The following is a 115,343-nucleotide window of genomic DNA, read 5'->3' on the forward strand; positions in this document are numbered from 1 at the left end:
AGCAGGTAGAAAGCAATAGTTATTGGTTCGACTTAACTTCAACAGCGCAAACTTACCCGGATATAATTGAAGCCGATGGGATCACTGCGCAAGAATTAGCTGCAGCAACAAAAGAAGATATTTTGGCGGCAGCTAAGCTCATTGATATCGACAATGTACTTCAAGTAAGAGTGCTTCCAGAAAAATATATTGACCAGTAAAACAAGCTCTGGCAGGGCAAAAGCAACGCTGTTGGGGTGCGTTTAATCCAATTTGATGAGTGTTACTTTTGTATATTAAGTTAATTGCTCAAGGATGAGCTTCAATGACGACAACAAAGGCCCGACTATTCAGGCCTTTGTTGTTTTCTGTTCTGACTCATGCATGTTTAAAAGCACAGGTGATCCTATGTGTCCTACCCGTTTTCTCATGCTGGTATCCCGCCCATTGCAATAGTGCTTATCCTAAAGCAACTCACTAAACCTAAATTCATGTGGCTGCTCACCGCCACATGCAAGCCTTTAGACGCGACTAGGGGCTTTTTCATTTCATATGATTGGTATATTTTTGAACTAACTTTTAGTCTCACTATGCATCTGTCGTGAATATGCAAACTTTGTCATGCTGTGAGATAAGGACAAATAAGTCAAATAATGCTTTGGATTAATGTGTCGAATCAGTTGAAACAAAGAAAGGGGCAAAGACATGTTTGCCGAAATGGTCGTCAGCACGTCCTTGGGGATTTAGAGCCCAAAGAGCCGCCTGACATTATTCCATCCTCAATCTTAAAGAGTCATTCCGATTGGGGGCACTCAACAATTACTGGTTTGGGGTCTTTGATTTTATGCCTTGGCAGCCAAGAAAGAAGTCTATCGCAGATTCTAAGTTGGACTGACGCTCAGCTGAGTCGTTAGCTGCCATACCCAGGAACTCGGGGAAAAAAGTTCTACCTTTTACCAATGCCCAAAGATTGGTAGCCAGTTCTGCTGTGTTTTGCTGCGGTAAAGCGCCGTGACGAATTGCCTCTTCAAGCCAAGCCTCCATTGGGCAGGCTTTAATGCTTTCTACTTCATTTAAGTGACATTTGCCCTGACACATAGCTTCAATGGTAATAGCGACAAGTAGACGGCGCTTTTCACACTGCATGATGTGTTCAAGCTGCAGGGTAAAAATGTCGATCAGTTGTTGGCGAATATCGATAGCCGGATTGAAATCAGGTAAAGCATGATTGAGCTTTTCTTCTTCCATTATGTAACCGACAACCGCTTTGTATAGGTTCTCTTTAGATCCAAAATGAGAATAGACAGTGGGCTTGGTCGAATTTGCCTTCTTTGCAATGAGTTCTAACGAGGCGCCTTGTACGCCCATTTCCTTGTAGCACTCAATGGCAGCTAAGATGATACCGAACTTGGTTCTCTCGCTGCGCTGGTTTCGTTTATCCATACCTTTATCCGTACAGGATGGGGAAAGAAGCAAAGCTACCATAAATAATCATGCCTTCTATCACTAAAATAGCTTATTGAGAGTTTTTTCATCTTTTATCGACTTGTTTGCTGCTTTTACCATCAAGATTGGCGATTGAGTATCTCATTGAGCTGATTAACAAGGTTAACCATTGGGTCGATTTTCTTGCCGACCAACTCTGGTGCTTCAGGTGTTGTCAGCACGAAGTCGTTGGGTTCCAATCCTGATTTTATGGGTACATAACCAGTGTAGCTCTCTTTGATTTTTGCGATTGTCACCTGCTTTGGCCTCACCACGCGTTTATCATCCAATACAAACAGCGTCGGTGTGCCGTCGTTAGTGTGGATGGCAGTGACCGGGACAAATAACTGAGGCTCTTGTTGTGGGCTATTTAAATAGAAAGCGGTTTTTGAGCCAATTAAATGTTCTCCGTTTCGGTTGTCGAAGATCGCATAAGCACTAAGCTCTTGGTTGGCAAGCTTAGAATCAATATATCGCAATTTGCCATCAATATAGCTGCCTTCAGGACTGACAATTGAAGCCTGCAAACTGTCAGGGTCGTGGCTTAACACCTGACGAAATACGTTCAGCACTTGAGGTGAAGCGGTAAAGTGCAATTCGACCGTGTTCGTTGCCACCAGTTCGGTGATCAATTCACCTTCATTGACATAGTTGCCTGCATTCAAATGGAACTGGCCTAGTGTGCCTGAGAATGGGGCGTACATGGTGGTCGCCTCATGATCTTGTTGTGCGATCAGTAAGTTACTTCTGGTCGCTTCTACTGCATTGACAGCGCTTTCAAACCTTGGGTCATCCTCTCCGGTGGTACGAGTAAGCTCGATGATGTTTCTGGTTGCCATTTGATACTCATTTTGGGCGGTCTTGACTGCGAGAGCTGCCAAGGTGGCATCGAAATCTAGCAATGGCTGACCTTTTTCAACGTATTCACCATCTTGGACGTAGATATTGGCAATTTTTCCGCTGTTTTCCGCTTGAATCTTGGTGTACTTAGATGGTTTGAATTCGCCTTCGAGCGCAATCAACTTAGTCGCTTTTCGTTCAATAGGTAATTGAACCATGTAAGCGGTCGAGTTAGCTGATGGCTTTGCTTGAGAAAGTTGGCAGCCGAAAAATAGTGTTGGAGCAAGTGTTAAGGTTAGGCCAAGTGAAAGGGCGAGTTTGTTCATATCTGTCCCTGATTCGTTGTTTTATTGGTATGAGTTATTGAATTTGGTCATTCGCTTCTCATTTTTTATGGATGCTAGGGTATTTTAACTTTACCGTTAAGTAAAGTTTTGTGACTGTCTAGTGGGGTGCTATTTCTAGAATGATGGCTAGAGAACATTGTATTTAGCTAACGAAAACCACCAATTGCTGGGGTCTTCGTCTATATAAGCTAACTAGTGGTTTCTTAAGCTAGTCGACTTCTGAGTTTGGCATATCCTCGATAAACTGTCTCAAATAACCCTATTACCCAACATACAGGGCAACCACGGAATAGATATAATGAGGTGATGCCTAATCCTAAAGATACAAACGGATTGGAAACGGATAACTCAACGGCAAGCCACAAAAGTAGCACTCCCGAACCTCCACGCAGGAAGTGCTCGGTTAAAGACCGACTAGCAAATATTGTTGTTGGTTTCATTTCTAACCTCGATATTAAATCAAATGTTCTCTTACCAACATTCTTGCTCTATAAAGCTGCCCTTTTACGCTATCTCGCGATTTACCTAGCCTATGGGCAATTTCTTCTATAGCCATACCTTCGACATCCCTAAGCAACACGATGTGCTTGTAGTGGTCGGGTAGTGAATGAATTGCTCTTGTTAAATCATACCTAAGTTCATGTTCAGGTTTGCTAGAAAGCAATATATCGTCCTGGTATTCATGAATGTCTTCTGCATGGTGAACAATTGAGTTTGCTTTTGAACGCTGTGCCATCCTATAACACTCTCTCTTTGCAATGGTAAATAACCAAGCAGGGAGTGATGCAAGCATTTTTACTGTCCCTATCCTTTTAGATAATACCCACAGTGTTTCTTGAACAGCATCATCAATATCCGCAGAGAAACAGTTGCGCTTGGCATAACGTCTAATATCTGGTTGTGCTTCAATTAAAAGGTCTCTTAATGCATTTTCATCACCTAAACGAGCCAATTCAAAGGCTGAAGCGCTATACTTTTCAAACCTCATTTCGTTCCTCATTTGCTCTTCTTAACTGCTATCGAGCACATTGGACAAAAACCAACTACACCAGTCAAGCCAGTAATTATCCCAACGCCTGCCATTAGGAACCCTATTGGTAGTCCAGAGAAACCGATTAAGCCACATCCTAGCATCACGAAACCAGCTACAGCACGAGTTGCTCTTTGCCATAAAGGCAGGTTTTTCATATAAAACATACATTCCCCATGATCATTTATTTGGTTTTCACAATTGAAGAGGGGGGAATTTGCCAAAGAGGCTCAAAAAAAGTGTATTGATGATTTGATGGTAGTGGAATGCTTTGTTTTACGAAAGGAGTGGATTAGGTGTATTCGCTATTCAGCTTTCAGGCTATAAAAACGCAAAAGCTGGCGGTTAAGCCAGCTTAGTTGGGTGTTAGCACATTAAGACGATTTGTTCGCGTCTTTGTTCGACTCTTTCCAGTATTGAATGCGAACGCGATGCAATTGTGCTCTTCTCATTTTCTTCATGATAATCCCTCACTTAGAAACAATGCAGCTCTTCATTGAGCGTATGTGAACGTAGTTCCTCATGAACAGGGTTCAATTTAGTCGTCAAAATCGAAAAGATCTAGGTTTTAGATCACATTTTTTTGCATGTACGCCATACCTTATTAGCTAAAAGTGAACTATGGCGCAGTTTAATAAGTTTGAAATGTAACTTGTCGCTAAGTGTCGTTTTTTATTAATTAATACTAAACAATAACTTAACTGAAGTGTCATCTTTCCCGTCTACGATTTCCTCGCATTTATATAACTATTACTTAAGCAAGGAGTCAGCAATGCGTCCGGTTTCAAACAAGAAGTGTGACAATCAGGATTCTGAATTTAGCCAAATGATCGACGCGCGTTTATCTCGTCGTCGGTTTTTGGCTGGAACAGCAGCAGTAAGTGCCAGTGCTTTTCTTTCACTCAACCCAATTACCAAAGCATTAGCGGCAAGCACTGACAGCCGATTGCTTAATTTCGAAGCGGTACCAGCATCAACTGCTGATGCGTTTATCGTGCCTAGAGGTTATAAAGCCACACCACTGCTTTCTTGGGGTGACCCAATATTCGCCGATGCACCAGAGTTTGACCCAAGTGGTAAGCAAGACTCCAAAGCTCAGTTGCGTCAGTTTGGTGACAACACCGATGGCATGAGCTTCTACCCAATCAGCGAAAATCGTGCTGTTATTGCGGTCAACAACGAATACACCAACTATGATTTGTTGTTTGACCACGGCGGTAAGGCGATGACTGCTGACGACGTGCTTAAAGCCCAAGCGGCACACGGTGTCACAGTGTTTGAAATCGTTAAGTCTGGTGAACAGTGGAAGCTGGATAGAAACGGTAAGCTTAACCGTCGTATCACTGCTAACACTGAAATGAAGCTGACTGGCCCGGCAGCAGGTCATGAGTTGATGAAGACCAAGCTAGATCCATCGGGCATGAAGCCGCTTGGCACATTTAACAACTGTGCGAACGGTCAAACCCCTTGGGGGACTTACCTGACGTGTGAAGAAAACTTTAATGGTTACTTTGGTACAAGTGGTAGCGCAGATGTCTCAAGTGATCATAAGCGTTATGGTGTCAAAGCAGCTAAGAGCAAATATCAATGGCACGATACTGATGAGCGATTTGATGTTGCTAAGCATCCAAATGAACCGCACCGTTTTGGCTGGGTAGTTGAAATCGATCCTAATGATCCAGACTCAACACCACTTAAGCGTACAGCGCTAGGTCGCTTTAAGCACGAAAACGCAGCGTTACTGGTCAACGACAATGGTCATGTTGTGGTTTACCTCGGAGATGATGAGCGTGGTGAACACCTGTACAAGTTTGTGTCTAAGAACAAGTACCAACCAGGTAACGATAAAGCGAATCGCGATCTGTTAGAAGAAGGCACGCTGTACGTAGCTAAGTTCGAGATGGACGACAAAGAGCTTAAAGGAAACGGCCAATGGCTAGAGCTGACCCATGGTAAAAATGGTTTGACCAAAGAGAACGGCTTCAATGACCAAGCTGAGGTGATGATTTTTGCTCGCCGCGCAGCAACACAAGTTGGTGCTACGACAATGGATCGCCCTGAGTGGGTGGCTGTTCACCCAGACAACAAGCACGTATTTTGTACGCTTACCAACAACAAGCACCGTGGTGTGAAAGAAGGCCAGCCAGTCGGTGGTCCGAATCCACGCAAAGAAAACCACTATGGTCAGATTGTTCGCTGGGTGCCGAAAAAGGGTGATCACACCAGCGATGGCTTTGAGTGGGATCTGTACTTAATCGCAGGTAACCCAGAAGTGCATAAAGGTGACTTGTACGCGGGTAGTGAAAATATCAATGCTGACAATATGTTCAACAGTCCTGATGGTATTGGGTTCGATAAGGCGGGTCGTTTGTGGATTCAAACCGATGGTAACTACTCAAACAAAGGTGACTTTGCTGGACAAGGCAATAACCAGATGTTGTGTGGTGATCCAATTACGGGCGAAGTGCGTCGCTTCTTAACTGGTCCTGTCGCGTGCGAAATCACAGGCCTTACCTTCTCGGCGGATAACAAAACCATGTTTGTCGGAGTTCAGCACCCGGGTGAAAAGGGTGCACCTTCTCACTTCCCTGCTGGTGGTAATAGTAAGCCACGTTCAACTATCATGGCGATTACACGTGAAGATGGTGGTGTGATCGGCGCTTAACTTAAAGTGAAACAACGTAAACCCCGAATGGCAGCATTCGGGGTTTTCGTTATTGTGTGGATATTTCCTGACATTGTTTACATTGCTCGCACATAACAGAATGCGGTTATTGATAACGTCTGCGACAAATGTAACTAAATGTAAAAAAATAAAGGGTGGCGTTTGGGCTGGCCTTTATCTCTGCCTATGAATTTTCATCATCAAAGCAAAGCGATAAGAAATCACGATCAAGAAGCAAAATTGTTTCGCAATCGAGCGGTTGTTGCCTTTGTCGCCATGATTGCTCTGCTTGGCGTGCTGGTCGCTAACCTTTACCGTTTAGAAGTAAAGCAAGTCGAGTACTATAAAACACGAGCCAATGACAACCGTATTCAAGTTTTGCCTATCGCGCCGACGCGTGGATTGATCTATGACCGCAACGGTAAAGTCCTAGCCAATAATTTTCCTGTTTATGTTTTGCAAATGATTCCGGAAAAAGTCGAGGATTTGAATGCCTCTTTGGACAAGCTAGGGCGGTTTGTTTCGCTTTCTGATGTTCAATTAGAAAAAATAAAAAGCCATCATGGTAAACGCTTTAAACCTGTTATGGTCAAAAATGGTCTCACGGAACAAGAGATCGCGAAATTTTCAGTTCATCAATATGAACTGCCGGGCTTTTCTATTGATGTCGATATGAAGCGAGATTATCCATACGGTGAAATATTAACGCATGTTTTAGGTTATGTTGCCCACATGAATGACCGTGATATTAGGCAGCTAGATGAAAGTGGGGCGCTGGCGAACTACCGAGCCACGAAAACGATCGGCAAGCTAGGAATCGAAAAGTACTACGAACACATATTGCATGGCCAGCAGGGCTACCAAGAGGTGGAGGTAAATAGCCGCGGTCGTGTTATCCGCACGATCAAATATGTTCCTCCAGTGGCTGGTCAGGATTTGGTTCTAAATATTGATATTGATTTACAGAAGTTTGTCTTTGATAAGCTAGATCACCGTGAGGGAAGCGCTGTGGTACTAGATCCTCGTGATAACAGCGTTCTTGCGATAGTCTCTAGTCCGAGTTATGACCCTAATCTGTTTGTTGAGGGAATTTCTAGCAAAGCCTACAGCAAATTGCTTAATGACCCATTCCATCCTTTGGTTAATCGTGCGACGTTGGGGGTTTATCCACCAGCTTCTACAGTTAAGCCATTTATGGCCGTCGCGGGGCTTAGCGAAGATATCATTGCACCAGATACGGTTCGCGATGATCATGGCGCTTGGCATATCCCGGGTTCGACTCGAAAGAGTAAAGTGTGGCGTGACTGGAATCGCTGGGGGCATGGGCCAGTAAACGTAACCTTAGCGATTGAAGAGTCGGTGGACTCTTTCTTCTATCATATCGCCTATGAGCTTGGCATTGACCGTATTTCTGACTGGATGAATATGTTTGGTTTTGGCAGATTAACCGGCATTGATATTCCTGAAGAGACGCGAGCCAACATGCCGACTCGAGAATGGAAAGAGTCTCGCTACCGTCAACCTTGGTACAAAGGTGACACTGTGCCCATTGGTATTGGACAAGGTTACTGGACAGCAACTCCCTTGCAAATTGCTAAAGCGACTTCCGTCTTGGTTAATCATGGCCAAGTCATTGCTCCTCATTTATTAAAAGCGACTCTTGCTCATAGTGCGCCTTTTAGCGAACAAAAAACTAACCCAATTCAAGCTGAAGGACAGATAAAAGGGGTGAGCAATCAGACTTGGGATATTGCAATGAACGCAATGCGTTTGGTTAATTCTGGTAGTCGAGGTTCAGGGCGTAGGGCATTTAAGGGCGCCAGCTATTGTAGTGGTGGTAAATCGGGGACTGCGCAGGTATTTGGCTTAAAGAAAGATCAGGTCTATAACTCCAAAGAGTTGAGTTACGATCTACTCGACCACGGTTTGTATACCGCTTTTGCTCCTTGTGATCATCCGAGGTATGTTGCAACCGTGGTGATCGAACATGGTAATGGTGGCTCAAAAGTTGGTGCTCCTTTCGTGCGTCAGGTATTTGATTACCTAGATATAGCAAGCAAGGACAAGCAGAATTGGCATCGTTCATAGCTGAAAAAGAGCTTTAATGGATAATTATGCGCATGGAAGCATAAAATTTGTGATCTTATGTCGATATGGCACTAAATGTAGTTGCGACATTTGTACGGTATCACTATATTGAAAGGGTATCCCAATAACTTAAAGGTGTAGAGAAACGAGTAAACTCCCAGCGTAAATACGAATAAACTGAACGCAAAAAGAGACACAGGGCTTAACGAACTTCTCGTTAAGGGTGCATCGAAAAACGTATAAGAACTCAGTATTTTCAAAGGCCTTTTGCTTTACCCCTCTCAAATAGTCGCATCTTCAAGTTATCGATACTGTTTTGATAATCAAGGAGGAGGTTTGGCTATGTTATCACTAGGTTTGGTTGCGTTAGGCGTATTGGTATTCTTCCTCTGCTGGGTCGTTCAGCACGGATTGCCAGTATTGGGCATGAAGCTTGATGAAGATGATCTACTGTTGATTTCTGAGATGTCTGGCGAAGACGTTCTCGAAGCATAATGAAAATATCACCAGAAAAAAGGAGCCGTCGGCTCCTTTTTACGTTTTAGTCTGAGCGACCTCTAGCTGCAATCGGCCAGCGTTCAATCACTTCACCTTGTTTAATGACATGCAAATAGTCGAAGTTATTTAAAGTGGTATCGCAGTGGCTTGGGGTCAACACAAGGGTGCTGCCTATCTTTAGATCTGGGTTGTCATCGAAATGAAGAATGCCATGCTCATCACCACCACATTGATAGCTAATATCAGGATGAGACTCAACGGCTGGCATACCGAGATCAATAGAGAGCGTTTTCATACCTGCATCAATAACTGCACGGTTTTCTGCGGGCATACTAATAACGGTGCTCAGCACCTTCAGCGCCGGAACAAATTGTTGGTTTTGTGTCGGATGCGTTTCATCGCCAATGGAACCGTATGAAGCATCCATAAATAAGTAAGAGCCTGCTTGTATTTCGGTAAATCCCAGCCCTTGATAGGCTTGATAGGTTCCAGTACCTCCACCACTGACAATATCAGGATCTAGTCCGCGAGGTTTCAAATCTGTTTCAATATAGTCAAACAATTCGGTAACGGCTGTGCGCGCCTGAAGTTGACGATGTTCAAAACCTTTAATGAGCTGGAGGTGGCCGCTATAAGCTTGAATACCCGAGTAGTGAACACCAGGTGTGTTCATGATCTGTTCTATCAACGCCAAAAGTTCTCTGCCTACAGGAACGCCGCAACGCTGCTGCCCGCTTTCAACTTCAATTAGAAGTTTGACCGTGATTCCTTTATCCATTGCCAGCTTAGCGATAGCGTTGACATGCTGTGGATGGTCGATTACTTGATAAAGTGTGGCGTCTGGGTACTGGGTGCAAAGGTCTATCAAGCGTTGATATTTTTTTGTACCAGCAATCGGCGTGGTGATAAGAATATCTTGAATCCCCCCTGCCATCATCACTTCTGCTTCACCAAGTTTGGAAGTACAGATTCCTTTTGCACCATATTCAATTTGCTTTTGTGCCAATTGAGGAATTTTGTGCGCCTTAGTATGCGGGCGAAGTGTTAAACCTAGCTGGTCTATCCTTTGTTGCATTGTTACAAGGTTCGACTCGACTGCGTCGATATCAATGAATAATGCCGGAGTGTCAATGTGTTCTAGCTTCATTTTTTTGTCTTTTTTTTATGGAGTGAGGAGACTAACACTTTAAGTTGGAAGCTACGCAAAATGATTGTAAATATTTCGTTGCCAAATTGAGGGTTTCGTCTTGTTTTGCTTCTCATTTTGGGAATGAACGGGAGCAATTTTTCCGTCCAAGATTATCTATTTGAAAACAAGAGATAATATTCATCCTGTTGAGTATTGTTTTCTGGCATGCAGATTGCGTTAGCTATAGATATAGGCTCGCACGGTCGCTGAGTTATCTTAAGGAGAACGTTATGGATTACTTGCATCAAATGACCAATGACGACCATACGGTGAACTCTTTTGTCGCACAGAGTGATTTCTTCCCACTACTTTTTGATTCGGGTAAGTTGCAGATTAGTGGAGAAAATCGTCGATGTGTACGTTTTAATCCTAAAAGCGTCGTGGCAAAAACGGGGACGTTAGGTTCTTTGGTGATTAGCGAATCAGGATATTGGGACTACTCGGTGTACAGCATTAAGACCCAGTATTTAGCTATAGGGGAAAGAAAACTCGAAACTTTTTCTTTGCGCTCGAAAGAAGGCAAACGCTTTACGGTGAATATAGTCCTGATTGGAGCGATAGGTGGCGCTTGGATTGAAGAGTTGGAAACCAACTTTCGTTTTGGTTAGCCTACTTGTTTCGCTACTAACGAAAATGTTTAGTCATCTCGGCTTTGATCGTCTCAAATCTTTTTGGCCGTTGGCGGTAACGTTTCGTTAAGAAATAGAGTGTTTCAACCACTTCATTACAAGGCTCAAATATTGAAATGCGGTCATTTTCTACAAATGTATCGAGAGCGCTTTTGGGCAACACGGTGAAGCCTAACCCATTGGCGACAGGTAGTAAGATTTGGTTCAGCTGATTGATGTAGCCCGTCACAGGAATATCATCAATATTTACTTTCTCTAGCTCGGGTTCACCACATTGCGCAAAGTAAATCGAAAGATAATGATTTGCATCTGGATGTTGAACTAAACCTATTTCCTTCAAGCTAGCTTGTGTTAGCGGCCGAGAGGTATATTTTTTAGGTGACATTAAGCATAGTGGTTCATTGCCTAATCTTTCGGTATCAAATCTCAAATCAGATGGAATATGAGTGACGATACCGATATCCGTCATACCAGACAAAACATCGGCAACAATTTTTTGGTGTGGTGCAGCTTCTAATCTTGGAATGAGTGCAGGATATTTACATTGTAAATTGAGCAGATTCGGATAGAGCAGAAGAGCCAAAGAGCCAGAACAAGAAATCGATACACTACCAGAGAATGGGTCCTCCATATTAAGTGACCTGAGTAGTTCTGACTCTTGACGCTCCATATGCGTCGCGTATTGATAGACTTTACGTCCCGAGTCGGTCACTTCAAAGCTTTTGTTGTGCCTTTCAATTAAGGGATAACCACAAGCCTGTTCGAGCTTTTTGATGTGTTGACTGACACCTGGCTGAGTCATAAACAACTTTTCTGCAGTTTTAGTGAAGTGACCAGTGTCGATCAAAGTCACAAAGGTTTTGAGCCAAGCAGGGTTTATCATCACATCCTCACATAACAAAAATTTATCTAGATTAGTTTATGCGATAACAATAATTTCTGATAGGAAAAAGGCGAGCAGAGGGCTCGCCTATAAAGTTACGCTGCATTGAGATAAGTAGCGAGGTCGCGACCATTCCCTCGGTATTTATCTATAGTCGGGGCAAAGTCAGCTGAAATATGCAAAAGGCGAGAGTCTGGATGTTCGGTTAGATAACGGGATTTTCCTTCATTGCTTTCGAGTTTATCCCAGTCGCGATGAATAGAACGAGCTAAGTGTAGCGTCGTTGCCATCTTAGGTGAGATCTCTGCATCGCGTGGCTCGTCAAAGTTGGCAATTGCGTCAACCATATCGTCAGGAAAATGCCATGATTTGGCTAACTTTGCACCTAGAGTTGGGGCGGTAATATCGAGAATCTCTTCCTGCACAGCAATCGCGCTTTCTCCTTGCTCTGCGCGTTGTGTGATCACTTTTGCCTGCTCAGGTACTAAAGTATGAATCATCAGTTCGCCAATGTTGTGTAGTACCCCTGTGGTAAAAACTTCATTGCTGTCCATCCCCGTCTCAAGCGCGATTTTACTAGCGATAATTGACACTTCGAAAGTTTCCTCCCAATACTTGTCCATGTCTAAGGTTTTGATTCTTGGAAAAGCGCTTGAAAGGACGGACGCAACAACTAAAGTTCTGACTGGGCCAGTCCCGACTCGAAGCAGTGCTTCATTGACTGAAGAAACACTCTTGTTGCCCCCAAAATGAGCCGAGTTGGCGAGGCGGAGTAGTCGAGCGCTAAGAACTTGATCGGTTGATATTTTTTTTGCTAATGCTCTAAAGTCAACCTCGCTGTTATTGACCATATCAAGCAATTCTTGAAGTACTCGTTGGATTCTAGGTAATTCGTTTAAACGAGATAGTAGTGCCTCCTGGCTCATCGCACTCTCCTTTATTCCATGTGAGATTAATTAATATAGTTCACAAAAACTGACTCTTACAAAGATGATCAATCGAATCCATATAGGGAGTTGTTCGATCTGTCTAATAGGGCTAAATAAGTGCTGCAATAATATGAAAATTATTGTTATCATTTACGAAATAGTCGGGGAGCCTACCCTATAGGGAAAGGGCTGAGATCGCGAAGCGAGACCCGTTGAACCTGATTCAGTTAGCACTGACGTAGGGAACTATCTGCATTAATCCAGTAACAATGTTTAGTGTAGTCGTATTCGATGGCTAAGCTCATTCTCTGAGCTTTCTTTCGTGGTCGAGAGTTCCTGTACGTCATGTCGTAGGAGCATCTATGCCACACTCACAAGATTTTACCCCGATCGTATTAACCATAGCTGGCTCTGACAGCGGTGGTGGAGCAGGCATACAGGCTGATATAAAAGCCATGTCGGCGACAGGCAGTTATGCGTGTTCAGTGATCACTGCCATTACCTCGCAAAACACCCAAGGCGTAACCGCTATTCACCCCATCCCGATTGAGCACATTGAAAGCCAATTGGATGCTGTATTTACCGATCTTAATGTTGCTGCAGTCAAAGTGGGCATGCTTGCCGATACCGAGATCATCAAAGTCGTCGCCGCTAAAATCCGACAATATCAACCAAAGCATTTAGTGGTTGACCCTGTTATGGTGGCAACAAGCGGTGATTTACTGTTAGAGCGTTCGGCCATTTCGACATTAAAGCAGGAACTACTGCCGCTTGCCGATTTAATCACACCTAACTTGCCTGAGGGCGCGGCCTTGATAGAGGGAGAAATGCCTCAAGATGAAGATCAAATGGGTGCGATGATCGAGTCTCTACGAACACTTGGCGCCAAGGCAGTACTGCTTAAAGGCGGGCATTTAGAAACAGACCAAAGTAGCGATGACCTCCTTATCCAACAGCAGAGCAGTGAGTTGTTGTGCGCAAAACGAGTGGCAACCAAGAATACCCACGGTACAGGTTGTACGCTTTCGTCGGCCATTGCTTCTTATCTTGCTCAAGGGAACCGCCTGCATAAAGCCGTTTACCTTGGTAAGCAATACATCTCTCAAGCTATCGCTCATGCCGATCAGCTAGAGGTGGGTAACGGGCATGGTCCGGTACACCACTTTTTCTGTGGACATACGAATGTGCGTTAAGGGCATCTGGCTCTACATCGTAACCCTTCATACCCTAGTGATGGTGACACTGAGACAAATCGTCAATTACGTGCGGAAACCTTACACATGAAATACCAAGACATTATCGAAGCCTGTCAGTCCGATTGGCACCAGTACACAGACCACTCCTTTGTTCAGCAACTTTCCAGCGGGTTGTTGCCGCAATCTTGTTTTTTACATTACTTGAAGCAAGACTTTTTGTTTCTAAAACAGTATGCCCGTGCCTACGCGCTAGCTATGTATAAAGCCCGTAGCTTAGAAGAGATGCGCCGAGTGCTCCCAAGTTTTCATGCGTTGTTAGATTCTGAGATAGCACATCATGTGGACTATTGCGACCAGTGGGGGTTAACCGAATCTGACTTAGAAAATGAACCGGAAGATGTCGCTACCGTCGCTTATACACGCTATGTACTAGATGCTGGCATGACAGGAGAGTTAATCGAACTGTATATCGGTTTGGCACCTTGTTCGATTGGTTACGCGGTGATTGGTAAAGCGCTAAGAGAAAGTAAAACCGCGAAGCTAGAAGGGAACCCTTATCAAAGTTGGATTGAGCTATACAGTGGAGAGGAGTTTCAATCTACCGTCGCACGATGGGCAGCTCATCTCAATCAGTTACTAGAAGAGATTGATATCCATAGCCAGCGTGGTCAGAACTTAATTCAAGTGTTTAAAACAGCCACACGTATGGAAGTAGCATTCTGGCAGCAAGGATTAGATGCAAAGCGTTAGGATTTGATTGCAAACGGTGGGGCTTTTAAGGTTATTGTTTTTTTACTTACGGATGGTTGCCCTAAGCAACAGAACTTGAAATATATTGGTCAACTTTCAGACATCTCTAGATTCGGCTGCTAGAATTTTTATTATGTTTCCACAAGTATCTATGATGGCATGCAGGTACCTAATAAACCCAAAAACGAAGCGCAGCGCATTGAGGAGCTTGAACAGCTCGACATTCTAGATACGGAATCTGAAGAACGTTTTGATCGCGTTACTCGCCTAGCAAAAAGGTTATTTGATGTGCCTATCGCTGTGGTGAGCCTTGTCGATAGTGATCGACAGTGGTTTAAGTCTTGTTATGGGATGGATGCGCAACAAACACCTCGTGATATTTCGTTTTGTGGTCATGCTATTCTTGGCACCGAGCCTTTCATCATTTCGGATGCGACCAAAGATGATCGCTTTGCTGACAATCCTCTTGTTGTCGGTGAGCCAGGTATCCGCTTTTACGCAGGCGTTCCTCTTGCCCATCATGATAATACTATGCTCGGTACTTTGTGTGTCATAGATACTAAGCCTCGTCACTTTAACCAAGAGCAAATAAACGACCTCATTGACTTAGCTAAAATCGTTGAGCAGGAGTTAGTGACGCGAGTGACAGCAACGACAGATCCATTAACTCAAATATCTAATCGGCGCGGTTTTTCTTCTTTAGGAGAAAAGTTACTCGACTATTGTCGCTTTGGTGGTTTTCCTGTTTCTCTTGCGTATTTTGATCTAGACAACTTCAAGCAGATTAATGACCAATTTGGTCACCAGCTCGGTGATGAGGCACTCAAGCAGTTTACTCGGCTGTTGGAGTCTTCTTTTAGAGAGTCTGACGTGTACGCGCGCATGGGGGGAGATGAGTTTGTAGTACTGATGTCAGGAACAACAGAGATGGTAGCTCATATTGCCATTGACCGCTTTACTCAATCGGTGGAGAAATTTAACCAAGATTCGACACATCGTTATCAAATAACGTTTAGTGTCGGTGTCGCCTCTTCTAAAGTTTTGAATGACACAACTTTAGAGTCATTAATTGATGTGGCCGACAAACGAATGCTAGAGGTGAAACGTAGCAAGTCTCGTTGAGTTGCGATGCTTAACCGCGTCAATCAACACGAAATTTCATTAAATTGACATTGTATTGATAAAATTTCCACCTTAACTCGACTAAACTTCAGCTCCGGTTTTAGTTGTAGTGAATCCCTATCGTGAAAAACTTCATTCAGAACAAGCGCGAAGGCTTAGCGTTGCTCATTGCTTTTTTGCTCGTTATTGCGCCAATGACACTGTTTGTTAGTCACCTTGACCTATTGGGCAAGGTGTCTGAACTGACGGGATTGAGTTACACCATTCTGACTGATTCCGCAGGTTCAAAGGGGTTTTTAATTACACTAACTCTACTGATACTTTTTACTTGGAAGATAGTGGGCACTAACTCACTAATTCTCAGCAAGATAGTTCAACTAGGCATCATCTTAGCGATTGGGTTTGCAGCGAAAACTGGGCTCAAGCATATGACAGAGAGCCCTCGTCCGTATACAGAGCTTCTTTCACATCAACTCTTGATTCCTCAACCTTCGCATTTTTACAATTTAGATAGCGCACAGAAAGCAGAGGTCATCAATAAGATCTCGAACCAGGTTACTACGTGGAGAACTCGTCACTGGCAAGGGGAAAAAGACTATTCGTTTCCATCTGGGCATACCATATTTGCGGCAATTTGCTTGGCGTTTTTTGGTGGTTTTTTTTGGCAAAGCAAGCATTATGGTTTAGTGGTGTTAGTTGGTGTGTGGGCCATGGGGGTTGCTTACAGTCGTTTGTGGCTAGGCATGCATCGACCGATAGATCTAATCGGCTCGATTCTTTTTGTCGGGCTGGTTTACCTTCTAATGCCTAATCTAGACAAACTTGCCGACAAGGTCTGGTCGATGCTTGAGACTTTGTGGCTAGATAAGGGCAAGCAAGCTAAACGTTAATCTCTAAAGTATATTTTGAATTATTAGTGTTAGATATCAAATTTATCACAGTGTGGGAGGCATAGTTTGCCTCTCTCCCATGACTTTAGATTGGGAAAGTTAGCAAATATCCCTATAGTGGCATTTATCTTTCATAGCTAACTAATAAATCACGCCTTTGTATCTATCAAGAAAAGTAATCACTCACATACATGCATATCTATTTGCACAAATTCACAAAATAAATAATAAAGTGTGTCGGAAATGCTTCTGTATCGAACTAATAAATGGATAATAGGTAAAGAACTTAAATTGGAAGATCACGATGTCTGAAGAATCAAAGAAAATATTTGAAACAACGGTCGGTATGAGTTTTATCGCAACTCGTATGATTCAAAACGCTATTCAAAATAAAATTTCGAAGCTTCGCGACGATGTGAATTTTGAGCAAATGCTGGTGTTGATGGAGCTAGACTATGAAGATGGTCTTCGCCCAAGCGTGATCGCGGAGCGTTTGCATCGTAGCAAGGGAACTATGACCAGCCTCATTCGCCATGCGGAAAAGAATGAATTGATTGCGAGTGCAAAAGATCCCCATCATAAGAATGCTAAACGTCTTTTTTTGACACTGAAAGGTAAAAAAGTTCATGACCAGTTAGCGCAGATGATCAAAGATGAGATGGCGTTTGCTACTCAAGACCTTACTGAAGAAGAGCGCGCACATGTATTTTCTGCAATGGAAAAGGTCATTCTTCGGTATAAACCAGACTTCTACGTAATGTAAAGTTACGAATGAGTTTAGGGTGTCTTACGACACCCTTTTTATTGCCTAATGTTCGCTCAAGAGAAACACCGCAATAGATAATGTGCAGAAGTTGCTAGAGCGATTACTACCAATGGCAACGGAACCTGTATAACAATTTGATTGTTGTACATCATTTCTCATCCCATTCTGCACTATTTGTCTAAACCGACCACCTTATTGATAAAAAAATGTATTATCCTTGCAAATGTATCAATAAAACAATGACAGCAATTCATAAGTTCTGGGTTGCATAAAAATAATTGCGAGGCTTGCATGCAGGTTAAAATTTTAAAGCGTCTAATTAAAGACAAAATGTTTGGTAAAACCAAAAATACTGCGTTGGATGTTCAAGTTGCCCAAATGGCGGATGCGCGTATGGGGGCAATGTACATGTTAGCGAGCACTGAAATCTCGAAGGTTTCGTCTTTTTCCAATGCGCATTTCTTTGACAACTTTGTGATTGGCTCTGAACCATTGAGTGATCTTAAGTCGGCCGCATCAGGTCTTCTCGATAAAACCAATGCGATCAACAAACTGCAACAAACTAAAGCGGGCAAGAAGATTGTTGGTGCTGCCAAGGTAGTGGGTGATACGGCTTCTGCTGTGGTGACTAAGGTCAAGCAGGTGATTTCTGATTTCTTTCGTATGCTGATGAACAAGGCTCGTAATATATACGGTGATTTGCTCTATGGCGTAGAATGGTTTGCTGACTTTGCTACTTGGATGACTGGAGAGTTTGCAGGAAACTTCTCTAGTTTTATTCCTGGCTGGGGCTATGTTCAGAGTGCATCAGATATTTACTCCGGCGTAAAACAGGCTGTGTGTAAGTCCAAAGACCTTATCACGCAGATATACGCCGGCCGTGGTGTAGAGCTACTGGGGGGGCACCCGAGTATTATAGCCAATGCGTTGGCGCGTCATTCTGCGACAGGTGCTTTAGGTGGCATTAAGAATGCCGCGGTGGGTATCACTAAGATTGGTTTAGAAGCAGCCGGCGATGCCTTTGCAGGGGTTGGAACGTTAGTCAGTGTACTAACAGGCTTGTTTGAGCGCATTGTCAAGCTTGTAGATTATATGATTCAACGTTGCTTGGTGGGCAAAGTACTAAAGCGTGCCAAGAAAGAGTGGTCTAACCGTAATGCTAACGGAAGCCTAGTTCAAAATCATAAAATGTTCTCTGAATGGTTTCAAAGTGCGGTGATTACGACTCCAATCATTGCGGCTTTGGTTATGGGCAGTGGTTTTGTTGCTCACCCATACAAGTTTGCCCAACTGTTGACACCAAAACTTGAAGTGGTCTCTCAAGGAGAGTTTGATAAAGCGGTTGTGTACATTGATAAACTTAAGTCGCTATCAAGCAAATATGTCCAAGAGTATGTTGATAGCTACAGTGTTGATTTTACAAGCAGTGATGGTGTCGTGACAGCTCGCCTTAACGAGATCAAAAGCGGGAAAGGGATTCTGGATGGACATGAGTTTGTTGTGACGAAAGCGACGCCTTAACCCATCAATACTTTGGGCTGTAAGCCATATCAAATCTTATGCTTGATATGGCTTTAAAGGGGGCCTAGTAAAGCGCGGCGTGAGTCAGAGATCACGCATCAAGGTTTCATATTCTTCACTGGCCGCGTCGATTAAGCGGTTAATTTCTTCTGCATCTTTATTCTCAAGCTCGACTTGCCAAGGCTTTTTATTCTGCTTTCCACATAGCCTTGTGTGGCCACCAACCTTTTTAAAAGATAGCTCACTAAATTCTGCTTGAAGATGTAGCTTATTCTCCATGATTTCAACATCAATCAACCCAGTAGGATTAATTTCAATGTGGGCATGAGAGTGATTCATCCCGACAAGTTCGTAATCTCTGTGTACTGCAATCATGGTGTTCTCCTTGATCTAGTCACTGGTATTTTAAACAAGTGTAGGACATCAAATTTGAATGATTAGTGAAATAAATAAGAATATTGATTCAAGTTAAGTTAAGGGTGTTTTTAACTGAGTTAAAACTTATTAATTGCTCTTCAATTGCGTCTCGCGCCATCGAAATAGCGAACGCTGGAGTTGATGAGTAAGGATTTAGACAGTACGAATATTCCCGACGATTTTGCTATCGAGCCGCCGTCGACAATGTGCATAAACAGGGTCATTTAATTATGTCTAGTTGTTCTATTGTTCTCTTTTTTCGAACAGTAATTTCTTATTTGTTTGTTTTTTCATTTTAATCATAACACTAAGATGAGGTCATCAACTTAGAGGAGAATAAGAATGAGTCAATCAGTATTAGAAGCCTGTCAGGCAGGTATTGCGGCGTGGAAACAAGCATTCAATAATCAAGATGCGCGGGGTTGTTCTGAACAGTATCAAGAAGGAACAACGATGCATGCCAAGCCATTTGGCGTTTTTGAAGGTCGTGAACAGATCCAAGCATTTTGGCAAAACATTATTGACCAAGGTTTTAGCGATGTTGCCTATACAGATACTGCATGGGAGAAGGTAGACGAAGGCAGCTATATCCTGACTTCCAAGTGGACAATGAATAAAGCATTTGGAGTGGTACATAAAGAGGTATGGACGTTGCAGGCGGATGGTAAAGCTCGTTTGACTTATGACGAGTTTGAAGTGCTGGGTGAAAGGTAAACTTTCAACCTAAATGCCAGCCTGAAAACGATATTCAGGTTGGCTAGTTAGTGTCTGCATATTGATCGGATATAATTTCTATCCAGCGAGATCTTAGATATAGATTCAAAGCAGTAGAGTAAAGTGGCATTAACATTTCTATAACTATTCAGAATGTGACATGATTAATTTTAAGAATAAAAAAATATTATCATTTTTATAATAAATGATAATTTCATTTAATCATTGTGTGTCCATACACTCTCTCCATCGAAGCAAAACATCGAATTGAATTTGGAGAAAGCTATGAAAATGAATCACGTAGGCATTATGGTCGGTGAGATGAACAAAGCGGTAGACTTTTACACTCAGGCACTAGGTCTCAAGGTGGTAATGAACAACACTAAAGTAGTTGAGGAGCGAGAAACCGCCATTGGTCGTATGTGTATCGCGGTTTTTGGTGAAGGGTTTAAAGGCTTTAACATCGCGCATCTAGTGACCACAGATGGCATCGGCGTTGAGCTTTTTGAAATGAAGGATCGTCAGGAGCAGCATGAAGTAGATTTCTCGCGTTTAGGCATCTTCCATTTTTGTCTGCAAACCAACGACTTTGAAGGCGTGATGGAGAAAGTAGAACAGTTTGGTGGCAAGATACGTATGGATGTGATGCGTTACCACCCAGAAGATGATAGTAAGCCAGCGAAAATGGTTTACCTAGAAGACCCGTTCGGTAACTTGTTTGAGCTTTATTCTCATACTTACGAAGAGACATATGCTTCAGATTATGAGTAATTGACTCTAAATCAAAAAAAGGATTGGCACCAATGCCAATCCTTTTTTTGGTTATTATCCAAAGATGAAAGTATATAGGAAGCCAGCACCAATCGCCATGCTCAGGATGACTACGAGGAAGGCAGCAATCATCTGATTTTTAAAGATAGATTTAAGCAAAATTACCTCAGTCAAACTTGCGCCTGCGCTACCTATGATCAGGGCCATCACAGAGCCTAGTGCCATGCCTTTTTGAACTAAGGCTGCACTAAGAGGAATCACCGCTTCTGCGCGAATGTACAAAGGTATACCGATAATGGCTGCGACAGGAATTGCGTACCATTTGCCCGCGCCAGCGTACTCAGCAATCAACTCAGTAGGAATAAATCCGTAGATAAATGAACCAATAGCAATACCTAGCATTAGATAAGGGAAGACTTGTCTAAAATCTTTCCAAGTTGAGGACCAAATTTTAACCCAACGGTTCGGCTCTTTGTTTTCGACGACAGTAGCGGTTATCGTGCCATCTGCAGAGCAGCAAGAGACTTCTACTTTCGTTTCGCTACTACAAGCTGCCTCTTTCGCTACAACAGGCGCAGTGTCACCGCATTTAGAGGTTCCACATGATGGCTCTGACTTGGCCACGGTGTTATTTTCCCCGCAGCTCGAACTGCAGTTTGATGAATCAGCTACTTGGTAGGCTTCTGGTTTTACGTAGCGCTCGAATCCTAGTTTTTCCAACGCGTAGCCCGCAACCACAGATACCATCATGGCAATAGCAAAGTAGAACAGTGCTACTTTCCAGCCAAAGGTCACCACGAATAAGCCGATGATGATAGGGTTCAGTAGTGGGCTACCAAATAGGAATACCATCATCGGACCGAACCCCGCTCTGGCTCTTAGTAGACCTTTTAAGAAAGGAATCGTTGAGCACGAACAGAATGGTGTGATTGCACCAAGCAGGGCTGCCACCACGTAACCTTTACCGTTGCGAGAACTCAGGATCGCTTGGATCTTTTCTGGTGTTAAAAACTCCTGCAGCACACCAACAAGGTAGCTTATCGCCAAAAACAGGATGATTAGTTCTGTCGCAAGAAACGTGAACATGTCGAGTGCTTCGCTCGCCATAGTTATAAATTCGTTATTCATAATGATTGACTCCAACTTCATTTCTATATTTCTCGAATTATAGTTTTAAAGAAGAATTGTTCAAGATAAATATTTCCAACAAAGTGGAAATATTTTAAATGTAGAATAAAATCAATCAGTTGTTGAGTTTTTCAATTATTGAAAGAAGTACTCGCAAGAGCGCTAAATTGAATGGTTTACTTGATGGGTTTGGTTAGTTCAAAGAGGACAGTTTGTATGATATTTATTGTAAGCACCCGCGCCAGTGGGGCGCGGGTTTAGGGTTTTGATTTCAGTCTGCGAACAATAAAGTAAAAACTAGCTTTGAACGGCGCTTTCACTATCGCCATCTTCATTGAACTCGAGAATATCTCCAGGTTGACATTCAAGTACTTCACAAAGTTTATCTAATGTGGATAAACGTACTGCTTTTGCTTTGCCATTCTTCAAGACTGACAGATTGGCTTCGGTAATCCCTACCAATTGTGCCAATGTTTTTAAGCGTATTTTCCGTTTGGCCATTATTACATCTAAATTAATGCGGATGGTCATGTTAAATCCTTAAATTGTATGACTATTTTCTTCGGCAAGAGTGTAGCCCTCCTTCATTACCCAGGAAATGATCAAAATAATCAAGCCTAGTACTAAGGACAAAAAGTCCATTCCCACGAAGCTAATAGTCAGAATTCTCTCACCTGGGGGGTTGTTGAACGACAAAATAACCGACATCAATGAGTCGTAGATGACTGAACCTGCAACCCAGTAAAATACGATATAGCCCAACTTCTGATAGTGTCTTGCGTTATCGAGGGTAAATATCTCATTGCGTTCATAGTTTCGGAACAGCTGAATAAGTACCTTCAAGGCATACATAATGATGCCACTTAGCATCAGACTTGCAACAGTTGCAAGCAGTCTTGTTGAGGTAGTTAGTGGTAGTAGAGTGTAGTCATCTAGTTCATAGGAGAGCTGGATTATTCCCAAAGACGAAACAATATCGTAGGTGGTTTCAACTGTAAGCCAGTAATAGCAAACCGCAATAGGTACCAGCATGAAAAGACATTGAAATAGCGCCCGCACTCGGCGGCTTTGTTTTTGAATATTAGACATAATTAATCCTGTTGAGTTTTCGTAGAAGGATAATAGTGTTTGGAAGTGTGTTGGTCAATAATTATTTATCGATAAACGATAATAAATTATTGCTTTAAGAATGTTGGAATTGATGTCTGTAGAGCGGCGCCAGTATTTATAGCGTCGATTCAAAGATAACAACGTCGTTGGGTGAGTGTGCTGAGAATAGGTTACGTTTGAGTGATTTTTGGTGTTATGTTATAACGTATCTTTTTTGTGTGGTTTCTATTCTATGAAGCTTGTCCGCCCCGCTTTGACTGCTGTTGCAGTCACTGCATTTTCACTCGCCACTGTGCTGACTTTTAAGCCCGAAACTAAGAGTGATCCTATTCCGATAAAAGTGATCGCATATCAAAGTCCTGAAAATACTATTTCTTCTCAGCTAAAGCCTTTGATTCGCGTCCACTACTTTGTCAAAGTCGGTGATACCTTAAGCACGATATTTTCGACATGGGATATACCATACGAGACGCTACAAAGTATTCTGGAGGCCGATCTCGAGTCGCTAAAGTTAGATACTATTAAGCCGGGTGATCACTTGGAACTTGTGTTTGATAGCGATTCTAAACAACTCGCGACCTTGATTTACCACCAAAGCTTGGTTGAAAGGGCGGTGTTTACTCGTGAGGCAGACAATAGCTTTAGCTACCGCTTTGTCGAAGAAGCGGGTGTATGGCAGGAAAAGCTCTATTCGGGCGATATTCAGGGGAGCTTTTCCTTATCTGCCTATCGTGCGGGCTTAACCCCTAAGCAGATTGCTGGCATTACCCATGTTCTACGTGACAAAGTAAACTTCGCCAAAGAACTGCGTGCAGGGGATCGGTTTAATGTATTGGTTAAAGAGCAATATTTGGGTAACCACCTTACAGGCAACACCGAAGTTCAAGGCATTGCCGTTTACCTGCGCAGCAGAGAAGTTGCAGCCTTTCTAGCTGAAGATGGCCGCTTTTACGATCGGCAAGGTAACAGCCTTGAGCAAGCATTCGATCGTTTTCCGGTAGCAAAACAGTTTCGTCGTATTACTTCACCCTTTAACCCGCGTCGTAAACACCCAGTAACAGGGCGTGTCACGCCACATAATGGTACGGACTTCGCAACTCCAGTTGGCGCGCCAGTCTATTCGACGGGGGATGGTAAAGTGATTGCGGTGCGCAACCATCAATATGCTGGTAAATATCTTGTGATTGAGCACAACAGCGTCTACAAGACTCGTTATCTTCACCTTGATCGTTTTTTGGTGAGGAAAGGGCAGCAGGTAAAGCGTGGTCAGAAGATCGCGATTGCTGGTGCTACTGGTCGAATTACGGGGCCACATTTGCATTTTGAAGTCTTGGTCCGTAACCGAGCAGTTGACCCAATGAAAGCTAACTTACCGCTGGCTAGCTCAATCTCCCAGAAAGATAAACCGGCGTTTTTAGCACGTATCTCCGAGTTTGATAGTCGTGTTGCAAGCCAGACAACAGTGTCTATTCGCTAGGCTAAGGTTTAATCTGAAACGCTTGAAGTCTTGGTGGCTAAGTGTCGAGCAAAGGAGTGGTAAAGGCCTCAGAGTCATGGATGACTAACTGTTCAATTTCATTGATCAACCACTTTAGTGCCAAGCTAGGCTGGTTACGGGTGTGCCAAGCAACAGATATCGTGGGTGAGGGAACAGAAATCGGGACAGCTTTTTGAACCAGTTGCCCTGAATGGATTGCTTTGCTGGCGACAGTATATGGCATAACGCAAATTAAGTTAGATTCTTGCAGCAAGTTGATTGCGCATGAAAAGCTATTAACTGTCATCGCGACTCTTCGTTTCTCTCCCTCCTGTTCAAGGCACTTATCAACCGAGCCACTAGGATCGCCTGATAACGAAACCAGCAGATGGTCGGCTTGGCAAAATGTTTTAAGTGACAGTTTCTGCTTAGCGAGAGGATGGTTAGGTCGCATAACACAGGTAAAGTGATTCTCGTACAAGTGTTTTACGGTTATCTGATGATGTTTGGTTGGGAAATAATCCAGCACCAAATCCACTTCTGCAGCGAGCAACTGTTGTTCGCCGTCACCGATGAATGGGACGGCAAAAAGATCAATAGCATTCGCTCTTTGCTCGATAATGGTACGTAATCGGGGCCAGAACAAACCACTAATACCATCTGTTAGGGCAACTCTCAACTGGGTAGAAGACGTCATAGGATCGAATTTTGGCGTTGAGATAGAATTGTTTATTTGACGTAAAGGGTCAGCAACTTCTAGCCACAGTTTTTTTGCGTAAGGGGTGGGGGTAATCCCTCGACCTTGTTTGATAAATAGTGGATCTCTCCAAGCGTAGCGCATTCTAGACACTGCTTTAGATACCGAGGGCTGAGTCATCGCCAGTTGTTCTGCTGCAATTGTGATCGACTGCTCGCGCATAATTGCATCAAAGATAACAATCAGATTTAGATCAACCTTAGCCATATGATTCATTCCTCTGTGGAATAGTGTTTATATCAACTATTGATTAGAAGAAATAGGTTAATCACTGAATACTGAAGCTGTTCTCATCACATCTAAGGAAGAAAATCATGAAAGCAGCGTTTATCACACAATACGGCGACGTGACCAATCTCAAAGTAGGACAACTGGAAAAACCACAACCAAGGTCAAACCAAGTTTTGATTCGAGTGGCCGCTTCGGGAGTGAACCCGGTCGATTTTCATCTGAGAAACGGCATGATGGCAGAAACAGATACTCATACTCTGCCGTTAATTCTCGGGTGGGATTGCTCAGGAGTTGTGGAAGCGTTGGGTTCTGAAGTCGAGTCACTGAAAGTGGGTGATAAAGTATTGTCGTTTGCCCCAATCGCTGAGCAAGGGACCAATGCAGAGTTTGTCACCGTAGATGCGAATTTAGTCGTAAAAAAACCTCAAGCGCTAAGTTTTATTGAGGCAGCCGCATTACCGCTAGCGTCGGTGACAGCATGGCAAGGGCTATATCGACATGGTCGATTAGAAGGTGGTAAATCGGTATTGATACACAACGCTTCTGGTGGGGTTGGGGCATTTGCTGTTCAGATTGCTAAAGCCGCCGGTGCCTACGTTGTTGCGACAGCCTCAAAGGAGAAGCAGGAATACTTGCAGAGCCTTGGGGCTGATGAAGTTTATGTAGAAAGTGATTCTGGCTGGCATTCTTCGATGCATTACGATCTCGCCTTTGTAGCAAAATCGGGATCATATCTACTACACAGAACGATACCCTGCGTTAAATCAGGTGGCGTGATTGTCTCTACCTTCGATGAACTCCCTGAAGCAGAGGTTGGGATATACGGTATCGCTTTTCATCGTATGTGGGTGGAAAACAACGCACATGATTTAGACCAAGTAGTTAAGCTGGTCGAACAACACAAGCTTAAGATTCCCATTGATACGGTTTATCCGCTTGAAGAGATCCAAAACGCTCACCGTCGCAGTGAGCAGTATCAAGCGGTAGGTAAAATAGTATTGACGGTTGATCCAACGCAGAAGTTCTGATTTCTATGTAATTCGCTTTGGGCGTAAATTGATGATCTGATTAAGTGCTCACAACCTCAGTCTTAGCAAGGCAGAGGTCAGAAAAACGTTTAAGGATTTGCTGGGCATGTGGAGTTGAGGTGACTTGTCGTTTTTTGGTAGTAACGACCTGTTCACCTAGCTCATCTTGAAAGTTTTCAAGTACATCTATCATGATCTCAGCGGTAAATTCTGGATGAAATTGCACGCCCCATGTGCAGTCGCCAACACGAAATGCATGATGCTTGTCCATGATGCTTTCAGCCAAGCGGACAGCACCGTCTGGCAGTGAGATCACCGATTGAAAATGTACCGCTTGCGCTTGGAAATTTTCCGCAAGTTGGTCGAGTAGTTGGTCATCTTGGCTACTTGGTAAACGGGAAACATTGATGGTGCCAACCTCTAACCCGTTTGGGTTGATGTTTACTTTACCACCGAAGGCATAACTAATAAGTTGATGGCCGAAACAGATCCCCAATGTTGGAATGTTAAACTCGGCAAGCTGAACTATCTCGGCTGCCAGTCGTTTCATCCAGTCCGCTTCTTCTGTCACCATTGACAATGAACCCATGATAATCACGCCTGCAAGGTTCTGCGGTTTCGGGAGAGGGTGATTGATACCATCGTGAAATGCAATATCAAGAGTCGTGTTGCCAATAGCTTGCTTAGCCCACAGCTCAAAATCACCAAATTTGTTTAGCTGACTTTCGGGGGCTGAGCCGACATTAACAATTAGCAGTGTTTTCACTCTATACCTCACTTAACATACCTGCAACCCAATCAAGTTATCGAAATGAAGGGCTGAGAGCAATGAGATTTGCTCAAGAAAACCGGAACAGTGACTTATCAGGGAAAGATATGTGTGCTCCGGTAATGGGTATTCACTCGACGAATTGGGGAGGCGCAAAGTGAGCCCTAAAATTGAGTTAATATTCGTTCAGGCTAACCTTGAAATACGATATCTTGGCCATCAGTTGTAAACAAAACAGCTTTATTCTGCTCGATTAGCCGTGCAGCAGAAGAAGGTGTGACTGCATGAATTTCTCCTTTTGCCTTAAGGGTTAAGGCTTCCCAAACTCGATCTTTGTATTTGCCTGTTTGAGTGTATTGGATTAGCACTTTCATTGGTTCCTCACTGACTGCTGTAGCACATGCAATTAACAGTAGCTCTGTCGTCCATGTTTTACATCTGTTAAATGTGCAACATTAGATTAACCAAATGTAAGTGGTGAAATCTGTGCCATATGCTTGGATAAAATGTAGAGCTTATTCCTATTGCAAATTAATTATATTTCGATTACTTTGGAAATATATTAAGTCATGTGGAGTCTGTCGTGGAACTTGAAGTCGTTGCTAAAGCACTTAAAGAGCTGGGTCATCCAACTCGTCTCTCTATTTATAAAAGTGTCGTCAAAGCGGGTTACCAAGGTATTGCTGTTGGTGGTTTGCAAGACAAACTGGGCATACCGGGCTCAACGCTCTCTCATCATATTTCAAGTCTTGCTTCAGCGGGGTTGATTAGTCAGCGCCGAGAAGGTCGAACGCTTTACTGCGTTACGGACTATCAGTGCCTAGAGGGGGTGATTGGGTTCTTGCAAGATGAGTGCTGCGCCGATGAAGAGTGTTAACCTTGCTTCCAACATTGAGCCAGTTTGGTTTTAATATTCGGCCCTGCTATTCAGCGGGGCTTTTTTATGCTTAATTAGTAATACTTAGATATGAGGAAAATATCAGGTGTTAGAAACCTGAATCACAAGGAGAATATTGATGGTTACAGCGCTTTACGCTGCAATTCTTGCTGCACTAATGATTTGGCTCTCTATTCAGGTGATTAAGCAGCGTCGCAAAGCTCAGGTGAAGTATGCGGATGGTGGGGTAGATGCCCTGACGATCGCCAGAAGTGCACAGGGCAATGCGGTAGATTACATCCCAATTACCCTGATTCTGATGGCTATGGTGGAGCACAACGGTGCAAGCCCTTGGATGATCCATGCGTGTGGTATTGTGTTTGTTCTGGGCCGTATATTACATGCGAAAGGTATCCTTGCAGACAGACTAAAAGGCCGCATTTCGGGGATGAAGATGACCTTCTTAGTGATGGCGGTGCTGATCGTGCTTAATATCGCCTATTTGCCATTTGATCGGATGTGGTAATGATGTTTCGCTCTCCTCCTGCATGGGCGCTAGTGCTGACGGGGCTAGTCCTCAATGTCTTGGCGCTTTTGATGTCGAGTATTGTGCTCGACAAGTTGAGTGGAGAGATTGGTCAGCTGTCTGAGCAAAAAGACGAAAACATCTATTCAATTCAGTTAGCGTGGAACAGTGTTGAAATGCTCGAACGTAAGCGTGAAATGTTGCTCCTGCATATCGCTCACGAGGGCGAAGTTCAACAGCAACTGCAGGCGACGCTAAAGGGTCAATTGAGTCAGTGGGTTAATCAGCCAATCCCAGAGATTAACTTGGACAATCTTCCGCAATTGATGATGCTGATAAACCAAGCCCAGCAATCGTATCGAAATCAGATTGATAATTTTTATCTAGAGAATCTCTCTATCTCTGAACTGATGACATCGCTTAATGAAAGGATCGCTTGGTACAAGAACATTGGCTTGTTTCTGCAGGTATTTGGCTTAGCACTGATTCTTGCCAGAGACTTGGCTCGTAAGCCCAATTAACGACAAAGCGATGGATTACCCATCGCTTTGTTTTTGTCTATTGTTCAACGATTACCTAAACAATGCTCTCTATAATACTCCAACATAGCTACCTAAATAGAAGTCGATAGAGGGGTGTTTTCTCTAACCCTTTAATCAATCCAAAGGTTATCACTATCGTGCCAAACAGTACGGTCATATCTTTGGCAAATCCAGTCAGGCCCAATACTCCAGATACGTTCATCATCATAATAATCATAGGTAGGTGAGCCACGTAGAGAGGTAACACATACTTAGATTGCTTGGTTAGCCAATAATGAGTTCCGAGTGCTGGTTTTGATAGTAACCACATAAAGCAGCCCGTTCCCCACAGCACAGTACCAAACAGGAAGTCGTTGCCATTAAACGGTTGCTGATAGTTATTGAGGATAAAGGCTTCAGCGAAATGTAACAGCATACCGACTAACGCCAGCAGCAAGGCTTGACGAGAAGTAGCATTTATCGTTTGCTGACGAATCGAAAAACCAATCGCAAACAGCAAGGTACTAAAGAACGGGCCGTTTCGGGTAAAGAATGGAGACCAGAACTCTGTTAGCCCCTGATAGCTGCCTGCAAGAACACCGTAAACATACAGTGCGATGCCAAGCGGGACAAAAAGCTCTATCTGCTTAAACTTTTGTAACCCAGCACCAATCGCAGCTGCAAAAATCAGCGCGGGAATAAACCATAAGTGGACGAGGCCGCCTTCTAGCAGCGAGTTTAGTGGTGCTTGACCAAGGTAACCCCAATAACCTTGACGTTCGGCGAGATACCCATGCTCAGCCACAGTCGCCCAGTTAAAAGGCATAACAAGGCATATCACACTCCAGACAACAAAAATGCGCAGCAAAGGAGTGGTGTAGCGCTTAAGCGTCGCGATTGGGTCAACGGTTAGCTTGGGTTGGATCAAATAACCTGAAATCAAAAAGAACAAAGGGACGGCAAAGCGTGTTGCTTGGTTAAACACGTATCCAACCCAGGGCGTCTCATTAATTTGCCAATAGCTGAGAAACATCTGACAGTGCATGGCGGCAATCGCTAATATCGCTATCACTCGGCCTAGCTCAATACTTTGAATTTTCTTACTTTCCATAACGACATCAAAACCATTAAAAGTGTTCAGGGTATATCAATAAATTCGCCTTAAGGAATGAATCTAAATCAATTTATGCTGAGGCTACTATCAGTTACCACAGTAATTTGAGAGTCAAATCTAACCCTAAGAATTGTTACATTTACGGGTTAGACTTTGTGATTTCATTCAGTCGCAAGAGAGATAAAATTTGCAAAAAAGAACGAGTGTGCTAAAAATAGCATTAACAGTAACGAGAGAGCAGTATGAGTAAAGGCAAAGTTACCCGAGAAAATATCTTAAGTAAGGCATTTGAGCTAGCGAGTGAAAATGGGCTTGAGAGCTTGACTATTGGGGAATTAGCCAAGCAATGCGGGATGTCAAAGAGTGGCTTATTTGCTCACTTTAACTCCAAGGATAACCTGCAAATAGCGGTTTTGGATTACGCCAACCAGATCTTTACTCAGCGCGTGATTGCGCCCGCGAGGGAGCGAACTTCGATCACCATCGAAGAAAAGCTCACACTACTGCTCGATAACTGGTTAGGGTGGAACCACTCTTTTCAAGGCAGCTGTATGTTCTTAGATGCTTGGAAAGAGACAAGCGTGGAAACGGCCCCTACTCAGCAAGTACTAAAGAAAACCATCGCAACTTGGATAGAGTACTTACGAATTCAGGTTGCGAAAGGGGTCGAGAATGGTGAGTTTCGCCAAGATCTTGAGCCTAGGCAGGCCACGTTCGAATTGTATGGCTTATATCTAAGTGCCCATCTGTTTTATTCGATACACGGAGAGCAGGCGAGCAACGAGCACTTCTGGCAGGGCGTTAAACGCCTGTTAGCTGACTGGAAGTAAGACGAATTTAAGCTAAGTGAAGTTCACTTAGCTAATTATTTAACTAGAAATAGCACGGTCGTTCGCTTTTGGGCGAGAAGTAGAGACTGGCACCAAAAGGATAAAACCATGAGTGAGAAGATTTACTTTAATACCTCGAAAAAGTTCAGTGTGAAGAAGAGTTTAGTCAACATGACAACGCGGCTTCATCACACTTTGGCACCTAACCATGCCAAAAATACCGCGCGTAAATTGCTGCTGACCCCTGCGCGCACCAAGCCTAAGAATGCTGAGCCAACCGGATTGATTAAAGGCGAAGTTGAATCGAAGGAAGGAGTACTTAAAACTTACCGATTAGGCACAGGCCCAGTGTGGGTGCTGACCCATGGTTGGTCGGGGAGTGCGAGTCAGTTTTACCCCTTGATGGAGCACATTGCGAGCCGAGGCTACACCGCATTGGCGTATGATCACCCGGGTCACGGTCAAAGTGGCGGTGTGTACGGGCATATTCCGGCATTTGTTCATGGCTTAGAAGCGATTTTGGATAGTGTTGATGATGTGGCTGGGCTTGTTGGTCACAGCATGGGAACGGCGTCTTCGATCGAGTGTCATCATCAGAAACTAGTCGATAAACCTTTCTTGTTGATTGCGCCTGTATTGGATTATCTCGATAACCTATTTGGTAGCGTTGCTCGCTCAGGCTACTCAATGCGTTTGTTCAATGCTGTCGTTTCTGAGGTTGAAGATCAGTACCACTACCCAATTCAATCCGTCGACCCGTACAATAAGCTTAAGTTACGCAGTGCGCAAACCATTATCGTCCACGATCAAGGTGACAAGTTTACTAAGTTTGAAGTGTCACAAAAGGCGGCTCAAGAAATGGAAAACGTAATGCTGGTGGCAACCCAAGGGCAAGGGCACGGCCGAGTGATGAAGTGTGCTGAAGTAATGGAAAGCTTTGAACAGTTAATCGTGTAAAAGGCAAAGTGAAGAGGGGGGACTTGATTCCCCTTTTTTACACTCTAAGAGAGACTAAAATTAATGTGAATGTTTGCGGACAGGTCGTACCTAGAGCTACATGCTTGATAGTACTCTAGTATCATCAATTTATATGAATGACGAGCGTGCATGTAATGCCCGTGATGATTAAATGTTCATTTTATTCATACTGTTAACATTCATAACCTCATTGTTGATACGGTTAACAAATTTGCAATGAAAAATATTTCCAAATGGTGTTTATGTGGGATCATTTGCAATGCCACAAGGCCCTAATAAGGAAAAATAATAATGAATAGAAATGATAGTGTCCCTTTGCCCAACAATACTAGAGAATGGTTTTTTAACCGCAATAGCCTGATTATCCTTGCTGACGTTGCTCTATTTCTCACCTTGTACTTTACCCTGCCATTTGACCCTCAAGTCGTGCTTGGTATCAGTATGCTGACCTTTATCGCGATTTTATGGCTGACAGAGGCGTTGCATGTCACGGTTACGGCCATTTTAGTGCCGATTATGGCTGTTTTGTTTGGTGTATTTGACACTCAAACCGCGCTGAACAATTTTGCTAACTCAATTATCTTCTTGTTCCTTGGTGGCTTCGCCTTAGCGGCGGCTATGCACCGACAGGGGTTGGATAAAGTTATCGCAGACAAAGTACTGATCCTCGCCAAAGGTAAAATGAGTGTGGCTGTGTTTATGCTGTTTGGCGTTACCGCTGCACTGTCTATGTGGATCAGCAATACCGCGACTACAGCGATGATGCTGCCCTTGGTTCTTGGCGTATTAAGTAAAGTGAACTCTGAAAGCGGTCATAAGACGTATGTCTTTGTGTTGCTGGGAATCGCCTATAGCGCAAGTATTGGTGGTATTGCAACGATTGTTGGCAGTCCACCAAACGCGATTGCAGCGGCGGAAGTTGGCTTAACCTTCACCGAGTGGATGAGTTTTGGTGTGCCAACAACACTGATTTTATTGCCTGTTGCTATCGCAGTGCTTTATGCCGCTCTTAAACCTAACCTATCTGGAGAGTTCGAGTTAAATCGCGAAGCGATCAACTGGGATAAAGGTAAAGTTGTCACTCTCGCTATTTTCGCCGCAACCGTCTGTTTATGGATCTTCAGCAAACCAATTAATGCGATGCTTGGTGGATACGCTAAGTTTGACACGCTTGTTGCTCTTGGAGCCATTATCGCGGTTAGCTTTGCCCGCGTTGTACACTGGAAAGATATCGAGAAAACCGCTGATTGGGGGGTTTTACTCTTGTTCGGTGGTGGTATTTGTTTGAGCAATGTCCTAAAAGCAACGGGGACAAGTGTCTTTCTCGCCAACACGTTAAGTGAAATGATCGCGCATTGGGGCATTTTTCTCATCATAGCGGTTATCGCTATTTTTGTCGTATTCCTAACTGAATTTGCCAGTAACACGGCGAGTGCGGCTTTGTTAATCCCTGTTTTTGCTAGCGTTGCAGAAGCGTTTGGCATGTCGCCTGTAATTCTTTCTGTGCTCATTGCAGTGGCTGCATCTTGTGCATTTATGCTGCCAGTTGCGACGCCTCCGAATGCGATCGTGTTTGGCTCTGGGTACATCAAGCAAAGAGAGATGATGCGTGTTGGGATTATCCTTAACATAGCGTGTATCGCTGCGCTAACTGTTATAGCCTTAAGTTTCTGGACTTAATCAGTAGCGAAATTTTCATGTATCTCAGCTAAGCCTACCTTTTTCACGGTAGGCTTTTCTGTCTCTACACGATGTCGAAAATCTTCAATCATAGAGTAAGGGGAAGCAATAATCTGAGCGTATCTATTAAAGGAGATAACACTATGACTCAGAGATTAGACTATTTTAATGCTGCCCCAGAAGGGATTCAGATTCTACTAGGTCAAGAAAACTATTTAAGAGCGCAGTTTGAGCAGCAATCAACGCTATCATTAGCCCTATGGGAGTTGGTTAAATTAAGAGTATCCCAAGTAAATCAGTGCGCTTTTTGTGTCGATATGCATAGTAAAGAGGCGTTGAGTAGCGGGGAGTCTGAGCATCGCTTAATTGGATTAACTGCATGGCGAGAGATGCCTATATATAGCGACGATGAGAAAGTTGCGCTACATTGGGCTGAAATGGTCAGTAATAATAACGCTACATCTGATGACGATTTTGAGTCGACATTGGCGGTCTTTGGTGAACAAGGCCTAGTGGTTTTAACACTTGCGATCAATGCTATCAATAGCTGGAATCGCGTGGCTAAAACATTCAAGCCAGAAATCGGCAGCCTGTCAAAGTAGTAATCTAGCTGAAGGAAACTTAACAGCGAAATGGATTTTCGAATTCTGAAACCGCGTGGCAAGTTATCTGACCATATCCAAGCTATATGGTCGGTAAAGACTATTGGCGGGCAACACGGCACCATAAAAAAACCATTGTACTGTGATGGCGGCTCGGGGGTTACTTTCTTATTGAGTGGTGAGGCTTGCCTATCAAGTTCGCTGATTAGTGATCCGATAATTGTTCAAAAGTATAATCATAAAACTCAAATTATTGAGCTTTCTCATGGCGCCCAGCTATGTGGAATTCGTTTTCAGCCAGGGATGATGTTACCGTCATTGATCAACAATGATTCGCAGATTATGTCTGTACTTACGTCACTTCATGAGCAATTGTCCGAGCAAAATCAAAGTAGACATCTGACGACACTTTACCGATGGTGTGGACAGCAAATACTTCCGAGGGAAGCTGCTTTTGCTAAACGGGCGAAGCTAATCAAGTTAGCGACACAAGGGAAAATTGGAGAGCAGTTTCCATACAATCAAAGGCAAGTCGAGCGTAGGTTTCACCAGTGGCTCGGAATGAGCCCGAAATATTTTCAAAGGTTGCGTAGAGTTCATTCCAGCTTGAATAAACTGAGAGAAAACCCGGATGTCTCGCTTGCAGATTTCGCACTTGAGCATGGTTTCTCGGATCAAGCACATATGACCAGAGAGTTTAAGACATTTGTTTTGACGACTCCCGGGGAGCTAAGTCGTCGCATGAAGAATCCGCTCTCAATGAGCTTAAAAAAGCAGCACTAATACAGTGCTGCATTTAATGTTAAAATATGCTCGGTTAGCTCTCGACGTTGAGTTGCTGAAGAGGTGCTTCTTGTTCTGGTACTTCTGAAACTGGCTTGCCATCTTCCACCGGGTTAGCAATCCATTTAAAGAAACCATATAGCATAATAAATATAACAACCATCAGAGGCAGAGAAGTCACGATAGCTAGAGTCTGTACTGTGCTTAATGGGGCATCGATGAACATCATCGCAAGTGGTACTGCGGCGAGAATCATACACCAGAACAATCTTAGACTGGTTGGTGGGTTAGCATCTTCATCAAGTTGGTTAGCCACTGTTGTCGCAAGAGTGAAAGAAGCTGAATCTAATGTTGTAGCTAAGAATAATGTCGACATTACAGCAAAAATCAGGATGAATACCGAACTAAATGGCAGCGTTTTAAGCACCGCGACAACGGTTTCCGATCCACCAACATTGGATAGCATATCCGTGACGTTAACAAGTTCATTCAAATGTGTGCTCATACTGTAGCTGCCAAGCACGCCAAAGAAAATGAAACAACCAGCGCTACCACCAAGAACCATACTGATGATGACTTCTTTGAGAGTTCGACCACGTGACACTTTAGTCACAAACAAAGCCATAAATGGCACGTAAGTCATCCAGTAAGCCCAGTAGAACACTGTCCAAGAGGTTGGGAATGAACTACCTTCAATTGGGTCAGTCCACAAGCTCATACGGACAAAGTTTTGTAGCATCAAGCCGTAGCCATTGGTCATCTGATCAATGATGAAAGAGGTTGGACCAACAAGCAGTACTAGAAGGACAAAAACAACAGCTAACTTGGTATTCATATCGCTAAGTTTCGCCATACCTTTCTCGATTCCAACATACGAGCTCACCGTAAATAGGGCAGTAATAGCCAGCATCAATGATACATTCATACCAAAGCTACTCTGAACGCCTAGTAATTCAGCAATACCTTCCGTCACCATGGGCACGCTTAAGCCTAGAGTGATTCCCATTGCACCAACACAGCTAAAAATAAAAATAGTATCAATGATTTTTCCGACAACTGGGTTGTAGTATTTCCCCATGATGCTCTCGCATACAGCGCTCAGTTTCAGCTGAGGGTTTTTACGTACATGGAAGGAGTAGGCGACAGGTAATGAAGCAATGCAGTAAAGAGACCAAGCCGAAATACCCCAGTGAAACATGTTGTAACTGGTTGCCCATTCTGCGGCAGTGGTTGAAAATGGTTCAATACCCATTGGTGGTCCCATGTAATAATAAGCCCATTCTACGAATGCCCAGTAAACTGTCGCTGAGCCCAAACCCGCGCATATCATCATTGCTAAGTAGGTAAAGAATGAGTACTGAGGTTTGGCTTCACCAAGCCTAATACTGCCGTGTTTACCAAAACCTAGCCAAGCAAGGATAATGACGCTAAAAAAACCAAACAGAAGGAACACTTCGCCAAATTGCTCAGTGAGAATGATAAATAGTTTTTTTGCGATAGCATTGCCTTGCTCTGGATAGAGTGAAAGCCCTGCGACGATTACAAATATCGTCGTCAAGCTTATCATCATCAAAGGCTTATCTATCTGTCTATCTTTATGTTTCATATTGGATAATCCCTGTAATATTAATTATTTAATAAGCATCGGTACGGAATTTCTCGATGATGTCGTCATTGAGCTTAATACCGAGTCCTGGACAGTCTGGTACGGGGACGAATCCGTCTTGAAACGGAAGTCGATTGGTGACCAGATCAGTAAATAAGGGGCTGGAACTTTGTGAATATTCCATCAAGGTTCCGTGTTCACAGGCCGCTAGAAAGTGCACAGAAGCCGCGAGCAAAATACCTGTGCTGAAACCGTGAGGGACAAGTTGCACTCCGTGCAGTTGTGATAAATCATAGATCTTCTTCATCTCAGTGATACCGCCACATCGAGTAATGTCGGGCTGTACGATGTCAACTTGAGAACGTTCGAGAAAGTCTAGGAACTCATAACGAGTGGTCAGTGACTCACCACCAGCCAATTTAGCTTCTGTTTTGGCAGCCAGTTTTGCATAACCTCTAAGATCATCGGCAAGAACAGGTTCCTCAATCCAATTGAGATTAAAAGGTTCTAGCTTCTTACTCATGTATGCCGAATGGCCTGATGTGCGCCATTTCGATGCAAGATCGATCTGTACTTCGATATCATCTCCGACAGCTTCTCGGACATGCTTAACGATTTGATAGTCGAGTTCTGGGTCGTCACCAAATACACCGCCGCCGAATTTGATGCTAGTAAAGCCTTGCTTGACCAGACGTAATGCAATGTCTCGGTTTTCTTCAGGTTTGCTAGCTGGGATAAAAGTTCCGTAAGCCCGAATACAGTCACGATATTTTCCACCTAGCAAGGTATGGACAGGTACATCGTAAAATTGGCCAGCAATATCCCAGAGCGCGATATCGATCGCGCTGATGGCATGTATCCCAGCCCCGCGGCGTCCTACATAGTTGGAAGCCCAGTACATTTTGTTCCAAAGTCGCTCTATCTCTAGTGGGTTCTCACCGAGTAAGAGTTCTTTCAATCCATAGCAATAGAGGTTGGAATGGGGCGTTTCGATACAAGCTTTAACGACAGCAGGTGAGCTATCCGCTTCACCGATGCCGACAAGCCCATTATCGGTGTGAACTTTGACGATCACGGCGTCCTGACCCCATTCGCAGGCCTCACCATTCTGTGGGACGCGAAGACATATCACTTCAATATTAGTAATTTTCATTGGTTTTCCTCTTAAAGGTGTATCCTTTAGAGTGCTGACTTGTTTTATTGAAATTAAACCGATTGCTTGCAGAGAAGCTGCTCTAGTCTTTGGTCTTTCTGATACAGAGAGCAGAAGGCATAGCCAACATCCTCGATGGCGGTTTTTTGGCCTTGAACGACATTATCTAGTTGCTCTAAAACTCGTTCACTTGCTTCAACCACGCTTAGTGTGGCCGACATAATGCCGCTAACATCGACGTCAATGTCATCAGTGATTTGGGCGCTATTACCACTGACTCGAATAACAGGGACGATCGGATTGCTGAATCCAGCTCCACCCGTTGTCCAGAGAATGACGTGCGCGCCTAGGGCCGCAAAATGCATCCCTGAACCGCCACACAAATGCGTGACTTCAGAGAGATAAAAGCCAGGTTGGGCTGGTTTCTGAATGCCACTTGGGTTGATTTCAAGTACATCCTGAATGGGTTTAGTCCCCGTTTTATGCAACGCACCAAGGGCTTTTTCTTCTAGTGTAGTGAGACCACCAACGCTATTGCCGATGCTCATTGTTTCTACGTTACTCCCGTCGATATGCCAGCGGCGTTCCTCTTCAGCAATCAAGCGCTCCATTTTGTCTGCAACATCTTCATTCACTGCTCGTTTACGGAGGATTTGCTCACAGGTAATCAATTCGATTAACTCACCAGCAACACAAGTTGCACCCATTTCAACAAGTCGATCCGCCGCCTTTCCTACTGAAGGGTTCGAAGCAATCCCTGAACTGGTATCTGATCCCCCGCACTTGATCCCGACAATCAGTTCGGAAATTGGTGTTGGCTCCGCCTTTACTTGATGAGCCATATTGACAAGCTCATCGACAATCTGGACGCCTTCATTGATCGTTTGTCGAGTACCTTTAGATTTGATGATAGAGAGACTAAAAACGGGTTTCTTAGCGTGTTTTATTGGTGTCGTGATAATCGTAGGGTCAATGCTGCCACAGCCCATATTCAATACCAGTACACCCGCAATATTTGGGTTTAGTGCGGCACCAATCATGACGTTAACCATCTCTTCATTGCCACCATACATACAGGTGTAATGGTTGGTTACAACGACACAGTCGGAGATCTTTTGTTTGATTGCTTGAGCAATACCTTCAGCACATTCATCAATTGCTAAAATCAAAATGTGATTACGAATGCCGACTTGACCGTCGGCGCGTCTATAGCCTTGGAAAGTTTTCATTATTCACTCTCGATCTGCATTTGTTGAATGATCTGTTCAATGATGGGGGCAGGAATATCAACGCGAGTACTGCGCACGTTTTGTACATGAACGAGATCGCCGAGATGGATCCCTGCGCAGGTTAATCCGATCGGATAACCACCTTTGTTTACGATTGTGTGGTTTGCCAAATTCCTAAGGGCAATCTTATTGCCAAATGGAATGGCTTGAAGGGCGGTGTATACACCGATCACTTTGCTCTTATCATCAATGATCTCTACTTGTTCTCCCTTACCTACGTCTGAGAGTAAGGTTGCAACGTTGTCGGAGGGTGACAACTTTATCGCTTTTTTAAAGTCGTTCATATTTTTACCTATTGTAGATTGTCGGACAATCGACCTGGTGACAATTATACAAATTATTTATGAATGAAATGAGAAACGGATCATGGATATATAAAAACTGGTATTTTTTGTCGGATTGTTAGACAATCGTCACTAAATTAGACAATACAAGTAATCGCTAATAAATGCTGCTTTGCAGTGTGTAATTAGTTGATTTAAAATGATTAAGCTTTGGTTTTTAACGGGTTTAGTGATGGTGAAGTTCAATAAAAGCAGTTTGGAAGATCAGGCAGTCGGCTATTTGCGAGACTTGATCCTGAATGGCAGCTACAAAATGGGTGAGCGAATCGTAGAAAGTTCACTAGCAAAAGAGTTAGAGCTCTCGCGAAGCACTATCCGAATGGCTTTGAATACTTTGTCTCATGAAGGGTTAGTAGTGCAAAAACCTTATGCTGGCTGGCAGGTTATTGAGATAAATGAGCAAGACTTGTGGGAGATTTACCACCTGAGAGTGGCTATTGAATCGCGTTCTGCTTGGCTTGCGGCGATAAAAGCCGATGATGAGAACAAACAGCAGCTTAAGGAGCTAATGGCCGATTTCGAAAAAGTGGCCAAAATGGACAATGTAACGACTCAGACTTTAAGTAAATACGAACTTGAGCTGCATTCTTTGATTGTTGCTATGAGCCACAACAGCCGATTCGTTAATATCTATCGTCATGTCTCCAACCAAATGTTGCTGTTTTTTAATATCGACTTGGCAAGCCACGAGCCTGCCAGTATTGTCGATGCACATAAGCCTTTGGTCGATGCGATCTGCAATAATGATCCTCAGGCTGCGGCGTATCATGCCGAAGAGCATATATCTACGTTCAAGGACGTTGGCGATAAGTTTCGCGAGCAAAACCCCTAAATCAATTTATGTTAGCCTTTCTAGAATAGTGAGGCTAACTAGTAAATAGATTGTTTGTCGCTGCTAAAGGCTTCATGCTTTTAAGAGGTAATTCTATAATCCGACTCTAGGCAATATGCACGAAAGCTAACCTACCACAAATTGTCTCATTACCGCATAAATCCAACCTATACTGTAAAGGTTTAGTTTTATTGATTTTGTTGTCAATAAAGGCATTGTTAGAGCGGGCTCATTACAAGGTGTTGATTTGAAAAATAAATCTTGATTTGAATGAGTTGCTCTGATTGTTGTTTTGATAGCGTCAATAAATAGCTAGCGTTTAATAAACCTGACAATGATGGGAGTTGAGTTATGAACCCTTGTATAAGAAAACTGGTTCTCACCGGAGCCTTAGTACCTTCGTTAATGTTTAGCTCTAATGCATTAGCGTGCAGTGATACCCCTCTTATTGGAACTATGTGTGCGTTTGCTGGGAACTTCGCACCTCGTGGATATGCCTTGGCTCAAGGGCAGCTATTAAGCATTTCACAGAACACGGCTTTGTTCTCTATCTTGGGAACCACCTACGGCGGAGATGGGAGAACGACGTTTGGTTTGCCAGATACCCGTGGTCGCGCTCTGATAGGTGCAGGAACTGGACCGGGCCTAAGCAGCTATTCACTGGGTGCTCGTGGCGGTGTTGAAAGCGTCGTTCTTACTCAAGATCAAATGCCTTCTCACACTCACACGGCTTCCACTCAGATGTCTGGTGATATCGATGTCGATGGCGTGATCAGCTTACATGCGTTTAGTGGTAATGCAAGCGAGAAAAGCCCAACAGGCAATGTATTGGCAAAAGGGAAAAGCAAATCTATGTACTCTGCGGATGTACCAGATGTCGACATGAGTCCTGATTCAATATCTTTTAGTTTGGTTGCCTCAAATAATCTCTCCGCTTCGACTACAGTTGATAGTGCTGGTGGCGACCAGTCTCACGAGAATCGTATGCCTTATGTCGTGGTGAACTGGATTATTGCGCTACAAGGTATTTTCCCAACGAGAAACTAGTTGAATGATAAATATTATAAATAAATGTTTTGGGCTGATGATGCTTAGCCTAGTTTTTACGTCGTTGAGTTATGCAGAAGACCAGAAAGAACAGCTAACGCGAGCTTATGATGCGCTTGCAATTGAAGATTACTCGTTATCGTTCGGCATGTTTGAGCGTTTAGGACAGAAGGGATCTTCCGAAGCGCATTTCGCGTTAGCGCTGTTCTATAAGTTCGGCTGGGGAGAGGTTAAGCAAGACTTAGAGCAGGCTTGTCATCTATTTTCGGTCGCGGCTAAAAAAGGTATACCCGCAGCGCAACAAGAGTACGGTTTTTGCTTATTGCATCACGAGTCCAGTGAAAATCCGAGTGATTGGTTTGAACTGGCTTATGAGAGTGGCGTTTATGAAGCGGCCTGTGATAAGGGCCGATTGTATCTAGGCACAAAATGGTATGTACCCAACGTGCATAGCGCGATTGAATGGTGTCAAAGAGCGGCGGAGAGAAATGCAGTTAAAGCTCAGGTGACGCTAGGAGACATCTATAGTACAAACCATAAAGTGTTTGATGCCGCGACAGCAGAATACTGGTATCAGCAAGCGATTAACAATCGTTCGGGAGATGCAGCATATAAATTGGCACTGCTTTACTTAGAAGCGACCGGAGAAACTCAGGGAGACGAACATAGTTCGAACAAAGCTCTCTACTTCTTCGAAGTGGCGTCATCGTTGAAATTGGAAAAAGCTTACCAACCGACCGCTCAGTTGTATTGGAAAAAATTGCAGCAAATGGATCAAGATGGTTCACAGATGATGGCGAAAAGTTATCTTTGGGCTAAAGCCGCGCAGCAAGTGATGCCGAGTGACGAAACGGCACTTCTACTGGATGAGATCGAACGTGAAATACCTCCTCAGTGGAAGCATAAACTTGATACCCAAGTTGAAGCGTTTCTCAATAATAAAGAGCACTAAACGCGACTAAACCTCTCAATTAAAAAGTCAATAAACAGCCGGATTCTTTTTGGTTGGTACTGCCTGCTTAGATAGATAACATTTAAGTCTGCACCCGCCGAAGAGGTTGAGGCATTGAAGTTCTTCATATAGCCATTCAGCAGTGTCACTAAACGCTGCTGTTTGATGTCTTCTTGCACATCAATAACCGATTTCAGCGCAATTCCTGCACCTTCGAGTGCCCACTGGCGTATGACCTCACCATCATCAGAAAAGCGCTTTGGCATCACGGTAATCGCATTGTGTTTATTTTTTTCTTGAAAGTGCCATGTTTTGAGTTCTTCATTACTTCGCACCATAGCTAAACAGTCGTGATTGGCTAAATCTTGTGGCGTGATAGGTGTACCTTTTTTCGCTAAGTATTCAGGAGATGCGCATAGTACTCGTCGACTAGGCGCTAGCTTGCGAGAGATAAGATTGCTATCTGCAAGTTCCCCATAACGAATTACGATATCCAATCCAGACTCTGCCAAGTTAGACAAGTTATCATTTAGGTAGAGGTAGGGAATCACTTCTGGATACAGTTCACTGAACTCAGATAACATCGGTGAGATATATTGTTTACCTATATCTCTTGGTGCGGAAATCTTTAATGTTCCGCGCACTTCCTTGATACCAGTTTGAAGCAGGTTTTCTGTTTCTTTGACGCTGTCGATGATTTCGAGGCAAGCTTGATGATACATAGCGCCCGAGTCAGTCAATGAAATATGCCTAGTACTTCGATTGAGCAGCTTAACCCCGTAGCGATCTTCTAAAGCTTGCAGTCTTGCCGTCACCGTTGCTGGCGATAGGCCGAGCTCTCTCCCAGCGGCTGCTAGCCCCTGATTTTTGATAATGCTGACAAACAGTGTCATATCGGAAAACCTGTCCACCTTTCTCTCCTTATTATTCGGTATGGCTGAATAATCAATTTAAATATTACTCAATTATCAAATTTTATCGAGGTAATAAACTAACGGAACGAAAATAGATATCAAGGAAACCATGATTATGTCAGCAAGCAAAATCTTTCAACCAACCCAGCTTCAATCCCTTAAACTGCAAAACCGTTTGGTAATGGCACCAATGACTCGGGCGCGAACCAGCCAGCCGGGCAATATTCCTAATCAGATGATGGCGAATTACTATAAACAGCGAGCTAGTGCTGGACTGATCATCTCCGAAGCGACTCAGATCTCTGATGACTCGCAAGGCTACTCATTTACCCCCGGGGTTTATACCGATGAGCAAGTCACTGGCTGGAAGCAAATCACTCAAGGCGTTAAGCAGCAAGGCGCTGCAATGTTTTGTCAGCTATGGCATGTTGGTCGAGTCTCACATCCTGTGTTTCAAAACGGTGAGTTGCCAATAGCTCCTTCGGCATTAAAGCCAGTTGAAACGCAAGTCTGGATTGCCGACGAGCAGGGCAATGGCAATATAGTGGACTGTGTTGAGCCAAAAGCTATGACGCAAAAGGATATTGTTCGCGTTGTTCAAGATTTTGCTAATGCCGCGAAGCGGGCTGTTGAAGCGGGCTTTGATGGTGTCGAAATTCATGGCGGCAATGGCTATCTTATCGACCAGTTCTTGCGAACCAACTCCAATCATCGTACAGACAACTATGGTGGTAGCAGAGAAAATCGTCTTCGTTTTTTATTCGACGTTGTCGATGCAGTCATTGCTGCTATTGGTGCAAGTCGCGTTGGCGTGAGGCTTGCTCCCTTCATTACTTTTAAAGATATGAACTGCCCAGATATCGTACCAACAATTTTGCAGGCATCTAGACAGCTTCAAGATAGAGGTATTGCCTACTTACACTTGTCGGAAGCGGACTGGGATGATGCCCCAGAGATTCCAGAAAGTTTCCGCATTGAACTACGCGAGTATTTCACCAATACCATTATCGTCGCGGGAGGTTATACCCTAGAAAGTGCGAATGAAGTGCTTGAGAAAGGTTATGCCGATCTGGTCGCGTTTGGGCGTCCGTTTGTCTCTAATCCGGATTTGGTTGAACGCTTAAAATACAGGCAGCCGCTAGCAGAACTCGATGGTTCAACCCTATTTGGTGGTAATGAAGTTGGCTATACCGATTACCCCAACTTACCGGGAGCCAGTATTTAATAAATACAGCATTGAATGCACAGAGACCTTTCGTAATAAAAACAGTTCACGAGTAAAAGATCTGCCCTATCAATATTTGATAGGGCTTTTTACGCAATTTATATTATCAAAAACAGTAAATGCTATTTACGTTTAGCTGACGTAAAAGCCAAGTGCAGTATGATAGATAGTAAGGACTACGCGCTTATCCATAAGGAATTACCATGCAGTTACTCACTAATCAGAGTTTTGTCTCATTCATGGCAGCAGATAATGACCAAGGTCTTGAGGTCACAAACCCTGCGACGGGTGAAAGTTTAGGCTTTGCACCTATATCCACTGAGCAAGACATAGTTGCTGGTATAGAGAGAGCACATAGCGCTCAAAAAGAGTGGGCGATGCTACCTGCTAAGGCTCGCTCGAATATGCTGCAACAGTGGTTCCGATTGCTGTTAGATAACAAAGATGATTTAGCAAGATTAATGACTCTGGAGCAAGGTAAGCCTATTATCGAGGCCCAAGGTGAAGTGCTCTATGGTGCGAGCTTTATCGAATGGTTTGCTGAAGAAGCGAAACGTACCTACGGTGAGACAATCCCTTCCCCTAGTCGAGACAAGCGTTTGGTGACTATTAAGCAGCCCATTGGAGTTGCATGCGCAATAACGCCGTGGAACTTTCCTATCGCGATGATTACTCGCAAAGCTGCCCCAGCTTTAGCGGCAGGCTGCAGTTTCATTGTTAAGCCTTCAGAATTGACGCCTTTATGTGCGTTTGCGGTGGTTGAGTTAGCGTATCAAGCCGGAATTCCACGCGATGTGTTGCAAGTCGTTTTAGGCTCTGATCCTAAGGAAGTGGGGGCGATCTTTACCTCTCACCCGTTGATTCGTAAGCTCTCTTTTACTGGCTCAACTCAAGTCGGTAGCATTTTGATGCAGCAGAGCGCTTACGATATTAAGCGCACTTCAATGGAGTTGGGAGGTAATGCACCATTTATTGTCTTTGAAGATGCTGATGTTGATGCAGCAGTTGCTGGAGCGATGGCATCTAAGTTTCGTAATGCAGGGCAAACCTGTGTGTGTGCCAACCGCTTTTACGTTCATAGCAATGTGTATGAGGAGTTTGTCGCTAAGTTTGATGCGAAGGTACAAGAGCTTCAAGTAGGGAATGGGCTTGATAAAGGGGTGAATATAGGGCCTGTAATCAGCAGTTCAGCCAAGCAAAGTATTCAAGCACTCGTTGATGTGGCGATTCAGCAAGGCGCTAACCCCGTTTCTCCCCCGAGGTTGTTAGATGGGCTATTCATGCAGCCATTGGTACTGAAAGATGTCTTACATAGTATGGATATCGTACAGCAAGAAATCTTTGGCCCTGTTGCCCCTGTGATTTCATTTGACAATGACGATCAATTGATAGAAATGGCTAACGATACGATCTATGGATTGGCTGCTTATTTTTACAGCCAGAATATTCACCGAGTCTGGAAAATCGCAGAAGCTCTGCAATACGGGATGGTTGGTATTAATGAAGGGATCATTTCGACTGAAGCTGCTCCATTTGGCGGAGTCAAACAATCGGGAATTGGTCGTGAAGGAGCCAAACTGGGTATCGATGAATATATGGATGTGAAATATCTCTGTTTTGGTGGCAACTAAGCAAGAGTGGCTTGGGTAAAAAGTAAAACGCCCTAACCGTTTGGTTTAGGGCGTTCTTGTTTGTGTTGCTAATTAAACTGAAAAGCGGTCGACCAGCTCGTAGAGTTCATTGGCTCTGTGGTTAAGCTCTTGGCTCCCTGAGCGGTTCTCGTTCGCCAGTTCGGCAGACTTGGAACTCTGGTCAGAGATAACAACGATACGTTCTGATATCTCTTGGCCAACTAAACTTTGCTCTTCGGTTGCAGTCGCAATCAGCGAGTTCATGTCCATGATAGTGCCAATAGATTCTTGGATTTGAATTAGGGCTTGAGCTGCTGCATTGGCTTCTTCTACGGTACTTGCACCACGTTGTTGGCTTGACTCCATGGCTTTGACTGCATCATCTGAAGCCGCTTTCAGTTGCTCAATCATCTGATGGATTTCACCTGTACTGTCTTGGGTGCGGCTTGCTAGCTTGCGAACTTCATCTGCTACCACCGCGAAACCGCGACCTTGTTCACCTGCACGTGCTGCCTCAATAGCCGCATTAAGTGCCAACAGGTTAGTTTGCTCAGCGATATCTTGAATCACTTCAAGAGAAGATGAAATGTTTTGCACGTCGCCTTCTAAGCGCGAGATAACACTATTCGCTTGAGATACCTCTTCAGCCAAGGCTTCAACTGACTGTGCTGCGGAGTTTACAATGCCCTGAGCTTCTTTGGCGTTGTCGTCAGCTTCTTTGGCTGAGTCCGCTGCTTGGCTGGCATTATTTGAAATTTCACTTGCTGTTGTTGTCATTTCTGTCATTGCAGTGGCGACTTGTTCAGTCTCTTCACGTTGCCCTGTTGCAAGTTCATCAACTTTTGCAGCACGCAGTGACATGTTGTTAGTCTCAGAAACAACCTGTTGGCCCACATTACTAACACTGCTAATAATGGTTTGCAGGCTTGCCACAAAGGCGTTGAAGTTTTTACTGAGTTGCGAGAATTCAGGCGCTGTGAAGTCATCCATACGCGCTGTGAGATCTGCATCCCCGCTAGCAAATGAGCGAATAGATTCATCAAACATCTCAAGTGGTTTCATAATGGTACGGTTTACAGCAACGGCGAACACAGCAACAATACCAGCGATGACTAAGCAGAAAATAATAATCGCAGACAAAGTGGTTTGCAGAGCGTTGGTGGTTGCATTTTCCATTTCAGCGATAATTGCATCGATGTCATCAGTATAGAAACCAGTTCCGATCATTAAGTCCCATTCAGGAATATAGATAGAGTAGCTGAGTTTAGGTAACGCGACCGTTTCACCTGGTTTAGGGAAATAGTAGGTTGTAAACTCACCAGTTTTGGCATTACGGATCAGATCTTGGATTAGATAATTACCTTGCTTATCTTGCAAGTTCCAATAGCTGTCACCAATGCCTTTTTCGCTGCTGCCTTGGACTCGGCGAATACCTTTAGAATCGTAACCAAAGACATAGCCTGTTTTACCATATTCTAGCGTTTTCAGGGTTGGATAAGCTTCTTCTAAGCTTGCTCCTCGGTTGAGGAAAGGTTGAACCGCCGACTTTGCCATCTGAAGGTAGTTTCTAAGCTCCGCTTTTTTCATGTTCATCATGTTAGTGCGGGTAACTTCAATCTGCTGCTCATTGAGTTCGGTGGTTTTCATATAGGTAAAGCTAAGCATACCTAATGCAATGACGAGCAGCGGAACCAGTGCCAAAATGTAGAGGCGGCTACGAATAGTAAGACTCATACAAACATCCTGTTTTAGTAATAATCGCTTCTTAACTTAAAGAAAAACTTGGTCGTTCTTCATCTAAGAAAAGCGCTTGTTTATTGGAATCATGCTTATAGACCCAAATGTATACCTATAAGACTAGCCAATTTATCGACAGTTGACTGTGAATCTTGAGGGGTTTATAGGTCTAATTGGTTAGACATTAGTAGAATCAAGCGTAAATATTGATAATGCTCTCACTTAGTCTTGTCTGTCAGATACTTAGTTGAAGAAAATCTAGTGCTAGCAAGAGTGTTGCCAGCAATAAAATAAATCGGTGTTTGTAGTTGTAGCTGATTCGCAGGTATTAGGTAGTCTTACTCGATAACTATAAGTGCGTACCACTATTATTCAGAGGCTTCTACATTAAGATAGTTGTGCCAATTCTGGGCGACATGCTGGTATTGGAATACACAGAAGTCTTTGCGATCAGCAAGATAGTCATTTTCCACTTCGTCGAGCAAGTTCTGATGTTTTTCTGGGTTGCTGCCGTACACTAAACAAAGCGTTGAAAAGTAGCGTTGCAAGTCGAAGCTGTGTTCATCAATGTACTCGCCAAATTCATAGTAATCGGGTTTATCTTCTGACTCAAAAGCAAACATATCCGCTGCGCTAATGGTGGCTTCTTCACCGTTTTCAACGTATTCAATCATCATCACGGCGGCAAAGTTATCTACGGCATCTTCTTCTTTGCCTAATATAGGGATATTTTGATCGGCAATATAAGCGTGTCCAGCTTCGTGAAGCAAGGTGTGAAGGACGGTATCTATCGCTCCAAGCTTGGCAGATTTTCCGTACTTTTCGTCATACTTGTTGTTTTTAAAGTAGTCCAGCGCCTCTTGATAAAAGCGGTACGGCATCTGCACAATGTGTTTTTCCGGGTCGTACAATGGCTCATCTTCGCTACCATACTCTATGGTGAGTGTTTTGTTGAAGGGAAACAGGTCGTCAGACAACTCAATGAGAGTTTGATTAACACCACTTTGTTCAATCTCTGATTTCAACTTAGCTTCAGCGCTACTATTCGGTTCAAGATAACGGATAGTGACGTTATCTGATGCCGAAAAAGCATGAGCAGAGAAAGAGAGTATAGACAGCAACACTAGGCGCAAAAACATAAATCTTCCTTATTATTCTTATACATAAATAAACTCACTTAATACTGACATAAATTGTAAGTTTTGGCTTATAGTTTGCGCACAAAGGAGTCTTAATATGAAAACTCAACCCCTATTAAAGCAACCTCGGGTGCAAATGGTTTTGTTTAGTTTGAACGTCTAAACAACGCCACGAAAATTCGTTCCGTGGCAAAATCAAATTAATCAGAGGAATTTGTCATGACAAAAAAACATTGGTCTAAATTTCAGTTACTTCATGAAGTTGTCAGTAACGAGAACATCCATACAAAAGGCACCCACAGCTATTACAGTGATTGTTGGGATAATGGATTCGAGCAATCTGTTGTCCGTTACTTACATGGCGATGAGATAAGTAAGCAATGGGATCCACGTTGGGAAATAGATCAGCTTTATATTGGTGATTACGTTTGCATTGCTGCGGAAGCCGTTATCTTGATGGGGGGGAACCACAACCATCGTGTCGACTGGTTTTGTCTCTACCCGTTTCTTGATGAGGTTGAACGCTCTTATCAAAGTAAGGGCGACACTATCATCCATGATGGAGCGTGGATTGGCATGCGAGCGATGATCATGCCCGGTGTCACTATTGGTGAAGGTGCCGTAATTGCTGCGAATAGCGTCGTGACCAAAGATGTTGAACCATATGCCATGGTCGGTGGTAATCCTGCCAAGCTTATTAAATATCGCTTTGAATCTGAAGAAGTGGCAAAGTTGTTGGCCATGAAGATTTATCAGTGGGATGAAGAGAAGTTTTCAGCATTGCAAAGCTATCTAACTCAATCAGATTTTGAACGATTGGAACGGGCTATTAATCGATATGATCAATCTCGCTAGTGAAAAGTTGAACTGAGTGATTATAATTAGGGCGGTGAGTGGGCTTATGCTACACTCCCCGCCCTTTTCCATTTCTTTATGAGTGTGACCATGAGCCTTAAGCAAGAATTACAAACTATCAATAATCGTCTAGATAACTGCAAACGCAAGCTAGAGGCAGCAAAAGGCCGTGGTGACCAAGAAATGATCACCAAATTTACCAATGACATCGACAAACTGACCAAAAAAGCCAACTCGATGAAGCACAAGCAGAGTTACGACATGAACAAAGAGCGTAAGAGCCTTTTGGATATGCCGTTTTCTCGCGAGATCACGAAAGCAGAACAAGCAGACATGGGTAAACTGAAGAAGTCAGTGAAAGGCCTTGTTGTTGTTCATCCGACGACCAAACTAGGTAAAGAACTTCAGCTAAAAGTGATGACAGGTTACGCACCGAAGAAGTTTTAATTGGATTCGAGATTTTTTTTAAAAAAAGCGCCGAAATGGCGCTTTTTTACTTTAAAATCTGCCTGTTAGTGAATATCTAGCTTATTGAGTAGGGAAGGGTAACCCCAGCCGTTTTCACCTTCTACTACAGCTTCACCAGTTAAATACTCGAATAGTGTTGGTGCTAATGAACCATTAGCTTCTGACTTTAGTGGTATTGCTTGCGATCCAATGGGGGTTCCCCAGAATCCGATGAAGGCATCTTTTTCAAGGTAGCTTTCACCTGCGTGTCTCCCTGGAACTTTAGTGTTGTAGCCAATGCCTTCTCTAGGGAATAAGTTAATGGTTCCTGCTCTATCTTCGGCATATAGTTGCGCTAACTGAACCACAGAGTCTGGTCTTGGCGTATAGTGTGTTAACTCTCGCCATTGATCCCCATTACACCAAGTTTGACTGTCCTCTAAGTTAGCCCGATGGAGACACTTTTCTACTAGATAGGCAAACCGATTAAGCCCAGAATCATTTGGTATAGGAAGATAAGGGTTGAGAGATTTGACATCGAGAATTCGAACCATCGCGTTATCACTGGTAATACTCCCATAGTAATAACGCTCTCCTTGCTTGATGACCTGTTCGTCATACCTGACACCATCGCGATTTGCTACTAATCGAACTCGACACTGCTTTTCATTGCATGTTTGCTCGCGAACGGCCAAGTAATCCAATGTGTCATCGAGGTAGCTAAGTGACTCTGAGACAATGTCGACCGTTTGGCTGTCAGGTGCATTAATAGGGCGCCAGTTTATAAGTTCGCTATAGATAGGTTGGCTTGCCCATCCTTGTTGCGAGTTAAATAGGTCGAACATAAAGTTACCACCTGCGGTTGAGGCAACCACCACATCTGTCCCTTTATTGCTAGGATAATTCAAAGCGTTAGTAATCTTTGGCCCTTCTCCTTCATCTGAAGATATTTTCCTAATAATCAGTGGGTAGCCTACCTCTTTCTCTAAAGGCCCGAAGATGGCCTTTTCTGGGTTTAGTGTGTAATAGACAGGCGCTAAGCCATGATCGCCAGCGATTCCCCACAGAGTTTGGTCGTAAACACCTGCATTTCTGTAACTTTGTTCTACTCTGCTAATCCAGTAATCAAGCCTGTTTAGTTCACCGGTCGGCATAATGATTTCGTCACTAAAAGGGCCAACAAAGTGAGCGAAGTGATCGGGCCATGGGTTGTAGATGAGTGTGAAATCAGGCATACCTTGGCCGTCTAGTTGGGTGTAATTTGAGATATCTTGCTCAATCTTCCATTTGCGAGTTAGCTTGGTGTAGAAGTCCCACCTTGGGAGTTGTTGGTAGGAGGCTATGTTGTCAATGAGTGACTGACGTTGTTTGGTGAGTACAGTTTCAACTTTGGCGCGCTCATCTAACTCTTTTAGACAACGCTTTTCGCCGAAATCCCTGAGGGCTTCCCCCGCCCCGAGATTGACCAAGCCGTCATAGCTAGTATGTGCGTTCCAATCATATTGCGCATTGCAGTTAAGCGTTTTCAAGTGCACAAGTCGATCAAACATGGTCTGCACCTTATTCGCTTGCATCAATCGATCAAGTTGCAAGGCATCGTTGCCGAAGAAGTAGTAGGCTCTATCTTCGTGGCGATCAACAAAGTGGAAGTTAGGAATACCTGTCCCTCTTTTTCCCGAAACTTTTGCTCCTGTTTTTATAATCGGTAGGTTACGCACACTGATGGTAGGAGTAGAGGAAACACCAGTACGGGAAATTGACGCTTTATTCTGCGCGTAGAATTTTTTAAAAAAGGGTAGATAGTGCGGGTCATTATAGGTTTGCTCAGAAAGGATTTCTAAGAAACGAACATCCTGTTGCTGCTCTGGGCTTGACTGAGCCAGTGGCGTGTTGAGTTTCTCATGCTCCACATGGCGGCTGTATGCGTAAGGAATAAATGGCTTACTCTGGTCAACCAACCCTTCCATCAATCCTTGCTGTAAACCATCCACTGTGATTTGAACGGCGAAACGTCGTTCTTGTTGAGACTGAAGAAAATCAATGGCCTTGTTTGGTTCATTATCAAAAGCGTTTTGTAGCCAGTCGTTAAGGCGCTTCTGTCTTTCGTCTTGATAAACGAATTGACGATACGCTTTGAGCACATTTAAACGCACGAAATCAACTAGGGTAATGGTTAGAGCTTGGGCTTTGTTATTGGGCAGTGATGCGCGTTCAGGAGCGTCATCTGCGACAATCGCCAGTAAGGCATTTTTCATTTCACCTTCGTCCATCCCTGAGGCCGCTTGTTTGAGAATGCTGACCACAATCGGTTGGACTTTTGTCACTAGAGCGAGATCCTGCGGTGATTTTGTGAGATAGGTGTATTGCTGAGGAAGACGTTCCATATCTTGCCATTCGCCAATCTGAATTAATGCGTCGTACACAGTCACCATGGCTGCCACAAATTCCCCATCGATCTTTAAGCCTTCTTGATGTGCTTGATCTTTGGCATGCTGCTTTTTTTTAGGCTGATGATCGTTAGTGAGTTTAAACAAAGAATGTTCGAAGCCTTCAAGTGTTTTCTGATCATAGACAGTTTGGAGGTGCGATTTAAATTTGTCTCCACTCTCAATTCCGGTATAGCGATCGTAAAACTGATAGAGAAAGTAACCGAGTGGGATGGAGTAGGTAGGATCCGCTATTTGGCCCATCACTCTTGCTTTCGTTCCTGCATCTAGAGGTAGTGTGAGTAAGTAGGTTTCAAGGGTCATTCCTCCGATGGTAAATAAGGTCACATCACGAGCGAATCGGGTAGAGTAGGAGAGGGAGCTAACGATTTGGTTCTTGAGAACTTCGGTTGAGTTGAATAGCCCACCAACAAGAGGCGCATTGCCAACCTCGGCATAAGTAGGTGACGAAAAAGCGCTAACTAACGCAAGTGAAAGGGTTGTCGCTTTGAACCAACTCATTGATATCATTCTCATTCATTCCATAAACCATCTACATTGTGGCATCAAAGTATGAGAGTGCAAGGTTTCAAGGTGAAGTAAAGCGACAGTTTTAGTTTTAAGTGATAGGCGTGGCGCAAGGGAGACTTGCGCCATAGACTATTTAATTTTTGAACCCAAACTTACCGTTTTGATTTTTCCATTGACTTTTAGGCGCGATGGTTTCGATAACATCCCAGTGTTCGACAATCTTGCCATTCTCAACTCTAAATAGGTCGTAGAATGAAGTGTGCTTTCCGAGGAATTCGCCCTCGCTGATGGACAGAACGAAGTTACCTTGACCAAGAATCAGATGGTTTACATTGTAAATCATAGGGGTGCCAGCTTCAGCAAGTGCGTTGAGAGCCTTACCTAAACCGCTTAGGCCATCGGCTACCATAGCATTGTGCTGGATGTAGGCACTATCTTCATTAGCGATAAACTGATTGATTTTTGTCATATTTCCATCGATCAAGATGGTCTGTACAAAATCAGTGACGATCTGCTTATTCTGTTCGGTTTTCTCTATATCTACCACTTGTGTCGGACCATCGAGCTGAGTACGGCCACTGGGGTTTTTGGGCATAATGGTTTGCAAGTTATCCCAATGCTCGACGATTTTCCCGTCTTCGAATCGGAACACATCAAATCCTACTTTAGGGCCAAAAAAGTTGTATTCGGTGTGGGTGACGGCGTAGTCACCGTCTTCAAATGCACGGACTACATTTGCTTTCGCACTACCTTCTGGTAAGGCCGCCATAACTTCGCCAAAACCGGCTAGGCCGTCACCAACTGCCAGATTATGCTGGATGTATTTGTCTGGGTTGATATAGCTAATTGCTGTGTGATCACCAGTTTGAATACTAGAGATAACGGCAGCTGCTTTTTGTGTTTGACTCAGCTCTGTTACCTCTGGCTGTGTAGCGCATGCGCTTAAGCTTACCGCTGCAGCAACAAACGTGGTTGTTTTTAATGTTGTTAGCACTTTCATCCTAATGTTCCTCAATGTTGGTTCGAGAAACATGTTAGTGAGTTCGGGTTAGCTGAGCATTGTGGATCTAAGATAAAAAATGGTAAATCTCGTACTCCATCGCTCTCTCGGTCACAATTTTGGTGTGGTGTGCTGTTTGGTAAATTGCCCTGGTGTCATCTGGCTATGCTTTTTAAAGAACTTTACGAAGTTGCTTGCATCTTCAAAGCCGAACTCATAGGCAAGCTGTTGAGAGGTAGATTGATTGACAACTAAGCGTCGTTTGATCTCAAGGGTGGTGAATGCGTCAATAAGCTGTTTTGCCGTTAAATCTGTTGCCGCTTTGCAAGTAAGGTTGAGTGTTTTATAGGTTGTTCCTAATTGATTTGCGTACCAGTTGGCATCGCGTGTTTTATGGAAGTTGGCCTGAAGTTGTTCGAAAAAACGCGCAAACTTTGTACTCTGTTCGTCAGATAACTTATCCAGAGGTACTTCAGGTCTTAACCGATGTAATATAAGAGCAAGTGCTGAAAACAAATACATCACGATTAGCGGATCAGTGCTTGGTTGAGTCATCTCCTGTTGCATTTGGTCAATAAGTGTCTCGACACGGTTCCTGTGATCGGTATCAAGGTCCAGCAACGGGGAATGTTGGGGGGTTAAGTGAGTAGGGGTGTAGTTGGGCAAACGCATGTTGATGTGCACTTGATCAAGAAAGGCCTGTGTAAATATTAGCATTTTGCCTTGTGGGAACTGACTGAAATCAAATGCTTGTACTTGTTCTCGCTGAACAAAAACGATCGAGCCTGGCTTAAACGGGTAGGGCTTAAAATCAACTTCATGTGTACCAGTTCCATTTTGCACAAAAATCAAAGCAAAAAACGAGACTCGGTGTGGCTCGCTAGGATCATGGGCCAGCCCCTTTCGTTGGTATAGGCTTTCAAGATCAAAGATTTCCAATTCAGCGTTGTTGGCTTTGTTATGGTTGAATGCAATTTGAGGAATTGTCACCAGTGTCTCCCTTATCTCTCAATTTCAGTTTAGACCACAAAAACAACCAGTCTAATCGCGTAGCTTGCAGTTAAGAAGTAAATAAAGTGATATTTATTAGTACCTTGTTGCGTATGACTTTGCTTTTTTGTCTTCGAATTAAGACATTTCTATTGAGTTTTTTGCCGTATTCGTAGTGACTCATATTCATGAAGTAAATCAACTCTCTAAGCGAAATTCATAGAGCACGAAGATTGAAATGGAGGCTAAGTCCCTATAAACAAAAAAGCCAACGGTGAAAGCTGTTGGCTTTTTTGATCATTCTCGCGTCTTTTGACTTGAGTTAGTTATATCTAATATCCCATTAATTGCAGTAGGTTTTCGGCTGTCTTGATCGCTTCTTTACGGTTGGCAATATTAAGCTTTTGGTACAGGTTGCGAATATGGGTTTTGATCGTTGTGCCTGCTACATCCAGTTCTTGAGCAATTTGCTCGTTGCTAAATCCTGAATAGATCAGACCAAGAACTTGCCATTCGCGCTGAGTGAGAGGACTTGTGCGAACAAGCTCTGGTATATTTGGGTGGTTGACGAGCTTTTCAACAAACTCTTCATCAAAATGAACCGAGCTGCTACGCTGAGTGGTCGAAATATCTTTAAGTAATTGCTGAGCACGGTGGCGCTCCAAATCTCCCAGTTCACTTTTTTGATTGAGCTTCTCTAGGATATGGCCAATCGACGCTCCATCGACTAAGAAGTTGCCCAACATGCCAGTTTGGTTGGTTAACTCTAGTGCGTGCTTTAGGTGCTCGCGTGCAGTATCTTCATCATCTTGAGAAATTGCTAGTACGGCCTCGACAATCAGGTTGCGATTAATATCGGTTAGTAGTTCATTTTGTCGGGCTTGTTGCTGTAAGAACTCCAGTGTCTTGGCCGCGTCAGCATACTGCTCTAAAGCGATTTGTGCACGTGCAATATTGCGCCATTGAAGCTGAGTAAAGTGGTTACAAGCTGTTTCAGGGCGCACAGTGGTTTCAAGCCACTGTTGGATAGAGTCTAGGTCGCCACGCGCTTGCCAAAATAGAATTAGTGATAATGATGCATTGGCTGTCCAGTCAACGTGATAGGTTGACTGTTTAAGCAAGTGGGCAATTTGGTCAATAAATTTGCCAGCTTTATCCAATTCGCCACGGCCAATGGCAATACGCGCTAGCATCGAGTAGCTGTGCAAGTGCTTACTAGGGCTGTGATCACCAAGTACTTGTAGTCCTTTATAGGCGCACTCTTCCGCTTCATCAAGGCGATTCCAACACCACAGAATTTGCGCGCGAACACGGAGCAAAAACTCGTGCAATGGTACTTGCTGTAGATGATGTTCCTCGATCAATTTGAATGCGTTATCTTGCACTTCATACGCAGCTTGGACGTAACCTTGAGCAATCAAGATTTCGCTTTGTTGAAGCATAGCCCAAAGCGCTTGATGATAAACTTGATATTGGCGAGCGAGTTTTTCGGTTTGCTGCATCATCGGTAGAGCGCGGCTTAGGTGCCCAAGTACGTGATTGACTTCGCCTACCACTGATGTAGCGACAATACGGCTACGATAAACGGTGCTGTCTACCTGGCTAAGTGCTAACTCAGCAAGATCGAGAGCTTTTTCTGGCTCATCTTGGTTAATCGCCACTTGAGCTCGCAGCGCGTTAAACTCTCCTTGCTCTTTATCACCCAATACAATGTCGAGTTGCTTCATTTGCTGGTCAGCTTTGGAGAGCAAATCACCTACATCGTTATAGCGATGTTGACTCTGAGCTAGCCAAGCTTGCAGCATACAAAGTTTTGGTTCGCTATAGAGCTGTTCTGGTGTGAGTGAGTTGATCGCTTTTTCGAGCGTGATCAGTTCACCACCATTAAACATTTTCCATCCGTATTGGCTTAAGATGTCTGCGGTTAGTTGGCTATTATTGGCTTCTTGAGCGTGGCGTAACGCTTGGTGAGGCGATGAAAGTTTTAACCAAGCTTTTGCTGCGGTTTGATGAAGTTGTGTTTCTTGCTGAGGAATCCTCGCGGTACGTTCGTGAGCAAGAAACTCGGCAAAAAGGTTGTGGAAGCGATACCAGTTCTGCTCTCCCTCTAGCGGGTGGATAAATAATCCGAATCGATTCAGAGACTCTATCATGCTCAGCGCATCTTCGCGTTCAGTCAGCTCACTCACCAACTGGTCATTGAAGTGGTCTAATACTGAGCACTGAAGCAAGAAAAGGCGTGTTTCTTTGTCTAGAAGATCAAATACCTCTTCAACCAAGTAGTCCCAAAGATGGGCATGGTTAAATTGAGAGAAAGACTCAGCCGATTGTGCCAGTGTTTTGTGCTGATGCTGAGCTTGCAACGCAATCAGTTGTAGAGCTGAAGGCCACCCTTCGACGTAATTTCGCAGATTGTTCGCAGTCACATCGTCAATGCCATCGGTTACTCGCTGATTAAAGAAGCGTGTTGTCTCTTCTATGTCAAATGCTAGTAACTCGTCACCAATTTCGATCATTAAGTCTCGGACACGAAGGTTCGCGGTGCCAAGAGGTGGTGTAGCACGGCTAGTTACGACTAGTGTGACATTGTCTGGCATATGTTTAAGGAAGAAGCGCATCGCTTCATGAATCTCGTCTTCCGCAATGAGGTGGTAGTCATCCAGCACCAAGTAGCATTCTTGGTGGAAATTAGACATCTCAGTAAAGACTTCGCCAAATAAAGAGTGAAGAGAAGAGAATTGGCGTTTTTCTGCAAGTTTCTGCGAGTTAGGGCAGCTACCATCGGTCGCTTTATTGAGTGCTTGTAGCAAATAGTTGATGAAACGAAACGAGTCATTATCGCTTTCATCAATGCTATACCAACCGACGTGTGATTTATCTGACAACCACTGTGCAGCCATGGTGGTTTTTCCATAGCCAGCGGGCGAACGAAACAATACCAGCTTATAAAAGGGGGCTTGTTGAAGAAGGTCTAATACTCTTGGCCTTACGATTGCGTTATGCAAGCGCGCCGGGCGAGTGAGTTTCGAAGGAATCCACATCTTTTTATTCCCTATTTTTCCCTTAACTCAGGGTACTGAGCCCGAAAGGACTGGTACATCTTTGCACAAATATTGAGCAATAAAGCTTATTGGCAAGGATGTTACTTGAGATTTATCGTTACAGTTATTGATCAACGATGGGTTTTTCGCGTAATTCACATTTTGACGCTAACTACGCCCTGTTTTTGTGATTTGAATCACCTTGTGAGCAGTCTGGTGAGAGCCTTAAATACATATTTGCACCAATGTGCATGCAACTTTCATTTTTTATTCAAACTTATTGTGATCGAGTATGCATATTGCTCAATTGAGCATGTTCCTTAACACATATCTTTTTATACATCAGCTATAGGGTAAATACGTTGATGGTGTGATCGTTATCACCAGAGCTCGAATGTTGTGAAATTTAAATGAGAGTTAGATCACTGAGCCCTAGGTAATACACCCTCTACGCCCTATGCCCTCCTCCCAATCAGCCGTGTTGTTAGGAGGATGTTTTGCTGTTCATGTCAATGCACGATATGGCACAGATGGATTAGAACTAATAAGTGAGATTTCTCTAATGAAACCTACGCAACAGAAAAATTTTAACAAAGCGACTTTCCAAGCTGATGTGAAAATGCACCTCTCAGCGACTTACGCTAAAACTGAAGATACAGCGACAGCGCGTGAGTGGTATCTCGCAATGGGTAAAGCGCTTGCTGAGTTAACAACGCTAGATCTACTAAAAACTGAACAAGACCCTAAGATCAAAAATGCTAAGAGCGTTAACTACCTATCACTAGAATTCCTGATTGGCCGACTAACGGGCAACAACCTAATCAGCTTGGGTCTATATGACCAAATTACTGAGGCGATGGCAGAATTAGGCCAAAACCTGACGGATCTATTAGAAGAAGAGCGTGATCCTTCACTGGGTAATGGTGGTCTAGGACGTTTGGCTGCGTGTTTTATGGATTCATGTGCTGCGCAAGAGTTCCCAACGGTAGGTTACGGTCTGCACTACGAATACGGTCTATTCAAGCAGTCGTTTAAAGAAGGACGTCAACAAGAAGCACCAGACGCATGGCGCGGTGTTGAAGGTTATCCTTGGGAAGTAGCGCGTCCTAAACTTGCGCAAGAAATTGGTTTCTACGGTCACGTTGAAGTGTCACACGAAAACGGTAAAGAAATCCGTAAATGGGTACCAGGTATGAGCGTAAGAGCAATGCCTTGGGATCTACCAATCGTAGGTTACGAGTCTGACACTGTTTACCCACTACGTTTATGGGAATGTCAGGCGATTGCACCGTTCTCACTAGCTAGCTTTAACAACGGTGATTACTTTGAAGCTCAGCACTCATTGATTGATGCAGGTAACATCACAAAAGTTCTGTACCCGAACGACAACCATGAGAAAGGTAAAACTCTGCGCCTAATGCAGCAGTATTTCCACTCGGCAGCGTCGGTACGTGACATTCTGCGTCGTCATGAAGAAGCAGGTTTTGCAATTGCAGATCTGCCTAAGCAAGAAACGATTCAGCTTAACGATACACACCCAACTATCGCAATCCCAGAGCTAATGCGCATCCTTATCGATGATAAAGGTCTATCGTGGGATGAAGCGTGGGAAATCAGTGCAAATACGTTTGCTTATACCAACCACACGCTACTTCCAGAAGCGCTAGAGACTTGGCCTGAGTCACTAATCCAGCGCCTACTGCCTCGTCATATGGAAATTATCTTTGAAATCAACCACCGCTTCCTAAAAGAAGTTCGTAAGATGTGGCCTGGTGATGGTGAGAAGCAAGCGAAGCTGTCGATTATTCAAGAAGGTTTCAATCGCATGGTTCGTATGGCAAACCTTTGTGTAATTGGTTCGTACAAAGTAAATGGCGTAGCAGCACTTCACTCTGAGCTAGTTAAGAAAGATCTTTTCCCAGAATTCAACGAAATCTTCCCAGGTAAACTGACTAATGTAACCAACGGTATTACACCACGTCGTTGGTTGAAGTTCTGTAACCCTGGCCTATCTCAGTTAATCACAGACAAAGTGGGTAGTGAGTGGCCAGCAAAACTAGAGCTGCTAGAAGGTATTGCTAAGTTTTCAACTGACGCAAAATTCCAGAAAGAATTCATGGCAGTTAAGAAGCAGAACAAACAGCGCCTAGCGGACTGGGTTCAAGATAACATGGGTATCGAGCTAGACACTAACGCGATTTTTGACGTACAAATCAAACGTCTGCACGAGTACAAGCGTCAGCACCTAGACTTGCTACATATCTTGTCTCTATACCATCGCATTATCAACGAACCTGGTTTTGAATGTGCGCCTCGCGTATGTTTCTTCGCAGCGAAAGCCGCGCCGGGTTACCACTTAGCGAAAGAGATTATCTTTGCAATCAACAAGGTTGCTGAAAAGATCAATAACGACCCACGTATTGGCAACAAGCTAAAAGTGGTCTTTATCCCTGATTACCGTGTAAGCATGGCAGAAATCATCATTCCTGCAGCTGACGTTTCTCAACAGATTTCTCTAGCGGGTAAAGAAGCGTCAGGTACTGGTAACATGAAGATGGCTCTTAACGGCGCATTAACTATCGGTACGATGGATGGTGCGAACGTTGAGATTCGTGAAGAAGTGGGTGATGAAAACATCTACATCTTCGGCCTAGATGTTGATGGTGTACAAGCAGTGAAAGCTCAAGGTTATAATCCTTACGACTACTACCATGCAGACCCTCTGCTGAAAGCATCTTTGGATCTGTTACTAACGGATGAGTTCACTCCTGGCCAGCCTGGTTTATTACGTGCAACGTACGATAGCTTGCTAGATGGCGGTGACCCATACCTATGTTTGGCTGACTTCGCATCTTATGTCCAAGCGCACGAGGATATGGGTAAACAGTACCAAGACCAAGCTGGTTGGGCTAAGAAAGCTATTTTGAACACTGCGTTGGTGGGCAAATTTACCTCTGACCGTTCAATTAGAGACTATGTCAATAACATCTGGAAATTAGAAGCTGTTAAGCGCTAATTGAATAAAAAAGCCAAGGCCAGAGTGCCTTGGCTCTACTCTTTTTATAATAACCCTACAAATTTTGAAGGTATTAGCAGTCCTTCGGAGAGAGCGATGAAACAAGATAACGCATTAAAACAAGTCGCGGAAATGGCGAGAATTGCCGACAGCTACGTTAGCGCGTGGGGAGATGAAGCTAAAGTTGAAGACGAAACCATTCGTCACTTACTTGCGTCTTTAGGCTATGACACGACAAATGATGAGACTCTTCTGAAATCAGCAGAAAAAAAGCATAAGAAAGATGTGCTTGACCCAGTGCTGGTGGTTCGCGATGGTGAACCTGTTGAAGTAGCCCTTAATTTAGGCTCTAGTGCTCGCGAAAGTGAGTTTAGCTGGCGCTTAGACACTGAGCAGGGAGAGGTACTTGAAGGCTATCTTCAGTCGCAAATCGTTCGCGATGAGCGCAAAGAGGGTGGCCCTTTAGTGTTTGCATTACCGAGAGACATTGCTTGGGGTTACCACAAGCTGACAGTCACTCGTAAGCGTCGTAAAGCCCCGTATGAGATGACTCTAATCGTGACACCAAAAGCGTGTTTCAAACAAGACGGTATCTTAAACGGTAAGAAAATGTGGGGCCCGAGTGTTCAGCTCTATACCCTTCGTACCCAACACAACTGGGGCATTGGTGACTTTGGTGACCTAAAACAGCTTGTCGCAGACATCGCATCACGCGGTGGTGATTTTGTTGGTCTAAACCCAATTCACTCACTATTTCCTGCCAACCCAGAAGGTGCTAGCCCATACAGCCCATCATCGCGTCGTTGGTTAAACATCATGTACATTGATGTAAGTTCTGTCCCTGAGTTTGCATTGAGCATCGAAGCGCAGCAAAAAGTGGGCAGTGCGGAGTTCCAGCAACGCTTACAAAAAGCGCGTGAATCTCACTGGGTAAATTACACAGAAGTGTCTAGCTTAAAGATGAGTGTGCTTCCTCAGCTATTTGCTGAATTTAAAAAGCGTCATTTAGATAAAAATTCTGAGCGTGCGCAAGCTTTCCTAGCTTTTGTGGAAGAAGGCGGTGATAGCCTAGTGCATCAAGCGGCGTTCGATGCACTTCATGCCACACTCCATGCTGAAGATTCCAACGTTTGGGGCTGGCCTGTCTTCCCTGAAGAGTTACGTAAATTTGACAACAGTGCAGTACAAAGCTTTATCGAGCAGAACCAAGATCAAGTGCACCTTTACATGTATCTTCAGTGGATTGCAGATTCACAGGTCAAAGAAGCACAGGCACTGGCTGAAGAGAAAGGTATGTCAGTAGGACTTTACCGCGACCTGGCTGTTGGTGTAGCAGATTCTGGTTCTGAAACGTGGGCAGATGAAGGCAACCTGATCATGGATGCAAGCATCGGTGCGCCACCAGATGTTCTTGGCCCATTAGGTCAAAACTGGGGGTTACCTCCGCTAAACCCACAAGTGCTGCAAGCGACGGGCTACGATGCTTACATCAAACTACTACGTGCAAATATGAAGCATTGTGGTGCATTACGTATCGACCACGTATTAGGTCTACTACGCCTGTGGTGGATTCCAAAAGGTGAAAACGCAACTAAAGGTGCGTACATCTATTACCCAGTTGAAGATATGCTAGCTATCCTAGCACTAGAATCTCACCGCCATCAGTGCTCTGTGATTGGTGAAGATTTAGGTACGGTTCCTGACGAAATCGTAGAGATTCTTCGTGATGCGGGCGTGCACTCTTACAAGGTATTTTTCTTCGAAACGTCTGAAGATGACGGTGGCTTTATTTCTCCTGCACACTACGCAGAGCAATCTATGTCCGCCTTGTGTACCCACGATATGCCTACTTTACGTGGTTTCTGGCATTGTGATGACCTCAAAATGGGTGAAGAGCTGGGTCTATACCCAGACGCCGAGCAGCTAAAGGGTTTGTTTGCTGATCGTCTTGAATGTAAACAGGGTATCCTTGATTCTGTCGCATGGCATGGTTATTTGCCTGAAGGTGTTGGCCGCGACGCACAATATGTACCGATGGACTCCCACTTAGCAGAAGCGCTGCAACTGCATGTCGCAGCGGGTTCTTCGACGTTACTGAGTGTTCAGCTTGAAGATTGGTTAGAAATGGACAAACCAGTTAACATTCCGGGCACGGTAGATGAATATCCTAACTGGCGCCGTAAACTGTCGATGAATCTCGACGAAGTGTTTGCGCATGAAGGAGTTAATCGTATTGCTCACAAGCTCACCGAAGTTCGAGCGAAAGTAAGCAAATAGTCGCCAAGTTGCAGGCTGTACTTAGAAAATTTTAAGTTACATCACTCTATGTAAAGCTTGAATTCGGTAAACTGCCATAACGCTAATTAAGCCCGCTGCATAGCGGGCTTTTTGGGTCATATGGCCCGTAAATAATACAACCGAATTTATTCGGTTTTTGAAAGTTAGGTTAGGGAGAGAAGTAACTTGAAAACACCAACGTTAGGTAAGGCAACAAAGATATATAACCGACTTTCACACGCGACGTTTGCTGACCCATTTTCTTTTATCGGCCCATTTATTAATCCAGAGCATGGAGCACTGCGTGTATGGATGCCGGGTGCTGATAAAGTTGAGATAGTGATCAATGACGAGCGTGTAGAACTCGAACGTGAAGATGCTTCAGGCTTTATCCTTAAGCAGGCGCAAAACCTGCATTTAACGCACTATCTGCTAGCCGTAGATTGGAACGGAACTGAGCAGCTAGTCGATGACCCTTATCAGTACCACAACATCTACGCGGAATACGACGATCTGCATACGCCAAAAGAGATGTACAAGCACATGGGTGCCCAGTTTATGACGCTGGAACGCGGTGGTAAGCAAATCTCTGGTATCCGTTTCTTGGTTTATGCACCCCATGCGTCTGCATGTAGCTTGGTCGGTGAATTTAACCAATGGGATGGACGCCGCACGCCAATGCAACGCTTAGATTATGGTATCTGGGGGATCTTTATTCCTAACCTACCTGAAGGTACTAAGTATAAATTTGAGCTGAAAGGACCTAATGGTGAGGGTTTACCACATAAAGCTGACCCTTGGGGAGCGTTTGCCGAGCAGTACCCATCTTTCTCTTCTGTAACTTACGATCACAGTCGTTACCAGTGGCAAGATGCAAAATGGCAAAACCGGCCTGTCACCGAAAAACGCAAAGAAGCTCTCTCTTTTTATGAATTGCATGCTGGCTCTTGGCGTCGCGGCGCTAATGGTGACTTTCTCAACTACCGTGAACTGGCAGAGCAGCTAATTCCTTACCTAGTCGATATGGGCTATACGCATGTAGAATTAATGCCTGTATCAGAGCACCCATTCTATGGTTCTTGGGGATATCAGCCGGTTGGTTTATTCGCCCCAACCAGCCGTTTTGGTACGCCGGATGATTTTAAATACTTTGTAGACCAGTGTCACCAAGCCGGTCTAGGTGTGGTGCTCGATTGGGTGCCTGCGCATTTCCCATCCGATGACCACGGTTTGGCGAACTTTGATGGTACGCCTCTGTTCCATGATCCAGACCCTCGTCGTGGCTGGCATCAAGATTGGAACTCATACATCTACGATCTTGGCCGTGAACATGTACGTCGCTTCATGGTTTCGAATGCTCTGTATTGGTTTGAGCAATTTCATATTGATGGTATTCGAGTTGATGCAGTTGCCTCAATGCTGTACCTCGATTATTCGCGTAGCCACGATCAATGGATTCCAAATGTTGATGGCGGAAACGAAAACTATGATGCGATCGCAACGCTTAAATGGATGAATGAGGAAGTGTACAAATACTTCCCGAATGCGATGACAATTGCCGAAGAATCAACGGCATTTCCAGGTGTTTCTGCACCAACCTTTATGGGTGGTTTGGGCTTCGGCTTTAAATGGAACATGGGTTGGATGCATGATTCGCTTTCTTACATCCAAGAAGACCCTATTCATCGTCAATATCATCACGATACGATCACTTTTCCACTCGTATATGCTCATAGTGAAAACTACGTATTGTCGCTATCTCATGACGAGGTCGTTTACGGTAAGGGCTCGATCCACAATAAGATGCCAGGTGATGAGTGGCAGCAAACGGCAAATTTACGTGCTTATCTCGGTTACATGTATGCGCAACCAGGCAAAAAGCTCAACTTTATGGGGGCAGAGTTTGGACAGACAGGAGAATGGAACCATGATGATCAGTTGCAATGGTTCCTACTCGACTTTGAACGCCACCAAGGTGTTCAGGCTTTAACTCGTGATCTGAACAAGCTCTACAGTAGCGAAAAGGCAATGCACGATCTGGATTGTGAACCGCGAGGTTTTGAGTGGCGTTTACAAGATGCAGCACAAGCGTCAATCCTCGCTCATGAACGGCTGAGTGACAGTGGCGAGCGTATTTTGGTAGTGAGTAACTTTACACCAGTCCCACATGAAGAGTTTCTATTGGGTGTACCACATAAAGGGACCTATCAATTGCTATTGAATACTGATGACGCTAAATATCACGGCAGTGATTTCGAAGTGTTGAGTTCTGTGGCTACGCAAGAGATAGAAAGTGAGGGCTTAGAGCAATCTATTCAATTGCGATTACCGCCACTATCGACGGTTTTCTATAAGCTAAGCTGAGTGAGATAATCTAAGCAAATAGGCAAGCTAGGTATGCAGCCCCCAATAATTGGTAACTCATTATTGGGGGCTTTTTTATTTATCTATGTATAGAAGGGCGTCAATTTCTGCACATTGTTCCTACCAATCATCGGCTTGCTAGCCGTACTTGAATGTTGTCTGTACTGACATTGATTCAAGTCATCTCTCCAAAATGGTGAAACTGGATTTGTAGTTGCACTAGTATGCAGCGAGATTCAATCGCGTAGTTGCACCTAAATGGCAAGGCTTACAACTAAGCTATTTATAATCAATATGTTAATAAATAAACTACCCTTAGATTAATTTGGCATTGATTTTGGATTTGTCTCTTTAGACATAAAGGATTGAATAACAATTCACTATAAGGAGATATTCAATGAACATGAAGTTCAAACTCAAGCTTGCAGCAGTCGGTAGCGCATTAGCATGTATGTCTGGTGTGGTAAACGCAGCTGATACAATCAAAGTCGGAGTCTTGCATTCACTATCCGGTACGATGGCGATCAGTGAAACCACATTGAAAGACACCGTTCTGATGCTGGTGGACGAGCAGAACAAAAAAGGTGGCCTACTCGGTAAAAAGCTTGAGGCGGTAGTGGTCGATCCTGCGTCAAACTGGCCACTGTTTGCAGAAAAAGCTCGCGAGTTGATTGAAAAAGAGCAAGTCGATGTGGTGTTCGGTGGCTGGACATCCGTATCGCGCAAATCCATGTTGCCGGTATTCGAAGAACTCAACAGCCTACTTTTCTACCCTGTTCAGTATGAAGGTGAAGAGTCGTCGAAGAATGTGTTCTACACTGGTGCTGCGCCAAACCAACAAGCGATTCCCGCGGTTGACTACCTAATGAATGAACTTGATGTTGAGCGCTGGGTACTGGCCGGTACTGACTATGTGTATCCACGTACTACCAATAAAATCTTAGAGTCTTACCTCAAGAGTAAAGGGGTGAGCGAAAAAGACATCTTAATCAACTACACGCCTTTTGGTCATTCAGACTGGCAATCGATCGTTTCTGACATTAAGAAGTTTGGCGCTGAAGGCAAAAAGACCGCTGTGGTCTCGACCATTAATGGCGATGCCAACGTCCCTTTCTATAAAGAGCTTGGCGCTCAAGGTATCTCTTCAGAAGATATCCCAGTTGTGGCCTTCTCTGTTGGGGAAGAAGAGCTGTCTGGCATGGACACCTCTCCGCTTGTCGGCCACTTAGCGGCATGGAACTACTTCATGAGCGTCGATACGGAGAAGAACGATGAGTTCGTCGAAACGTGGCAGAAGTTTATCGCCAGCGAAAAACGTGTGACCAACGATCCTATGGAAGCGCACTACATCGGTTTTAACATGTGGGCGCAAGCGGTAACCAATGCAGGTACGACGGATCCTGAAGCCGTGCAAGATGCCTTGATTGGCGTGTCTGTACCAAACTTGTCTGGCGGTTACTCAACTATGCTGCCTAACCACCATATCACTAAGCCTGTGTTAATCGGTGAAATCCAAGATGATGGTCAGTTCGATATCGTTTGGGAAACGACGGGCCTCGTAGCAGGTGATGCTTGGTCAGAGTATCTTCCTGAGTCGGCGAAACTCTTCTCTAGTTGGTCGAAGCCGTTTTCTTGCGGTGCGTTTAACGTTGAAACCAACAAGTGTTCAGGGACAAATTAAGACTCAACCCCCCACTAAATAACCTGAAAAGTTTGGCGCTGCATGTGGTAACGCAGCGCATTTTCATTGCCATAAATTCTAACGCAAGGATGCATATCATGACGACCGTATTACGGATGCTCTGTGTGCTAGTTTCTGTGCTTATTGGATTAACGACGGCGTCGGCCGAGAACGTTAAGCCACTGACTCAAGACTCTTTTTTCCAGAGGTTGACTGGAAAGAACACACACGAAAAACAGCAAGCGGCTAGCTGGCTTGCCTCAAACTATTCTCATGACACAGCCAAGCCCATTTTAGAGGCGTGGCTGAATGGACAGCTCTATTACCTTAAAGATCACAAACACGCTCAGCATCAACAGCTATTTATTATCGAGAGTGCTCAAACAGGGGCAGAGGCGAGACAGGCTTGGAATAACGATCCTCTGATCATTGAAAACAAGCGCAAGTTTAAAAAAATAAAAGTGAACAATAAACTTCGTGCTTACCTTCGTATTGAAATTGCATCACTTGGTCTTAACAGCGAGGACCCTGAGGTTCGCAAGCAGTCAATCAAAGCGCTAACAGGTAATCCTGAAGCAATAGATAAGCTCAGCGCATTACAACAAACTGAAACCAACGCAGAGATCGTTGCTATGTTGGCGTTCGCTATTGCGATTGATGCGGCGCTTGATCCTAAGGCCTCCAATCGCATTGACGCTGTTGAGTCTATCTCTCAATCCAATCACCCCATTGTACTTAAGACTCTTAACACGATTTTGGCGCAAGAGACTGCTCCACAACTCATTGCGGCCGCAGAGCGTGGTTTACAAGATTACCAACAAAGCCAACGACTCTACACAGGTGTCGAGACGCTGTTTTTTGGACTAAGCCTTGGCTCTGTACTGGTGCTGGCGGGAATCGGTCTAGCGATTACCTTTGGGGTCATGGGTGTGATCAACATGGCGCATGGTGAGCTGATTATGTTAGGGGCTTATACCACCTATGTGATGCAGCAACTTCTCCCTGCTCACACTGGAATTGCGTTGATTCTGTCGATTCCAATGGCATTCGTGGTGTCAGGCTTGGTTGGTATCTTGATTGAACGCAGCGTGATTCGTCACCTGTATGGACGACCTCTCGAAACGCTACTGGCAACCTTTGGTATCAGTTTGATTCTCCAGCAGGCAGTTCGCTCTATCTTCTCTCCGTTAAATCGTTCGGTCAGTACGCCAGATTGGATGGCGGGTGCGCTCGAAATTAACCCCATGCTGTCGCTGACATACAACCGTCTCTACATCATCTTGTTCTGTGCCATGGTGTTTATGGCCTTAGTGATGATCTTGAAGAAAACACCACTAGGATTGCAGGTTCGCGCCGTTTCGCAAAACCGCCCGATGGCAAGAGCAATGGGGATTCGTTCTGAGCGTGTCGATGCAATGACGTTTGGTTTAGGTGCGGGGGTGGCAGGTGTGGCAGGTGTTGCTCTGTCTCAATTAACCAACGTTGGGCCAAATATGGGCCAAGCCTACATTATCGACTCCTTTATGGTGGTGGTATTTGGTGGCGTAGGTAACCTTTGGGGAACGCTGGTCGCCGGTTTAGGCTTGGGATTGTTTAACAAGATCTTGGAGCCATGGGCCGGAGCGGTGCTGGCTAAAATCCTGGTGCTGGTGTTTATCATCTTGTTCATTCAGAAGCGACCAAGAGGATTGTTCCCTCAGCGTGGTCGCGCGGCTGAGAGTTAAGGAGGCGTTATGACCAATCAAACACACACGAAACCCTCTCGCTCTTTTGTCCTTTCTGCACTGCAAGGCGATAAGGGCGGTCAGATGACAATATTGGCCATCTTGGCAGCAGTGATATTCATTCCGCTGGCGAATATGATGTTGCCTGCTTCGCACCCGCTTCACGTCGAAACCTTTACTATTTCATTACTGGGTAAATACCTTAGCTATGCGATGTTGGCGCTCGCCGTCGATCTGGTATGGGGCTATTTGGGTATTCTCAGTTTAGGCCATGGCGCATTTTTTGCGCTTGGTGGCTACGCGATGGGCATGTATTTAATGCGTCAGATCGGCGATCGCGGTGTTTATGGTAATCCCATCCTGCCTGACTTTATGGTGTTCCTAAACTGGCAAGAACTGCCTTGGTTTTGGCATGGCTTCGACCACTTCTGGTTTGCGGCTCTGATGGTGGTGTTGGTACCTGGCGTAATGGCCTATGTGTTTGGCTATTTGGCGTTTCGCTCTCGAGTATCAGGGGTCTATCTTTCTATCATTACTCAAGCTCTCACCTATGCGCTGATGTTGGCGTTTTTCCGCAATGAAATGGGCTTTGGCGGCAACAATGGCCTAACCGATTTTAAAGACATTCTGGGCTTTAGCTTGCAGCAAGACAGTACTCGAATCGCATTGTTTATTGCGACTGGCATTGCTCTTATTGGCAGCTATTTGGTCTGTCGCAGCGTCGTAGCGAGCCGTCTTGGTCGCGTATCGGTTGCGATTCGTGATTCCGAATCACGCACACGCTTTATGGGTTATGACGTCGATGGCATCAAACTGTGGGTGTTCGTTCTTTCTGCGGTGATCGCCGGGATAGCGGGCGCGCTGTATGTGCCGCAAGTTGGCATTATTAATCCAGGTGAATTTGCGCCGCTCAATTCGATAGAGGTGGTAGTTTGGGTTGCCCTTGGCGGTCGTGCAACCTTGTTTGGTGCGATTGTTGGCGCTTTGGTGATCAACTATGCCAAAAGCTGGTTCACGGTAGAGTTTCCAGAAGTGTGGTTGTTTGCCCTCGGAGGTTTGTTCGTACTTTCAACGCTCTACTTCCCGAAAGGTTTAATCGGCTTTGTCAGTGAAAAGTGGCATTTAGTCGTCAATCGAAAAAGCGGGCACAGCGCGTTTGAATCGAACAGCGGCGAAGAGAAAAGTAAGGAGGTCTTGGTATGACTGAGTTAAAGCGCACCGAGCAATTTAAGCAATCACTCGCTGAAGTTACGCGTCGAGATCAAGTGTTCTCGTTTCTTAAGCCGGACGTTCACCCATTGATTGATACCAGACACAACATCTTGCTCTATGTGGAAGGGGTGAACAAAACCTTTGATGGTTTTAAAGCGATTAATGATCTCAATCTGTACATCCGTGAAGGAGAGCTCAGATGCATTATTGGCCCAAATGGAGCTGGGAAAACCACCATGATGGACATCATCACGGGTAAGACGAAACCGGATACTGGCGAGGTTTGGCTAGGCTCGAACCTCAACTTGCTCAATATGAATGAAGCCGAGATCGCTAATGCGGGAATTGGCCGTAAGTTTCAAAAGCCGACGGTGATCGAATGCTTAACTGTGTGGGAAAACCTCGAACTGGCCATGTCCGGCGTGCGCTCTGTGTGGGGTTCGTATGTAGCAAAGATGACAGGAGAGCAACAAGACAAGCTCGAATCGGTACTGAGTTTAATTCACCTGCATGACCATCAAACGCAGCTGGCAGGCAACCTTTCTCACGGCCAAAAGCAGTGGTTAGAGATAGGAATGCTGTTGATGCAAAACCCTAAGCTGCTGCTTATTGATGAACCTGTGGCTGGCATGACCCACCAAGAGATGGATCGTACATCTGAGCTACTTAACTCACTAGTTGGTAAACACTCTGTGGTGGTCGTTGAGCATGATATGGACTTTGTCCGCTCTATTGCTAGCCATGTCACTGTGCTTCATCAGGGGCATGTGTTGGCAGAAGGCACTATGGATGAGGTTCAAGCGCACCAGCAAGTCAAACAGGTTTATTTGGGGGAGTAACATGCTATCTATTTCTGGATTGAACCAGTTTTACGGTGAGAGCCACACACTTTGGGACTTGGAGATGGAGATCCCCAAAGGAAAATGCACCGTGTTAATGGGGCGTAATGGTGTAGGTAAGACGACCTTATTGCAATGCATTATGGGGTTGGTCAAAACCGAGAGTGGCGACATCGCCCTTGAAGGAGACTCTATCATCAAAAAAGAAGCCGAAGCTCGGCCCAGAATGGGGATCGGCTATGTTCCACAAGGTCGTCAAATCTTTCCAATGTTAACTGTGGAAGAAAACTTGCAAGTAGGTTTACCCATCCGAGCAAGAGGAGACCGTCACATCCCCGAATTTATCTTCGAGCTATTCCCTGTGTTGAAGGAAATGTTGCATCGCAGAGGGGGCGATTTATCAGGTGGGCAGCAGCAGCAACTGGCTATAGGTCGGGCGCTGGTAATCAACCCTAGCTTGCTGATTTTGGATGAACCGACGGAAGGGATTCAGCCTAATATTGTGCAAGAAATCGGCGATATTATTCGCATGTTGAATGAGAAATTTGGACTTACGGTTTTACTGGTAGAACAAAAACTGCCGTTCGCACGCAAGGTCGGCGATCAGTTTTGCATCTTGGATAGAGGGCGCACTGTCGCCCAAGGGGACATGGAAGAGCTGGATGAAAGATTGATAAAGGAGTATCTCACCGTATGATTTGTGAACCTGCTGTTGCGTTTGATTTAGGTGATAATAATCAAACGCTTAAAAAGAACATCGAGTCTGATGTAGAGAAAGGCTGGAAGGCCATGTTATCGCTTTTGTTTAAAGACCGAGGGGATAAAACCGTCATCAAAGACCGTCAACAGAAAGGGCCTTTAGCGATTCAGCGCCCTTTGTATCCCGAAGGGAAAACGTGCCATACCTATTTGTTGCATCCACCCGGAGGTGTGGTCGGTGGCGACACTCTGCAAATAAGCACTCGCGTGGAACAAGGGGCACATGCTCTGGTCACCACACCGGGTGCGACTAAGTTTTATCGCTCGGAAAAACGCTACGCTCATCAGAAACAGATATTGCATGTTGAAGGTGGTGGTTTACTCGAGTGGTTACCACAGGAAAACATCTTCTTTCCTGATGCTCATGCTCGCCTTGATACCGAGATTCATCTTGATCGTGATGCCCTATTTGTGGGCTGGGAAATGCACTGTTTTGGGCGTCCTGCACTAAATGAGGGATTTTCCTCCGGACATTTAGTCGGAAAAACAGAGGTTTACCGAGACGGTAGAAAAATCTTGACCGAGGGGTTAAATATTTTTGGTGGCGATAAGTCCATGATTGAAAAGGGCTTGCTTAATTTCTCTCTCGCGGGAACGTTATATATTTCTGTCGAAAATGAGGATTTTTTTCAACTGGTACAGAGCTTGCTCTCTAACATACAGCAAGAAGTCGGCACAGAGGACTTGGTGATTGCTGCGACACAGATAGAAGAAATGGTTGTCGTGAGAGCACTGGGTCAATGGAGTGAGGTGATCTTGGAGAGCTTTCAACAGGTTTGGCAACAAGCGCGCCAATACTGGACAGGTGAAACTCCTCAGCCCCCAAGGATTTGGGCAACCTAAACTCCATGTTTCTCTTTGCACCTTCTCCATCATGTTAAGGGAATGGCAAGGAAACCAATGGAATTATCACCGAGAGAAAAAGACAAACTGTTGATCTTCTGCGCTGGGATGCTGGCGCAGCAACGAAAAGAGCGAGGGTTAAAGCTTAACTATCCAGAGTCTGTAGCGTTTATTAGCAGTGCCATTCTTGAAGGTGCTCGCGAAGGCAAAACAGTGTCTGAGCTTATGGACTTTGGACGAACACTTCTTACAGTTGATGACGTTATGGAGGGCGTGCCTTCCATGATTCCTGATGTACAAGTCGAAGCCACCTTTCCTGATGGGACCAAATTGGTCACCGTTCATGAGCCAATCGTCTAGGAGATCATATGTCAGCATCAACAAGTCAATATTCTGGTTTTATTCCCGGTCAAATTGAATCCGCCTCTGGCGAGATTGAACTCAATGTTGGCCGCGCAACCATCAAGGTCAAAGTGGAAAATATTGGCGATCGACCAGTACAAATCGGCTCGCATTATCACTTTTTTGAGGTCAACGATTCACTGCGTTTTGAGCGTGAAGCGTGTAAAGGGTTCCGTCTCAATATCCCTGCTGGGACTGCGACACGCTTTGAACCTGGCCAATCTCGCACGGTTGAGTTGGTTGAGTTTGCAGGTAAGCGAGAGATATACGGGTTCCAAGGTAAAGTCATGGGCAAACTCGCCCAATAACAAACAAAAACAAGGATAGGTAATGGCAAGCATTTCTCGTCAGGCATATGCCGAAATGTTTGGGCCAACAGTGGGCGATCGCGTGCGTCTCGCAGACACCGAACTGTGGCTTGAAGTAGAAAAGGATTTTACTGTTTACGGCGACGAAGTTAAATTCGGCGGCGGTAAAGTGATTCGTGATGGCATGGGGCAAAGTCAACGCCCAAGCGCCGAAACGCCAGATCTGGTTATCACCAACGCAGTGGTATTGGATTACTGGGGTATCGTTAAGGCAGACGTGGCGGTTAAAAATGGGCGTATTCAAGCCATAGGCAAAGCCGGCAACCCTGATGTGCAGCCAGAAGTGACGATTGTGATTGGACCGGGGACAGAGATCTTAGCAGGGGAAGGATCAATTTTAACCGCGGGCGGTGTCGACTCGCACATTCACTTTATTTGTCCGCAGCAAATCGAAGAAGCATTGGCTTCAGGTGTCACCACCATGATTGGTGGTGGTACTGGCCCCAACACAGGCACTAACGCGACAACTTGTACCCCCGGCCCGTGGAATATGCATCGTATGCTTGAAGCGTTAGATGAGTTTCCAATGAACTTTGGGCTACTCGGGAAAGGTAATGCTAGTCAGCCAGAAGCGCTAAGAGAGCAGGTAGCGGCGGGTGCTGTTGGCTTGAAGCTACACGAAGATTGGGGCACGACGCCAGCATCAATTGACACCTGTTTGTCGGTTGCTGACGAGATGGATGTTCAGGTCGCGATTCACACCGATACGCTGAATGAGTCAGGGTTTGTAGAATCGACTTTAGGTGCGATTGGCGATCGCGTGATTCATACCTATCACACCGAAGGAGCAGGCGGGGGGCACGCACCAGATATTATTCGCGCTGCGGGTGAGTCCAATGTTCTGCCATCATCGACCAATCCAACTCGCCCTTACACGGTCAATACGGTTGATGAGCACCTCGATATGTTGATGGTGTGCCACCATTTGTCGCCTTCTATTGCTGAAGATGTGGCATTTGCCGAGTCTCGAATTCGCCGCGAAACCATCGCCGCGGAAGACATTCTGCACGATCTCGGCGCCTTCTCGATGATTGCATCAGACTCACAGGCGATGGGGCGTGTGGGCGAAGTAATCACTCGCACTTGGCAAACGGCGCACAAGATGAAAGTACAGCGCGGCAGCTTGAAAGAAGACTCATCCTACAGCGATAACTTTCGACTCAAACGCTATATCGCTAAGTACACCATTAACCCAGCGATTACTCACGGTATGGCGCATGAAGTCGGTTCAATTGAAGTGGGTAAGCTTGCCGATCTTGTGTTGTGGAAGCCCGCTTTCTTTGGCGTTAAGCCGAGCGTGATTCTTAAAGGGGGCATGATTGCCATGGCGCCGATGGGCGATCCTAATGCTTCGATACCAACACCTCAGCCTGTCCATTATCGCAGCATGTTTGGTAGCTACGGCAAGGCATCGAAAAACACCTCCATGTTGTTTGTCTCCCAAGCGGCTGAGCAAGCAGGCATCGCGAGTGAGCTTGGTCTGGGCAGCCAAATCGGGGTTGTCAGCCATTGCCGCGATATCAGCAAAGCCGACATGAAGCTTAATGACTGGCAGCCGAACATCGAAGTGGACTCTCAGACCTATCAAGTTCGCGCTGATGGTGAGCTGTTAGTGTGTAAGCCTGCTGACGTGTTACCCATGGCGCAAAAGTACTTCTTGTTTTAACGCTGCAACGAAAATAACTAACCAGTAAACGAACTGATAAGGAGATGAGATGATCGAACTTACCGAAATCAGCAAAGAAATTTGTACTAACCCGAATGCGTTTCTTAGCTTGCCAATAGATAGCCGAATTAAGAGCCGACTTAAAGTTGAGCTAGATGATGGTCGCGAAGCGGGTTTGTTTCTGCCGCGCGGACACATTTTACGTGGCGGTGAGCAACTCAAAAGCCAATGCGGCATGATCGTCGAAATCAAAGCCGCGCCGGAAAAGGTCTCCTCGGTTTATTGCAGCGATCTGCATCTACTGACGCGCGTGGCCTATCACCTTGGCAACCGGCATGTACCGTTGCAAGTGGAATTTGGTTGGGTCCGTTACCAGCACGATCATGTGTTGGATGAAATGGTCCAAGGCTTGGGTGCAAAAGTCACCACAGAAGACGCGTCATTCGAACCAGAAAGTGGCGCTTATGGTGGCCGCACTGGTGGGCATCATCACTAATAACACACAAATTAAAGCAATAACAACAAGGAAGTTCTCATGAAAAAACCACAACAATTCGCTGCATTCATGTCTCTGGCTCTTCTCTCATCATCGGTGATGGCGCATCCCGGTCACGAAACTGGGTCATTCTCAGCCGGCTTAACTCACCCAGTAACTGGTTTCGATCACCTAGTTATGTTGGTCGCATTTGGTATTTTAGTCGCATGTGTACAGACGTCAGCCGCACGTAAAGTGGGGTTAGTGATCAGTGCGCTCACCTCACTGTTAGTCGGTCTTGCTGCTGGGCAGGTGTTTGGTGGATTTAATGGCGTCGAGCTTGCGATTGGGGCTTCGCTGTTTGTGGTGAGCGGCGCAATCTGGCAAGCCTTCCACGCTTCGAAAGATATGCTGCGCTTGGCGCTGACCTTGTGTGTTGGTTTAGTGTTTTTCCACGGTTATGCGCACGGTGTTGAAGCGCAAGGTGCAATCTCATCATTTGCTGCGGGTATGACCACCAGCGCCGCAGCGCTCATGGTTTTGGGCTTGCAGTTTGGTCGCGCGCTTTCAAGCCCTTGGCTCTCTGTCGGTGTTGCGTCAGTTAGCGCCCTCGTCATCCTGTAAACCTTAGCCTATGTCTTATCAAAATAGGCCAAACGATCTGGTGTTGTATCGACTGTTTCAATTGATAAGCCCCTCTCTCCCCATCGGAGGTTTTACTTATTCGCAAGGTTTGGAGTGGGCGGTCGAGGCTCAGTGGGTATCGGATCGCGCTTCAATGCAAGATTGGCTCGATAACATGTTGATGAACAGTGTCGCGACACTCGAGCTGCCAATCCTTGAGCGTTATGCCCAAGCGCTGAAAAGTAATAACAAGCAACAATTATTTGCTTTGAGTGAGTTGCTTTACAGCAGCCGAGAAACCAAAGAACTTAGAGCCGAAGAGAAACAGCGCGGGCAAGCGCTGTATACCTTACTCAAACAGCTCGATATCTATCATGTTAGCTTTGATTATGCCGACACTGAGCCGAATCAATTGCTCGGACTTTGCGTAGCCGCGCAGCACTGGGGCATCGACATTCGACAACTCAAACAAGGTTACTTATGGAGCTGGGCTGAGAATCTGATCATGGCGGGAGTAAAACTTGTGCCTTTAGGTCAAACGGACGGGCAACGTGCATTAATTCAACTCAGTGAGTTATTTCCTAAAGCACTAGATAGAGCCAGTTCGATTGAAGATTGGATGATCGGTAGCTTCACTCCGTCAATCTCTATCGCCAGCAGTTTGCATGAAACTCAGTACACACGGCTGTTTCGCTCATAGCGAAGTCGCAAGCAAAGAATTAGAAGGAATTAACAATGGAAAGTTACAAACAACCTTTACGCGTCGGTATTGGTGGTCCTGTAGGTTCGGGGAAAACAGCGTTGCTTGAAGTGCTGTGTAAAGCGATCAGAGATAAACTCAACATCGCTGTTGTGACCAATGATATTTACACCCAAGAAGATGCCAAAATCCTCACCCGTGCTGAAGCGTTAGAGCCGGATCGTATTATCGGTGTTGAAACGGGCGGCTGTCCGCATACCGCAATTCGTGAGGATGCCTCAATGAACTTAGCAGCGGTTGAAGAGCTGGCAAAACGTCATAAAAATCTTGATGTGGTGTTTGTAGAAAGCGGTGGAGATAACCTGAGTGCCACCTTTAGCCCAGAGTTGGCGGATTTAACCATCTACGTGATTGATGTGGCAGAAGGGGAAAAGATCCCGCGTAAAGGTGGCCCGGGGATTACTCGCTCAGATTTGTTGATCATTAATAAGATCGATTTGGCACCATACGTTGGTGCGTCACTGGAAGTGATGGAGCAAGATACCCAGAGGATGCGTCCCACTAAACCCTTTGTGTTCACCAACCTAAAGGAAAGCAAAGGGCTCGATACCATCATTGATTTTATCGTCACTCAAGGTATGTTAACTCTGAAAGGCTAAACTTCTCGATTGGCAAAAGGCACCTTGTTTGGTGCCTTTTTTGATCTTGGTGTAATTCAACTTATTGGTTTTACCAGTTATTTTCGGTTTGTAGTTATTATTTTATAAATATATGGTTAACAAATATTAACTGGAGAGAAAATTATGCCTATTAATGGAATATGTCACGACTTTGCCTTTACTCGCTGTTTTCCTGTCGAAAGCAAAGATAGAACACCTAGCGCGAAAGAGAGTGTCGACCTTTGGCGCATCTTGCGCACTAAGATGGAGCTTATTCATCCAGACAATATCGAAACTCTAAAACCTGGTGTATTAACGGTAACTAATGCGACAGGGCACCCGACTTATACTCCGCACTCTTATTATGTCGGAGAAGGTAACGTTCTATACAGTACTAATGACCCCTTCTTTGACAAAGTAGAGAAGAGTAAAGTGGATGTGAGCACTCAGCATGGGGTTGGGGCGATCACCTATTCTCTTGCAACGCTTAAGGCTGCGTTAAACAATGTTACTGATGCTCCAAATGGCGCGAGTGCAAGAATTGGTACCGATAATCGAGATTTGCAGTTCTATTGGTGTTCTACCGCCGTTGCTCGTTTAGGCTGGTGGTCTAAATAATTGAAAGCGCCCTCAGCTACGAGTAATAACAAGTGTTGAGGGCGTTTTTGACTAACAACTATCACAACTAATGTCTCCCCACCTAATATAACGACTCACCATATCATTCAAATGAATGACCCCTTTGGTTTGGTTAAATGCCATGTTAGGCAATTGGTGTAAGTCCTAGCGGTAGCGATACAGTCAGTAAATTGTCTTCGATTCAATGACATACCTTTGTTGATTTCCATCCCACTCTCGATCTTTGTCTATACTGACTTGATAGACCGAGATTACAGCGCTAATACTCAACTACTGGATGTTAGAGGCGATTATGCGAAGAGCTCTAATTATGGGTGCGATGAGCACTTTACTGTTTGTTAGCCAATATGTGTTGGCGATATCACCTCCAACCGAGGAGCCTATCCTATGGATATCGGGTAATGTAAGCCAAACGAACTCTCCACAGGGCGTTGAGTTTGATGAAGCGATGATCTTTGGATTAGAGCAAGGGACTATTCATACCAATAATCATGTCGTCGCTGAAGTGGTCGAATATAAAGGCCCCAAATTAGCCAGCTTACTTGAGTACGTGGGTGCTAAGGGTAAGCAGGTACAAGTGATTGCGTGGGATGATTATGTGGTCACTATTTCGCTAGAGGACATTAAGAAGTATGGCATTCTACTCGCAACGCATGAGGCAGGGGTTAGAATGACTATTGATGACAAAGGCCCCTTGTTTGTTGTATTGCCTTTCACCGAGCACGCTGAACTTAGAAACGACTTTTACTATAGCCTGTCGGTATGGCAGGTAAGAGAAATAGTTGTGGAATAGAGCAATGAGTTCCCGTCTTTTACCAAAGGGGCGCACCTTCATAGCCATTATTGCGAGTGTCTGCATTGTGCTGCTGATAATGGCTACCTATTTCTTCTACTCGTTAAGTGAAATTAGAAAAATATCCCCTCAGCCCTATGTCACAATAGTGAATAACAATATTTCGGCAAAGTCCAAATTGTTGTTGTTGAAGGCCGAAATACTGAACTTCTCGATTCAACAAGATCCTCGCTCGTTGGCGCGACTAAAAATACAAGCGAGAGTACATAAAGCCAGCATCTTACAAGACCTACAAGCACAGCGAACGCGAAATATACATGCTCAGTATGGTGACTTGGATGAGTTGGCCGAATTGGAAGAAAGAATTACTCAACTAGCGACGCAAATATCTGGTATTACGCTCAAAAACGAAGAGAACCTAGCGGACTTATTGAACGCGATAGAAAAAACGTATTTTGACCTCAACAAGTACTTATCAAGTTTTGTCGCAGAAGTACAAAGGAATCAACTCGAGTTTACTCAGGACAAAGAAGAACTCTATGACCGTCAGTATTTGTTCATGGTAGTGATTATTGCCTGTTCAATCATTCTGGTCGGAGTGATTTCTTATATGTATCTGCACCAAATTAAACTCAGTCAAGACTTGACTGAACGCGGAGATAAACTGGAAGAAGCAAAAAAACTCGCTGAGCAACATGCAACGGCTAAAGCTCGCTTCCTTGCCAATATGTCTCATGAAATGCGGACGCCATTAAATGCGATTATCGGCTTGAGCCATAAAGAGTACTACGAAGCTACTGATGAGCAGACGCGTAACTTTTTGTCGATGATCAATAGCTCTGGTCAGCACCTACTCAAACTGATTAACAGTGTGCTTGATATCAGTAAGATAGAGCAAGGAAAGATGAAGCTGCAAACGGAGCCGTTCTATTGCAGTGAGTTAATTGAACTGTCTAAAACCATCTTTGTTGATATGAGCAAAAGCGATGTTGAGATCTTTTTTTCTACACAGTTGGATAAAGACTACCAACTCATCGCAGATAAAACTAAGTTGCTGCAGTTGATCAATAACCTAAGCTACAACGCGCTTAAGTTTACTGAGCAGGGTTATGTTGATGTGTGCCTTTCATTGGAGCGTTCAGAACAAGCGACTATATTAAGATTAAAAGTGTCTGACACCGGCATTGGCATGTCACGAGAGCAAATTGATAAAGTATTTGAAGAATTTACTCAAGCCGATGATTCAATCACTAGAAAATATGGCGGTACGGGCTTGGGGCTGTCTATTTGTCAGTCGTTGGTTAAGTTGATGAATGGAAGTATCGAGGTTGAAAGTGAGCTAGATAAAGGCACTGAGTTTAGCGTTGCAATTCCAGTCAAAGTGGAAGGGGAGAAAGCGATTCATTGTGCAACGAATCTCGAAAACCGATTAAGAGTGGTTAGCGCTGACCTACACGCCAAAGAGTTAATCAGCAATGAACTCAAACGCTTTGGCTTGTTTGATGAATCTGGCGATGTGGCTGTTTACTACCAAAGTGGCGGTAGCACGGTAGATAACAATTTGCCAGCGGTTCATATTGATGACCAAATGAGCGTTATGATTACTGATTTAAATGCTTCAGTTCGCATTTCAGAAAAGCAGATAAAGCTGACCAAACCTTATGATATTTTCAGTCTGCTTAGTGCCTTAGGCAGCCAAAGTGTGAAGGTAGAACAAACGGATATACCGTTAAAGAAGAGTTCTGGCTTATCTGCATTGATCGTAGAGGATATGCGAGTTAATCAAATTGTCGCGCAGAAAATGTTGGGAACATTACAAGTTGAAACTACCACTGCAAACAATGGACAAGAGTGCCTAGATGTCATTAAACAGCGCCATTTCGACATCATCTTCATGGATATTCAAATGCCAATTATGGATGGTATAGAAGCGTTAAAGAGAATCCGCCAAGATGATTTAGCGCCCGATACCGCAATCATTGCGCTTACGGCCAACACCTTCGATAAAGATGTGAAGCACTATTTAGAGTTGGGGTTTAATGATGTCGTCCCTAAGCCTGTGCGTATGGACTTGGTGCAGCGTATTTTGGATAAGTATGCGTCTGCACCAACTTAGGACTGACCTAAACCACTTCAGTGAAGATTAAAACGGTTGTTCTGAAGTGTCGTTGTAGACATATTGATGCCAGTCTCTTGGTATTTCTTCATTACGGCAACGCCGCTATACACCCTAATAATTGTGATTTAATTCTAATTAATCGATTTGTTTGATAATTGATTAATCAGTTACTACTTTTTTATTAACTGTCGAAAAACTTGGGAGGCAGTTTTGAAAAAATTAAAAGTCGTATTTTTGGTGCAGGTCATTATCGCTTTGACCTTAGTGTTACTAGTATCGGCATTCATTAAGTATCAAAGTTTTAAAGACAATTTATTAGTCGAACTGCAACACTCCGTAGAGAACACGACTCAGCGGATGATGATCAGCTTGCCTAAAGCGGTGTGGGATTTTGATCTAGACTCTGCAACAGTCTCTATGTCTGCAGAGCTAAACTTACCAGAGATTTCTGCTATTCAGTTAATCGATAATGATGGTAATGATCTTTTGTTCTTAACTCAGACAATGTCGGGTGAAGAGCGAGAAACCGTTGTAGTAGAGAACAAGTCCCTATTTTCCGCTGAAAACGGTATCACAGAGAACCTAACATTTGTCGAATATGGGGAAGAAAACCCTGTAGGTAAGGTCACGGTCTATTTTGATACCCATGCTCTCGATGCCAAGCTCGCTGATTCATTAAAAACCAACATTATCGAGCTGATTATACTCGATATCATTCTGTCTATCGTGATTGTCGTTGCCTTGTCTATGACGGTTATTCGCCCTATTTCCGATCTTACGGAGGTGATTAAAGATCTAGCCTCTGGTGATGGTGACCTGACCAACAAATTAGCCCCTGCCAAGTATCGAGAATTTGCGGAAATTACCGATGGGATAAACAGCTTTACAGAATCACTTCGGGTGATTGTACAAGATGTGAATCAGTCCTCAGACAACCTTAAGGACAAGGCGCAAGCCAATGGAGCAACCGCTAAAGCAAATGCTGAAAAACTGGAGATGCAAAAGCATCAGCTCACGACAGTTGCAGCTGCTGCTACGGAGTTAAATCAATCGGTCTCTACCGTTGCTGATACGGCTTCAGAGACAGCGCAACAGGCTCATACAGCGACCTCCCTCGCTTCAAATGTTAATGATGCGATTGAAAGTTCTGCCAGCGATATCATCAACATGCGAGAAGAGATGAATCATGTAAATGCTGAAATGCATATTTTGATTGATGAAGGGGAAAAAATTACCACGGTTCTCAATGTTATTAATGATATTTCTGAGCAGACCAATCTATTGGCGCTCAATGCTGCCATCGAAGCAGCAAGGGCTGGTGAACAAGGTCGAGGCTTCGCTGTTGTTGCCGATGAAGTACGCAATCTGGCAGTGAAAACCAGTGAGTCGACCGAACAGATCCAAAAAAACATTTCCGCATTAGGTGCAGCAACTAAATCGGTTGAAGATGAGCTTACACGGATTGCAACATTACTAGAAAAGACGGCTACTCGGGTGAGTGAATCGCAAAGCTCTGTGAGTGAGGTGCAAAGCCTGATTACGATCATTTCAGATAGAAGTGGGCAAATATCTCAAGCGACTGACGAACAACGTATGGCAGTGGAAGAAATCAGTCAGGCGATTGTTGAGGCATCGGAGGCATCCAACGATGTTTCTTCAGGCGCGACTAAGAATGCAGAAAGGACAGAAGAAGTATTGAGCTTAAGTCAAAGTATTGCCAATCATATGGCTAAGTTCCGTACCTAAGATATAAACAGAGGACATGTTATGAGAAATCTCATCTTATTAGTGGTTAGCACATTATTATCTTTTGCTGTTAATGCAGCGGTGGTAACGGCTGCGCAAGACCCTTGGGCCCCATTTGTTCAAAAGGATAAAGCCAATCCAGGAGTATCGGTTGAAATCATTACCGAAGCCTTTAAATCTCAGGGCCATAGCGTAGATTTTAAAATCATGCCTTGGACTCGAGCGCTCAATGAAGTCAAAAGTGGTAAGGTTGACGTTTTGGTTGCGACATGGTTTACCAATGAACGTACCTCATTTTTGAAGTACAGCGAGCCCTACTTAGAAAACTCTCTAAAATTTATCATGCGTAAAGGTGAAGGATTCGAGTACAACGGTTTGGACAGTTTATCAGGTAAAACTGTGGGGATTATTCGCAATTATGGCTATGGTGATGAGTTTTTGGCAGCGACTAACTTTAAAAAACCTGAAGCTAATGACTTGGTCGCTAATGCCAAAAAGTTGATGGCAAAACGTGTGGATTTGACCCTAGAAGATGAACTCGTTGCTAAATCCACCTTATCTGGCGCAGGTATGAACTTAGACGATTTTGATTTCACCAACAATGCCTTGTCAGTTAACCCGCTGCACGTTACTTCGGGTTTAGCAAACCCAAATCATGCAGAGTACATTGAGGCGTTTAATAAAGGGCTAGCCGAGATAAAAGCCAACGGTACGTTTGACAAGATATTAGCTAAGTACGGCATTAAATAGAGATACCTGCTTGGCTAATAAAAACGCTCCCATCAACCGGGAGCGTTTTCTATTTGGAGCGATATTAGTTTGCTTCCACTTTAGCTAGCGAACTTCTTTCCGTCTATCTGCCCTTTGGCATCATACGCTTTTTCACCGTAGATAAAGGTCTCGCACACTGTTCTATCGTCCCCTAAGCTCATCAGGACGAACAGTTTCTCTTCAAGGGTCGTTGCTTGGTTCATTCGGAAACGCATTAATTGAGTTGCATGTAGGTCGAGGACGACAAAGTCGGCTTCTTTACCCACTTCAAGGTTGCCTATCTTGTCTTCCAAGTGGAGTGAACGAGCACCGCCTAATGTTGCGAGGAATAGTGATTTAAGTGGATGCAGTTTCTCTTGTTGAAGCTGCATTATCTTATACGCTTCACTCATGGTCTGAAGAATTGAGAAGCTGGTTCCAGCTCCGACGTCAGTTCCCATCCCGACCCTTACGCCATGCTCTTCTAGTTTAGGTAGTTTAAATAGGCCCGAACCTAAGAAAAGGTTAGACGTAGGGCAAAAAGCGATTGCTGATTCCGTGTCGGCTAGCCGCTGGCACTCACAATCAGACAGGTGTATCCCATGCGCGAATACCGAGCGCTTGTGCAGTAAACCATAGTGGTCATAGACATCGAGATAAGACTCTCGCTCAGGGAATAGGTCTAGTACCCATTCGATCTCTTTCTTGTTCTCTGAAAGATGAGTGTGCATATATACATCGGGGTACTCTTCGAGCAGCTTACCCACAGTGGCTAACTGTTCAGGTGTGCTAGTGGGAGCAAATCGAGGAGTAACAGCATAAAGCAGTCGCCCGCGATTGTGCCATCTTTCAATCAGTTCTTTTGATGCTTGATATCCAGATTCAGGAGTATCGGTTAGGTAGTCTGGCGCATTTCTATCCATCAATACCTTGCCTGCAATCATGCGTAGGTTACGACGTTCCGCTTCACCAAAAAATACGTCTACCGACTCTTTGTGTACCGTGCCAAATACGAGGGCTGTAGTGGTTCCGTTGCTTGCCAGTTCATCAAAAAACAACTTAGCTACCTTGAGCGCGTAAATTGGATTCTTAAAACGGCGCTCTTCTGGGAAGGTGTAGTTTTCTAGCCAGTCGAGCAGTTGTTCACCGTATGAAGCGATCATACCCGTTTGCGGGTAGTGAATATGGGTATCGATAAACCCAGAGGTAATCAGCTTGTCTTCGTATTCGGCTATATTGAGATCTTTGGGTTGGCGGGCGAGTACTTCCTCGGTTTCACCAATATCCACGATATGTCCGTCTTCGACAACGATGATTCCGTCATCAAAGAATTGATATGAATTGTCCAGTCCGACATCTTTCGGATCCGCGATACTGTGCAAAATCGCTGCACGATAAGCTTTGCGTTGCGTTGTCATTTTTACTTCCTTTTAAAACCCAAATTAAACGGCTGATTGGGTTAGGCGATTTTCTCTTCCAGTGGCGAATCGCTCATATGATTACTTTTACTGTGTGCCGTAGGGCGCTTTTCTTCAAGTGGAATGCCCTGATAGTGTGCGATTAGTTCACCTGCAACCGATACCGCGATTTCTGCCGGATGCTTGCCATTCACCATGCTGACGCCAATGGGGCAAATCATAGTGTTGATCTGTGCATCACTGTAACCACGCTGGGCTAAGCGCATATCAAATTTCTTGCGTTTAGTCAGTGAACCAATCATGCCGAAATAGACGCTGTCGTCTCGGTCAATAATGGCTCTAGCGAGATCAAAATCGAGTTGATGATTGTGAGTCATGACTAAGTAGTAACTGTTCGGTGGCAAATCTCGTACCTCTGCGACCGGATCATCGGTCACTAACTTAGTCACATTACGTGGCAGTTCTTCAGGGAAAACATCATCACGCTCATCAATCCAAGTCACTCGGAAAGGAAGAGTCGAGACGATATGTAAAAGGGCTTTGGCGACATGACCTGCTCCAAACACAACCAGATGCTTTTGCGCGGTGCCAATAGGCTCAAAGCTCAGTGTTGCCATTCCGCCACAACACTGGCCCAGGCGGGCACCAAGATTAAAGCGTTCTACTTTGAGTGAGCGTTCACCTGCGATCAGCATCTCACGAGCCATTTTGGTCGCGACATGTTCAAGATGACCTCCACCTATAGTGGCAATCAACCTGTCACGGGTGATCAGCATTTTGGTGCCTGCATCCCTTGGCACAGAGCCACGGTCTTCCAATACAGTCACCATCACGCACGGTTCGCTGTTTTTCTCTAGTTGTGCCAGTTCATGAATCCAATTGTCCTTAAACATACGTCTCTCCTTGAACTATTTATCTTGTCGTCATTCTATGAAATGACGTCTACTAGGCTTGTTCAGCTTTCTCAGATGTCGTTTGTGGCTGGCTCACTTTCGCAATCGCCATCAAGACACGTTCCGGTGTTGCTGGTGTATCCAACTTAGGAATCGCTCCTTCGACGGCAACAGAAGCAATCGCATCTTTCAATGCACTCCAGACCGACATACCCAACATGAATGGTGGCTCACCGACGGCTTTCGAATTGAATACTGTATCTTCTGGGTTTGCTCGGTTCTCCAATAAGTGGGTATGGAACTCGATTGGCATATCTGCGATCGCTGGGATCTTGTAGCTTGCGGGGCCATTGGTCATTAAGCGGCCTTGCTCATTCCAGATTAACTCTTCGGTGGTTAACCAACCGACACCTTGCAGGAAGCCTCCTTCAATCTGACCGATATCAATAGCAGGGTTTAGCGAAGCACCTACATCATGCAGAATGTCTGCGCGTAGGATCTTGTACTCACCCGTTAAGGTATCAATGATTACTTCCGAGCAAGAGGCTCCGTAAGCAAAGTAGTAGAATGGGCGACCGCGAGCCTTTTCATGATCGTAGTAGATCTTCGGTGTACGGTAGAAGCCTGTGCTCGATAGCGATACTTGGTTGAAGTAGGCCAATTGAACAAAGGATTCGAAGGTCATGATTTCATCGCGGATCATGATCATGCCATTTTTGAACACTACTTCTTCAGGCGAGACCTTAAAATGACTAGAAGCAAAATCAATCAAGCGCTGTTTAATGGTTAATGCGGCATTTTGCGCGGCTTTACCATTGAGGTCGGCGCCCGATGAGGCTGCTGTTGGCGATGTGTTCGGTACTTTGTCGGTATTGGTAGCGGTGATTTGGATACGTTCAACATCAACTTGGAACTCCTGTGCAACAATTTGTGCCACTTTGATATTCAAGCCTTGTCCCATCTCTGTACCACCGTGATTCAAATGAATACTGCCATCGGTGTAGATGTGAATGAGCGCGCCAGCCTGATTGAGGAAAGTCGCCGTGAATGAGATACCAAATTTCACTGGAGTGATCGCTAAGCCTTTCTTCAAGATAGGACTCTGTTTGTTGAACTCGGCAATCGCTTTACGGCGAGCGTGGTAGTCACTGCTTTGTTCTAGCTGCGCTGTGATCTCTGGTAAGAAGTTATCTTCAACCTTTTGGTAGTAATGAGTGACGTCACGTCCTTCACCACCGTAGTAGTTGGCTTTACGTACTTCGAGTGGGTCTTTGTCTAAGTAGCGGGCAATTTCGTCCATGATGTGTTCAATAGTCATCATACCTTGCGGGCCGCCAAAACCACGATAGGCAGTATTTGAGGCAGTATTGGTTTTACAGCGATGACCTGTGACCGTTGCATCACCTAGGTAGTAGGCGTTGTCTGAGTGGAACATTGCGCGGTCGACAATTGAGCTCGATAGATCTGGTGAGTAACCACAGTTACCTGCAACGATGATCTCTGAGCCTTGAATGACGCCATTGTCATCAAAACCAATCTTATATTGGTTGTAGAATGGGTGGCGCTTGCCCGTCATGGTCATATCTTCTGCACGCGGTAGACGCATCTTAGTTGGGCGCTTGGTGAGATGGGCAATCACAGCCGCCATACATGCTGGCGCTGCGGCTTGGGTTTCTTTGCCACCAAAACCACCACCCATACGGCGCATGTCAATCACGACTTTATGCATAGGGACGCCAAGAACTTCAGCAACTAGCTTTTGTACTTCTGTCGGGTTTTGCGTTGAGGTGTATACGATCATACCGCCATCTTCAGTCGGCATAACGCTACTAACCTGAGTTTCAAGGTAGAAATGTTCTTGACCGCCAATTTCTAAATCACCTTCAATGATGTGTTTAGCATTGGCAAGTGCTGCTGCCGAATCGCCACGTTTTTGCTGGTGGCTTTCAGTCACAAATAGCTCTTTTTCTAGTGCTTCTTTGACATCCAGAACCGGTGGCAGTGCTTCATACTCAACAATGGCGGCTTGCGCGGCTTTGCGTGCGGTTTCCATGTCGTTCGCTGCAACTGCGAGTACGGGTTGTCCATAATATTGTACGAGCCCGTCAGCAAGCAGCGGATCACCGGGCAGTATGGCGCCGATATCAAGTTGCCCAGGTACGTCTTCATGGGTAATGGCAATCGCCACGCCTTCGAATTCATAACATGGAGAAACATCAAGCTTGGTAATTTTCGCATGAGCGTGGGTACTTAAACGCGCATACACATGCAGTTGATTTGGGAATTCAAGACGGTCATCAATATAGACCGCTTCACCCGTGACCTGCTTTGGGGCGCTGTCGTGTTTTACGCTTTTACCAACGCCAGTTTTGAGATCCTGCTTTACGATGGCGACCATCTCTTCATGAGATAGGGTCTGATGGTGTGCGTTAGACATAAGACGTTACCCTCGTTTCAATCTGGTTGTTCTGCTCGATAAAGAAACGGCGCAGCATGTTAGCGGCGGTCATAGAGCGATATTCTTTGCTTGCTCGGAAATCAGACAGTGGCTCAAAGTCGCTGTATATCTCTTTCATTGCTTTATCGATAGTCTCTTGCGTCCAGCTCTGACCAATTAGGGCTGCTTCACAGTTTGAAGCGCGTTTTGGTGTTGCTGCCATTCCACCAAAGGCAATGCGAGCGTCGACTACTTTGTTGTCTTCGATCTGGATATTGAACGCCCCACATACTGCTGAGATGTCGTCATCCAAGCGCTTAGAAAGTTTGTATGCACGGAAAGTGTCGCTGCTCTTCGGTTTAGGAATAATGACTTGTTCAATAAACTCACTTTCTTGCTGAGCTGTCACCTTGTAGCTGATGAAGTAATCTTCAATCGGAAGGATTCTTGATTGCTTACCACGGCGCAGTTTAACCTGAGCATTGAGGGCGATAAGAAGTGGTGGCGCGTCTCCGATCGGTGAAGCGTTACCAATATTGCCGCCAAGCGTACCTTGGTTGCGTACTTGCAGTGAGGCGAAGCGATGTAGCAGTTCGCCGAAATCAGAGTAGTGGTTGGTCAGCAGTTGGTAAGCATCGCTAATCGCTACGTTGGCACCAATGTGTAGGGCATCTTCGCTCTCTTCGCAGACCTTCATGTCTTTAACAAGGTTGACGTTGATTAGTGTTTCGATCTCTCGGTGAAATTGGGTCACTTCTAGCGCCAAGTCGGTACCGCCAGCGACCAATTTTGCCTTAGGATTTGCAGTGTAAATTTCTGCTAGCTCATCGACGCTACGCGGAAGGTACGCGGTCAAGTTTCCATGACTTAAGCTAGCTGGCTGTTCTTGCAAGGTTTGCAGTCTCGCGACAGTTTTCTTCTCAAGCTCAACAAACTGGTCCATTAGTGGTTCGTTTGAAACCAGTGACAAGGCAGCATCTACAATAGGGCGATAACCCGTACAGCGACATAGGTTGCCAGCCAGTGATTCCATGACATCTTCTTTGTTCGCTGCTGGTTTGTTCTTACTTAGAGCGAACATGGACATGATAAAGCCCGGAGTACAGTAACCACATTGAGAACCATGAAAGTCCACCATGGCTTGCTGTGTTGGGTGCAGCTTGTTTTTGTTCTGCAAGTCTTCGACGGTAATAAGCTGTTTACCATGAAGGCTAGAGACGAACGTCAAACAAGAGTTAACAGAGCGGTACTGAAGTTTTCCTTCGATGACTTCACCCAGTACAACGGTACAGGCACCACAGTCACCTGAACCACATCCTTCTTTGGTACCCGTTTTTTGTACATGTGTTCTCAGGTACTGAAGCACTGTCATGTTAGGCGACAGCTCACTTTCTTGTTTGAGTTCTTGATTGAGTAGGAAAGTAATCAAGAGACCTCCTTGTGCATTGATACTATTGTTCTGATGTTTTTTCTGACCTTGTGGTCAATAATTGGATAAATTGACCATAAGGTCAACTTTATTTTTACAAAAATGCAACACAAAAAAGTGCGTTTTAGGCGCTTCTGAATAGAGGCGTTTCCGCTAAGTTTATGATTACTAAGATAAATGTACGTAATCTTTGAGTAGGAAATCTTTACGTAAAGAAAATTAATATTGTGTTTTTTATTGTGTACAATCTTGAGAGATGAGAGATGAGAGATGAGAGATGAGAGATGAGAGATGAGAGATGAGAGATGAGAGATGAGAGATGAGAGATGAGAGATGAGAGATGAGAGATGAGAGATGCGGGATGGAAGCACTGTCATCCTCAAGAAGGAGGGACGAGTGAGTTGGGGAGCTCTTGCAGCGAGTATTGAGGGAGAGAAATTCCCAACATCTTATTAAACTAGCGTTGGGATTTTGGCTTTTTCTGGTAGCGCAGCGGTCTCGCATCTATAAGCGAAGTGTTCCCGCATCTCACTACTCTATCAACGTCCTTTAATCAAATCAGAGAACACAACGTGCAGATCGTTGGAAGCGGCGCCACTGTCTAAATTGAGCTTGGAACGAATATGATCGATATGCACTCGCATTAGCTCGACGGCCTGCTCGGTCTTACCGGCTTCAATGGCATCAAGTAACACCGTATGTTCATCTAAAGAACAGTTAGCATGGTTGCCTGTTTCGTACTGGGCGATAAGCAGTGACGTTTGAGAAACTAAGCTACGTTGGAAGGCAAGCAATGGAGCGTTGTTTGCTATCTCGGCTAGCATAATATGGAACTCACCTGATAAACGTAACCCTTTACCATAATCCCCATTATCGAAAGCTTGATTTTCTTTCTCAACCAATCGACGACACTCGTCAATCTCGGCGGGTGTTGCGTGCTCAACGGCTAACTCAGTAATCGCAAGCTCCATAACTTCACGCGCTTTAATGATTTGCTTAGCCTCTTCCTTAGTTGGCGCTGCGACCATAGCCCCACGGTTTGGACGAATACTGACAACCTGCTCCATAGAGAGTCTAAGCAGAGCGCGGCGAATGATGGTTCGGCTCACACTAAAGATTTCGGCTAAGGCTTCTTCATTGAGTTTCGTTGCTGGTGGAAGGCGTTGTTCCAGAATTGCATCGAAAATGTGGCAGTAAACGACATCATCTTGGGTCTGACCCGCGACTTTAGTCTTGATATTTTTTGCCACAGAATTTTTTAGATTTGCCATAGGCGGCGTTCACTCTTAAACCATTTATTTCCTTTATAAAACAATCATACTTTACTTTGTATACATGTGGCTAGAGTAGGGCTTATTTTGCGACTTTGAACGTATGCTAGAGCCAGTCGATTTTACAATATTTTAACTCTAGTACTTGTTCCACTTCAGATTCAATTGAGTTGGGTATTTCACGAGTTCATCAAATGTTATCAGTTAGGTTATGAATTACAGGGAGCTGGACTGTAAATGATGAAAATGCACATAAAACTTTAGGCGTAAGTCACGTGCTTCTTGCTGATAATTTTGTGTGAATAAATCGGAGCACACATTTGTCATTAGTCGTAACTCATTGTTTCTTTGTGGATCAATTATTCCCTCTAGTTATCTAATCAATGCTATTGATTGGTTTGCGTAAACTGTGTGTGACGTAAAGTGAAAATTAATTTTGTCGCGAACTTGCAGATTTCTGTTGTGATCTTCCATGGTTAATGCGCGATTTATCGCTAAATACTTCCTATCTAGCGGTTGGGAAGAGGGAATTTCTACAAAATCACAGGAAAGAATAATGAACCAACAACGTCAATTAAGCTGGATGATCGCTGCTATCATGGGCACATCACTAAGTTGGGCTGCAAATGCGGCAGAAATGGTGCAAGTCAAAGACGATGCACTGCTACAGCAGACTCTACAAGCTCAGTCGAACAGCGTCGCTCCAGTGGAGACAGGTTTCGTTGAAGTAAAACGTGTCGTATTGCCAAATGGGAAAACCAAAGTCCGTTATCAGCAAACGCATTTAGGGTTACCTGTATTTGATACCTCAGTGGTTGCGACGGTTTCCAAAGATCAGCCGAGCCAAGTGTTTGGTATGATGGCACAAGGTATTGGTGCCGATCTTGCAACGATCAGTCCAACTCTTGATGAGAAGCAAGCGGTTGCTGCTGCGGTTTCAGCCTATCAAGGTCATTCTGTTGCAAAGCTAAATGTTGAAAACGAAAATGTTAAGCTAATGGTGCGTTTGGATGAGTCTCAAACCGCACAAGTGGTATACCTGGTGGATTTCTTTGTCGCGGCAGAGGAACCTGCTCGCCCTTTCTACTTTATTGATGCGATGACAGGTCAGGTACTTAAGCATTGGGACGGCTTAAACCACGCTGAAGCAACTGGTACTGGACCGGGTGGTAATTTAAAAACCAACCGTTATGATTATGGCAAAGACTTTCCAGGTTTTGCTATCGATAAAACGGGCACTAAGTGTAAGCTTGAAAATGCAGCGGTTAAAACCATCGATTTGAACCACGGGACATCTGGCAGTCAAGCGTACACATACGACTGTACTGATGGAACAAACTTCACCGACCACAAGTACATAAATGGTGCTTATTCTCCCCTAAACGATGCGCACTATTTTGGCAACGTTGTATTCGATATGTACAAGGAGTGGATGAACACCGCGCCACTGACGTTCCAGTTAACCATGCGCGTGCATTATAGCTCTGGGTATGAAAATGCGTTCTGGAACGGTTCTTCGATGACATTTGGTGATGGCAAAAACACCTTTTATCCGCTTGTCGATATTAATGTAAGTGCACACGAAGTGAGTCATGGCTTTACTGAGCAAAACTCTGGTTTAGTTTACGAAAACATGTCTGGAGGTATGAACGAAGCATTCTCTGACATCGCAGGTGAAGCAGCAGAGTACTACATGCGTGGTAACGTGGACTGGATCGTCGGTGCAGATATCTTTAAATCTGAAGGTGGGCTGCGTTATTTCGAGCAGCCTTCAAAAGACGGGCGCTCAATTGACCACGCATCTCAATACTACGATGGTCTAAATGTTCACTACTCAAGTGGTGTATTTAACCGTGCTTTCTATTTGTTATCGAACAAGAGTGGCTGGAATGTACGCAAAGGTTTTGAAGTCTTTACCGTAGCCAACCAACTTTATTGGACTGCAAATAGTACCTTCGATCAAGGTGCGTGTGGTGTAGCAAAAGCTGCTGCTGATATGGGTTACAATGTAGATGATGTCAAGGCAGCATTTACCACGGTTGGAGTTGATGCAGGCTGTGGCGCTACTCCTCCAGGAGGCGATGTTCTTAAGAAAGGTGAGCCTATCGCTAATCTAAGTGGCAACCGTTTGGCGCAAGATTTTTACACCTTCACGGTAGACGCTGCATCAAATGTGGTTGTTTCTATCTCAGGTGGTTCAGGTGATGCTGACTTGTATGTCAAAGCAGGCAGCAAGCCAACGACCAGCAGCTACGATTGTCGTCCATACCGCAACGGTAATAGTGAGCAATGTAGTGTATCAGCACAAAAAGGCGTGACTTACCATGTGATGCTGCGCGGTTACACAAACTACTCTGGCGTGACACTAAGACTTGATTAAACTTACGATCTTAGACATATGACTTAGGGCATCTTCGGATGCCCTTTTTAGTCTGGTGCTATTCGCAACATTTCTCTTGATTGAATGTGCAACTTGTGGTCTACTCTCGCCCCTTTTTTAACGAGTATACAAGGAGTTACAATGCATAAAGTGAATGTTGTAGGGACAAGTGGTAGTGGGAAATCAACCTTTAGTGCTCAGCTAGCAAGTGCTCTTGATTGTGAGTATATCGAGATGGATCGCTTGTTCTGGAAGCCTGATTGGCAGGAGTCCCCAGACTTAGAGTTCTTTGCCAAGATTCGCAATGCATTGAAAGGCTCAAGTTGGGTGCTCGATGGCAACTACAACCGTACACGGAAAGTGAAATGGGAGAACGTCGATACCGTTATTTGGGTAGATTATTCTCTCCCGCGGACTTTGTATCAGTCGATAAGCCGAGCGATACAGCGAAGTCTCACAGGCAAAGAGCTTTGGCCGGGAACAGGGAATCGAGAATCTCTTACTAAGTCTTTTCTTAGTCGTGATTCGATAATCCTCTGGACGTTAAAGACTTACCGCAGCAACCAAAAGCGTTACCTAGCAGACATGATCAACCCAGATTATCAGCATATTCGCTTTGTTCGCTTGCATAGCCCTAAACAAGCACGGCAGTTACTTGAAGGCTTGCGCAAAGAGCACAGTGTCGACGGTTAGTCTGTTACTGATTGGCTTCTTCTATAGGCTGTTTTGAATCCTTTGTTTCAATAGCCACGGGTTTATCAGTGGGAGGTGCAAGCAAGATCATCAGCCTCTGTCTTAATGACATATGCTTGCTGCGCGCATCATGGAACATATCTCGCCATTCGGTAAAGGTCACTATAAGTGGGTTGTAGCTGTCGATAGGCTTGGTGATCCCATAGCGTACGGTCTCCACTTCTGGTGCAAACGTACCGAAAAGCTTGTCCCAAATAATTAAGACCCCAGCATAGTTCTTATCGATATACTGTGGATTACGTCCATGATGGACTCGATGATGCGAGGGTGTGTTAAAAATGAGCTCGAGCTTACCCAGAGAGCGAATCCACTGAGTGTGGACGAAAAACTGTAGCCCCAAATTTAGCAGCACGGCGAAGACAACCCATTTCGGCTCAAAACCTATGATGACCAAAGGAACCCAAAACAGCCACATGCCAGCAATAGGGTACATTAAGCTTTGGCGAAATGCGGTGCTAAAGTTCATTCTTTCCGAGCTATGATGCGCGACATGAGCCGCCCACATCCAACGGATACGATGGCTAGCGCGATGAAACCAGTAGTAGCAAAAGTCCTGCAAAATAAGCAAAACAATGAAAGAGGTCGCGTTCATGTCAATGTCGAGCAATTTCCAACCAAACAGCCAAAAATAGAGTTTTACGATGACTAGACCTGTCAGCAGATCCGCTAATTGATGCATACCTGCTAACGAAAAATTGCACAGCACCTCTGGCAGTTTATAGGCGGAGTTTTTAGGCAGTCTTCCTCCTCTTTGGCCTATGACATATTCTGCCACCATCAAACCAATAAATAACGGAGCGAGCAGCATGAGTAACCATTCAGGATGGTCAATAATTGTTTGAAATTCCATATATTGTCTCCGTCACAGATGGTTACCATTTGGCATAGTGATCTTCTGTTAGCCCCAATACGTTATTGAACGGATGTTTTTGTCCATTTCCGTCGATAACAAAACCATCAAAAAGGCCAATAAACTGACGAAAATTGCTTTTAAGTAGCAACAGATTGAGCTTTTCACTGCGTCTATTGAGGGGTTTAAAGCTAAGTTCTACTCGGCCATCATCTGAGTGGACACGCCAATCTCGATCGATATGGTCGCGGTCAAATAAGAAGTGAACTGGGCTGAGTAGGTGTCGCTGTCCATTTACCCATAATGCGTTTTCACAGCTTCCGGTTTCATTGACACCTGCGGCTAAGTTGAGGCCAAGCAACGTATGGTCTTGGCTTGAATTGATATTTGCCCAACGCCAGCTTGTTTCGCGGCGCATGTATCCGGCAGAAAAGTCATAGCTTGCCAATGCTCCTTCTAGACTCTCTGGTTTGCCGTTGATTTCAAGAACACCTTTAACAGCAAGGGCATTGTGTTTTTGGGTATACGTCCAACCTGAGTAAGCGGTTGGTGTGCACACGCAAAGCGGCAGACTTGCTTCAGGGGAATACAAGGCAATATCAAGTTTTAGATCCCTGCTATGAACTTTGACTTGCCACTGCCCTTGCTCAATCTCGAAACGTAGTTTTGCTCCTGCAATATGGCTAACCCCTGAGTAAGGAGACTGGGTCATTTTCTTATCGAGCGACAGCGGTCTTAACCAATTTTGTTCACTGAGCGAGTTGTTCTCTATATCGTAGACATAACAAAAAGACGAACCAAGATAACGAATGTCTGCAATAGCGAAGCCTATAATGAATCGAGCCGTTTTTAGGCTGACAAACTGAAACTGCTTATAGTGAAAGTACTTGGTAACTGAATTAGCACGTTTGTCCATGGTATTGCGATAATCAAAACGATCGGCTGTGATTTGTTTTGGAATTCCGTCAAAGTGGCCATAGCTAGGTTTACCGTCTGAAGAGACTAAATTCTCTGGTGCCGCTTGGGTTGAAATCATAATTTAAATTTACAAATGATTAACACTTGGTTTATTTTGCTCCAAACTAGGCATGCTCGTCAGGTCATTACCGGACACAACCCAAGTCTAGGTCACAAAATCTGGCCCGAAATACCAGTATGCTGAAAAAAATGTTGGGGCTTGTTAAGAATGGAAATTGTCGCTGAATATCTACCTATAGACTATCGCCATCAGTTGGGAGTGATGGATATCGCCTTACTGCTAGAGGCTTTTGAGAGCTTTGGTTTTAAACCTGATCCAATTTTAGAAGAGATCGGTTTAGGGCATTTGGATTGGCAAAGTGAAAAAGCGCAGATGACTTATGCTGATAAGTTGATGCTATTTCGTCAAGTGAATCAGCAGTTTAAAGATGTCGGAGTAGGTCTATTGGTGGGGGAAAGGGCGAAATTGAGTCATTTCGGAACTTTAGGCTATGCCATTTTAAGTAGCCGAACAGTGGAAGAGGCAATTAAAACTGGCTTTAAATACCTTAACCTCAATGGCCCCGTATTTTCTGTACAAGTGATAAAAGAGGGCGAAACAACGTCGATTGTACTGGAAAATGTACTCGATATTGGCGAGCTATTGCCATTTTGTAGTGAGTTCTTTTTTAGTGCGCTTGTTGCCCTGTTTGAAGAACTTTCAGGCAAACCATTAAAGGTGAACTCATTGAGTCTTATTTATCCAAAGCCTACCTATTGCCACAAGTATCATGAACGTTTTTCTTGTGCGGTCCAGTTTGAGGCCCGAAGCCTGGCACTCAGTTTTGCTTCTTCTCTCTTGGCATTACCTGTAAAAACGCACAATGCTGATATGTTGAGTCATTACCTTAAAACATGCCAATCGGTAGAAGAAGCTTTGCAGTCCCCTTATTTGCTGACCAACCAAATCAAGACGATCTTGTATCAAAGTGCAGGTGTGTTTCCTTCGATAGAAGAATTGGCAGCGCAGTTCGGATACTCCTCACGGACCTTGAGAAGAAGGTTAAACGAGTCTCAGGCTAGTTATCAGAGTTTGGTGAGCGAAGTTCGTAGTGATATCGCAAAAGAGTTCTTGCTCAGGACCGAGCTGACAATCGAAGAGATCGCCTTTCGGTTAGGATATAGCGACACTGCTAATTTTCGAAGAGGGTTTAAATGTTGGACAGGAATGACACCACAGCAGTTTCGGGGAGAGTGCTGAAATATGTCCGCTGTATCTATTGCTCGGGAGGAAGCAACCTTCGGGGAATATGGTCTTTATTTGCCTAGTTCTAACCGTTAAAATGACACAAATTGATATTTTTTGGAAGACCCATGGCAAAACTGACACTTCAAGAGCAAATGCTTAAAGCAGGCTTAGTGAATGAAAAAAAACTTAAGAAAGCGAAAAAAGGCTCAAAGAAATCTCGCGTTCAAGCCCGTGAAGTTAAAGCGGCAGTCGAAGAGAGCAAGCGCCAACAACAAGAGCGTGATAAAGCGTTAAGTGAAGAACAAAAAGAACAGCGCTTGTCGAAAGAGATTAAAGCGCAAATTAAGCAACTGATAGAGATGAACAAACTTGATCAGAAAGATGGCGAAATCAAATACAACTTTACCGATGGTACGCTTGTTAAAGCAATCTACGTAGAGCAATTGATCCGCGACCAACTTGCAAAAGGCATTTTGTCGATTGCGCGCGCCGATGATACTTATGCGGTTATTCCAAGTAGCGTAGCGAATAAAATTGGGATGCGTGACGAGAGCGTAATCATCGAACAAAATGCACCAGCGGAAGATATCTCTGCAGAGGATGACCCATACGCAGATTTTGTCGTGCCAGATGATTTGATGTGGTAATCGGTTTTAACGTTAGCTCTACTTTGGTAGGGCTTTTTGTTGGTTGCTTTAGGTAATAAAAAACCAGCCACTAGGGCTGGTTTTTTGAATCTTATAATTGACGTTGAAGTCAATCTAAAATTAAGCTGGTACTACGTTAGCAGCTTGTGGGCCTTTTTGACCTTGTTCAACTTCAAAAGAAACCTGTTGGCCTTCTTTTAGAGTTTTGAAACCTTCAGAAGCGATAGCACGGAAGTGAACGAATACGTCAGCACCGCCGTTTTCTGGAGTGATGAAACCGAAGCCTTTCTCTTCGTTAAACCATTTTACGATACCAGTAGTTTTGTTAGACATGATGTCTTCCTTATGTAAGTTAAGTTAATCTTCTATATGCACTGAAAATTTGAACTAATTAATGTAACGATGAAGCTAAGGGAAACCTAAGGATAACAACGGTAACGCGGTTTACTAAGAATTTACTTTCGACTTGCTGTTTCACTAATAACTCTGAATTGCAGAGCACGTAGATAGTACCTGAACTCTGGGCTTTGTAAAGGTTTATTATACTGGTAGGGCAACTTTCGTAGCAGATTGTTCAAATTTTATAGAAAAGCCCCCAATAAAACGGCTCTATATTGTTAGATTTCACCTTTACCAGCTTTGCGAGTAGCTTCTTGAGCCGAGGTGATTTTGAATAGAACCCCCACCATTACCTAAATTCGTTCTTTATCACTTCCTTATTTATCAAAGGTGAGCTGATTAAGTGCTTTAATAGTAACAATTTTAAGCTTATCTTGAAAAAGCAAAAGCTCCCGAAGAGTGGGAGCTTTTTTCATTATTACAACAATGAAAGATTATTGAGGATTTAGCCCCAGAGTTTGTAAGACAAGTTTGAAGTTGTCTTGACGTTCTTTAACCGCGTGAACTTCACCACTCACCGGACAATGGCTATCAGGACAGCCACGGTTTACGATGCCTGAGACTGCGTCGATAAACTCAGTGCCTTGTAGGCCACCGTCAACGTATTTCTTCAGCTCGGTATGGTAGTTCCATTGTGCGTAAGGCCCACCTTCATCATTGTAGGTTTGTACTGAACTCACCCAGTAGAATAGACCAGCAATCCATTTAATTTCTCGGTTTTCTTCTGAGCTACAAATTAAGCCAGGGTTAGAACAGAAGTCGAGATCAGCATAAAGAGGGTTCGCAGGAGGTGCTTCAACCACAACACCATTCACTGTAGTTCCTACGGTATCTGGGTCAACATGAGAGCGCCCCATGAAGTGGTTTAGCGTACCGAAGTTTTGGCGACCTGTAGTTTGAATCACACCACGGCCCCACCAACCACAACCTTCGACAGTTCCGTTAGTGTCGCTACCATCCCAGATGAATTTACCGGCTTTCTGACCTTCGTAGACTTTACACTCACCACGTTCCCAAACTTGCTTAGAGGTGTCTACACTGGTAGGGACTTCCATACAGTGACCGTCGTTTGTCCACCGGCCAACGTTACCGTTAACCAGTAAGCCTTTCTCTGCAAGTACGGAGTCTGGTGCTGCGAAAACAGGCGCTGGAGCACCGTACCATTTCGCATTGGTTAGTGCAGTGACTTCCATCTTCGGATCGCGAGGGCACGAGTAAGGATGGTCAATGCCCGTAACCGGGTCTTTACCATAATCGGCGTATTTCTGACCTAGCTGACCACAACTCGCTGTCATCGGGTAGTTAACCGGAGCACCGTACCTTACTTCAGACCAGTTGTTCTCATCACAAGCGTTGTAGCGAATGGTTTCTTGCATACTTTGCGCTAAGAATGCGGCGATTGCGACTTTTGCGTAACGTGAATTTGTCGCATCATCGGCAGCATCGTCTAATAGCCAGAAGGTATTACCCGCGACGCCGACATTGTGCATTGAATTAAGACCCGCTAAGAAGTCATTCCATTTGTATACCGTCGATGGTGCCCATTGTGCTTGAGCCACCTCATAAAGGAAGGCTTGGTTGTTCATTGCATTTTCAGCGCTTGCCAACTCAGCATTCAATGAGGTGATTCGAGTTAGTGGCCCATTTTTCACGCTTTCACCAACGTAATACAAAGGAACGGCTGCAGTCTGGTAGCGAGCGATCTTGGTATTTAGGTCAGCACTGTCAGTATCGAATAAAATCGCAAAAATGTTACTGTGTGCGGCTTTGCGAATATGGCGGTCACCAGAGTTATTGCCTAAGAAGTAGGTGGAAGCCTGAGCGGTTGGAATCGAAGAAAGTAGCGCCGGTGTTTTGATATGGTCAGACACTTGTTTAACGTATTCTAACGCATAGTGCCATTGCTCATCGGTAAGAGCGGCAGTCGTTGCTGATTTAGTAAAGGCAACAAAGTCGGCTTTGTTGAGTGAGTCTGCTTTATAAAGCTCGAAACTTGCCAACAGATCTGAAGACGCGCCAGAAGCGGCGTTCCAGACTGCTCGTTTACCTGAATGAGTGTTGTAAGCAAATTCACCAATGCTCAATGTCCAGCCAAATGTAGCCTGTGGTGCAAGCGCTGAAATGACAAGGTTATGCGCTTGTGCCCAACCTTTAACATCATCTGTAAGCGTATTGATTGCGTTAACGTCAATTTGGCTTTGGGTGCCAGTAGCGTCTACCGCCGCGGTTAGTGCTTGTTTCACCGCGACAGTGCCAAGTGCTGCGCCTTTATCGGCTGTCGCTGTGTCCAACACATCGCTGTTAATAATTATTGAAGTCGAGCCAGCAAGGTCTGCCGCTTGAATCAAGACCACGAAGGCGTCAGTCAGTTTGGCAATATTTGCAAGGTCTTGGCTATTGACTGTACTAATGGTCAAGGTGGATGGTGCATCTAAACTCTCAGGGCTTGCGACCACAAAGTTACTTGGCCAGCCGCTGACTTCGAGCCGAACTGGGTCCATTGGGTTTGGCAGTTGCAGTGCAGTTGTTCCACCAGAAGAGCCACTGTCACAGTCTAGGTGGTGCCCCCAACTGCTGTCACTACCAGGAATGGAAGATGTCCACCAGTTTGCTTTATAGGCAACATTGTCATTAACCATGATGTCGCCACCAGTGGCATGATCGTCTTGCGTCCAATTTGGATAGACGTTGAATTCAGCACAGACTCCAGTAGCAGGTGTTGGGTCTGGCGTTGGATCTGGGGTCGGATCGGGAGTAGGGTCAGGTGTTGGATCCGGTGTCGGGTCCGGATCAGGCGTTGGCTCTGGTGTTGTTCCACTGACCAGTTTCCATGGAGAATCCCATTCATTGGCGTGGTTGTCAGTAGGGCTTTGTCCTGCATTCACCCACCATTTAGCCTCGTAGGTATTTCCATCGACGGTTACTTGACTGCCACCGGAGTAGCTCTTCGTCGCATCGTAAGGTTCTGCAGCGTATAGGCTGCCACTTAAAACAATACACGCTAACGAAGCCGCTAACTTGCTCATTCTAAACATAATAGTTCCTTTCTACTCGTTATTTTATTATTTCCGTTTCACGCTCTAACGCTTATAAACTGCGTATGGTTAGATAAATAATTACCTAAAAATAAGTTAGCAAGTCTTGGCAGGAATAGGTGGGAAATCGGCTATGCTAAGAGCGTTATGCGGCTGAAATCACGAGATAATGAGTAATTTATTGCATGTTACTTAATTGTTAAAAATAACTTGTGAGATTGCTTCAGTTTTGGATTTTCCCCAAGCCTAACCAGCAAAAATTTTGCGCAAGTACATAGAATTATTAGAGAAACGAGAAACGAGAAACGAGGGGGAGAGAAGACAGCCAAGTCACGGTCAGACTTGGCTGAGAAGAAAACCAAACAAAGCGAGCTTGAGTTAGATCCTTTTAAAGATAATTGACGTGTTGATGCCACCAAAAGCAAAGTTATTGCTCATCAGGTATTCCACCTCAAGTTCGCGACCGTTACCAGTTATATAGTCGAGGTTACCACACTGCTCGTCTAATGAGTCTAGGTTTAGCGTTGGGCTAAACCAACCAGAATGCATCATCTCTAGACTCAGCCATGCTTCAATAGCACCACAAGCTCCAAGAGTATGGCCGAAGTAACTCTTAAGCGAACTGATAGGCACTTTGCCTAATGCGTTCGCGGTGGCGTTACTTTCAGCGATATCACCACGATCCGTCGCAGTACCATGCGCTGAAACATAGCCGATTTTCTCCGGTTCGATTCCCGCATCTTGCAGCGCCATCTCCATACAAATCTGCATGGTTTCCATCTGTGGTTGGGTTACATGAGCGGCATCGCAGTTGCTGGCAAAGCCAATTATTTCAGCATAGATCTTTGCGCCACGTGCTTTAGCATGCTCATACTCTTCAAGAACTAATGTACCAGCCCCTTCACCAATCACTAGGCCATCACGATGAGTATCGTATGGGCGAGGAGTACTTTTGGGAGTGTCGTTCTTTAAGCTGGTGGCAAATAGGGTATCAAAGACAGCAGATTCAGTCGGGCACAGTTCTTCACCGCCACCAGCCACCATCACCGTTTGGTAGCCATGTTTAATCGCTTCGTAGGCATAACCAATTGCTTGGCTACCCGAAGTACATGCGCTGCTGGTTGGAATGACACGGCCTTTCAATCCAAAGAACAGCCCAACGTTGACTGCTGCGGTGTGTGGCATCATTTGAACATAGGTGGTTGCTGTGATGGCTCTGGTTGATTTCTCATTAAGCATCACGCCAAATGCACCAACCGCGTCGGTACTACCCGTAGATGATCCATATGCTATGCCAGTTTGACCATTGGTCAGGATGTCTGCCCCTAACAAACCAGCTTGATCTAGGGCATTTTCTGTCGCCACGGTCGCCAAGCGAGAAACACGACCCATACCACGCACTTGTTTGCGTTTGTAATGTTTTGGTATTTCAAAGTCATCGACAGGGGCGGCGAGTTTAGTGTTTAAACCATCGTACTGCTCGTAAGATGGCATATATTGTGTGGCGTTTTCACAGGCTCTAAGCTTTGGCTCAATCGTTTGCCAGTCGTTACCAAATGCAGTAACACCCGACATACCCGTAACTACGACGCGGCGGCTCATATTAAACCTCCATTAACTGAGATTACTTGGCGAGTCACATAGCCAGCAATGTCAGACATCAAGTAGCTCACCAGACCTGCGACTTCTTCAGGCTCACCCATGCGGCGGAGCGGAATTTGTGGCATTGCGTGCTCTTTGACGTGGTCATCGACCATGCCTGTATCAATCAGGCCAGGAGCGACACAGTTTACAGTGATCTTACGTTTAGCAAGCTCAAGTGCAAGAGATTTAGTTGCACCAATAACGCCCGCTTTTGCTGCGCTGTAGTTGGTTTGTCCACGGTTACCCATTAGACCAGATACCGAAGCGAGAGTGACGATTCGTCCACCTTTTCGCTTTTGTACCATAGGCATTACACATGGGTGAAGTACGTTGTAGAAGCTATCTAGGTTGGTATGGATGACACCATCCCACTCTTCTTCAGTCATGGCTGGAAAAGCGGTATCGCGTGTGATCCCTGCGTTATTTACTACGCCATAGTATGCGCCATATTCTGCGATGTCGACTTCTAGCTTAGTCCGACATGCTTCGCGATCACTGATATCAAATTGAATTAGGCGGCCAGTACCACCGTTAGCTTCGATAGTGTCTAATGTTTCCTGAGCGCCTTGCTGGTCACCCATGTAGTGGACTGCAATGGAAAATCCATCTTTAGCCAATTGAATGGCGATGGCTTTACCGATGCCTTTACTTGCACCTGTCACTAAAACTCGTCGGGTCATTGTTGACTCCTGATTTTCATTTCTTTTAATTTTTGTTCGGATGGTACGTAAACATTTAACTGACAGCTAGCAACTATCTTCTGTTCGAACTCGATACGGGCTGTAAATACGGCCATACCATTGTCTTCCATCATTTTCTCTGCGTATACATCAAGTACCTGACCTTGTGCGAAATGGTCACAGTGAGACGTGTAACGGCGACTACCTAGAAGAAAACCTATAGGAGGCTTTTGCTCTTGCTGCATGGCATGATAACCAGACCAAGCCGCTACTGATTGTGCCATAAACTCAATCCCGACATAGGCAGGAATGCTGTTTGACTTTAAGTTGAAGAAAGGGTTCTTGGCACCAATATCCACCTGACAGTGAATGGTTTCTTGTTGTATGTCTAGCGCACGATCAATAAGTATCATGGGCTCATCGTGGGGCAGCAGTTGCCCAATAGCAGGATAGTTAGTCATGGGTATAACCAAAAATGAGACTAATGTTATTACCACCAAATGCAAAAGAGTTACTTAAAATGGCTTTGCCTTGCAGTTTCGTTGGTGCTTCAACCAGTGAAACATGGATGTCATCTGCTTTGTTTTGGCAATGCTGAATGGGGAGTGGTAAATCGTGTACTAAAATATGCCACGCAATCGCGGCTTCGGTAGCGCTTGCTGCGCCAAGCGTATGACCTGTTAACGGCTTGGTTGAGCTGACTGAAACCTTGTCACCAAACAGCCGATAAATGGCTTTGCTTTCCATGCTGTCGTTGAGTTGGGTAGCTGTACCGTGCGCATTAATGTAACCAATGTCAGCAGTGGTTAATCCTGCGTTATCCAATGCTTTTTGCATGGCTTGCTCTGCGCCAATTCCTTCTGGATGAGGGGCAGAGATATGGTGAGCGTCTGAACTATCACCTGCGCCAAGCAATGCCACTTTTGACGGTTTTTTACTGAGCAGCATTAGAGCGGCCGATTCGCCGATATTGATGCCGTCACGAGAGTCGCTAAAGGGCTGACATAGATTCTTAGATAGGGCCTCTAAGCCGTTAAAGCCGTTCAATGTTAGTCGGCAAATGGTATCGACACCACCAACAATGACTGCATCGGCGAGTCCACTGTTGAGAAGGCGCTGAGCAGTAATGAATACCCGACCACTAGAAGAACAAGCGGTAGAAATCGCGTAACAAGGGCCTGTAATACCGAAATAAGTGGCGATAAAGTCACTGGCGTTGCCAAGTTCTTGATTACGATAATGGTAAGTGTCAGGAAAGTCGCCACTAATTAACTTCTGTTGGTAGGCAGTTTCGCCATCAGCAATCCCCGATGTGCTAGTGCCGATAATCACTGCAACTCTTGATGCACCATATTCGCCAATAACTTGTTTTACAGACTCTTCGATCTGCTTAAGGGCGGATAATGCAAGCTGATTATTGCGTGTATTGAAGGCTTGTAAGTACGTGGGAATTTCGGGCAGCGATTGTGCTATACGACCGACAACCGTCGAGGACTTAGTATTGAGTATATCGTCATCTCGCACCATGTTAGATGTGGATTGATCGGACAGGCATTGATGAATCTGAGAGGCCTCAGATCCCATTGCAGAATGAAAACCGCAGTCTTGGATAAAAATGGGTTTTGAAACTTGTGTCAACATGATGGCTATCTATGGAGTTGTCTAAGCTTTACTAAATTGAAGCGTTTTAATCTTAATAGTGTAGCTTTCGATTAAGTGATGGAACAAGATATCTCCGCTTAACCTATCTGTGTTGCTATATTGGATGTCGATGACCTTTTCACCACGGCTATCGACAATAGCTCTGGAATTATTACTATCAATTATTTGCCACCTTACCTCATTTAGTGAGGCTTCCCAAGCAGAAACAGGCCACAGCGTGATCATCAGGTTAAATAGTACCTGTTCAGGTGCGGGTAGTACGCTACCTAAACCACTTAAAATATCGGTTGTTATTTCATCATCTTGATAACTAACGGATAAAATGCGTGTCCCCCAAGATGAAAAACCCGCTAACACCAGTTTGTTGTCACTGACTTGCAATTGAACGGGCAGTTGCTCAGATTGGCTTTGTTCATCGCTGTTCCATGTTGCTTCAATCAGTTGACTGGCCGTTAGTGAATAACCCAAGTCGCTTGGTGCTGGTAAGTCAACTTTTTCCTGCTTGGTAATTTGCACACTTGGCGTGGTTGATTGTGGTGTTGAGCTACAGGCACTCACGGCCAAGCCAAGCAATATGGTTAATAGCGTTTGGGCTAGAAAACGTGACTTCATGATGGTTTCCTTTCTTCAATTGCCAAAGGGGACAGCAACCAAGCAACGAAAATACCGCTCAACACAGTGATGCCAAAACTATGAATGGCGTGCGTCTGGCTAAGTGAAAGCAAGCCAAACGAGAGCAATGTGGTCATCGCCGAGAGTGTAATTGCCAGTAATGTACTTTGGCTACGCGCTTTTTCAGCAAAAAACAGTGTGTAGTCGATGCCAATCCCAATAATGAGAATAAGTGCGAGTAAATTGAACAGATTCAGTGTGGAGCCTACGGCTGAAGCGGTCGCTAAACCCGCAACGCAAGCAACTAAGCAAGGCATTAATATCTTTATTGATTGCTTGAGGCCGTAACGTTGCATTAGTAACAGCGAAATGACGGCAAGCGCAATAACGACCAGCTCCATCACCTTGACTCTATAGTTGGCAAATAAGTCTGAGATTTCTTCTGCTTTGTCGAGGTAGCTAATATCAGAGTGGGCCTCAGTAAATGCTTTGATCTGTTTGGGTTGCGACAACTCACTCAGGACGACGACACTGGCCACTTTATCTTCCACCTGACCAATATAAAGAAAACGGACGGGTTCAGATACCGTATACGTCAGGTATTCTTGTAAGGACACAAGCGATAATGGCGCAGTTAAGCTTGGTGGCTGCGCTAGCTTGAGTGTATTGCTAAGAAGCGTACCTTGCTGTTGATATAAAGTCTTAATCAGCTGATAATTTTGCTCTTGGCGAGCGGTTGAACTCAGGTATTGGCTTAGGCTCTGATGGCCTTGAATCACACCTTCATGCTGCCATGATTCTAGCTGTGGTTCTAAAGATTCGAGGCGCTGTAGTAACGCTTCATCATTTTGAGCCGTAACAACGAGCATTTGTTGCGATGATTGTATCCCGCTGAGCTTAGAGATGAACTGCTCTTGCTGTTTTAGTCTTTCAGGCATGGCCTGTAGTTGCCTGATATCATCGTCGTAGTGCAAGCTTGTCAGAGGTAAAACAGCAATGGTTAAGCATGCTAAGGGCACCCCGTACTTCACTGAAGGCTGCGTCCATAGCGCGAGCCATCGATGCCAAAACCATTGTCCTGGTAGTTTTCTATCCGCGCTGTGTTTAACGGCCAAAACAGGGTACCAAGCCACTACGGTTGCGTAGGCGGCGACCAAGCCGATCGAAGAGAACAGAGCCAGCTGTTGCAACCCCGGGAAAGGAGCTATTAGCATCCCAAGATAGCCAATTAGACTCGTGATCAGTCCTAGGGTGATGGCTATAAAAATGTGTTGAAGACCTTTGTGGCTGTCCCACTTGCGACCCGCGGCAAGACGTTCAGTGAGGTAGTGGAAAGCATAGTCGATGGAAACCCCAATCAAGCTTGCGCCAAAGACCAAGCTAAATAGGTGTACACGACCAAAGATCCAAGTGGTCAGAGCTAGTGCCGACAAAAGGCCGACGCCAATTGAGAGTAGTGCGAGGGAAAGTGGTGCTGTACTACGAAATACTCCGACGACTAAGATGATTACTCCAAGTAAGGAAAATAGGCCGATAGTACTGATTTCTGATTTCGCGCTTTGAGTGCCAAACTGGGCATAAAATAGCACCCCAGTATGTTGGGTTTTGGCATTAAACTGTTCTGATAATGTACGTTCAATCGATTCAATATCTGCGACACCTTTTTGTGCTGTCAGACTATAGGGTGAGTCTTTCAAAGTTGCACTAACGAGAACATATTTTTGTCCTTCGAATTCTGTTGCGAGAAAGCCTTGCTCAAGGTGAAAAGCTGAGCTGAGCTGAGTTAACTCAGAGAGGTAGTCACGAAACAGCAAAAACGGGTCGCTGGATAACTCCTGGCCAGTAACACCGGAAAATGGATTATAAAGAGACTGAAGTACATACTGTACTTGCGCTTGTGGTTGGTTTGCTAATCTATCGCGTTGTTCAGAGGTCAGTTGCTGGTACCTGCGGTCAAAATAATAGCTTGCCCACTGGCTTTGTTGCGTGGCACTGACCTTTCCTGAGACCATATTAAATAGCCCTGTCTGGGTGAGAGAACGCTCTAAATGGCTCGCGGCAGCGAAGGCGGAGTCAGCGTTGTCTGCGGTGACAACAAAGACGACTTTGTCACTTAAGTTGCTTGATACAGATTCAAAGGCTAGCTCCGCGACAGGATCTTGCTGATTAATAGGCAGCAGCTTGAGGATATTCGTTTCAATCGGAGATTGGGCTGACCAGATCCACTGCTTCGCGAGCATAGTAATAAACAGCATGACTAAACCTAGCCATGCGAGTGCGATCTTTTTCGTCTTTTTTGCTTCTGCCGAGTTAGGGAGCTTAGAAGCTGAATTGCGCTTGTTCAGCATCCGTTAGGCTCTCTGGTTGATGAGTTTGATTAGAGAAAAGAATCTCGGTTTTATCACCACGAATTTCTCTTAGGGTGAGTTCATCAATGTTCTGATTTCCAACCAAGGTAATCATTTCGAATACCGCATTCAAAGGCGCTTGCTTTGGCGTCAGCGTAATAGTCCAGTCGCCAGAGGTAACCTTGAATGCAATGTCGAACTGTTGTTGCAATGCTTGCGTATCACCGTGAAAAACAGCCAAAAACACATGACTAAAGTAAAACGCCATTGGGTTGTCATTCGCGGTGATGACTTGTGGCTCTTGCCCAGAAAACGTTTGGCGCAGTTTATCTTCCGTTAACACAAGGTTGACTGGAAATGGTACATCTTGTTGCCAAAGCAATCCTTGTTGTTTACTCAGCGTAAAGTGGCCTTGCGAACTAAGTGGCTGCTCGAACATCTCAATATGACGCAGTTGAGTAAACTCTCCACGAACAATCGAATGTTTGGCGAGTTGATCTTGTAGTGAAACGAGATCCGTCACTTCAGCCCATGAGAGAGGGGAAACCGCCGCTAGGACAAGTAATAACCACTTTTTCATTGAGCAATATTCCCGTGCTGATGCCAACGTTCCACTTTATCAATCAGGATGTTAGGCGAGGCAAAACACATCTCTTCAGTATCCATGGTAACCGCTACTTGCATGGTGTGACCTTTACACATTCTTTGACCTGTTTTTGCATCAAAGATAACGTAGTCGATGCGTAGTCGGTTTTCCCACTCGGTCAACTTGGCAGTCACACGAATTTCGTGATTAAACGGGATCGCTTTAACATACTTAACTTGAGTACCTATGATGGGCCACATGTAGCCCGAGGCATTCATCGCCAGATAGCCGTAGTCGATCTTATCCATCATGATGCGACGTGCTTCTTCAAAAAATCGAAAGTAGTTGCCGTGATAGATCACACCCATAGGATCGGCATCTTGAAAAGAGGTGATGAGTGTCACCTCAGCTTCGAGTGGAAAGACAATCTTTTGCTCCATTATGCCTCCGGGTATAACGACCAATGGCGCTGTTGAATTAGAGCGATAAAGTGGCGTAGATCTTTCTCTAGTGGGCGATCTTCTGCAACAAATTCAAACTCGCTCAGCACAGCGTCACGAATCATTTTCAGGTTGTCACTCATATGGTGTTCATCAAGCTCATTGTGGCGGCGACGAATCTCTACCGCCTGAACACTGGCGAGCAGTGATGCGGCAGCGACTTGTTCGGTAAGTTCTAATACTCTGATACAGTCGCGTGCAGCAATCGTACCCATGCTAACTTTGTCTTGGTTGTGGCACTCGGTAGAGCGAGAAAACACGCTGGCGGGCATAGTATGTTTCAGTGCTTCTGCCGTCCAAGCCGAGATGCCAATCTGCACCGCTTTAAATCCGTGGTTAATTGGCTTGCGCTCACCTTCGGCACCCGTAAGGTTAAATGGTAAGCCGTTATTGAACTTGTAGTCCATAAGCTGCGCCATTTGGCGGTCAAGTAAATCTGCTAGGTTGGCAATACCAGTTTTAAGCGTATCCATCGCCATCGCAATATGACCACCATAGAAATGGCCACCGTGAAGCACGCGTTCGTTATCACCATCAATGATTGGGTTGTCGTTGGCACTATTTAGCTCGTTCTCAATCATTGAACGCAACCAAGGTAGTGAATCTTGCACGACACCAATCACGTGTGGTGCACAACGTAGCGAGTAACGGTCTTGTAGACGGTCGCTATTTCGCGGCGGGCGCTCCGCCTTTAGATCGTCACGTAGCCAAGCCGCGACTCGTTGCTGGCCAGGATGAGGTTTTACGGCAAATAGAGCTTCGTCAAAGTGGAAATCGTTGCCATGCATGCCCACAGAAACCATTGCCGTAATCTTGGTACACAATTGAGCTAAATATTCAGCGCGTTTGTAAGCAAGGCAGGCTAGTGCTGTCATAACGGAAGTACCGTTCATGAGCGCTAAACCTTCTTTCGGCTTAAGGTGGATTGGCTCAATACCTAGTTGGGTGTATACGTCTGCGGTTGGGCGAACTTCGCCTTTGTAAAGTACGTCGCGCTCACCAATCAGCGCGGCTGCTAAGTACGACAGCGGAGTTAAATCACCACTTGCGCCAACGGAGCCTTCTTGAGGAATGCGTGGTGCTATGTCTTGGTTAATCAGAGTTACGATTTGGTTAAGCAAGTCATGGGTGACGCCAGATACACCTTGAGCTAGAGAGCATAGTCGAGTCGCGAGTACTGCTCTTGCTTGCTCATGAGTCAGAATTTCTCCAAGACCACAGCCGTGGAAACGAGTTAAATGCAGTGGTAGCTCATCGACTAAGCTCGGCGGAATCGCAACTGTACAAGAGTCACCATACCCTGTTGTTACCCCGTAGATGACGCCTTCTTCTTTAAGTAGACGCTCTAAAAAAGCCACACCACGATCGATCTTTGTAGTGAACTCTGGTGAGTTATTCAGGCTAGCATTGGCACCTTGGGCAATGGCAACCACATCTTCAATAGTTAGCGCTTGGGCGCCAAACTTAATGGTGTTATTTTCTTGCGTCGTCATCTTGTTGATTACTTAATGTCCAAAAATTGAAAAAATTATACCACTGCAGTGGTGCTTGCAGGGTGTAGTGTTGCAGACGGTTAGCATAGTCTTGCACCACTTTCTCTAGTGCTTGTTGACGCTCTTTGCGAGGAAGAACGATTTTGTCTCTAAACGGTTCGAAATAGACGTTAAAGTGAGGTTCGTCACTTGAGTCATCTCGAAGGCCGAACAGAAGGTAAACCGGCGCCTTGAGCACCGATGCCAACATGAATGGCCCTTGTGGGAAGGGGGCTGGTTTACCTAAAAAGTCTGCCCATACCGAGCGACTCTCTTTGCTGGTGGAAGTACGATCGCCAACAATCACCACCCACTCACCTTGTTCTATCTTTTGCTGAAGTAATATCGCAGTATCTGGCCCTAGCGAGCTGACTTGAATAAGGTTCAGTTCCGAATTGGGGTTTACGGCTTTCATGACCGTATTAAAACGCTCAGCATGTTCGGTAAATACTAAAGCATTAATTTTGATATGAGAATGGCGTCTACCCAGCGCACGGCATAGCTCAATATTGCCTAGATGGGAGCCAAGTAGCAGGACACCTTGGTTTTTGTCGACCATACCTTGGAAGTGTTCTTGGCCGTGAATCGTCAGATTGTCGACATTGAAATCACCTTTCCATGCGGCCAATTTGTCGATCATGGTATGACCAAAAGAGAGCAAATGCTGGTAGCTATCCAAGCGTTTCGGTAGCGCGATGGTGTGCTGCCTAGCGTAGCTCTGTAGCTGCTCTAGATAAAGTTCAGAAGCTTGTTTGGCTTCTTTACCAGTTAGGTGATAGTAACGCATGACAACTTTAAGGATCAGGTTAAACACCTTACGCCCAAGCAGGCTGTATACCGAAAGCATTAGCTTGATGCCAAGCAGAGTGCCTTGTTCTTGCCTTTTTGACCAGTGGGCATTTGTATTCGTGGCTAGGTTGCTGCGGTGACGAGCTAACAACCGAGGTATTCTTGGTAACATACCGAAGAAAAGCCTAGTGTGCATCCAACTGATCTTAACGTTGTCCCACAATGCATCGAAGTGGGAAATACCACCTTCAGGGTATATCACGCGTGTATCAACAAAATCAATCTCGATGCCTTCCCAGTACATACGCACTAAGATCTCGATGTCAAAATCCATTCGTGTGCCAATGTCGTACTTATTGAGTACGCTAACGGTTTTCGTGACTGGATAAGCCCTAAAGCCACACATACTGTCTTTTATGGCAAAAGATAGTGTCTCGATCCAGACCCAAACATGAGTGGCGTATCGACCATACAGGCGGGATTTAGGCACACTATCGTCATAAACTGGCTGACCAGAAATTAGATGACTTGGATTCTGCTGTGAACAAGCTAGCAGCTTGGGTAGAGCCTCAATGTCGTGCTGACCGTCGGCATCGATCTGGACAACATGGCTGTAGCCAAGCTCGTTGGCTTTGTGAATCCCAGCCATGACTGCACCACCTTTGCCTGAGTTTTCAACCAAGGTAACCAAAATAAGGTTATCTCGTTTGGTCAGGTGTTGCAGCGCTTGCTTGGTTTCACTATTACTGCCGTCATCAATCACAATAAAAGGGAGCGAAAAAGGTTCGAGTGATGACACCACGGCAGCAATAGTGCTGCCATGGTTATAGCAAGGGATAAGGAAACAAGGTTGGTACTTTTCCACTTTATTCACCCAACTTCATTTTTCCTGAAGAGTGAATAACCAGCCGTTCGCCTTGTTTAGAGCTGTATTTGAAGGCCAGCTTTTGCTTAGCGCTATCCCATTCCAAAACAAGGTTGACGGTCATATCGGGTAGAATTGGCTCTTGAAACTTAATTACCTCCATACCTTTAAATGTAGGTGGGGTATTTAAGTGCTCGATGGCGTAGAAAAGTGCCCAATCTATTTGGCTAACGCCCGGCAGTAATGGGAAGTCAGTAAAGTGACCACGAAAATCCAAAATATCAGCATCAACTTTAAATGTTAACGTCGCTTGTGAATTTGTAGTTTCTACGTCTATGATGGTTGGTTTTCTTTTGTCCATGTTCATTTGTTCTTGGAATAATCTTTCTATTTCAGCGACTTGTCGTTTGCCTTGGCTGTTGAGTGGGATCTCATCCAACAAGCGATATTTTCTTGGAATAGCGATAGGCTCAAGCCAATCACGCAGATTTTTACGTAACGAGAGCCAAAATTTTCCTTTGCCGAGTTGTTCAATTACTTGTTGTCCAACATCTGTTAATACTATGACTGCGCAAAGTGTTAAACGGTTCCCGTCTTGCAAAGGAATGACGGCGCTTTCTTGGATCCAATCGAGTTGTTCTAAGCGCCTTTCTACTTCAACCAATGAAACACGTTTTTCTTCAATTTTCACAACTCGATCAGTACGTCCTTTAAGATCAAAGGTCACCTTATCATGGAAGTGGCACTCATCTGCAGTTTGATACCATTCCTCTCCAGCAATGTGCTCAGCGCGAAGTCGCAGGCAGCTTTCACTATTTAGCTCGGCCTCTACGCTAGGGAACAATTGCCAAGGTGTGATTGAGGCGTGTTGTTGCCTATATGCAATGCCGCCTGTTTCGGTACTGCCGAAGACTTCAATCGGCAGGTGGGCAAACAACGCTTTGCTATGATTCGCTGCACTTGATGGTAGAGGCCCACCGGAAGAAAAAACACAGCGCAGAGCGGAGCCTCGGTGCTCTTCAGTTAAGCGTTTAAGTAAGGCAGGGCTACTAATTAGAACCGTGTTTTTGTCAGCATGATGGATTACTTGCTCGGGAAACTCTAGGTTGTTTTTTGCAAACGCTCTACCCGCGCATAGAGGCCACAGAACGCGAAACAATAATCCATAGATATGCTGGTGCGACACGGTACTTTCGATACGAGCATTAGCCAGTTGCTCACCCCACAATGACTCGAGTATTGCGATTTCGGTATCTAGCTGTTTGAGGGTTTTATTGATCGCTTTTGCTTTGCCACTAGAGCCCGACGTGAACAAAGTAATTGATATCTGTTCAAGTTGTAGAGTTTTGAAGCAAGGCTTTAAGTATGTGTCAAAATCAGCACTGCCTACCTCAAGGGTGGGCAGTCCATCGGCGACAATGACTTGGTCGTCGTGGATAAGGAGATCAAAATGATCGTTGAGTTCTGCTACGGCTTGTGTTTGATAGTTACCGGGAAGAATGATGACTTTATTTGCATAGCAACTCGCGAAGAAGCCGACCGCAAACAAATAGCTACTACTAAAGCAAAGGGCAACTCGTTGCGCAGGGTGCGTGATTAACTGCTGTGATAGTTGAGCTACATCACCTTGAAATTCGTGCCAAGTTCTCACGCTATTATGGGCAAAAGCAACGGGATCTGTATCCTGATGCTTAGTATTCATAACATTAGCGAGTGATGAAAACTCAGCGGTTGCTAGGTTCATTTTGTTTAGTGATCCTTACGAATAAACTGACGAACGACCCACTCAATGGCAAACAGACTGCCAGCAAGGATATAGCTGATGAGTCCATTGTATAGTGTCCACACCTCTAGCGGTTGGAAGCAGGTATATAGGGCTGTCAAGCCATTGAATACAAAGAATAGGCACCAAACAATGGTGACTTTACGCGTGTATTCAATGCCACTTTGAGGTAACTCTGGCTCTTGTAGGCGCGCTAAACGTTCTATGATGGTTTGTGGTTGCTTAAGGCTCGTCGCAAAGACAATCAACATGCATAGGTTTACAACGACTGGGTAAAAAGTGAGCCAACCGTGTTGCTTAAATAGGATGCCCAAGCCTACTAAAGAGATCCCCGTTAGTGCAGTAATTTGTGCAACGTACTTGAGTTCTTTTAACTGACTACGCTGCACTGAGAGTAAGCGGACTCCCAAGGCGGCGATTAGTAATATCCCCACCATGGAAAGGCCGAATTTATCTATGCCGAAGTAAACGGCGAATGGATAAGCGAGCAGGACAACTGCGGACAGGATTGTCAGCAATCGGCTCATTAGGCTTCCTTCAGAAGCTCTGTCACTGCGTCAACCACGTCTTCGACAGTACGGACCGTACTGAATTCAGCGGGTTTGATTTTTTTGCCCGTTACATTTTGTAGATGAACAACGAGGTCAACAGCATCAATGCTGTCTAAATCAAGATCTTGATACAAGTGT

General features: G+C 44.8%; 103 protein-coding genes, 1 pseudogene and 1 riboswitch (1 of these 105 running past the window's edge). Of the genes and pseudogenes, 55 read left to right on the forward strand and 49 right to left on the reverse strand.

All coding sequences use genetic code 11. From position 1 onward, the window contains the following. Nucleotides 1-200, forward strand: a 200-nt coding sequence (locus ZX61_RS10500) for a hypothetical protein (protein WP_150114988.1), incomplete at its 5' end; no start/stop codon positions are given. A 598-nt stretch (nt 201-798) separates the two neighbouring features. Here the strand turns inward: ZX61_RS10500 and ZX61_RS10505 are convergent. The 4 genes from ZX61_RS10505 to ZX61_RS10520 form a co-directional block, all read right to left on the reverse strand. Continuing rightward, nucleotides 799-1,422 carry a TetR/AcrR family transcriptional regulator gene (locus ZX61_RS10505; protein WP_049844581.1) on the reverse strand — a complete coding sequence of 208 codons (624 nt, stop codon included), beginning with the start codon at nt 1,420-1,422 and terminating at the stop codon, nt 799-801. 122 nt (nt 1,423-1,544) lie between these two features. Beyond that, a complete protein-coding gene (locus ZX61_RS10510) occupies nt 1,545-2,630 on the reverse strand; it encodes an efflux RND transporter periplasmic adaptor subunit (protein ID WP_049844582.1) in 1,086 nt (361 codons plus the stop codon). 475 nt (nt 2,631-3,105) lie between these two features. Continuing rightward, nucleotides 3,106-3,639 carry an RNA polymerase sigma factor gene (locus tag ZX61_RS10515; protein ID WP_049844915.1) on the reverse strand — a complete coding sequence of 178 codons (534 nt, stop codon included), beginning with the start codon at nt 3,637-3,639 and terminating at the stop codon, nt 3,106-3,108. Between the two features lie 8 nt (nt 3,640-3,647). After that, nucleotides 3,648-3,848, reverse strand: coding sequence for a YgaP family membrane protein (locus tag ZX61_RS10520; protein WP_049844583.1), 201 nt, complete (start codon nt 3,846-3,848; stop codon nt 3,648-3,650). 605 nt (nt 3,849-4,453) lie between these two features. Here ZX61_RS10520 and ZX61_RS10525 point away from each other — a divergent pair. The 3 genes from ZX61_RS10525 (at nt 4,454) to ZX61_RS24240 (ending at nt 8,929) form a co-directional block, all read left to right on the forward strand. Next, entirely contained in the window at nt 4,454-6,346 is a 1,893-nt protein-coding gene (locus tag ZX61_RS10525; protein ID WP_049844584.1) for a PhoX family protein, read from the forward strand. A gap of 186 nt (nt 6,347-6,532) precedes the next feature. Continuing rightward, a complete protein-coding gene (gene mrdA, locus ZX61_RS10530) occupies nt 6,533-8,434 on the forward strand; it encodes a penicillin-binding protein 2 (RefSeq protein ID WP_049844585.1) in 1,902 nt (633 codons plus the stop codon). Between the two features lie 336 nt (nt 8,435-8,770). Next, on the forward strand, nt 8,771-8,929 hold the full coding sequence (locus ZX61_RS24240) for a hypothetical protein (RefSeq protein WP_157633185.1): 159 nt from the start codon (nt 8,771-8,773) through the stop codon (nt 8,927-8,929). 46 nt (nt 8,930-8,975) lie between these two features. On the opposite strand, the gene ZX61_RS10535 is transcribed toward ZX61_RS24240, so the two are convergent. Beyond that, nucleotides 8,976-10,079, reverse strand: coding sequence for a DSD1 family PLP-dependent enzyme (locus ZX61_RS10535; RefSeq protein WP_049844586.1), 1,104 nt, complete (start codon nt 10,077-10,079; stop codon nt 8,976-8,978). A 272-nt stretch (nt 10,080-10,351) separates the two neighbouring features. Between ZX61_RS10535 and ZX61_RS10540 the strand changes: the two genes are divergently transcribed. Next, complete coding sequence (locus ZX61_RS10540) at nt 10,352-10,729, forward strand: VCBS domain-containing protein (RefSeq protein ID WP_049844587.1); 378 nt, start codon at nt 10,352-10,354, stop codon at nt 10,727-10,729. 16 nt (nt 10,730-10,745) lie between these two features. On the opposite strand, the gene ZX61_RS10545 is transcribed toward ZX61_RS10540, so the two are convergent. Then, complete coding sequence (locus tag ZX61_RS10545) at nt 10,746-11,633, reverse strand: LysR family transcriptional regulator (protein WP_049844588.1); 888 nt, start codon at nt 11,631-11,633, stop codon at nt 10,746-10,748. 95 nt (nt 11,634-11,728) lie between these two features. After that, a complete protein-coding gene (locus ZX61_RS10550) occupies nt 11,729-12,559 on the reverse strand; it encodes an HDOD domain-containing protein (protein WP_049844589.1) in 831 nt (276 codons plus the stop codon). Between the two features lie 155 nt (nt 12,560-12,714). Then, a riboswitch (TPP riboswitch) is annotated at nt 12,715-12,824 on the forward strand. Nucleotides 12,825-12,924: 100 nt separating this feature from the next. Between ZX61_RS10550 and thiD the strand changes: the two genes are divergently transcribed. The 6 genes from thiD (at nt 12,925) to ZX61_RS10580 (ending at nt 18,807) form a co-directional block, all read left to right on the forward strand. Then, complete coding sequence (gene thiD / locus ZX61_RS10555; protein ID WP_049844590.1) at nt 12,925-13,755, forward strand: bifunctional hydroxymethylpyrimidine kinase/phosphomethylpyrimidine kinase; 831 nt, start codon at nt 12,925-12,927, stop codon at nt 13,753-13,755. Nucleotides 13,756-13,842: 87 nt separating this feature from the next. Next, entirely contained in the window at nt 13,843-14,508 is a 666-nt protein-coding gene (tenA, locus tag ZX61_RS10560) for a thiaminase II (RefSeq protein WP_049844591.1), read from the forward strand. Nucleotides 14,509-14,667: 159 nt separating this feature from the next. Beyond that, nucleotides 14,668-15,630 (forward strand): GGDEF domain-containing protein, encoded by a 963-nt coding sequence (locus ZX61_RS10565; RefSeq protein ID WP_049844592.1) that lies wholly within the window; start codon nt 14,668-14,670, stop codon nt 15,628-15,630. Between the two features lie 122 nt (nt 15,631-15,752). Continuing rightward, complete coding sequence (locus ZX61_RS10570) at nt 15,753-16,520, forward strand: phosphatase PAP2 family protein (RefSeq protein ID WP_049844593.1); 768 nt, start codon at nt 15,753-15,755, stop codon at nt 16,518-16,520. 304 nt (nt 16,521-16,824) lie between these two features. Further along, nucleotides 16,825-17,283 carry a MarR family winged helix-turn-helix transcriptional regulator gene (locus ZX61_RS10575; RefSeq protein ID WP_049844594.1) on the forward strand — a complete coding sequence of 153 codons (459 nt, stop codon included), beginning with the start codon at nt 16,825-16,827 and terminating at the stop codon, nt 17,281-17,283. Nucleotides 17,284-17,577: 294 nt separating this feature from the next. Further along, the gene (locus ZX61_RS10580) at nt 17,578-18,807 is read left to right on the forward strand and encodes a hypothetical protein (RefSeq protein ID WP_049844595.1); all 1,230 of its coding nucleotides are present in this window, start codon (nt 17,578-17,580) and stop codon (nt 18,805-18,807) included. Nucleotides 18,808-18,891: 84 nt separating this feature from the next. On the opposite strand, the gene ZX61_RS10585 is transcribed toward ZX61_RS10580, so the two are convergent. After that, nucleotides 18,892-19,182 carry a hypothetical protein gene (locus tag ZX61_RS10585; protein WP_049844596.1) on the reverse strand — a complete coding sequence of 97 codons (291 nt, stop codon included), beginning with the start codon at nt 19,180-19,182 and terminating at the stop codon, nt 18,892-18,894. A gap of 384 nt (nt 19,183-19,566) precedes the next feature. On the opposite strand from ZX61_RS10585, the gene ZX61_RS10590 reads away from it, so the two are divergent. Next, nucleotides 19,567-19,938 carry a nuclear transport factor 2 family protein gene (locus tag ZX61_RS10590; protein WP_049844597.1) on the forward strand — a complete coding sequence of 124 codons (372 nt, stop codon included), beginning with the start codon at nt 19,567-19,569 and terminating at the stop codon, nt 19,936-19,938. Between the two features lie 285 nt (nt 19,939-20,223). Continuing rightward, on the forward strand, nt 20,224-20,709 hold the full coding sequence (locus ZX61_RS10595; protein WP_049844598.1) for a VOC family protein: 486 nt from the start codon (nt 20,224-20,226) through the stop codon (nt 20,707-20,709). A gap of 54 nt (nt 20,710-20,763) precedes the next feature. On the opposite strand, the gene ZX61_RS10600 is transcribed toward ZX61_RS10595, so the two are convergent. The 3 genes from ZX61_RS10600 to ZX61_RS10610 form a co-directional block, all read right to left on the reverse strand. Further along, the gene (locus tag ZX61_RS10600; RefSeq protein ID WP_049844599.1) at nt 20,764-21,837 is read right to left on the reverse strand and encodes a permease; all 1,074 of its coding nucleotides are present in this window, start codon (nt 21,835-21,837) and stop codon (nt 20,764-20,766) included. Between the two features lie 297 nt (nt 21,838-22,134). Then, on the reverse strand, nt 22,135-22,368 hold the full coding sequence (locus ZX61_RS10605; RefSeq protein ID WP_049844600.1) for a helix-turn-helix domain-containing protein: 234 nt from the start codon (nt 22,366-22,368) through the stop codon (nt 22,135-22,137). Nucleotides 22,369-22,377: 9 nt separating this feature from the next. Beyond that, nucleotides 22,378-22,926: a DUF2975 domain-containing protein gene (locus tag ZX61_RS10610; RefSeq protein ID WP_049844601.1), complete on the reverse strand. Its 549-nt coding sequence runs from the start codon at nt 22,924-22,926 to the stop codon at nt 22,378-22,380. A gap of 253 nt (nt 22,927-23,179) precedes the next feature. Between ZX61_RS10610 and ZX61_RS10615 the strand changes: the two genes are divergently transcribed. After that, the gene (locus tag ZX61_RS10615) at nt 23,180-24,424 is read left to right on the forward strand and encodes a peptidoglycan DD-metalloendopeptidase family protein (RefSeq protein ID WP_049844602.1); all 1,245 of its coding nucleotides are present in this window, start codon (nt 23,180-23,182) and stop codon (nt 24,422-24,424) included. Nucleotides 24,425-24,461: 37 nt separating this feature from the next. On the opposite strand, the gene ZX61_RS10620 is transcribed toward ZX61_RS10615, so the two are convergent. Continuing rightward, nucleotides 24,462-25,388: a LysR family transcriptional regulator gene (locus tag ZX61_RS10620; RefSeq protein ID WP_049844603.1), complete on the reverse strand. Its 927-nt coding sequence runs from the start codon at nt 25,386-25,388 to the stop codon at nt 24,462-24,464. A gap of 107 nt (nt 25,389-25,495) precedes the next feature. Here ZX61_RS10620 and ZX61_RS10625 point away from each other — a divergent pair, with 107 nt between their 5' ends. Next, nucleotides 25,496-26,440, forward strand: a complete 945-nt coding sequence (locus tag ZX61_RS10625; RefSeq protein WP_049844604.1) for an NADP-dependent oxidoreductase — start codon at nt 25,496-25,498, stop codon at nt 26,438-26,440. 40 nt (nt 26,441-26,480) lie between these two features. On the opposite strand, the gene ZX61_RS10630 is transcribed toward ZX61_RS10625, so the two are convergent. Next, nucleotides 26,481-27,206 (reverse strand): glutamine amidotransferase, encoded by a 726-nt coding sequence (locus ZX61_RS10630; RefSeq protein ID WP_049844605.1) that lies wholly within the window; start codon nt 27,204-27,206, stop codon nt 26,481-26,483. Nucleotides 27,207-27,400: 194 nt separating this feature from the next. Next, nucleotides 27,401-27,583 carry a hypothetical protein gene (locus ZX61_RS10635; protein WP_049844606.1) on the reverse strand — a complete coding sequence of 61 codons (183 nt, stop codon included), beginning with the start codon at nt 27,581-27,583 and terminating at the stop codon, nt 27,401-27,403. A 209-nt stretch (nt 27,584-27,792) separates the two neighbouring features. On the opposite strand from ZX61_RS10635, the gene ZX61_RS10640 reads away from it, so the two are divergent. The 3 genes from ZX61_RS10640 to ZX61_RS10650 all read left to right on the forward strand — a co-directional run bounded on the left by ZX61_RS10640 (nt 27,793) and on the right by ZX61_RS10650 (nt 29,133). Beyond that, nucleotides 27,793-28,086: an ArsR/SmtB family transcription factor gene (locus ZX61_RS10640; protein WP_049844607.1), complete on the forward strand. Its 294-nt coding sequence runs from the start codon at nt 27,793-27,795 to the stop codon at nt 28,084-28,086. A gap of 139 nt (nt 28,087-28,225) precedes the next feature. Beyond that, complete coding sequence (locus tag ZX61_RS10645) at nt 28,226-28,612, forward strand: MAPEG family protein (RefSeq protein ID WP_049844608.1); 387 nt, start codon at nt 28,226-28,228, stop codon at nt 28,610-28,612. Beyond that, nucleotides 28,612-29,133 (forward strand): hypothetical protein, encoded by a 522-nt coding sequence (locus ZX61_RS10650; RefSeq protein WP_049844609.1) that lies wholly within the window; start codon nt 28,612-28,614, stop codon nt 29,131-29,133. The genes ZX61_RS10645 and ZX61_RS10650 overlap by 1 nt, the downstream gene beginning before the upstream one ends. Nucleotides 29,134-29,221: 88 nt before the next feature. Here ZX61_RS10650 and ZX61_RS10655 read toward each other — a convergent pair whose 3' ends face one another. Continuing rightward, nucleotides 29,222-30,244 (reverse strand): acyltransferase, encoded by a 1,023-nt coding sequence (locus ZX61_RS10655; RefSeq protein WP_049844610.1) that lies wholly within the window; start codon nt 30,242-30,244, stop codon nt 29,222-29,224. 245 nt (nt 30,245-30,489) lie between these two features. Here ZX61_RS10655 and ZX61_RS10660 point away from each other — a divergent pair, with 245 nt between their 5' ends. The 5 genes from ZX61_RS10660 (at nt 30,490) to ZX61_RS10680 (ending at nt 35,120) form a co-directional block, all read left to right on the forward strand. Then, nucleotides 30,490-31,077 carry a TetR/AcrR family transcriptional regulator gene (locus tag ZX61_RS10660; RefSeq protein ID WP_049844611.1) on the forward strand — a complete coding sequence of 196 codons (588 nt, stop codon included), beginning with the start codon at nt 30,490-30,492 and terminating at the stop codon, nt 31,075-31,077. Nucleotides 31,078-31,185: 108 nt separating this feature from the next. Further along, a complete protein-coding gene (locus ZX61_RS10665) occupies nt 31,186-32,034 on the forward strand; it encodes an alpha/beta hydrolase (RefSeq protein ID WP_049844612.1) in 849 nt (282 codons plus the stop codon). Between the two features lie 312 nt (nt 32,035-32,346). Then, entirely contained in the window at nt 32,347-33,735 is a 1,389-nt protein-coding gene (locus ZX61_RS10670) for an SLC13 family permease (RefSeq protein ID WP_049844613.1), read from the forward strand. A 143-nt stretch (nt 33,736-33,878) separates the two neighbouring features. Continuing rightward, nucleotides 33,879-34,337, forward strand: coding sequence for a carboxymuconolactone decarboxylase family protein (locus ZX61_RS10675; protein ID WP_049844614.1), 459 nt, complete (start codon nt 33,879-33,881; stop codon nt 34,335-34,337). A gap of 30 nt (nt 34,338-34,367) precedes the next feature. Then, a complete protein-coding gene (locus tag ZX61_RS10680) occupies nt 34,368-35,120 on the forward strand; it encodes a helix-turn-helix domain-containing protein (protein WP_049844615.1) in 753 nt (250 codons plus the stop codon). A 34-nt stretch (nt 35,121-35,154) separates the two neighbouring features. On the opposite strand, the gene ZX61_RS10685 is transcribed toward ZX61_RS10680, so the two are convergent. Genes ZX61_RS10685 through ZX61_RS10700 form a run of 4 tightly spaced genes read right to left on the reverse strand, consistent with a single transcriptional unit; the run spans nt 35,155 to nt 39,452 of the window. Next, nucleotides 35,155-36,726 (reverse strand): BCCT family transporter, encoded by a 1,572-nt coding sequence (locus ZX61_RS10685; protein WP_049844616.1) that lies wholly within the window; start codon nt 36,724-36,726, stop codon nt 35,155-35,157. A 28-nt stretch (nt 36,727-36,754) separates the two neighbouring features. Beyond that, complete coding sequence (locus ZX61_RS10690) at nt 36,755-37,879, reverse strand: mandelate racemase/muconate lactonizing enzyme family protein (RefSeq protein WP_049844617.1); 1,125 nt, start codon at nt 37,877-37,879, stop codon at nt 36,755-36,757. Nucleotides 37,880-37,932: 53 nt separating this feature from the next. Next, complete coding sequence (locus ZX61_RS10695; RefSeq protein ID WP_049844618.1) at nt 37,933-39,108, reverse strand: UxaA family hydrolase; 1,176 nt, start codon at nt 39,106-39,108, stop codon at nt 37,933-37,935. Next, nucleotides 39,108-39,452 carry a UxaA family hydrolase gene (locus ZX61_RS10700; RefSeq protein WP_049844619.1) on the reverse strand — a complete coding sequence of 115 codons (345 nt, stop codon included), beginning with the start codon at nt 39,450-39,452 and terminating at the stop codon, nt 39,108-39,110. Before ZX61_RS10700 ends, ZX61_RS10695 begins: the two co-directional genes overlap by 1 nt. A 199-nt stretch (nt 39,453-39,651) precedes the next feature. On the opposite strand from ZX61_RS10700, the gene ZX61_RS10705 reads away from it, so the two are divergent. The 3 genes from ZX61_RS10705 (at nt 39,652) to ZX61_RS10715 (ending at nt 42,343) form a co-directional block, all read left to right on the forward strand. Further along, nucleotides 39,652-40,344 (forward strand): GntR family transcriptional regulator, encoded by a 693-nt coding sequence (locus ZX61_RS10705; protein WP_049844620.1) that lies wholly within the window; start codon nt 39,652-39,654, stop codon nt 40,342-40,344. Nucleotides 40,345-40,695: 351 nt separating this feature from the next. Then, nucleotides 40,696-41,391, forward strand: coding sequence for a phage tail protein (locus ZX61_RS10710; RefSeq protein WP_049844621.1), 696 nt, complete (start codon nt 40,696-40,698; stop codon nt 41,389-41,391). A 37-nt stretch (nt 41,392-41,428) separates the two neighbouring features. After that, a complete protein-coding gene (locus ZX61_RS10715; RefSeq protein ID WP_235431328.1) occupies nt 41,429-42,343 on the forward strand; it encodes a tetratricopeptide repeat protein in 915 nt (304 codons plus the stop codon). Here ZX61_RS10715 and ZX61_RS10720 read toward each other — a convergent pair. Further along, nucleotides 42,340-43,254 (reverse strand): LysR family transcriptional regulator, encoded by a 915-nt coding sequence (locus ZX61_RS10720; protein ID WP_049844623.1) that lies wholly within the window; start codon nt 43,252-43,254, stop codon nt 42,340-42,342. The genes ZX61_RS10715 and ZX61_RS10720 overlap by 4 nt on opposite strands. 118 nt (nt 43,255-43,372) lie before the next feature. On the opposite strand from ZX61_RS10720, the gene ZX61_RS10725 reads away from it, so the two are divergent. Both ZX61_RS10725 and ZX61_RS10730 read left to right on the forward strand, forming a co-directional pair. Then, on the forward strand, nt 43,373-44,482 hold the full coding sequence (locus tag ZX61_RS10725; protein ID WP_150114990.1) for an alkene reductase: 1,110 nt from the start codon (nt 43,373-43,375) through the stop codon (nt 44,480-44,482). A 203-nt stretch (nt 44,483-44,685) separates the two neighbouring features. Then, a complete protein-coding gene (locus tag ZX61_RS10730; RefSeq protein WP_049844625.1) occupies nt 44,686-46,113 on the forward strand; it encodes an NAD-dependent succinate-semialdehyde dehydrogenase in 1,428 nt (475 codons plus the stop codon). Nucleotides 46,114-46,185: 72 nt separating this feature from the next. On the opposite strand, the gene ZX61_RS10735 is transcribed toward ZX61_RS10730, so the two are convergent. Together ZX61_RS10735 and ZX61_RS10740 are read right to left on the reverse strand one after the other, a co-directional pair. Then, nucleotides 46,186-47,847: a methyl-accepting chemotaxis protein gene (locus ZX61_RS10735; protein ID WP_049844626.1), complete on the reverse strand. Its 1,662-nt coding sequence runs from the start codon at nt 47,845-47,847 to the stop codon at nt 46,186-46,188. A 371-nt stretch (nt 47,848-48,218) separates the two neighbouring features. Next, entirely contained in the window at nt 48,219-48,989 is a 771-nt protein-coding gene (locus ZX61_RS10740) for a DUF4344 domain-containing metallopeptidase (protein WP_049844627.1), read from the reverse strand. Nucleotides 48,990-49,208: 219 nt separating this feature from the next. Here ZX61_RS10740 and ZX61_RS10745 point away from each other — a divergent pair, with 219 nt between their 5' ends. Together ZX61_RS10745 and ZX61_RS10750 are read left to right on the forward strand one after the other, a co-directional pair. Beyond that, nucleotides 49,209-49,844: a CatB-related O-acetyltransferase gene (locus ZX61_RS10745; RefSeq protein WP_049844628.1), complete on the forward strand. Its 636-nt coding sequence runs from the start codon at nt 49,209-49,211 to the stop codon at nt 49,842-49,844. 90 nt (nt 49,845-49,934) lie between these two features. Continuing rightward, nucleotides 49,935-50,291 carry a YibL family ribosome-associated protein gene (locus ZX61_RS10750; protein ID WP_049844629.1) on the forward strand — a complete coding sequence of 119 codons (357 nt, stop codon included), beginning with the start codon at nt 49,935-49,937 and terminating at the stop codon, nt 50,289-50,291. A 65-nt stretch (nt 50,292-50,356) separates the two neighbouring features. Here the strand turns inward: ZX61_RS10750 and ZX61_RS10755 are convergent, their stop codons facing one another. The 4 genes from ZX61_RS10755 to malT form a co-directional block, all read right to left on the reverse strand. Then, nucleotides 50,357-53,239, reverse strand: a complete 2,883-nt coding sequence (locus ZX61_RS10755; protein WP_049844630.1) for an alkaline phosphatase family protein — start codon at nt 53,237-53,239, stop codon at nt 50,357-50,359. A gap of 142 nt (nt 53,240-53,381) precedes the next feature. Then, nucleotides 53,382-54,248 carry a nuclear transport factor 2 family protein gene (locus ZX61_RS10760; RefSeq protein ID WP_049844631.1) on the reverse strand — a complete coding sequence of 289 codons (867 nt, stop codon included), beginning with the start codon at nt 54,246-54,248 and terminating at the stop codon, nt 53,382-53,384. A 111-nt stretch (nt 54,249-54,359) separates the two neighbouring features. Further along, complete coding sequence (locus ZX61_RS10765; RefSeq protein WP_049844632.1) at nt 54,360-55,238, reverse strand: AraC family transcriptional regulator; 879 nt, start codon at nt 55,236-55,238, stop codon at nt 54,360-54,362. A gap of 332 nt (nt 55,239-55,570) precedes the next feature. Beyond that, nucleotides 55,571-58,279 (reverse strand): HTH-type transcriptional regulator MalT, encoded by a 2,709-nt coding sequence (gene malT / locus ZX61_RS10770; RefSeq protein ID WP_049844633.1) that lies wholly within the window; start codon nt 58,277-58,279, stop codon nt 55,571-55,573. A 562-nt stretch (nt 58,280-58,841) separates the two neighbouring features. Between malT and ZX61_RS10775 the strand changes: the two genes are divergently transcribed. From ZX61_RS10775 to ZX61_RS10875, 21 genes are all read left to right on the forward strand, one after another. Then, nucleotides 58,842-61,295: a glycogen/starch/alpha-glucan phosphorylase gene (locus tag ZX61_RS10775; protein ID WP_049844634.1), complete on the forward strand. Its 2,454-nt coding sequence runs from the start codon at nt 58,842-58,844 to the stop codon at nt 61,293-61,295. 96 nt (nt 61,296-61,391) lie between these two features. Further along, nucleotides 61,392-63,572 carry a 4-alpha-glucanotransferase gene (malQ, locus tag ZX61_RS10780; RefSeq protein ID WP_049844635.1) on the forward strand — a complete coding sequence of 727 codons (2,181 nt, stop codon included), beginning with the start codon at nt 61,392-61,394 and terminating at the stop codon, nt 63,570-63,572. Nucleotides 63,573-63,758: 186 nt separating this feature from the next. Further along, the gene (glgB, locus tag ZX61_RS10785) at nt 63,759-65,936 is read left to right on the forward strand and encodes a 1,4-alpha-glucan branching protein GlgB (RefSeq protein WP_049844636.1); all 2,178 of its coding nucleotides are present in this window, start codon (nt 63,759-63,761) and stop codon (nt 65,934-65,936) included. A gap of 397 nt (nt 65,937-66,333) precedes the next feature. Beyond that, nucleotides 66,334-67,617, forward strand: coding sequence for an urea ABC transporter substrate-binding protein (gene urtA / locus ZX61_RS10790; protein ID WP_049844637.1), 1,284 nt, complete (start codon nt 66,334-66,336; stop codon nt 67,615-67,617). Nucleotides 67,618-67,715: 98 nt separating this feature from the next. Next, a complete protein-coding gene (urtB, locus tag ZX61_RS10795; protein ID WP_049844638.1) occupies nt 67,716-69,341 on the forward strand; it encodes an urea ABC transporter permease subunit UrtB in 1,626 nt (541 codons plus the stop codon). A gap of 9 nt (nt 69,342-69,350) precedes the next feature. Beyond that, nucleotides 69,351-70,544 (forward strand): urea ABC transporter permease subunit UrtC, encoded by a 1,194-nt coding sequence (gene urtC, locus ZX61_RS10800; protein ID WP_049844639.1) that lies wholly within the window; start codon nt 69,351-69,353, stop codon nt 70,542-70,544. Continuing rightward, nucleotides 70,541-71,392, forward strand: coding sequence for an urea ABC transporter ATP-binding protein UrtD (gene urtD, locus ZX61_RS10805; protein ID WP_049844640.1), 852 nt, complete (start codon nt 70,541-70,543; stop codon nt 71,390-71,392). The genes urtC and urtD overlap by 4 nt, the downstream gene beginning before the upstream one ends. Nucleotide 71,393: 1 nt before the next feature. Continuing rightward, complete coding sequence (urtE, locus tag ZX61_RS10810; protein WP_049844641.1) at nt 71,394-72,089, forward strand: urea ABC transporter ATP-binding subunit UrtE; 696 nt, start codon at nt 71,394-71,396, stop codon at nt 72,087-72,089. After that, nucleotides 72,086-72,994, forward strand: a complete 909-nt coding sequence (locus tag ZX61_RS10815) for an urease accessory protein UreD (protein WP_049844642.1) — start codon at nt 72,086-72,088, stop codon at nt 72,992-72,994. The genes urtE and ZX61_RS10815 overlap by 4 nt, the downstream gene beginning before the upstream one ends. A 57-nt stretch (nt 72,995-73,051) precedes the next feature. After that, nucleotides 73,052-73,354, forward strand: a complete 303-nt coding sequence (gene ureA, locus ZX61_RS10820) for an urease subunit gamma (RefSeq protein ID WP_008079177.1) — start codon at nt 73,052-73,054, stop codon at nt 73,352-73,354. An 8-nt stretch (nt 73,355-73,362) separates the two neighbouring features. Further along, nucleotides 73,363-73,704, forward strand: a complete 342-nt coding sequence (locus ZX61_RS10825) for an urease subunit beta (RefSeq protein WP_049844643.1) — start codon at nt 73,363-73,365, stop codon at nt 73,702-73,704. Between the two features lie 22 nt (nt 73,705-73,726). Beyond that, nucleotides 73,727-75,430, forward strand: a complete 1,704-nt coding sequence (ureC, locus tag ZX61_RS10830) for an urease subunit alpha (protein WP_049844644.1) — start codon at nt 73,727-73,729, stop codon at nt 75,428-75,430. Between the two features lie 49 nt (nt 75,431-75,479). Further along, nucleotides 75,480-75,926 carry an urease accessory protein UreE gene (gene ureE, locus ZX61_RS10835; RefSeq protein WP_049844645.1) on the forward strand — a complete coding sequence of 149 codons (447 nt, stop codon included), beginning with the start codon at nt 75,480-75,482 and terminating at the stop codon, nt 75,924-75,926. 39 nt (nt 75,927-75,965) lie between these two features. Further along, entirely contained in the window at nt 75,966-76,529 is a 564-nt protein-coding gene (locus ZX61_RS10840) for a HupE/UreJ family protein (RefSeq protein WP_049844646.1), read from the forward strand. Between the two features lie 10 nt (nt 76,530-76,539). Next, entirely contained in the window at nt 76,540-77,229 is a 690-nt protein-coding gene (locus ZX61_RS10845; protein WP_049844647.1) for an urease accessory protein UreF, read from the forward strand. A gap of 35 nt (nt 77,230-77,264) precedes the next feature. After that, a complete protein-coding gene (gene ureG, locus ZX61_RS10850; RefSeq protein WP_004744074.1) occupies nt 77,265-77,888 on the forward strand; it encodes an urease accessory protein UreG in 624 nt (207 codons plus the stop codon). Between the two features lie 144 nt (nt 77,889-78,032). Then, nucleotides 78,033-78,506: a hypothetical protein gene (locus ZX61_RS10855; protein ID WP_049844648.1), complete on the forward strand. Its 474-nt coding sequence runs from the start codon at nt 78,033-78,035 to the stop codon at nt 78,504-78,506. A 313-nt stretch (nt 78,507-78,819) separates the two neighbouring features. Beyond that, nucleotides 78,820-79,320, forward strand: coding sequence for a hypothetical protein (locus ZX61_RS10860; protein ID WP_049844649.1), 501 nt, complete (start codon nt 78,820-78,822; stop codon nt 79,318-79,320). 4 nt (nt 79,321-79,324) lie between these two features. Further along, nucleotides 79,325-81,436, forward strand: coding sequence for an ATP-binding protein (locus ZX61_RS10865; RefSeq protein ID WP_049844650.1), 2,112 nt, complete (start codon nt 79,325-79,327; stop codon nt 81,434-81,436). Between the two features lie 213 nt (nt 81,437-81,649). Beyond that, on the forward strand, nt 81,650-83,185 hold the full coding sequence (locus tag ZX61_RS10870) for a methyl-accepting chemotaxis protein (protein ID WP_049844651.1): 1,536 nt from the start codon (nt 81,650-81,652) through the stop codon (nt 83,183-83,185). 21 nt (nt 83,186-83,206) lie between these two features. After that, nucleotides 83,207-83,935 carry a transporter substrate-binding domain-containing protein gene (locus ZX61_RS10875; protein ID WP_049844652.1) on the forward strand — a complete coding sequence of 243 codons (729 nt, stop codon included), beginning with the start codon at nt 83,207-83,209 and terminating at the stop codon, nt 83,933-83,935. Nucleotides 83,936-84,015: 80 nt separating this feature from the next. Here ZX61_RS10875 and guaD read toward each other — a convergent pair whose 3' ends face one another. The 5 genes from guaD to ZX61_RS10900 all read right to left on the reverse strand — a co-directional run bounded on the left by guaD (nt 84,016) and on the right by ZX61_RS10900 (nt 91,383). Then, complete coding sequence (guaD, locus tag ZX61_RS10880) at nt 84,016-85,353, reverse strand: guanine deaminase (protein ID WP_049844653.1); 1,338 nt, start codon at nt 85,351-85,353, stop codon at nt 84,016-84,018. A 41-nt stretch (nt 85,354-85,394) separates the two neighbouring features. Then, entirely contained in the window at nt 85,395-86,246 is an 852-nt protein-coding gene (gene xdhC / locus ZX61_RS10885) for a xanthine dehydrogenase accessory protein XdhC (protein ID WP_049844654.1), read from the reverse strand. Between the two features lie 52 nt (nt 86,247-86,298). Continuing rightward, nucleotides 86,299-88,683 carry a xanthine dehydrogenase molybdopterin binding subunit gene (gene xdhB, locus ZX61_RS10890; RefSeq protein ID WP_049844655.1) on the reverse strand — a complete coding sequence of 795 codons (2,385 nt, stop codon included), beginning with the start codon at nt 88,681-88,683 and terminating at the stop codon, nt 86,299-86,301. Further along, entirely contained in the window at nt 88,676-90,112 is a 1,437-nt protein-coding gene (gene xdhA, locus ZX61_RS10895) for a xanthine dehydrogenase small subunit (RefSeq protein WP_049844656.1), read from the reverse strand. The genes xdhB and xdhA overlap by 8 nt, the downstream gene beginning before the upstream one ends. A 539-nt stretch (nt 90,113-90,651) precedes the next feature. Then, nucleotides 90,652-91,383, reverse strand: coding sequence for a GntR family transcriptional regulator (locus ZX61_RS10900; RefSeq protein WP_049844657.1), 732 nt, complete (start codon nt 91,381-91,383; stop codon nt 90,652-90,654). A gap of 556 nt (nt 91,384-91,939) precedes the next feature. Here ZX61_RS10900 and ZX61_RS10905 point away from each other — a divergent pair. Together ZX61_RS10905 and ZX61_RS10910 are read left to right on the forward strand one after the other, a co-directional pair. After that, complete coding sequence (locus ZX61_RS10905; RefSeq protein ID WP_049844658.1) at nt 91,940-93,763, forward strand: M4 family metallopeptidase; 1,824 nt, start codon at nt 91,940-91,942, stop codon at nt 93,761-93,763. A gap of 141 nt (nt 93,764-93,904) precedes the next feature. Further along, entirely contained in the window at nt 93,905-94,456 is a 552-nt protein-coding gene (locus ZX61_RS10910) for an adenylate kinase (RefSeq protein ID WP_049844659.1), read from the forward strand. 4 nt (nt 94,457-94,460) lie between these two features. On the opposite strand, the gene ZX61_RS10915 is transcribed toward ZX61_RS10910, so the two are convergent. Together ZX61_RS10915 and ZX61_RS10920 are read right to left on the reverse strand one after the other, a co-directional pair. After that, the gene (locus tag ZX61_RS10915; RefSeq protein WP_049844660.1) at nt 94,461-95,366 is read right to left on the reverse strand and encodes a sterol desaturase family protein; all 906 of its coding nucleotides are present in this window, start codon (nt 95,364-95,366) and stop codon (nt 94,461-94,463) included. 22 nt (nt 95,367-95,388) lie between these two features. Continuing rightward, a complete protein-coding gene (locus ZX61_RS10920; protein WP_049844661.1) occupies nt 95,389-96,402 on the reverse strand; it encodes a DUF2804 domain-containing protein in 1,014 nt (337 codons plus the stop codon). Between the two features lie 150 nt (nt 96,403-96,552). On the opposite strand from ZX61_RS10920, the gene ZX61_RS10925 reads away from it, so the two are divergent. After that, nucleotides 96,553-97,584 carry an AraC family transcriptional regulator gene (locus ZX61_RS10925; RefSeq protein ID WP_049844662.1) on the forward strand — a complete coding sequence of 344 codons (1,032 nt, stop codon included), beginning with the start codon at nt 96,553-96,555 and terminating at the stop codon, nt 97,582-97,584. Nucleotides 97,585-97,697: 113 nt separating this feature from the next. After that, nucleotides 97,698-98,219 (forward strand): DUF2058 domain-containing protein, encoded by a 522-nt coding sequence (locus tag ZX61_RS10930; protein WP_049844663.1) that lies wholly within the window; start codon nt 97,698-97,700, stop codon nt 98,217-98,219. Between the two features lie 120 nt (nt 98,220-98,339). On the opposite strand, the gene cspE is transcribed toward ZX61_RS10930, so the two are convergent. The 16 genes and pseudogenes from cspE to ZX61_RS11005 form a co-directional block, all read right to left on the reverse strand. Further along, the gene (gene cspE, locus ZX61_RS10935; protein ID WP_004744614.1) at nt 98,340-98,552 is read right to left on the reverse strand and encodes a transcription antiterminator/RNA stability regulator CspE; all 213 of its coding nucleotides are present in this window, start codon (nt 98,550-98,552) and stop codon (nt 98,340-98,342) included. A 500-nt stretch (nt 98,553-99,052) separates the two neighbouring features. Continuing rightward, nucleotides 99,053-101,653, reverse strand: a complete 2,601-nt coding sequence (locus tag ZX61_RS10940; RefSeq protein WP_049844664.1) for a cellulose-binding domain-containing protein — start codon at nt 101,651-101,653, stop codon at nt 99,053-99,055. A 378-nt stretch (nt 101,654-102,031) separates the two neighbouring features. Next, nucleotides 102,032-103,255, reverse strand: coding sequence for a beta-ketoacyl-ACP synthase (locus ZX61_RS10945; protein ID WP_049844665.1), 1,224 nt, complete (start codon nt 103,253-103,255; stop codon nt 102,032-102,034). Beyond that, nucleotides 103,252-103,977 (reverse strand): 3-ketoacyl-ACP reductase FabG2, encoded by a 726-nt coding sequence (locus ZX61_RS10950; protein WP_049844666.1) that lies wholly within the window; start codon nt 103,975-103,977, stop codon nt 103,252-103,254. The genes ZX61_RS10945 and ZX61_RS10950 overlap by 4 nt, the downstream gene beginning before the upstream one ends. Beyond that, nucleotides 103,974-104,438, reverse strand: a complete 465-nt coding sequence (locus tag ZX61_RS10955; RefSeq protein WP_049844667.1) for a hotdog family protein — start codon at nt 104,436-104,438, stop codon at nt 103,974-103,976. Before ZX61_RS10955 ends, ZX61_RS10950 begins: the two co-directional genes overlap by 4 nt. Next, nucleotides 104,431-105,618, reverse strand: coding sequence for a beta-ketoacyl-[acyl-carrier-protein] synthase family protein (locus ZX61_RS10960; RefSeq protein WP_049844668.1), 1,188 nt, complete (start codon nt 105,616-105,618; stop codon nt 104,431-104,433). Before ZX61_RS10960 ends, ZX61_RS10955 begins: the two co-directional genes overlap by 8 nt. 21 nt (nt 105,619-105,639) lie before the next feature. Then, nucleotides 105,640-106,251, reverse strand: coding sequence for a DUF3261 domain-containing protein (locus tag ZX61_RS10965; protein ID WP_049844669.1), 612 nt, complete (start codon nt 106,249-106,251; stop codon nt 105,640-105,642). After that, the gene (locus ZX61_RS10970; protein ID WP_049844670.1) at nt 106,248-108,599 is read right to left on the reverse strand and encodes an MMPL family transporter; all 2,352 of its coding nucleotides are present in this window, start codon (nt 108,597-108,599) and stop codon (nt 106,248-106,250) included. Before ZX61_RS10970 ends, ZX61_RS10965 begins: the two co-directional genes overlap by 4 nt. Next, nucleotides 108,571-109,179, reverse strand: a complete 609-nt coding sequence (locus ZX61_RS10975; protein ID WP_049844671.1) for a LolA family protein — start codon at nt 109,177-109,179, stop codon at nt 108,571-108,573. Before ZX61_RS10975 ends, ZX61_RS10970 begins: the two co-directional genes overlap by 29 nt. Continuing rightward, a complete protein-coding gene (locus tag ZX61_RS10980; RefSeq protein WP_049844672.1) occupies nt 109,176-109,625 on the reverse strand; it encodes an acyl-CoA thioesterase in 450 nt (149 codons plus the stop codon). The genes ZX61_RS10975 and ZX61_RS10980 overlap by 4 nt, the downstream gene beginning before the upstream one ends. After that, the gene (locus tag ZX61_RS10985; protein ID WP_049844673.1) at nt 109,625-111,178 is read right to left on the reverse strand and encodes an HAL/PAL/TAL family ammonia-lyase; all 1,554 of its coding nucleotides are present in this window, start codon (nt 111,176-111,178) and stop codon (nt 109,625-109,627) included. Before ZX61_RS10985 ends, ZX61_RS10980 begins: the two co-directional genes overlap by 1 nt. Continuing rightward, the gene (locus ZX61_RS10990) at nt 111,159-112,871 is read right to left on the reverse strand and encodes a glycosyltransferase family 2 protein (RefSeq protein WP_049844916.1); all 1,713 of its coding nucleotides are present in this window, start codon (nt 112,869-112,871) and stop codon (nt 111,159-111,161) included. Before ZX61_RS10990 ends, ZX61_RS10985 begins: the two co-directional genes overlap by 20 nt. A gap of 1 nt (nt 112,872) precedes the next feature. Then, the gene (locus ZX61_RS24345; RefSeq protein ID WP_200904239.1) at nt 112,873-113,232 is read right to left on the reverse strand and encodes an ApeI family dehydratase; all 360 of its coding nucleotides are present in this window, start codon (nt 113,230-113,232) and stop codon (nt 112,873-112,875) included. Between the two features lie 12 nt (nt 113,233-113,244). After that, nucleotides 113,245-114,615 (reverse strand): annotated as a pseudogene (locus tag ZX61_RS10995) (AMP-binding protein); the annotation flags it as partial. A gap of 5 nt (nt 114,616-114,620) precedes the next feature. Beyond that, entirely contained in the window at nt 114,621-115,181 is a 561-nt protein-coding gene (locus tag ZX61_RS11000) for a hypothetical protein (protein ID WP_049844674.1), read from the reverse strand. Further along, nucleotides 115,181-115,343: the 3' portion of an acyl carrier protein gene (locus ZX61_RS11005; RefSeq protein ID WP_049844675.1), read on the reverse strand. 95 nt of this gene lie beyond the right edge of the window; 163 of the gene's 258 nt are visible here — the last part of the coding sequence; the start codon falls outside the window, past its right edge; its stop codon occupies nt 115,181-115,183. Before ZX61_RS11005 ends, ZX61_RS11000 begins: the two co-directional genes overlap by 1 nt.

Source organism: Vibrio sp. VPAP30, from assembly GCF_001188205.1.
GTDB classification, from domain to species: Bacteria; Pseudomonadota; Gammaproteobacteria; order Enterobacterales; family Vibrionaceae; genus Vibrio; species Vibrio bivalvicida.

What these genes read in the sequence shown, in the direction of transcription:
- ZX61_RS10505 (WP_049844581.1), bottom strand. Translation starts at nt 1,422, where the DNA reads ATGGATAAACGAAACCAGCGCAGCGAGAGAACCAAGTTCGGTATCATC.
- ZX61_RS10510 (WP_049844582.1), bottom strand. Translation starts at nt 2,630, where the DNA reads ATGAACAAACTCGCCCTTTCACTTGGCCTAACCTTAACACTTGCTCCA.
- ZX61_RS10515 (WP_049844915.1), bottom strand. Translation starts at nt 3,639, where the DNA reads ATGAGGTTTGAAAAGTATAGCGCTTCAGCCTTTGAATTGGCTCGTTTA.
- ZX61_RS10520 (WP_049844583.1), bottom strand. Translation starts at nt 3,848, where the DNA reads ATGTTTTATATGAAAAACCTGCCTTTATGGCAAAGAGCAACTCGTGCT.
- ZX61_RS10525 (WP_049844584.1), top strand. Translation starts at nt 4,454, where the DNA reads ATGCGTCCGGTTTCAAACAAGAAGTGTGACAATCAGGATTCTGAATTT.
- mrdA (WP_049844585.1), top strand. Translation starts at nt 6,533, where the DNA reads ATGAATTTTCATCATCAAAGCAAAGCGATAAGAAATCACGATCAAGAA.
- ZX61_RS10535 (WP_049844586.1), bottom strand. Translation starts at nt 10,079, where the DNA reads ATGAAGCTAGAACACATTGACACTCCGGCATTATTCATTGATATCGAC.
- ZX61_RS10540 (WP_049844587.1), top strand. Translation starts at nt 10,352, where the DNA reads ATGGATTACTTGCATCAAATGACCAATGACGACCATACGGTGAACTCT.
- ZX61_RS10545 (WP_049844588.1), bottom strand. Translation starts at nt 11,633, where the DNA reads ATGATAAACCCTGCTTGGCTCAAAACCTTTGTGACTTTGATCGACACT.
- ZX61_RS10550 (WP_049844589.1), bottom strand. Translation starts at nt 12,559, where the DNA reads ATGAGCCAGGAGGCACTACTATCTCGTTTAAACGAATTACCTAGAATC.
- thiD (WP_049844590.1), top strand. Translation starts at nt 12,925, where the DNA reads ATGCCACACTCACAAGATTTTACCCCGATCGTATTAACCATAGCTGGC.
- tenA (WP_049844591.1), top strand. Translation starts at nt 13,843, where the DNA reads ATGAAATACCAAGACATTATCGAAGCCTGTCAGTCCGATTGGCACCAG.
- ZX61_RS10565 (WP_049844592.1), top strand. Translation starts at nt 14,668, where the DNA reads ATGCAGGTACCTAATAAACCCAAAAACGAAGCGCAGCGCATTGAGGAG.
- ZX61_RS10575 (WP_049844594.1), top strand. Translation starts at nt 16,825, where the DNA reads ATGTCTGAAGAATCAAAGAAAATATTTGAAACAACGGTCGGTATGAGT.
- ZX61_RS10580 (WP_049844595.1), top strand. Translation starts at nt 17,578, where the DNA reads ATGCAGGTTAAAATTTTAAAGCGTCTAATTAAAGACAAAATGTTTGGT.
- ZX61_RS10585 (WP_049844596.1), bottom strand. Translation starts at nt 19,182, where the DNA reads ATGATTGCAGTACACAGAGATTACGAACTTGTCGGGATGAATCACTCT.
- ZX61_RS10590 (WP_049844597.1), top strand. Translation starts at nt 19,567, where the DNA reads ATGAGTCAATCAGTATTAGAAGCCTGTCAGGCAGGTATTGCGGCGTGG.
- ZX61_RS10595 (WP_049844598.1), top strand. Translation starts at nt 20,224, where the DNA reads ATGAAAATGAATCACGTAGGCATTATGGTCGGTGAGATGAACAAAGCG.
- ZX61_RS10600 (WP_049844599.1), bottom strand. Translation starts at nt 21,837, where the DNA reads ATGAATAACGAATTTATAACTATGGCGAGCGAAGCACTCGACATGTTC.
- ZX61_RS10605 (WP_049844600.1), bottom strand. Translation starts at nt 22,368, where the DNA reads ATGACCATCCGCATTAATTTAGATGTAATAATGGCCAAACGGAAAATA.
- ZX61_RS10610 (WP_049844601.1), bottom strand. Translation starts at nt 22,926, where the DNA reads ATGTCTAATATTCAAAAACAAAGCCGCCGAGTGCGGGCGCTATTTCAA.
- ZX61_RS10615 (WP_049844602.1), top strand. Translation starts at nt 23,180, where the DNA reads ATGAAGCTTGTCCGCCCCGCTTTGACTGCTGTTGCAGTCACTGCATTT.
- ZX61_RS10620 (WP_049844603.1), bottom strand. Translation starts at nt 25,388, where the DNA reads ATGGCTAAGGTTGATCTAAATCTGATTGTTATCTTTGATGCAATTATG.
- ZX61_RS10625 (WP_049844604.1), top strand. Translation starts at nt 25,496, where the DNA reads ATGAAAGCAGCGTTTATCACACAATACGGCGACGTGACCAATCTCAAA.
- ZX61_RS10635 (WP_049844606.1), bottom strand. Translation starts at nt 27,583, where the DNA reads ATGAAAGTGCTAATCCAATACACTCAAACAGGCAAATACAAAGATCGA.
- ZX61_RS10645 (WP_049844608.1), top strand. Translation starts at nt 28,226, where the DNA reads ATGGTTACAGCGCTTTACGCTGCAATTCTTGCTGCACTAATGATTTGG.
- ZX61_RS10650 (WP_049844609.1), top strand. Translation starts at nt 28,612, where the DNA reads ATGATGTTTCGCTCTCCTCCTGCATGGGCGCTAGTGCTGACGGGGCTA.
- ZX61_RS10655 (WP_049844610.1), bottom strand. Translation starts at nt 30,244, where the DNA reads ATGGAAAGTAAGAAAATTCAAAGTATTGAGCTAGGCCGAGTGATAGCG.
- ZX61_RS10660 (WP_049844611.1), top strand. Translation starts at nt 30,490, where the DNA reads ATGAGTAAAGGCAAAGTTACCCGAGAAAATATCTTAAGTAAGGCATTT.
- ZX61_RS10665 (WP_049844612.1), top strand. Translation starts at nt 31,186, where the DNA reads ATGAGTGAGAAGATTTACTTTAATACCTCGAAAAAGTTCAGTGTGAAG.
- ZX61_RS10670 (WP_049844613.1), top strand. Translation starts at nt 32,347, where the DNA reads ATGAATAGAAATGATAGTGTCCCTTTGCCCAACAATACTAGAGAATGG.
- ZX61_RS10675 (WP_049844614.1), top strand. Translation starts at nt 33,879, where the DNA reads ATGACTCAGAGATTAGACTATTTTAATGCTGCCCCAGAAGGGATTCAG.
- ZX61_RS10680 (WP_049844615.1), top strand. Translation starts at nt 34,368, where the DNA reads ATGGATTTTCGAATTCTGAAACCGCGTGGCAAGTTATCTGACCATATC.
- ZX61_RS10685 (WP_049844616.1), bottom strand. Translation starts at nt 36,726, where the DNA reads ATGAAACATAAAGATAGACAGATAGATAAGCCTTTGATGATGATAAGC.
- ZX61_RS10690 (WP_049844617.1), bottom strand. Translation starts at nt 37,879, where the DNA reads ATGAAAATTACTAATATTGAAGTGATATGTCTTCGCGTCCCACAGAAT.
- ZX61_RS10695 (WP_049844618.1), bottom strand. Translation starts at nt 39,108, where the DNA reads ATGAAAACTTTCCAAGGCTATAGACGCGCCGACGGTCAAGTCGGCATT.
- ZX61_RS10700 (WP_049844619.1), bottom strand. Translation starts at nt 39,452, where the DNA reads ATGAACGACTTTAAAAAAGCGATAAAGTTGTCACCCTCCGACAACGTT.
- ZX61_RS10705 (WP_049844620.1), top strand. Translation starts at nt 39,652, where the DNA reads ATGATTAAGCTTTGGTTTTTAACGGGTTTAGTGATGGTGAAGTTCAAT.
- ZX61_RS10710 (WP_049844621.1), top strand. Translation starts at nt 40,696, where the DNA reads ATGAACCCTTGTATAAGAAAACTGGTTCTCACCGGAGCCTTAGTACCT.
- ZX61_RS10715 (WP_235431328.1), top strand. Translation starts at nt 41,429, where the DNA reads ATGATGCTTAGCCTAGTTTTTACGTCGTTGAGTTATGCAGAAGACCAG.
- ZX61_RS10725 (WP_150114990.1), top strand. Translation starts at nt 43,373, where the DNA reads ATGTCAGCAAGCAAAATCTTTCAACCAACCCAGCTTCAATCCCTTAAA.
- ZX61_RS10730 (WP_049844625.1), top strand. Translation starts at nt 44,686, where the DNA reads ATGCAGTTACTCACTAATCAGAGTTTTGTCTCATTCATGGCAGCAGAT.
- ZX61_RS10735 (WP_049844626.1), bottom strand. Translation starts at nt 47,847, where the DNA reads ATGAGTCTTACTATTCGTAGCCGCCTCTACATTTTGGCACTGGTTCCG.
- ZX61_RS10740 (WP_049844627.1), bottom strand. Translation starts at nt 48,989, where the DNA reads ATGTTTTTGCGCCTAGTGTTGCTGTCTATACTCTCTTTCTCTGCTCAT.
- ZX61_RS10745 (WP_049844628.1), top strand. Translation starts at nt 49,209, where the DNA reads ATGACAAAAAAACATTGGTCTAAATTTCAGTTACTTCATGAAGTTGTC.
- ZX61_RS10750 (WP_049844629.1), top strand. Translation starts at nt 49,935, where the DNA reads ATGAGCCTTAAGCAAGAATTACAAACTATCAATAATCGTCTAGATAAC.
- ZX61_RS10755 (WP_049844630.1), bottom strand. Translation starts at nt 53,239, where the DNA reads ATGAGTTGGTTCAAAGCGACAACCCTTTCACTTGCGTTAGTTAGCGCT.
- ZX61_RS10760 (WP_049844631.1), bottom strand. Translation starts at nt 54,248, where the DNA reads ATGAAAGTGCTAACAACATTAAAAACAACCACGTTTGTTGCTGCAGCG.
- malT (WP_049844633.1), bottom strand. Translation starts at nt 58,279, where the DNA reads ATGTGGATTCCTTCGAAACTCACTCGCCCGGCGCGCTTGCATAACGCA.
- ZX61_RS10775 (WP_049844634.1), top strand. Translation starts at nt 58,842, where the DNA reads ATGAAACCTACGCAACAGAAAAATTTTAACAAAGCGACTTTCCAAGCT.
- malQ (WP_049844635.1), top strand. Translation starts at nt 61,392, where the DNA reads ATGAAACAAGATAACGCATTAAAACAAGTCGCGGAAATGGCGAGAATT.
- urtA (WP_049844637.1), top strand. Translation starts at nt 66,334, where the DNA reads ATGAACATGAAGTTCAAACTCAAGCTTGCAGCAGTCGGTAGCGCATTA.
- urtB (WP_049844638.1), top strand. Translation starts at nt 67,716, where the DNA reads ATGACGACCGTATTACGGATGCTCTGTGTGCTAGTTTCTGTGCTTATT.
- urtC (WP_049844639.1), top strand. Translation starts at nt 69,351, where the DNA reads ATGACCAATCAAACACACACGAAACCCTCTCGCTCTTTTGTCCTTTCT.
- urtD (WP_049844640.1), top strand. Translation starts at nt 70,541, where the DNA reads ATGACTGAGTTAAAGCGCACCGAGCAATTTAAGCAATCACTCGCTGAA.
- urtE (WP_049844641.1), top strand. Translation starts at nt 71,394, where the DNA reads ATGCTATCTATTTCTGGATTGAACCAGTTTTACGGTGAGAGCCACACA.
- ZX61_RS10815 (WP_049844642.1), top strand. Translation starts at nt 72,086, where the DNA reads ATGATTTGTGAACCTGCTGTTGCGTTTGATTTAGGTGATAATAATCAA.
- ureA (WP_008079177.1), top strand. Translation starts at nt 73,052, where the DNA reads ATGGAATTATCACCGAGAGAAAAAGACAAACTGTTGATCTTCTGCGCT.
- ZX61_RS10825 (WP_049844643.1), top strand. Translation starts at nt 73,363, where the DNA reads ATGTCAGCATCAACAAGTCAATATTCTGGTTTTATTCCCGGTCAAATT.
- ureC (WP_049844644.1), top strand. Translation starts at nt 73,727, where the DNA reads ATGGCAAGCATTTCTCGTCAGGCATATGCCGAAATGTTTGGGCCAACA.
- ureE (WP_049844645.1), top strand. Translation starts at nt 75,480, where the DNA reads ATGATCGAACTTACCGAAATCAGCAAAGAAATTTGTACTAACCCGAAT.
- ZX61_RS10840 (WP_049844646.1), top strand. Translation starts at nt 75,966, where the DNA reads ATGAAAAAACCACAACAATTCGCTGCATTCATGTCTCTGGCTCTTCTC.
- ZX61_RS10845 (WP_049844647.1), top strand. Translation starts at nt 76,540, where the DNA reads ATGTCTTATCAAAATAGGCCAAACGATCTGGTGTTGTATCGACTGTTT.
- ureG (WP_004744074.1), top strand. Translation starts at nt 77,265, where the DNA reads ATGGAAAGTTACAAACAACCTTTACGCGTCGGTATTGGTGGTCCTGTA.
- ZX61_RS10855 (WP_049844648.1), top strand. Translation starts at nt 78,033, where the DNA reads ATGCCTATTAATGGAATATGTCACGACTTTGCCTTTACTCGCTGTTTT.
- ZX61_RS10860 (WP_049844649.1), top strand. Translation starts at nt 78,820, where the DNA reads ATGCGAAGAGCTCTAATTATGGGTGCGATGAGCACTTTACTGTTTGTT.
- ZX61_RS10865 (WP_049844650.1), top strand. Translation starts at nt 79,325, where the DNA reads ATGAGTTCCCGTCTTTTACCAAAGGGGCGCACCTTCATAGCCATTATT.
- ZX61_RS10875 (WP_049844652.1), top strand. Translation starts at nt 83,207, where the DNA reads ATGAGAAATCTCATCTTATTAGTGGTTAGCACATTATTATCTTTTGCT.
- guaD (WP_049844653.1), bottom strand. Translation starts at nt 85,353, where the DNA reads ATGACAACGCAACGCAAAGCTTATCGTGCAGCGATTTTGCACAGTATC.
- xdhC (WP_049844654.1), bottom strand. Translation starts at nt 86,246, where the DNA reads ATGTTTAAGGACAATTGGATTCATGAACTGGCACAACTAGAGAAAAAC.
- xdhB (WP_049844655.1), bottom strand. Translation starts at nt 88,683, where the DNA reads ATGTCTAACGCACACCATCAGACCCTATCTCATGAAGAGATGGTCGCC.
- ZX61_RS10900 (WP_049844657.1), bottom strand. Translation starts at nt 91,383, where the DNA reads ATGGCAAATCTAAAAAATTCTGTGGCAAAAAATATCAAGACTAAAGTC.
- ZX61_RS10905 (WP_049844658.1), top strand. Translation starts at nt 91,940, where the DNA reads ATGAACCAACAACGTCAATTAAGCTGGATGATCGCTGCTATCATGGGC.
- ZX61_RS10910 (WP_049844659.1), top strand. Translation starts at nt 93,905, where the DNA reads ATGCATAAAGTGAATGTTGTAGGGACAAGTGGTAGTGGGAAATCAACC.
- ZX61_RS10915 (WP_049844660.1), bottom strand. Translation starts at nt 95,366, where the DNA reads ATGGAATTTCAAACAATTATTGACCATCCTGAATGGTTACTCATGCTG.
- ZX61_RS10920 (WP_049844661.1), bottom strand. Translation starts at nt 96,402, where the DNA reads ATGATTTCAACCCAAGCGGCACCAGAGAATTTAGTCTCTTCAGACGGT.
- ZX61_RS10925 (WP_049844662.1), top strand. Translation starts at nt 96,553, where the DNA reads ATGGAAATTGTCGCTGAATATCTACCTATAGACTATCGCCATCAGTTG.
- ZX61_RS10930 (WP_049844663.1), top strand. Translation starts at nt 97,698, where the DNA reads ATGGCAAAACTGACACTTCAAGAGCAAATGCTTAAAGCAGGCTTAGTG.
- cspE (WP_004744614.1), bottom strand. Translation starts at nt 98,552, where the DNA reads ATGTCTAACAAAACTACTGGTATCGTAAAATGGTTTAACGAAGAGAAA.
- ZX61_RS10940 (WP_049844664.1), bottom strand. Translation starts at nt 101,653, where the DNA reads ATGTTTAGAATGAGCAAGTTAGCGGCTTCGTTAGCGTGTATTGTTTTA.
- ZX61_RS10945 (WP_049844665.1), bottom strand. Translation starts at nt 103,255, where the DNA reads ATGAGCCGCCGCGTCGTAGTTACGGGTATGTCGGGTGTTACTGCATTT.
- ZX61_RS10950 (WP_049844666.1), bottom strand. Translation starts at nt 103,977, where the DNA reads ATGACCCGACGAGTTTTAGTGACAGGTGCAAGTAAAGGCATCGGTAAA.
- ZX61_RS10955 (WP_049844667.1), bottom strand. Translation starts at nt 104,438, where the DNA reads ATGACTAACTATCCTGCTATTGGGCAACTGCTGCCCCACGATGAGCCC.
- ZX61_RS10960 (WP_049844668.1), bottom strand. Translation starts at nt 105,618, where the DNA reads ATGTTGACACAAGTTTCAAAACCCATTTTTATCCAAGACTGCGGTTTT.
- ZX61_RS10965 (WP_049844669.1), bottom strand. Translation starts at nt 106,251, where the DNA reads ATGAAGTCACGTTTTCTAGCCCAAACGCTATTAACCATATTGCTTGGC.
- ZX61_RS10970 (WP_049844670.1), bottom strand. Translation starts at nt 108,599, where the DNA reads ATGCTGAACAAGCGCAATTCAGCTTCTAAGCTCCCTAACTCGGCAGAA.
- ZX61_RS10975 (WP_049844671.1), bottom strand. Translation starts at nt 109,179, where the DNA reads ATGAAAAAGTGGTTATTACTTGTCCTAGCGGCGGTTTCCCCTCTCTCA.
- ZX61_RS10980 (WP_049844672.1), bottom strand. Translation starts at nt 109,625, where the DNA reads ATGGAGCAAAAGATTGTCTTTCCACTCGAAGCTGAGGTGACACTCATC.
- ZX61_RS10985 (WP_049844673.1), bottom strand. Translation starts at nt 111,178, where the DNA reads ATGACGACGCAAGAAAATAACACCATTAAGTTTGGCGCCCAAGCGCTA.
- ZX61_RS24345 (WP_200904239.1), bottom strand. Translation starts at nt 113,232, where the DNA reads ATGGACAAAAGAAAACCAACCATCATAGACGTAGAAACTACAAATTCA.
- ZX61_RS11000 (WP_049844674.1), bottom strand. Translation starts at nt 115,181, where the DNA reads ATGAGCCGATTGCTGACAATCCTGTCCGCAGTTGTCCTGCTCGCTTAT.